Source organism: Oceanobacillus alkalisoli (genome assembly GCF_021556485.1).
GTDB classification, from domain to species: Bacteria; Bacillota; Bacilli; order Bacillales; family Amphibacillaceae; genus Oceanobacillus; species Oceanobacillus alkalisoli.
Genome location: NZ_JAKGBW010000013.1, coordinates 1 through 113,866, shown reverse-complemented (window position 1 = coordinate 113,866; position 113,866 = coordinate 1). Strand labels below are relative to the sequence as shown.

Below are 113,866 nucleotides of genomic sequence, written 5' to 3'. Positions count from 1 at the left end.
ATATGGAATTTTATAATGAAGAACGATACCAAACGAAATTAAACAGCCTAACACCGTTAGAATATCGGTACCAGGCTGCGGCATAGATTTTTATTTTTTTACTGTCCACTTGACAGGGCGCAGTTCAATGATTTCTCCATCTATCCCATTTTTATTTTGCTTCAATATTATAAACGTTAAATGCATTTTTCGTCGTCGCTTCAGCAACTTCTTCTAATGTTATTTCTCGAAGCTCCGCAATTTTCTCTGCTACAAATTTGACGTAAGCAGGCTCGTTGCGTTTCCCGCGATTTGGATGTGGTGCAAGATACGGGGCATCGGTTTCAATCAATAAGCGATCCAGTGGCACTTCCTTTGCCACTTCTTTTGGCAGCGGGGCATTTTTAAATGTGACCGGACCACCTAAAGAAATATAAAAATTCATATCTAAACAGCGCTGGACATATTGTACCGAATCATTGTAACAGTGCATAATTCCGCCAACCGTATGGGCTTTTTCTTCTTCAAGAATTTGAATAATATCTTCCGTCGCTTCCCGGTTATGGATTATAATCGGCATGTCCAACCTTTTCGCCAAGCGAATCTGTTCCCGGAACACGTCAGCCTGAACGTCTTTCGGTGATTTATCCCAGTGATAATCAAGCCCCATTTCACCGATTGCAACGACTTTCGGATGCTCGGACAACTCTTCTATCCAAGCTAATTCTTTATCCGTCATATCAATCGCGTCAACTGGATGCCAGCCGATTGCCGCATAAATCGTCTCATATTGTTCCGCTATTTCAATCGCAAGAGGAATCGTTTCATGGTCAAAGCCAACAACGGTCATATGCGTAACCCCTGCATCAAAGGAACGCTGGATCGTTTCTTCGCGGTCTTCTTTAAATTGCCAAGCATTCATGTGGACATGTGTATCAAATAACATTTGTTCAGCTCCTTCATATATAAAGAAAACCCTGCTCCATATAGCAGGGTAATTCTTTTTTATCCGTTTACGAAATTAATGAACCATTCGGCACGTCTTGCGGTGCTTCAACAACTGTAAGTTTTCCATCAGATTCTGCAGATAGAATCATACCTTGGCTCACTTCTCCGCGCATCTTACGTGGTTTTAAGTTCGCGACAATTACTACCTTTTTACCAATTAATTCTTCCGGATTCGGATAATGCTCCGCAATCCCAGAAAGAATCTGACGATGTGCTTTATCGCCCGCATCGAGTCGGAATTTCAGCAATTTATCCGCACCTTCCACTTTAGAGCATTCGATCACTTCCGCAACCTTCAGTTCCACGCGGTCAAATTGGTCAATTTTAATCTGTTTCTCTTTACTGGAAACGAGTTCGGTTTCTTCTGGGTTCCATTCTTCTTCACTAGCAGCGCCCCCAGCCATTTGGGAACGAATGTATTCTGCTTCTTCCTCTGCTTCAAGACGCGGGAAGATTGGAGTACCCTTCTTAACGACTGTAACATTTTCAGGGAAGTTCCCAAATTGAACATCTTCCCAGTTCCCCGCCATATCTGTATCTAGGCCGAGTTGTTCGAAAATTTTCTTCGGTGCATGTGTTAGGAACGGTTGCAGTAGGGATGCAGCAATCCGCAAGCTTTCTGCCAAATGTACCATAATACTTGCAAGTTCTGCTTGTTTGTCTTCCTCTTTCGCAATCTTCCATGGCTCGGTTTCATCAATATATTTATTCGCTCGAGAGATGAGGCGCCATACATGCGTGAGTGCACTACTAAATTGCATTTTCTCCATTTCTTTCTGGTAATCTGTAATCGTTTCTGCAGCTGTTTGTTTTAAGTCCTCATCAAAAGCCGTAACATTTCCTTTGTAGCTTGGAACTTGTCCGTCTAAATATTTATTAATCATGGCGACTGTACGATTCAGTAAGTTTCCGAGGTCATTTGCCAAGTCAAAGTTAACACGGGAGACGAAATCTTCCGGAGTAAAGACGCCATCGCTTCCGAACGCAACTTCACGCATTAAGTAGTAGCGCAATGCATCTAAACCATAGCGTTCAACAAGCATTTCCGGATAGACGACATTTCCTTTCGACTTCGACATTTTTCCGTCTTTCATTAAGAGCCAGCCATGACCAAAAATTTTCTTCGGCAGTGGCAAATCAAGAGCTATTAGCATAATCGGCCAGTAAATGGTATGGAAGCGTACAATTTCCTTCCCAACCATATGGACATCTGCCGGCCAGTATTTATTGAACAACTCATCATTTTCCGTACCGTAACCAAGTGCGGTAATATAGTTCGCCAGAGCGTCAATCCATACATACACAACATGCTTCGGATTGCTCGGTACTGGAATCCCCCAAGAAAATACAGTACGAGAGACTGCTAAGTCTTCCAGTCCCGGTTTAATGAAGTTATTAATCATTTCATTTTTACGGGATTCTGGTTGGATGAATTCAGGATGTGTTTCGTAATGTTCAAGTAAACGATCTGCATACTTGCTCATCTTGAAGAAGTACGATTCCTCTTTGATCAGTTCTACTGGATGTCCACTGTCTGGGGATTTACCAGCAATAACATTCCCGTTTTTATCATGTTCTACATCGACTAATTGTGTTTCTGTATAGAACGTTTCATCCGGAATCGAATACCAGCCTTCATACTCATCAAGATAAATATCACCTTGTTCAAGGAAACGTTCAAAGATATCCTGAACAATTTTTTTGTGAGTCGGCTCGGTCGTACGGATGAATTTATCATTGCTAATTTCGAGCAGCTTCCAAAGCTTCTTCATTCCTTCTGCCATTTCGTCCACGTAGGCTTGCGGCGAAACATTCAACTCTTCCGCTTTCTGCTCAATCTTTTGCCCGTGTTCATCACTTCCTGTAAGATAGAACACATCATAGCCGGTCATTCGTTTATACCGCGCCATAACGTCACAGGCAATCGTGGAATAAGCGTTACCGATATGTAGCTTTCCACTTGGATAATAAATGGGTGTTGTTATATAAAAGGTGTTTTTCGAATTACCCATGGTGAACCTCCTCATTAGTATCATTATACCTAAAATCTATTGTAACGATTATATAAGAATTTGCCAAATGGAACAAAAGCGTAAGCTCCCGTTTAGCGACGTACGGACTGTGCCTCCCAGGTCGGGAGGTAGTTCGATGTTGCCACAGGACGTGGCGATCTTAATCGAACTTCCTATTTTCCCGTAGGAGATAAAGGAAACACAGCGACCAAAGGGAGCTGATGTTGACTTATCGCACGGAGGTGAAGGAAGTCTCGCTGGGCGCTGGAGCTGGACGTGATTATCAAGCTATTATGATAGCTAAACTTTATGGCGTTATAACTTTCTTTAGCATGTGAGAGATTGTTTTCGACAAATTGAATCATTAATTTTCTAACTAATTAATATTTTGAGAAATAAAATTGACATTATTTAGTGATGTTGTTATTCTATTGCTAAGTAGATGTTATGAATTGCATTTTAAAATTTAACTTAAGTTATCAGTAATTGCGGAATATATAGACAAATATAAAACATCTGCAATTATTTAGATAAAGAAAAACAAGGAAATTGGCAGCATACATATAAAGAGTGCCGTTTCCAACATTATCTGGGGAGGATAAAAAATATGAAATCTACTGGAATTGTTCGCAAAGTCGATGAACTTGGGAGAGTCGTAATCCCAATTGAATTAAGACGCACACTGGACATCCACGAGAAAGATCCAATTGAAATTTATGTGGATGATGACAAAATTATTTTACGGAAGTATGAATCTCGGATGGCATGCCATATTACTGGTGAAGTATCCGATGATAACTTACTTCTCGCAGGTGGCAAGCTCATCCTTAGTAAAGACGGTGCTGCTGCGTTAATTCAAGAAATTGAATCCCGCTTAGTAAATTAATTGTTCACCCAACATGGGAGATAGTTTCACCATAACTCTAAAATTAAATGAACTGGGTTGAATCATGCACCCAGTTTTATTTTTGTGTGGCGCTAATTCCGAATATGATAATTTTGGTAGACCTCCCGTTTCGGAACACCGCGATCCACCGCCGTTTGCTTAATAGCCTCTTTACTTGATAATCCTTCCTGATCCATATAATGCTCTACATGTTCCTTCATCTCGAGATCAATCCACCAATCAGCAGTAGCTTGCGCGTCATCTTCATTTGCTCCTTCAACAACAATGACAAACTCACCCTTCAATTCATTTGTTTCCACCCAAGTGAGCACCTCTTCTATTGTTCCGCGGATATATTCTTCAAAGCGTTTCGTAAGTTCGCGGGCTAATGTGATCTTCCGGTCGCCTAATGTTTCATGTAGAACATTTACAGTATCCTTTACACGGAACGGTGATTCGTAGAAGAGAAGCGACGCCGGAATGGACTTTAACCTGTCCAAAACCTCGACCTTTTCTTTCTTTTTCCGTGGCAAAAATCCGTAAAAGTAAAACTCATCTGTCGAGAGGCCGGAACCAACAAGGGCACTAAGGGCGGCGTTTGCTCCTGGCAGGACAATGACTTTGATATCCCGTTCTAATGCAGCCTTGACAATATCTGTACCGGGATCAGAAATGGCCGGCATACCTGCATCACTTACAACAGCGATTTGTGCTCCACTTTCCGCTTTGTTAATCAGCTTTTCTATTTTCTCATTTCTAGTATGCTCGTGATAGCTTGTTAATGGGGTCGTAATTTCAAAGTAATTTAAAAGTTTCTTCGTATTCCGCGTATCTTCTGCCGCAATGACAGTCGCTGTCTTTAACGTATTTAACGCACGATACGTAATATCCTCCAGATTCCCGATCGGTGTCGGAACGAGAATAATGGCGCCTTCTGTTTCATTTGCAAAGCTCTTTTGGATCATCATTTCCGCACACACTTCTTTCTTTTAGCCCCGATTAATTCTTCCTTTTCAGCACGCGAGAGCTGCTTGATTTCATATTCACGTCGTAACGCTTCTTCCTTTGTCGGAAAATCTTCTATATGGACAACTTCAAATGGACCCCGGCCGCGGGTATACTTTGCTCCTTTCCCCGATTCATGCATCATGACCCGGTGGGAAAGATTATTTGTATAACCTGTATATAATGTATTATCCTTACATTTCAACATATAAACAAGATGCGTGTTAGCCATAGATAATGCTCCTAGCTTCCTCCGTATAGCTCCCGTCACCACGGTAAATATATAGAGGAGGAAGAATTTTGATGTCCGACTTCCCGTCACGTATTCCTTCAACTAACAGCATGTTCGCTTCTTTCCCATGCTTTGGGTAAACAAACTGGATTCGCTTTGGTTCTATTTTATTTTGCCGGAAGAGCGTAATGATATCAACAAGCCTTCCCGGCCGGTGAACCATTGCTACCTTCCCGCCTGGACGGACGTGCAGTTTACACGCTTTAACAACATCTTCTAACGTACAGTAGACTTCATGTCTGGCAATCGTAAGGTATTCATTTTCATTATGCTCTGTTGCTTTCGGAGAACGGAAATAAGGCGGGTTACACGTTACAACGTCAAAGCTACTATGACCGAGCACCGGCAGCATTTCTTTTAAATCACCGTGAATAACGGAAAGCTGCTCCCCGAGATTATTGAATTTGATACTGCGCTCTGCCATTTGAAAAATCCGTTCTTGGATTTCCACTCCTGTAATTTTCGCATTACTCCGCTTCGACATGAGTAAAGGAATCACTGCATTTCCCGTGCACAAATCAAGGATTGTACCACGCTTAAGTGGGATACTAGCAAAATGAGCGAGCAATACCGCATCAAGCGAAAAGGCAAATGCTGTCGGGCTTTGGATAATTTTCATCGACTCGTCGGCTAATAAGTAATCGAGCCGTTCATCATCGTATAGTTTTACCATGTTGGAATCCTTTCTATACTAACACCTTAATAAAGTGAAACTTCATTCAGCAAGGGTTTTCTTTCCTTCCCCTACTGAATGTTAGTTGAACAGAATCAGGGATTTACGGACTGTATATTACAGACTGTTAATCCGTGAGAAAACTGCCCTATTTTTATAATAGGACAGTTTTTGGCTAGTACACTATTTTCTATTTGCAAAGAAATCCAGACAAAAAATACAATCTTCATTCTGCCGCGGACTTCCAAACTCTAAATTACAAATGTGAAAACCTTCATCATAAAGCCTTGCAAGGTTATCACGGCCTTCTCCTGGTAAGTATTCTTTCGTATCATCATCTTTACTGTTTTTCTTTTGTTTTTCTTTTTCTTGATTCGTTTGCTCCAAATGGTTGCGCAAATTGTGATTCTCTACTTGCAGGCGATGGTTTTCTTCAAGGACACTGCTTAGCTGCCCTTTTAATTCGCCAAGTCGTTCATATAGTTCACCAATTTGCTTTTCCATATCGGCAACCTGGTCAAATATTTCCCTATTATTCACGCCCACTCACCTCTTCACTACTTTGTGGCCTGCGCTAACATTCCTTCTTCGATCATTTCATCTAATGTATATTCAATCGTACGTTCTTGTTCTTTTAATTCAATTTGTACGAGTTTTTCCAGGATATTTAAGCCGACAACTTTACCTTTACCGTGTGGCGTCTTAATCGCTTCACCAAAGTCAGGCAGTTCTCTTTTAGCTTCTTCATAATGGTCATTTTCATACTTCAGGCAACACATCAAGCGACCGCATAATCCGGAAATCTTCGCTGGATTAAGAGACAAGTTCTGATCTTTTGCCATTTTAATCGATACAGGCTCAAAGTCACCTAAAAATGTCGAGCAGCAAAGCATCCGACCACATGGACCAATACCACCAAGCATTTTCGCTTCGTCACGGACACCTATTTGCCGTAGTTCGATTCTTGTCTTGAACATGGATGCAAGGTCTTTCACAAGATTACGGAAATCAATCCGGCCGTCTGCAGTGAAGTAGAAGATGATTTTATTCCGGTCAAATGTATATTCTACATCCACCATATTCATCTCGAGTTCATGTTCTATCACCTTTATAGAACAGGCTTCCATTGCTTTTTGAGCTTGCTTCTGATTCTCAACAACCGTACGTTTATCTTCATCGGTTGCTACTCGAATCACTTTCTTAAGCGGAAGTACAACATCTTCCTCATCCACCTGCTTGCTTGCAATAACGACTTTCCCAAATTCAATGCCACGGATTGTTTCCACAATCACATAGCTGTCCGGTGTAATCTGTTCTATCCCTGGATCAAAATAATATATTTTACCCGCCTTTTTAAAGCGGACACCAATTACTTCTATCATTCTATTTTTTTCACCTCTTCATTTGCAGTACGAGCTGCTCCATTACTAATGTAGGCTGGACATTTTGTGAGAGTTTCCGTTTTGCCTGGATGATGTAATCAAGCAGTTTCGATAAATGATGTTGTGAAAATTTCATCGAGCTCTTCTCGAGTAATGCATCCGCCGGTTTGAAAACGGTCATCGCACCCTCATTCCCAATATGGTAATAAAGGACGTCACGCAGGGCGAGGAGTAAGATATCAAGCCCTCGGTCGTGATCCTCTCTCTCTTTAAAATGTGTGAGCCATTTACTGTGGAGATAGAGATAAACATTATCATGATTGGTTGTGAGCATTTCTATTAATTGTAACACTAGCTTTCTTGCTTCCACAAACCATTCGTCTTGCACAACCTGAAACGCATCATCTAAATTATTCGTCAGCGCGCTCATCAAGGTTGCATCTTGCTCTCGCATTCCCTCTGTAACCAATTGCTTCTGAAACTGCAGGGGGTTCAGCGGCTTTAAGTCTATAACCTGACAACGAGAGCGGATTGTTGCAAGAATCGCCCCACTGTTTTCCGTAAGCATCATTGCTGTCGTCTGCTTACTCGGTTCTTCTAAAAATTTCAGGAGACTGTTCGCTGCATTTACCGTCATCCGGTCCGCATGTTTAACAACATACACCTTTTGATTGGATTCCATCCCAGAATAGGAGAATTCCTTCTGTAAATGCTGCACTTGCTCCTTTGATATGGATAAACCTTCTGGCTCGATCCAATGAACGTCCGGATGGTTGCCAGAAGTGATTCGTTTGCAGTTATTACAGGTGTTACACGGCTCTGTCTCTTGTCTATTTTCACAGAAGAGACTCTTCGCCATGACGAGGGCAATCTGCTCTTTCCCAGTTCCCCGTTCACCTTGTAAAAGATACGCATGAGAAATTCGGCCTTTTGTTATACTGTTTGTGAGAATCTGAGTTGCCAGAGGCTGTATTTCTACTAATTCAGACCAGTTGTTCATGGGTATCCTTCCTTATCTTCTAGCGCTTCCGCCTTTAAGATTACGTATATATGTTAATCAGTAACCCCTTAATTTCACCAATGAGGTCAAGGATGTCTACTGTCTTCTTTTCTTGATTCATCACTTCATCTGTCAGTTCGAGTAACTTATCATCTAGTTCCTTAATGATGGTGAGCTTACGACTGCTGCCATCAAAACTGAATGAGTGTCCGTGTTGCAGTTTATAACCGATCGAAACCGTTTCTTGTAAAAAACCTTTGATCATTCGTTTGAATTTCACAACTTCTCGCATGGTACGGTAATGTGCTAATTTTTCGCCTTGTTTTGAGATGTTTTGTATTAATTGCTGCAGTTCTTGCTGTTTCAGATTCTGAGATTCGGATTGAACTAATTTTTGGAAGGACTGGGTCTCGGTATGAATCGGCCTCGGTATATTCATTTCTGTACGTGATTTCATTTCCTGGCTGATTTTCATGCATTCTCCACTCCTTCCATGTTTGTTTCCTGTTAGTTAAGGAACTTTAATATAAAATGCTGTGGATTAGTAAAATGGCTAGCAATGGCCACGTCCAGCTCCATCGCCCAGCAACTATTAAATTTCACACTCTTCCAATCGATAAAGAAGGCTTAGCCGTTTGGTTTTTGTGAGGCTTATTCGCCCTTATACCCTTGCGGTGAAAGTCAACATCAACTCACTATCATCGCCTGAATTTCCTTTACCTCAAAGAGAAGAGTAGAAGTTTGTACGTTGCTGCGACTACTGGATGTGCTAGTACAGGCGTTGCGAAGACGATCGCGTACTTAGCCTGTAAGGGCGTTTCCGCTTTTGTGCTTTAAAATTGGATAAATGATTCAATTGGTACGACAAAGACCGTTGCGCCACCGACTTCAACTTTAACAGGCTTGGGGATATATGAATCGGCGCTTCCTCCCATTGGTGAAATTGGAGCAACCATCTGTTCACGCTGGGAGCAATTTTCTTTAATGATAGCTAAAGCTGTATCCACTTCATCATCATTACAACCAATCATTAAAGTCGTATTACCTTCTTTTAAAAATCCTCCTGTTGAAGCAAGTTTTGTCGTTTTGAAGTCTTCTTCCGCCAGCGCATTAACGAGTCGGGTGGAATCTTTGTCTTGAAGCACAGCAAAAATTAATTTCATTGGTTTACTCTCCCTTCTTATTTTAAATAAGCTAAAATACAATCCAATGCACTTCTCTCAACATCTTGGAAGGCTTGGTCGGCATTGATTTTTTTAATGCGGTTTGGATACTGCTCCTGAAGCAATTGATAACCTTCATATACTTTTTCATGGAAGGCTATTGTCTCCAAATCCAAACGGTTCTTCTCTCTATTCTTATTCGCTGCAATTCGCTCTAATCCCTTTTTTGGAGTGATATCAAATAATAAAGTTAAATTCGGCATCACGCCCTGAATGGCAAATTGATTAATCTGATATACTTCCTCCATTCCAAGGCCTCGGGCATGTCCTTGGTAAGCGAGGCTGGAATCGATAAAACGATCACAGAGCACAACTTTTCCTTCGTCAAGTGCAGGAAGGACTTTCTCTACCAGATGCTGTCTGCGGGCGGCTGCATAGAGTAATGCTTCTGTACGTTCCTCCATCGACGTATTCGCATGGTCATGGAGGATTGAGCGGATTTGTTCCGCTATATCAATGCCACCCGGTTCTCTTGTTGCTACAACTTGATAGCCCAAGTCAATTAATTTATCAGTTAATGCATGGAGAACGGATGTCTTTCCCGCTCCTTCCACACCTTCAAATGTTATGAATTTTCCCTTCACTGCTTTTTCTCCTTCAGGTTATTGCTTAAAAATACGGATACCTTCATTCCGCTGCTGAATCCGTACACCACGGACGGTAAGCTGTCTGATTGCTCGTATATGCTCGTGGGTCACCATTTCCCCTTTTAATATGAAAGGGATTCCCGGCGGATAAGGAATGACTGCCTCTGCGGCAATTTCCCCGTTACTTGCTTCAAGGGGTATGAGTTTCTGTTCCAATCCTTCCATCTTTCTATAGGACAAAGCTAATTCTTGCCTTTTGCTAGTAAATAAATTTACTACCTCTATTGTAGCATGATTTGGCTCGTTTTTTAATTTTTCATTGACAGAATCGAGGACTTTTTTCAAGCGGTTCCATTCAGTGAATGAAGCAAGACCGAAAATAAAAAGAATTTGCCGCTCCGTCACAAGCTCTGGGTAGATGCCTTGCGCTTCAAAAAGCGTGGCAGCTTCTTTTGCAGTATACCCATCTTTCAGCTGGATAGTTAATTTAATTGGGTCATTGGACGGGACAAGTTCCCATTTATCATATGTTTCAGCTGCGAATAGTGCTTTAATTTCTTGCACGTCCGTGAGTGCTTGCTGGATCGATTCTTCCGTTTGGTTAGCAAGAAAATAGCGAGCGATATCCAGGGAAGCCATGAGCGGGTAGGATGGACTGCTTGATTGCAGCATTTGTAATCTGTAAGCTAAGCATTCTTTCGTAACACGTGTTGACTTTATATGTAAATAAGAAGCCATCGTCATTGCTGGAGCCGTTTTATGGGCGGAGTGAACAACGACGTCTGCACCGAGTGTTAAGGAAGACGACGGAAATGGATTTCCTAGAGAAAAGTGAACTCCATGTGCTTCATCGACGAGAACAGGGATGTTGTTTTTGTGGGCGAGTTCAATCATTGCTTTTATATTATACGTCCGCCCGAAATAATCTGGGTACGTCAAGATAACAGCTGCTGCATCCGGATGCTCCGAAAGTGCGTCTGCGAAAGTTTTGAGCGCTGGACTTGTAAATCTCTGAACTTTGGCATCGTAATCCGGTGCAATAAAGATGGGACGTACACCGGCAAGTTCAAGTCCATTCATAATGGACTTATGACAATTGCGCTGCACGATGACCTTATCTCCTTGCTTGCAGGTTGCTAGAATCATCGCAAGGTTGCCCACCGTACTTCCGTTAATCAAGAAAAAAGTATGATCAGATTGGAAAAATTTAGTAGCGAGCTTTTCCGCTTCAGCGATGGAGCCTTGAGGAGCATGCAAATCATCTAAACCCGGAAGCTCGGTTACATCAAGCTTCAGGATGTGCTCATAATATGTCTGTGCTTGCTCAGGAAAAATTGTACCATTTTTATGTCCCGGAACGTGGAAAGAAAGTGGGTTCTTTTTAGTAAATTTATCTAGCATTTTTAAAATAGGGATGTTTTTCTGCTTCATTGGCGGGTACCTCCTGTTAAGTATAGTTTAACATAGAGTGGGACTGGGGTGGAAAGTGCTTGGTAGAACAGAAAGTGGAAGAGGAAGGATAATCAACGGGACCTTACCTTTATTTAATTATCATTCTATCCGTACTAACAGATGAGAATCCTGCATAACAACGAAAAATCCCCTGTTTAGAAAACTATCTAAAAGGGGAAGTCCACTTCTTAATAAATATGTTCAACCTTATAACCATCTTCTTCAATTAACGAAACAATGCTCGGATCCTCCACCATATGCATTGCACCAACAAAGACAAAATACGTTTGACCGCTATCTTCTGTAAGTATTTCAAGAATCGTATCTGCCATTCCGATATTACGGTTTGTATTCATTTCTTCCATATATTCTTCATAACCCTCAATGCTTTCCTCATCCTCACCAGAGGCACTTAATTCGTCTGTTGCTCCATTTAACCAATAAGCGGTGATTTCATCCAAATCTTCCACCATCTCATCATAATTCAAAATTGCATCTTCCAGCATTTCAAGTTGTAATTCCTCGGAGAATCCTGATAGCACCATGAGCTGATCTTCATATGTTTCCAGCTCACGTATTTCTTTTTCATCTTCATCCGCTCGGTCTAGAAAATATTGATCCACCGCATATTCCGGACTATACTCTGATTCTTCAAGCGCAAATTGCATCAGCAACATTTCCATGAACCAAGGTTTGAACTGCTGAACCATTTCGATGCCCATATCATTCTCTTTAAGGATTTCCTCCAAAGCAACAAACGTATCTTCCGTTAAATCATCAGCTAGTGTCTGACCCTCTTCATACATGGCGAGATCCATCATCAAGGATTGGGACTCCATGACATCGAGTTCATTTAAATTAATTTCAGGCAAAACAACATCAGATTCCTCATAAGCATCTTCTATTTGTTCGTTTAACGGGAAAAAATCTTCGTTCCCTACATGAATAGTACCTTGTAAATAAACGGTTGTATCCTCATTTTCTACTTTCCAGAGAAAACCGCCATCATTCCGCTCTTCAGTGGCGCTGTTCTGACATCCGAAAAGTACGGTAATTATAATTATCAACGTAATTAAAATTTTCCTCATCGACTCACCCCATTTTCATGCGGACATATCAATTATTATTATTCCAAAAGTTAAAAATAACACTTTCACCCAGAATATCATGCTGGTAACTAACTTGCAAAAACTTTCTGTTTATAGATATGGACAAAATAAAAAGCCTTTGCGAAAACAAAGACTCTAGGAAAATAACTGTTGCTGGTTTACATTTTTTAGTTTTTTCACATAGTAACGGTATTTCTCTTCGCGTGGCTCGGTATGAATCATATTATACTCACATTCTCTGCAAATGAACATCGTATATAAATGAATACCTTGCCCTTTCTCTTCCTCACAGATTCCGCAATGTTTCAGCGCCTTTGCTTCCATTTCCCCACCTCCATGAGCATAGTATCTCCTAATCTCATGTATCTTATTCATGGAAGATGAAAAATGCTATTTTCATAATGAAAATGGGCATATTGGTGGCCTGAAGGAAGAGAAATATCGAGCTAAAGTGGGACAAATGCTCTGTGATCCCATGTTGTCCCTCGTTTCATAGAATAAAAAGGTGAATCGCGACGAGGGATCCAACACCAAATATTCCGAGCAATCCGGAGACAAGTGCGGTGAATAGATTGATTGGGACATGGATACCAAAGTTTGCACCGAATACATTAACAAAAAATAATAATAAAGCTCCGATTACTAGTTTGACAGCCCCTTGTCCAAGTATTTTCATTGGTTTGACGGGCGCACCGATAGTGAGTAGTAAGACGATAACGGAAATCATAATGATAATGATTAAAGTTGAACTCATGTTTAGACACTCCCCCGACACTGAAATTATTGCTTGAAGTGGGACAGTTACTCTGACCCCATGTCCCAGTCATCTTATATATATGCGTTGAAAAAAGATATAGAAGTTAAAGGTGTAGAGAGTATTCCAATTATTGTATTAAGATGGTATTCTTAGGGTGTCGGATGATGAAAAAGGGGGATTTTCTTGAATTTTGAGGAGATTAGAAGTGAATTATCGATCAGGGGAAAGAATGGGCTTGGATTTCTATTAGCAGGGGTAGTTGTTTGGATTATTATATCCGTTATTTTTTTCACGAATCTCGAGATATATTATAAAACGATAGGTATGTTGTTTGCGACGGGGATTATGTTTCCATTATCAATTGCTTTTAATGGACTTCTTAAAGCGGATTGGAAACTAGAGGGGAATCCTTTAAGCTCATTAGGATTGATTTTGAATTTCGCCCAATTTATCTATTTTCCTATTCTGATTTGGGCAATTGGGACAAACACGGAATTAGCTGTTTTTATTTTTGCAATTATTACAGGGGCACATTTCTTTCCTTATGGCTGGTTTTATCAGTCAAAAGCTTATTACATCATGTCACCGGTTCTTTCTATCGCTGTTATGGTAATTGGCTGGAATTTGGCAGTAGAAAACTTATGGATCATACCACTCACGACGGTAATCTTACTTTCTATTTTAGTCATTTGGCTGTATCAAGAATATCGCGCTAAACTAAATAGACTGTCCCGCTCTTAGTGGGATTACAATAAAAAAACAGACGTCCAGGCGTCTGTTCTATTTTTTTACACGTGTAATGCATTCAATTTACGACGTCTTGCTTCGCGCAGTAAGTATAAGTATTTCGCCTGGGCGGCTTGCTCTGCAGCTCTGCTTTCCAAGGTACGGTCAATACTTCTCGTCCCAAGCTCACGAATCTGCTTCCATTCCCTTTCTAAAGCAAAAATACTATCAAGTAATTCCGCATCCACATGCTTCTTCTTCAACTTCCTTGCCATGTTCTTCACCCAAATCTTATAAATCTCTTCTTCCTTCTAATGCTCTTGATAGTGTCACTTCATCCGCATATTCCAAGTCTCCGCCTACCGGAAGTCCGTGGGCGATTCTCGTCGTACGAATGCCAGAAGGTTTCACTAATCGGGAAATATACATTGCAGTTGCTTCCCCTTCTATATTGGCATTGGTCGCCAGAATCAGTTCCTCAACCTCTTCATCTTTCAAGCGATTTATTAGATCAGGGACATTGATATCTTCTGGTCCAATTCCATCCATCGGCGAAATTGCACCATGAAGAACATGATATTTGCCATTGTATTCCTTCATTTTTTCCATCGCGATAACGTCTTTTGGATCTTCCACCACACAAATAATCGACCCATCCCGACTTGAATCCGAGCAGACAGCACAGATTTCTTTATCCGTGATATGACCGCAAATCGAGCAGTGGGTCAGTTCGCGTTTCGCATTCACTAATGCGTTCGCGAAGTTCAAGACATCATCGTCTTTCATATTCAACACATAAAAAGCCAGACGAACAGCAGTTTTCGGGCCAATTCCTGGCAGTTTCATAAAGCTGTCCATCAGCTTTGATATCGGTTCTGGGTAATACATTCATTATGCCTCCTAAACGATAAAGGCAAAAAGCACCTGTCCTTCATACAAAGGCGCAAGCGCCCGTTTAGCAACGTTCTTAAAGTTTACTAGCTGCTGGGCGCTTGGCCGAACATGTAAAAGCAAGTACTTCAAGCCGAGAGCGATTCATACGAGTGGAATTACCCGCAGGAACGCGTCCATTAAAACATGCCAGGCATATTTAAGCCTTTTGTAAATTGTCCCATCGTTGCTTCTGTTTTCTCATCGATTTGCTTCAGCACATCATTCGTTGCTGCGATGATTAAATCTTGCAGCATCTCGATATCATCTGGATCGACTACTTCTTCTTTAATTTCTACATCTGCAACTTCTTTCTTACCGTTTGCCGTTACAGTTACCATACCACCACCGGCAGAAGCTTCAAACGTCATCTCGTGTAATTCTTCTTGTGCTTTCATCATTTTCTTTTGCATTTTCTGCATTTGCTTCATCATATTATTCATATTTCCTCTCATGGAAATACCTCCTTATTATCATTTCTCATATTTTTAAAAAAAGAGTCTTACTCTTCTATTTCCAATAAATCATCACCGACAAGTTTTCTCGCTTCTTCAACGAGCGGATCACTTTGTTTTTCTTCATTCTCCTCATGCGCATCCTTTTCATGGTGGGAATTGAGGAATGCCTGCCTGACCTCGAGCCAATTTGCCTCAGGGATTGGAATAATTTGAAGCTGTCTCCCAGCAACACTAGCGAGGACGGATTCAACCAATTCCCGGTTATCGAGGAAGAGGTTACAGTGAATCTCATATTTAAATGCAACAACTAGTGCATCCGGTGAAGCTGCCACCGGCTTACTGTCCTGAATCGTTGCATGGGCCGGGGCATTCGTGCCTTTAAGCCTTTCTAAAAAGTTCGCCCAGTTTCCTTGTACTTGGCGTAACTCCTGCTTCTCCGCTGCCCTTAAAACAGCATAAATCTGCTCGGTTGGAACTTTAAAGCTGCTCTTTGAGCCACGGGATGGGGTGCGTCTTTGCTCCCGCTGTGGTGCTGGCTCGCTTGCAGCGACCGGCGGCTGCTCCTTCATGCGGGCAAGTTGCTTCTCAAGCTGTGCAAGCTTCTCCGTCAACCGAAGCACTTCATCACTTGCCACTGCAGCTTGGTTCCCTGCGGCCCCAGAGCCATTCGTAATCGTTAAAATCGCAATTTCAATATATACTTTCGGACTGTTGCTCCATTTGATTTCCTGCTGGCATGTGTTCAGACGGGTGATTGCTTCTTGAATCCAGTCAATCGGTGTCAGCTCAGCTAATTTCTGGAATGCCTCATCAACCCTGGCCCGTTCAAGCATACCTTCCAAGTCTGGATTACTCTTGTAAAGCAACAGGTCGCGCATGAAGTAGATGAGGTCATATACAAAGCGTCCAGGGTCTTTCCCTTCCTGGATGATCGTATCAAGCAGCTTGATTGCATGCTGCACATCTTTTTCAACCATTACATTTGTAATTTCCGTTAAAATCCCTTGGGAAACCCCACCTGTTACAGCGAGCACATCTTCTAAGGTGACCTCTTCACTGCTATAGGAAATAGCTTGGTCAAGAATACTTAACGCATCACGCATTCCACCTTCTGCCGTCCGAGCAATCGCATCCAGTGCTTCCTCGGTCACGTCCTGTTCATCCGTTTGAACAATTGTTTTCATCCGGTCGACAATAGCTTCATTGGATATTGGTTTAAAATCGAAACGTTGACATCGGGAAATAATCGTCAGTGGAATTTTATGTGGTTCGGTCGTCGCCAAAATAAACACGACATGCTGCGGCGGCTCTTCCAAGGTTTTTAAGAGCGCATTAAATGCATTCACAGAGATCATATGGACCTCATCAATAATATAAACCTTATAGGAAACGGCACTCGGTGCATATTTTACTTTATCACGGATTTCCCGGATATCATCGACACTCGTGTTCGATGCTGCATCAATCTCGATAATATCAGAGATCGATCCATCCTGAATCCCTAGACATGCATTACATTCATTGCATGGCTCTCCATCCGAATTATGTTCACAGTTGATGGTTTTTGCAAAAATCTTCGCTGCACTCGTTTTTCCTGTTCCACGAGGTCCGGTGAATAAATACGCATGGGAAAACTTCTGCTCACGGATAGCATTCTTCAGGGTACGTGTGATATGTGTTTGTCCAACGACGTCCTCAAAGACCTGAGGCCGCCAAACGCGATATAAAGCTTGATAGCTCATGATACAGATTCTCCTCTACATTCTATTTCTAATTATACCCGATATAGGGGGTGAATGTGAACTGATGAAGGATAACAACTTGAAAAACTTAAGGGAGTCTATTCATTTCCTCGCTTTTTCATTCAGAAGGTATTTCGTTGTTCCGGTATTTCGGGTAGACTGAAATTATCAAACATATGAAATCGATTAGATACAAGCGAAAGGAGCCTGTGAAATAGAAATCATCCTCATGTTTGCAGTAGGGGGTATTATCGTGATTATCGCTGTACTTGGCATCATAGGAGGATGGACTCAACGTATGAAAAAGCCGACAGATGAGTTACGGGAAAGGATTGCGGAATTGGAAAATAGAGTCCGTGCATTGGAGAATAAGGAACAATAAACGGAGGTGGTTCGGTGGATTCTTCTATTATAGCTGTATTAATTATCATCTTCATAGCCGTGATGGGAGTAAAGTACAGAAAGAAAAAAGATTAAGGACGGAAAATAGCTGCCGGTTCTTTTACTCAGTCTAAGGAGAAGGTCAAAACAGAATTTGTAAATTCAGTTCTAAGGAGCTAGCTTATAATAGAAAAGAATACAGAGCAACAGATTAATGAATTTCATAATACGTATTTAATGCTTCACCATCACCATATGTAGTTGAGTTGGTTCGTTCCCAACTACATATGGTGATGGAAAAGCCGACTTTGGTAATTATGAAATTCATTCAGATACTAGAAGAATTAAAAACCATCAATAAATCAATCCAAGAAATAAATAGCAAGATTGATGATTTAGATAGGAATGGTAAGCCCATTTCAATCCTTTGGGGCATGCTGAAGTCGTTTGTGATTGGCATTCTAATTGTTGGACCGGTTATTGCGATAGTAATTATATTAATCCAGATAATAGGAAACTGGACATTTAATTAATTTATGCGGGGAAGAGATAAACGTGATTAAAGCAGTAATTTTTGACTTGGATGGAACACTATTAAACAGGGATGAATCAGTAAGTCAATTCATAGATAAACAATACGAGCGTTTAAATAAGTCGTTGCGCCACATTCCAAAAGATAAATACATAAATCGATTCAAAGCACTCGATAATACGGGGTACACCTGGAAGGATAAAGTTTATCAACAATTGGTAACGAATCCACAATTACAACTTTCATCTTTAGAAATTTAAATGAAATAAATAATAGGTGAATGAACATGACTGCTAAAATAATCTTTGCATCACAAAAGCTTGGTACTATACATCCTACCCAGCTTCAAGCAATGCTTAATAAATTTAGTTTAGGCACTCTCCTTTCATCCAGAAAAACAGAACAAGGCGCAATGGGACAAACGATGCTCGTTTCCTCTACAAATGGGGATTTTATTTTGAAAGGAAATCCTCTTTATCCTGGGCAGTTGAAAGAGGAAAAGTTCTTTATTGAAAATATCGAGAAAAGGACAGATACGCCGGTTCCAATCCCTTATATCATTGATGAATCGGAGGAGATTTTTGGTTGGAGTTACGCCCTTATGCCATGCCTAACGGGAGAGCATATCGATTCTGAACTGCTGAAAAATACACTCACGAATGAAAATAAATTACAAATTGCTGAATCAATTGTAAGTACGTTGTCTGCTTTACACAAATGGAAAGTAGCTGACTTCGGTGAACTTAACACAGATACAATGGAAAGCATTCCTTTCAAGCCTAGCTATACCGACTGGCTTTTCGAGCGGATAATGTTTTGGCTGGAAGATGCGAATAAGTATTCAACAATCACTCCTGAAGATATGGAGTGGGCTCGAACATTGCTAAATGAATCTAGAGAATCCTTTCATCGACTGGATTCACCAACTTTTGTAATGGGAGATTTTAAGCCAGGAAACTTCCTTGTAAATAAAGAGAAAAACGGCTGGGGCATTAGTGGCGTCTTTGATTTTACGAATTCTTATTTTGCAGACCCCGTTTTGGATTTAATTAAAATGGTGACCTATTACCTCAATCATGATGAATTGGAGATTGCCAGGCACATGCTAAACAAATATTTTGAAGGATGGACAGATAAAGGTTTCATAAAGAGTCGTTTAATAGTTCATATGCTGCATCAGAGAGTTTTGGATTGGGGCAATGGAAAGGCAACGAAAACGGCTACTTGGGATGATTCTTTAGCCTTTTCTGAATGGGCAGCAACTTATACGGAATTAATAGCTAGTCTTGTAGATTAAGATGATATAGATAAAAGGAGAACAGTCTATGGCTGTAACGAATAACAATCTAAAAATCACTGTCAGAACAGGAAAACTAGAAGATGGGATTTGTCGAAGAAGGAAGGAAAATAAAAGAAATTAAATGAAATGAAATGGAATATGCGGATGATATTCTTATGTTTAAATTGGTTTAAGACTTTTTAATGGAATGCATAACCGATTAAATGAAATTGTTGCATAGAAAGGTGATTACACATGAATAACTTTTTATACGCTATATATGCTGTGATATTAGCAGCACTATCAATATTTACTGGAGAAATCGTCACATTTGTTATGCTCGGGTTTATTTTGATAAGTTTGCAAAATATCCATTCGACTTTAAAAGATATACTGAAAGCAAAATCAGAGGATTAACTTTAGGGAGTACATAACGCTATCTAAAAGTCAAGAAACATAGATATTAGGCAAGCGTTTTATATCAATAAGTAATAAAATAGCACAACAAGTGAATTAAAATATTTGTTGTGCCTCTTCTACTCTTTATAGCTTTATATACATAATCTATTCGGTAAAATTCAAATGTTATCTCCTTTTCTAGTCTTCTCAATTGCTGCAAGTATCTTCTCCAACTGCTCGTCTTATTCAATTAAATTTTATTTCCTTTTATATTTTGTTTTTGTTAGCTAGAAATTAAGTAAATATCAAGTTTCTTTATTAGAATCACTTACTCTACGCTTCCGCTTTCTCACTAGATACCAAAACAAAGAAACACCAATTATAGATAATAAACAACTAATTCCAAAGTACGGTGGCAGGTAAACCATTTTTATATCATTCATTCCCTCTTCTAAAGGAATTCCAATAAAAGCATAGTTTACCTTTTCCATTGGAACATACTTCCCATTTATTTGTAAATGCCAGCCTTTTTCGTATGGAATAGGTGTGACAATTAATTCATCTTTTTCCTCGCTCACGACATCGCCTTCTACCCGACCATTGTTCCATTTGATGGATAGGCGCTCATCAGCGTATTCGATATAGGCATTTTTTAAATACTGATAGTCCTCATGAAAAATATGGAAGTCTTCGAGCTGGTATGTTCCTTTTGGCAGCTTGATTTGAATTTTGTCACTTGCGGTTACACGTAGCGTCAAGTCGTTGTAGCCAGTTCTGTAAATCGAATCCGCTTCTTTCCTAATGGTTTGAAACTCATTTACTTTTAACACGTATTTATCGTTATTCTTAATCCCTTCCAAATAGAATGAAAGATAAAGATCTCCAGCTTCTACTGAATCGGTCAGCGTGATTTCAACACCACCGTTTTCTTCTTTTACTTCTAATGCTTTATCATCATAATTTGCATTGATTAACTTGATATTATAATCCGTAATTTCTTTTGAATCTGGTAATTTATCAGTTGATTTTTGCTTGTCAACAATTGCCCCTTTAAGCATGGCATGTTCTTTTGTCAGAATCGGCTGATTTATAAATTCCTCCTCTGAAAATAAAGTATTAGTTTTTCGAAAATTAGGAAGTAACCATTCATTTTCATAAACATGGTAGTTTTCACTTTCTAGAATCTTATTAAATCCATAAGGAACTTTTTCAATCGCTTTATCCCGCATATAAAACTGTCCATTTAATATACTTAATAAATTCGTTCGATCTCCCATCCCATCATATCTGCTAACACTTTCTTCTTCCATACTAATCTGTAATCGATCATAGTAAAAAAATAATAGGTTCTGATTCAAAATACTAGAGTAAATACTAAATCCATCATAATCTTGCACAATAGGAGTGTTATTTCTTGTTGGAACCATCCAATCAATGCGAAAGTTCTCTATATCTGTCCTCTGTTCCAAATTCTCAAGTATATTACGCTGCTCTTTAGAATTATAATGTCCGGATTGCATGACAGCCTCACTTGCCAATACTTTATCCTTTGGCGGAATCATCAGTCTAGCGGATTGGAATGTATTAGCGATAAGCATCATGAATAGCGTTACACTAACAAAAAATATCCTTTTTTGTTTAGTAGACGAAAACCTTTTCATCCCCAATAAAATGATTACCATCATAAAAGATAGAATTGGAATAACAAATCGGATCGGACGATCAAATTCAAAATCATCCCACCAAACGATTCCGATTGACACGAATAGATAGAGGCCGACTCCAATACTAATATGTCGTAACTTTATTTGTTTTATATAGTGGAATGTGAACGCAGTTATCCCTCCATATGCAAGTCCTACGATATGTTCCCAGCGGTTTTGTGGTGCAGAAAATCCGTTAAACATACTGCCTACAGCAGGAATGAAGTGTAGTATTGTTCCAATTATGGAAGTGATTGCAAAGAATCGGAAGATGGGATGCTTATAAAATTTCCGAATACAAACAAGAATGATAATAAAAATAGGCAGAAACATTACCCGACTATTAAACAGGATATTATCCGTTAGTGTAAACAATGGGATTGAGTCGGAAAATTCCGGTCGATAATTATCCAAATACCCCATAACAGCTGGGATAAAAGCAAAGGAACTAATCAAAAATCCAATAATACCTAAGGATATATAGCGAATAAGCTGCTTTGACACTTTCTCTTCATCATTAAAAAATCGGATAGGAAAACGCAGTAAGATATAAAACAATGCCAAAATAAAATTTATGTAAGAAAAATAAAAATTGGTAATCAAATTACAAACAACCGCAATTACAAATAGCTTTCCCGACTTTTTCTGAATGATTTTTTCTATTCCGATTAACAGAAGAATAAACCAAACAAAAGCATCACTGAAAAAATCCCAATACATGGTATGGCGAAAATAGAGTACATTTACCGCGTACACAACTGCACCTAAAAAAGAGGCTAAAAATCCAAATTTTATTTGTCTGAAGTAGTATATAGTAACAATTAAAGCAATAGTTATTTTAAAAATGCTCATTGGTAAAATAGCGTTTGCCCAAAAGGTAATATCAGGATGTTCGATTACCCCTAGTATTTCTAAAAGAAATATGATTACAACATAGAATAGAAAGAATAAATTGGTAGAATAATAATAGCCTAGTTGGGAGTAGATGCCCCCACCAAGGCCAAAGGAGTCGGAATAAAAGAAATTCCCACTCGTATATGCATCATAAATAAACTTCTTAAATGGAATCATCTGACTTAAGCCATCATTAAAGCCAGCCATGAGGATGCCGTCACTCTTTTGATAGATAAAATAGAGATGACTTAAGATTGCAATGATGAGAGATCCAACGATTACTAGAAGCCAAATTTTCTTGGTTGAAAGTTGATTCTTTTTGTAATCACCCATTTAGTTTAAAACTCTCCTTGTTATAACAAAAGTAATCGGCACTGTGAGAATAATTGCAATGAATGGAGCGATAACACTGGAAATCCCAATAAATTCTACAAATACAGCCAAGAAAATGGCCTGAACAATCATATTGACCACCTGTGTCAACGGGAACATAAAGAAAGATTTCCAAGATGGCTTGGTTTTATAAGTGAAGTAAACGTTCAAAAAGTAGGAAATAACCATACTAATGAGTGTCGCGACCCAATGACTTATAAAATAATGAATATTAGCTAACTCAAGAAAAAATAGATATAGAATATAATAATTTATGGTATTGCAGATTCCCACTAACGCAAAACGGAGAAATTCCTTTTGCGTGTGCAGCTTTTCCAAAATTCTAATCACTAAAACCCAACCTTCTCTTTTTTCTCAGTTCTGGTTGTTCCCTGTGGGTATATTTTACTTGGGTAAGGATACGCGGTGACCTCCGTTTTGAGTTCTGTTGCATTACTTTCATTCACAATATAATGCGGACGCTTCTTTGTTTCATTATAAATCCGTCCAATGTACTCACCGATAATACCAATTGAAAGCAATTGCACACCACCAAGAAATAGAACAGAAGATATAATCGTGAAATAGCCGGGTACATTGATTCCATTTATTATAATAGAGATAAACATATACAACACATAAATAAAAGATAAAAATAAACTTACCGTACCTAAGTAAAAACAAAGACGTAATGGTTTGGTATTGAAAGACAGAATCCCGTCAAGAGCATAGGTAATTAGGGAAGAGAAAGACCATTTGCTTTTGCCGCTTTCTCTTTGTACATTTTGATAGGTAATTGTTTTTTGTGATAAACCAATCCATGAGTAAAGTCCTTTGGAAAATCGGTTTCCTTCACTTAATTGCAACAACGCATCCACTGCTTTTCTACTAAGTAAGCGAAAGTCCCCTTCCCCATCATTTAAATTCACATCGCTCACTTTATTCATTAAGCGATAAAAAGTGCTCGTCATAAATTTATGGAATCTTGTTTCCCCTCTTCGGTCTCTTTTAGTAATGACTTGGTGATATCCCGCCTCATAGCCCCGAACTAACTCTGGGATGAGAGAAGGTGGATGCTGCAAATCCGTATCCATAAGGATTACAGCCTCCCCTTTCGCATGCTGTAATCCGGCATATATGGCAGCCTCTTTACCGAAGTTACGGGAAAAAGAAATATATTTAACGTGATTAGAAAAACGAGCTAGATTCTTAACTTTTTCAAGCGTATTGTCTTTGCTTCCATCGTCAATAAAAAGAAACTCCACAAGATAAGGCAATTGTTTGGTTATCTTCATTAATTCATCATAGAGATAATCTATATTTTCGCTTTCATTGTATGCAGGTAATAATAATGTAATTAGACCTTTCATAATCTACTTCACTCCATTGTATACGAATGCTTTAATGATAGACCGTTGCGCGAAAGAGAAGACCAACAGAATAATATAACATGTGGTGCATTCCCAACTGTAATATCTCCCTTGTTTTAATCGTCGTATTGGTTAGGTAGAATACCTTTTTATTCAGGCTCTTCGTTCGAGAACTTTCATCCCCGATTGCAAGCCATACAAAAAACCCTTTATAGGCACTATAAAGTAAACCAAACCATGTTGGTTGGGATTTTCATAATGTCTATGAAAGGATTCTTTCAACTTTTCTCCACTCCGAATTTTTGCTTACCTAATCTTCCTTATAAATTTCATTATAGAGCAGGAGTATGAAGTGAGTATAAATCTAATGTTAGATTATTGTAAATTAACTTGAGTTTAATAAATGAATGTTATACTTTACATACGTTATAGTTGAAAAGGGGGTTGATAAGTAATGACAACTATTTAACCGACCTTAAGAAAGAACCAAATACTCGCGGGCATGTACACCTAATAATTTAGAAATCGCACACGATACAAAGGTAAGTGGAATTATTTTAATGGATAGGAAACTAAACTTTTTTCAGAGAATGTCCCGGCACTAAAAGAGTGTCCAAAACCGTTATTTGTCCATGCCGACCTTATTAGAGGCTTTTCTCACGATAGAGAATCGGTGCATTTTATTGCAAAGCATATTAAATCCGCTGGAATCGTCTCTACGAAGGACTCGATAATTCGTCTAACAAGGAAAGAGGGCATCCTCTTTATTATGCGAGTTTGTTTAATCGATAGGAGGAAATATTTTGAGAATTGCAGTGTTTGGAGATCTACATTACCCGGAGTTGCCTTTTCAAGATAAACAAATGGAGCAAATACGTAATCAATTTTACGAGCAATTCTTCCAAAGGCTCTTTCAAATCGAAGCAGATTACTATGTTTCAATAGGGGATTTAACAAATTATGGAACAAATAGGGAACTAGAAGATGTATACCATTTCATTCGTAAATATGATAAACATTTTATTCATGTCTTGGGAAATCATGATGTGTATGGGAATAGAAAAGAGGATGTCTTAACGATTACTGGACAAACACGTTATCAAGCTATTTCCACTAATCATGCCACACTGGCTTTTCTTGATACAACTAGGGATCAGGATTTGGAGAATTGGGGAGGAACCCTTGAAACCAATCAATTAACTTGGTTAGAAAATGTGGTGAAAGATTCTGGTTTACTTCCCCTTCTTATATTTGGTCATCATCCAGTTCACCAAACGACCAAAAACTCAGAAAGACCCTATCTATCCATTGATGCTGAAATTCCAATTCAGGAAGTTTTACAAAAGAAAACAGGAACAGGAATATATATTAATGGGCATAACCACTCTAATTCTATTATAGAAAAGGATCAATGGACGTTTGTACAGCTCGCTGCTGTCCTAGACCAGCAAGCAGTTAGGGTTTTTGATATTAATGATTCAGAAATTAATATTAACACAATTAATCTATCCACCGAAGATATGAAACAGCAAGCCCAAATAATTGGGGGTAACATCACCGGTTTTTCTTTAGCACCTCAACAACTTGGAACAGCAAAAGATTTATCTCGTTCTATTATACTCAAACAACAGGTTTAAGTAGTTATAAAAAGTATAAAAGCTTACCTCCTAATCAGCACTTGGTTAGAGGTAAGCTTTTTATCGATAAAATAATAATCGTTCCCAGTCCTACGATTATTGTCGATGCCTAACGATTGATAAATCAATCTCTGCTATCTTTTTGATCCACCGTTGCTAAGACAGTTCCCGTGTGTTTATCCTATATACAGCAACACTCCCACCACCCTTGACCTTATTTGTGTTCGTGGTAGTGGATATTGATAGCGGATAGCGAAAGGATCTCCATCCGCATTGGAATTTTTTAATACAAGATACCAAGTATTATCGTTACAACGAATTAGTCTTCGTTTGAATGGAGGTAATCCAAAGCTATATTTGTTGTGATATTGTAACACCCACGATTCAATAAATCTTTGATTAGCAATGAATCATCAACAGTCCAAACACACAATTTTAATTTCATTTCATTAAGCAAGTGGAGCAATTCATCAAATACTGCAGTATATGGTAATTGTATTTTACGAATCCCTTTAGAATAAAGATCCTGTAGAAGATCACGTAATTCTGAAATATCCATAGAACTCAACTTACTAATATCTATTAGATTTTCCAAGTTAAAGAATAACTGATTTCTATCAGCAGGATTAATATCAGATATGTTGATTTTCCCAGATATAACAATCTGATCGAAAACGCCAAATTCCTTCGCTTTATTTATAGCATACAAAGGGATAGAATCTTGTTTGCAGTCTACATTTAAGATTATTTTGGTATAATTACTATCTATTAATAATTGATAAACATCTATAAGTGATAATGCTTCGGAATAATCATCTAAGGGATCATGACTAAGATAAACCTCTGATTTAGATGACATTTGACAATCAATCTCAAGTGCATCAACATTAGAATCTAACATTGACTGAATAAATTCATAACTGTTTGGTTTGTATCCGTCGCTTCCCGCATGTGCTGTAATCACTGTATTACTTCCTTTCATTTAATATTTGAATCGACATTTACGCCTGTGAATACTTTCAAAATTTTATCGTCCACCTGAATAAGTAAATGCTTTAATTATATGTCTTTGAGCAAACAAATAGATAATAAGAATCGGAATAACAAGCAGTACATTACTCGCCATCATCGTATGATAATTTGTTCCATCTTCCGCATTAATCATCGCTACAATACCTACAGGTAAGGTGCGGGCGTCGTTATTCGTAGTCAATACTAATGGCCAAAAGTATTCATTCCAAGTTCCAATAAATGTTAATAACCCCAATGTAACAAGGGTAGGTATTGCCATAGGCAACATGACTTTTCTTATAACTGTGAATTCAGTCGCATTATCTAGTTTGGCTGCTTCAATAATCTCATTAGGAATACTACGAAATGTTTGACGTAACATAAAAATACCAAATGCACTTATCGCAAATGGCAAAATTAAAGTTGGCAACGTATTAATAATCTCCCATTCAGCGAACATAACAAAAATTGTTAGGAATGTTAACTGTCCCGGAACCATCATACTAACCATAACTAATCCGAACATAACCTTTTCTCCCACAAATCTATAACGGGCAAAAGCATATGCTGCTGTTATCGTAGTTATAAATTGAAGTATGATAGTGGTGAGAGTTACAATAAGTGAGTTTGTTAAAAAGTTCCAAAATGGCATAGATTGTATTGCATCTACATAGTTTAACCATTGCCAGTCCTCAGGAAATAATGTTGGAGGAAATTGCAATGTTTCCCCCAACGTTTTTAGTGACGAAGAAAACATCCAAAGAAAAGGAAAAAAGAACACTATAAATATAAATAAGCTTAAAATTAAATGGGAACTTTTTTTTACTATTTTCATTATTTACCTTCCTATTCTTATGCTATTGATATTGGACACGTTTAGATTGTGTTTTAAAGTATATTATTGTCAAAATAGCCAAAATTACTAATAATACTACTCCCATTGCAGATGCATAGCCAACATTGAAGAATAAAGTCCCCTCTTCATAAATTTCATAAACAATTGTTCTTGTTGAGTTTAAAGGGCCGCCTCGTGTCAATATCTGTACAGTTTCAAATATCTTAAAGGAATTGATTATGTTTATAATTGTTATGAAAAATAAAGTTGGTGATATCATTGGCAGTGTAATTTTCCTGAAAAATTGAAATGAGCCGGAATTATCTAATATCGCAGCCTCATATATATATTTTGGAATTCTTTGTAAAGCAGATATGAAAATTAAAACATTGAACCCTACCGATTTCCAAACTGATATAAGTATGATAGAATTCATTGCCAAACCCGGACTCCCAAGCCAGTCTTGTGATGTAATACCGAAAAATGAAATGACATAATTCAGTAATCCATAGTCTTTGTTCATAATCCAGGACCATAGTAGGGATACAGATGCCAGAGAGACGACATAAGGGAAAAAGGAGATTGATTGTAAAAATCTGTTGAATCTAGTATTCTTTTGCAAAAATACTGCTAACAATAAACCCAAACCTGTACATAAAAGAACATTCCAAAATACAAAATAGAATGTGTTACCTAGTGATTGTAAAAACACTTTATCTGAAGCTAGTTTTATAAAATTATCGAATCCAATAAATTGCATATCATTTATCATGTTCCATTGATGGAAACTTTGATATAACATCCTTAAAATTGGGTATACATTAAAAAGAATGATTACAATCATCGTTGGTAAAACCAAAAAGTAGGGAAATAGTTTTCTTTTCATTTTAAATATGCACCCTCTTCCCTTCCTCATCAAAGTAAAATAATTTTTGTTCAGGAAGGTACAGTGTTATTTCATTTTCGTCCGACATATCTTCCTTTTGAAATGTTTTAAAATATACTTTTCCAAAGCCGCTTTCACAATTATATATAATTTCTGAACCTAAATATTCACGAGTGATAATCTTCACCTTTATGATCAAATCATTTTTGTTCATTTTTTCAGATGTACTATTTAGAATAACTTCTGCTGCAGATGGTCTAAATCCTACATATTTGGCTTCAGGAATGGGGGGATTATAGTCAGGTATTTCATTTATTTCATACGTATTCATAGATGGTGATCCAATAAATTCTGCAGTAAATAAGTTAGCCGGATCTTCATATAACTTTTCAGGAGTATCATGTTGTTGAATTGCTCCATCATTCATTAAAATAATATTAGTTGCCATTGACATTGCTTCCGTTTGGTCGTGAGTAACATATACAAATGTCGTATTCATTTTTTGATGCAATTCACTTAATTCAATGCGCATCTGTGCTCTTAGTTTTGCATCTAGGTTTGATAGTGGTTCATCCATAATAAACACCTTTGGCTTTTTGACCATGGCTCTAGCTAAGGCAACTCTTTGGCGCTGACCACCTGATAATTCACCAGGCTTTTTTTGAAGAAAATCTTCTAAGCCAACTATTTCTGCAATTTCTGTAACAAGTTTGTCACGTTCTTCTTTTTTGACTTTGTTATTAATTAATCCAAACTCTATATTTTCTCTTACGTTCATTGTTGGGTAAAGTGCATAGTTCTGAAAAACCATTGCTATATCTCTATCACCAGGTTCTACTTTTTCCATCGATTTATCATCAATATATACTTCTCCACTAGTAGGTTCTTCAAGGCCAACAATTAGTCTCAGAGTAGTTGTTTTCCCGCACCCACTTGGTCCAATCAATACGGTAAAACTACCATCTGGAATTTTTAAGTTTAAATCTTCTATTACATTCTTTTTATTGTCATAAGACTTTGTGATATTTTTCAATTCTATTGATCCCATAATATCCTTATATCCTCCATCTATATACTTTGATTATCTTCAAAATACTCCTGACACCTCAGAATTACTCAAACTTTCTTTTTGGAAATCTTTAGCTTCAGAATAAAACGTAGCGACTGTGATGATTTCAAGACCTTTGCTATTCATCATTTCTTAGCTCTTGTGGAATACTTTTCACGATTTCAATAATTTCGTTTGTGAACTGTTATTATTAAGTTCGTATTGATCTGGTAAGATAAGCTGTGTATTTCTTTTCTCGCAACTTGATTCCTTCCCGTAAATCCGTGAACATACCGGTGAGAATGTTGAGTACAGAACATCTCCGGTGCTTTACGATCTGTGTGACATGTGTAAATATCTTGTTTAGGATAATGTTCCTATCTTTTATTTCTATATTCAATTGTGTTTTCTAACTCGTCAGAAGCAAATATATTGACGCCTAGGTCTACTGCAATATTTATATCTTCTGTAGTATCAATCGGTACTAATGTCATTTGTAAGTCTTGATTTTTAGCAAAAGATACCTCTTCTTCAGTAACATCGTTTTTAAATAAACCTACACAATTTAACAAATCATAGTAATTATCTTCATTCTCCGGTTTGTTCTTCATCTTAGAAAACAAAAAGCCCTGGGTAAACATTTTCTTATTATGCGCTGCAACGATAACAGGATAGTCAAAACTAGTTAGTAGTGTTCGACTAAGTAGACTCCTCTCTTTTAACATGAGATAAACTTCCTCTAGTAAATCTACACTATCTTTTTGTTCTTTTATTTCAACGAAATGGTATAAGCTGTCGTAGTTCTTAGTCAAATTGAGGTATTCTTCAAAAGTAGGTATCGTTTCATTTGATTCCGTATTATCAGGGTTTAATAATTTATATTCCCGTAACTCTTCAAGAGTTAAATCTTCTACTCTCCCACTACCATTTGTCATTCGATCAATTGATTCATCATGGAAAATTACAATTTTTTGATCTTTTGTGTAATGAAGATCCATTTCTATAGCATCCACATTTAAATCTAGTGCCTTTTGAAATGCTAGCAAAGAATTTTCCGGGAACTTTGACATATATCCTCTATGTGCACAAACATAAATCGTATGATTGTTTTTTAATATTTCCATTTTTCATCACATCTTTTCAATAATAATGTTAGATAATGTTTAATTTTTTAAGATAATGGGTAATAGTATTGTAGTCTTAACAACTACAAGACTATTAAGGAATCAAATTCAAAAGAATTTATTAACGATTTTCTTCTAAAACTGCATTGGCTTCATCTTCGTATGATTCCAATGTCGGCATAATTTCAACATCTGTTGTAAGTAGTTCAGTAATCATATTAGAGACAAGGGCAACAACTTCAGCATATCCTGGTGCATTAGGTTCAATACCAGCATGGTCTAATTGGTCTAAAGCAGTTTGATATTGTGGATTTTCTTCATTAATCGCAACAACATCTGGATGTTCTCCTAAACTTTGACGTGTAGGTAAATATCCTGTGTTAACATGTGATTTTGCAGCTTGGTCAGGTGCTGTTAACCAATTCATAAATACAGCTGAAGCTTCTTTTTCTTCTTCAGATTGTCCAGCTACCATTACAATGTTTGCTCCTCCTGTAGGAACATTACGGATATCATCTTTAGTTGGAATAAAAGCTGTGCCGATTTCAAAACCAGCGTCTTCTGCTATTGTTAAAGTATTAGCTAAACTACCAGTTGAAGCGAGCCAAATACCTAATCCCTGGTTTGCAATAGCAGTTGTTTGATCATCACCACTTTGATAGAAATCAAAGTTTTCTTCTTCCATATTTTCACGAAGGAATTCGAATAGTTCTACTGTAGATTCAGATGCAAATATTGCTTCGGTCATATCTTCATTCATTATTCCACCACCACTTTGGCGCATCAAAGCATCAAAATGCCACTGGTCTGGTATGAAGCCCATACCTGTATAGCCATTTTCATTTAAAATTTCAGATGCTGCCTTAACATCATCAAATGTCTCTAAGTTTTCATCAATTCCGAGTTCTTCAAATAATGTTTTGTTGTAATACATTAGAGGAGTACTTCTTAAATAAGGTAATCCATATTGAACATCGTCATAATAACTATTTAATAATAATCCTGGATAGAAATCATCCAAAGATTCATTGCTAATAAAATCACCAATCGGTTCTAACATGTCATTTTTAGCAAATTGGAGTACCCCAAGTGAGTTAATAACTGAAATGTTCGGTACTTCACCGGCCACAAATCCACTTTGTAATTTCGAATAAATATCATTATAGTCGCCCTGGAACTCCGCATTTACATGAATACCTTCATCGGCGCCTACTGTTTCGTTAAATTCTTCAGTCAAAGATTCGTTACTTTCACCAACTGCATCACCAAAAGCATACCAAAAAGTAATTTCTGTAACTTCTCCATTTTCCTGCTGAGTTTCAGAGTCATTTTCTGAGTCGCTCGCTTGAGTAGTTTCATCTGATGATGAACCACATGCTACTAATATCATTGAAATACTAATTATGAAAAGTGATAATAGTATTCCTTTCATTGACTTTCTATTCATTATTTTTCCTCCTAGTTTTAGATAAATAATTACATTTAAAAACTATATTATTTAATAGATTTTTATAAAACTCATACCACCTTTCAAAGTAAATTGTCGACTGTAATTTTACTAAAAAACATCTAACGAAAGATTGATATCTTTCATACAGTTTTTATATTATCATTTTTTTCTTCAAAAAAAGGCGGGTTAATGTAATCTTTACAATTCTTTACCCTAAGAAAACAATCCTGAATTATACCTGTATTCAGGTTTTTAAGTATATTATAATTATCTCAAATGTGTTTTTAAGACAGTTGAGGGGGTTCCATTTCCTTTAGTTGTTTCAAAGGAATATAAGAACTAAACTATGAGAGGTTTACTTGTATTTCACCAGAATAATGCTTAAATACTCCTTTTCTGAATAGGAGTAAGGGATAGTAAAACGACACCGCAAATACGAATCATTTGAAAATCGTCTTTTAATTTACGAACCTGTCGAATATTGGAGTCATTGTCTTTAAAGTTATATTTAATTTGTATTTCTAATGGAAAATCAATGTTTTCAATCATATCTAAGATATATTGACTACCATCAACTGAAACAATCAAATCCCCAAGTTATATGTTACTCTAAAGGGTAGGGAGAGGAATAACGGGAAGGGATGTTGATAGATTGAAGTTTGTGAGGTTAAATATTATTAGTATCTTATACGCTCTAATTCTATTTGTTCCAGTTGAATTTATGTTGAATGTGACAAATATTAGCAATTTAACTGGGGAACAGACGAGATTAGTGAACATCATGGCGACCATTACATTTCTAGTTATTGTCCTAGGTGCCGGACTGACCTTATTATTTCCAACTAAAAAATGGTTCGGACAGGACAAGATGAAGTCCTGGGCAGCACTCCTTTGGATACCGTATTTTGCTTTATTTGTTTTTATCTTTACCCAAGCATTTCCTGCCATTGCCGCTCCGATACCAACTAACCAAACTATCTTATGGGTTTTAGCAGGAACTTTAATTTTCTATCCATTTTATATTTTAATCATTAACCACTTCAGTACAAGATAGAAAAGGAATAAGATGAGAGAGAAAGCTTCTTACTTTAGGGCATCGTACATACTTTAACCCTTGTTCTGCTATTGTGATACAAGGGTGCTTTATAAAGAGACGGAATTTTTAAATATTGGGAGTGAAGAATCTTGAAGGCAATTGGCTGGGCCGGAATAATGCATGTTTCCATTCTAATCATTTGGATGGTTATCCATATTTTATTTAATCAATTAAACCCGGTGGTCATCAATGATGAGGCTAAGATGGCACAGACAGGTATCGAATTTTACAGTAATTTCCCTGGACTTTTAGGTTTTGACCACGGGAGTAAAGCCTTCGTTATGTTACTATCCGTCCTACTGCCAATTGGTCTGTACATCCATTTTAAAAAATTGAAGATTTTTCGATTAAAAAATACCATCGCATTAGTTGCAGGTTGTTCTGGATTTACTTTATATGGCTTATCCCTAATGCTCCAAGCAGTGACCGTTGAATATGCGTTTAACTTGTACCGTACCACGGAAGATACGGTAGCTCATTCTTTTGCTGTCTTGCTATATGATTGGGCCATGCTAGAAGGCGGGCTTTCAGTCAGTATGTATATTCTAGCGAACCTTTGCTTAAGCTGTTGGGTTATAATTCATTCAATCGGTCTATTTTCATTTAATTCTTTTAAAAAGATTGGTATATTTGGGTGTATTGTAGGAGCCATACAAATTATCGGTTCCTTTCTCGCTTGGTTCTTTTTAATGCAGGCAAAACAAAATATGCACGATTTTAACGAAGCGATCGGATTGCTATTTACAATCTGGATTGCGATGATTAGTTTTCAAATGATTCGGGGAAAAATCACGATAAAAGAAGATAGGAGTAGAATTTTATAATGACAATCCATTTACAATCATGCAGCAGAGAGCATCTGCAAGAGCTTCGAGTAATTAGTTAAAACACATTCAATGAGACATTTAAAGATCAAAATGCACCGGAAAATATGAAAGCTTATATGGAACGGGCATATCACCCGGCACAATTGGAAAAAGAACTGTCTAATCCCTCTTCCCAATTCCTTTTTCTTTATTTTCATGGGGAGCTTGCCGGATTTTTAAAGGTGAATATCGGTGATGCCCAGGCAGAGGAAATGGGTGAAGATGCCCTTGAAATTGAGCGGATTTACATACAAAAGGCTTTTCACAAAAATGGCCTAGGAAAATACTTATTCAATAAAGCTTTAGAAATCGCGGAATCCCTTCATAAAAAGAAAATCTGGTTGGGTGTATGGGAAAAGAATGAAAATGCGATTATGAAAGGTTTTTTTATTCTGTACATGATTATACTTATCGATTTTCAAGCCTTTTTGGAATGGAAGTATTTAAAGAACTCCAAACAATATATCACAACGGTTGTCATTCTCGTTCTCGCCGTACTTTTTATTTACAATCTAGAGAAACTCTTCTGGTTTTTATGAAAAAGTGAATAACAATCGAACTTAGGTAAGCCTGCAAACCTGTTTCTAGCGGAGAGACAGGGTTTTTGATTTTTCTTCTCATGAATGGTATTTGCTCTTACTTGTCAGAAAGCTTATACTTCTAGCAACTAAGATTTTCGAAAGATAAAGGAGGGATGTCTTTTGAGCAATAATAAAAGAATCGAATCAAAGGGGGTTGTTGTTGTCATTATAACAGCAGCCTTTTTATTTACATTCAGCCAATTCTTGCTCATCACCGCTTATCCGACCATCATGCGGGAATTCGATCTGAACGCTACCCAAGTCCAGTGGCTGACGACTGCATTTTTGCTTACGACAATTATTTTTATTCCAATGACTGGGTATTTATCCAATCGATTTACTTCAAAATCGCTCGTTGTCTTTTCTCTTTCCTGCCTACTTGTTGGAACAATTATTGGTGGATTTGCTCCAGACTTTTATACATTAACATTTGCCCGGGTTGTCCAAGCAATTGGAGCAGGAATTATTCTGCCACTCGTACAGACGATTTTGCTTACTGTGTTTCCTTATGAACGAAGAGGATTTGCGATGGGCTTACTCGGTGCAGTCGTAAACGTAGCGCCTGCAAGTGCACCATCTATTTCGGGAATTATTATTGATTTCTTCAGTTGGCGTTCCTTACACTGGATGCTGCTCCCGATAGTACTTCTCACGTTAATCCTAGCGATATTTCTGATGGAGGATGTGCTGGAAAAACAGGATTCAAAGCTGGATTTTCCGTCCATCATTTTATCTGCTATCGGTTTTTCATTTTTCATTTTCGGTTTAAGCAATATTAGTGTACTCGGATTTTGGGATGTGTTGGTGCTTGCACCGATAGGGATTGGATTAGTTGCGCTTATATTCTTTATCACGCGACAATTTCGCTTACCCCTACCGATTCTTGACTTGAGATTGTTCGGTCATTCCACATTCCGACTCATTATGATTCTTGTCTTCATCAATCTGATGCTGTTATTATCTGCAGAGACGATTCTCCCGATGTTCGCGCAGGATGTGCTCGGGACAAATGCATTTGTATCCGGGTTCATCCTTGTACCGGGAACGATTATATTGTCGATTATTAACATTATTTCAGGGAATCTATTTGACCGGTACGGAGCAAAACGGATTGCTGTAATCGGCTTTGCTTTTATCTCTGTTTCGCTCCTATTACTCAATACGGTAACAATGGAAAGCTCGCCTTATTGGATTATGCTATACTTCTGTTTATTCATGGCCGGATTCGGGTTAAACCTTATGCCACTTGTAACATTAAGCATGAATGTACTTAATAATAAAGATATGGCTCATGGATCTGCTATCGTTAATACAGTACGGCAATTCGGAATGGTGTTTGGAATTATCGTGCTTTCGACTATTATTAGTGTCACGACCTCTGTTATGGATGCGCCGTTTAAAGTCGGAACATACTGGGGAACGACTTTTGCGCTTCTCGTGATGGCTGGAATCGCTATCTTTGGTACGGTGCTTTCCGTATTTATACAGGAAGAAAAATAAGGGGAACGAAAAAGGATGTTTAAAAAAGGGTAGCATCTTTTTTCGTTGAATATATATAGTAGAGGAGACATTACTGACAAAATTGTCCCATGTGGAACAATTGGAGGATAATCATGCAAAAACTATTTACTAGTGTATCGATTATTTGTTTTCTTTTTGCATTTTTTATGTTCTGGTATCTTTCCTTAAACATATCCATTCCTTTTATCGACCATTTATATAATATAAGTATCTTTATCCCAGTTATCATCAGCATCTTAGGTGGAATCAGTGTTTTCTTTGGACTGAAGGGGTTTCCACGGAAAACACTGCTTGTTATGCATGTTTCGCTGATTATTCTGCTTAGTTTTTTTATATTTATCGCTATGTTCGGGTTCCAGGAACCATAGAAGGAAAGGATGATTGTAATGGGCTATGTTTTAATATTATCGGCATCATAGTTTTCAATATTTAGATGTGCTCGAAAAAACGTTTCTTGCAAGAGATCCTCTGCCGTATGATGATTATGACAAAGGGAAAGAAGGAAGCGATATAGATCAAAAAAATACATCTGATAAATGTTGTCTAAGTTAATCCCCACGTCAAATACTCCCCCTCTATCTATAACACGAATTAGAAAGGAAAAAGTTACACCAAAAATAAAAAAGCACCGCTCTATAGCAGTGCTTGCCTATTTTAAAATCTCCTTTAATTTCTCACCGAAGCTGGAAAATAACGATTCTTCAACCTTGTCGAAGCCATCTCCAGCACAATCGCAATAATAAGAATGGCATAAGTGATAAAGCCAACTTCCCTTAAATCGAAATAAAATCCAGATGCCATAAAGAGTTCGAAACCAATTCCTCCCGCTCCAGCTGCGGCTCCCATTGCAACTGCAACACCGAAGTTGATTTCAAAACGTAAGAACGTCCACGATAATAAATAAGTAAATGTAGAAGGTAGCACACCGTGCGTAACGATATGCCACCAGTTAGACCCAGTTGCACGCATCGCTTCTAAAATTCCATTATCCACCTCTTCAAAGGCTTCTGAAAATGCTTTGACAAGATAGGCAATCGAGTGGAATAGCATTCCCAGTACCGCTGCTTCACTCCCTAACCCGGCAGCAATTGCAAAAATAAGGACCCATAACACCGTCGGAACAGCACGGATAAATGCCATGACCATCCGGACAGTTTTTGATACCCAAGGTTTGGACAAGTTTTCCGCCGCCATAAATGAGAGGAATAAAGCAATAACTGCTCCAATGACAGTGGCTAACACGCCTAAACCTACTGTTACCCCAATCTGATACATTGCCTCTCCCCAGCTAAAATGGCTCAGGGAGGGTTCCAGAAACATCGTCTTTAAATTATGCCATGTCTCCGGTATCGCACGCTCAAGGCTCAACCCGGTATAATCAAAGAAAAAGAAAGCTAGAACCGTGAGAAGAGTCAATACAGCAATCGTCCATTTCGTGACGAGATCAATCTTATTCCCTGATTTAATATTGATTTTGCCGTTCTTTGCCCGTTTTATGTAAAGTTGTTCGAGTGGAATTTTCTCCCTGAATGCTTCCATTATAAAATCACCTTCCTTATCCGGTTGGATATCAGTTCAATTATAATGACAGTGATGACGATGGTGAAGGTGACAAGGGCAACAGCATTATAATTCAGTGATTTATAATACATATCAAAAGTGTAACCAATTCCCGTCCCTGTTAAAATACCTACGAGTGTCGCACTCCGGATATTCGTCTCAATCATAAAAAGAATCCAGCTGAGCATCTGTGGTAAGCTTTGCGGCAGTACTGCTTTGCTTACAATATGAGAATACGTTGCCCCTGTAGCTTGCAATGCCTCTACTGCACTGTGCCCGGCCTCATCAATCGTTTCGATAAAAGCTCGTGTTAGAAATCCAAGTGTGCCAACGAATAACGCGAGGAATCCAGTGAGTGAATTTTGCCCAAAGGAAATAAGTAAAATAAGGGACCAAGCTACAACTGGTATATTTCTTGAAAATGAAGCGATGAAGCGAGCAATGACACTAAAGATATTATTGACTTTTGTCGTTTGGGAGCCCATTAATCCTAAAAATAAGGAGATGACTGCTGCTAAGGTCGTTGCTGCAATGGACATGAAAATTGTTTCATTCAGTTTTGTCAGAATTGCTGGCAGTCTTTCCCATGTTTCAGCAGTAATCCACAGATTGGAAGCTATCCAGCTGATAGCAGCGGGGAAGGTTAAGGCACCTTCAATAAAGTTAAAATCCGTTATCACTGCTGAAAAATAGGTCACCCCAATAATGATGATAAAGGCGATAGTTGTCATCCATCTGCTTTTTCGAATTGTTTTTTCCTTCACACTTGTTTGCTCCTTAAACCGTGATTAATTCCCGTTGTTTCGTACCATAAATATGATTAATCTGCTCTTCAAGAAGCAAAGCACTCCTTCCATCAAAAACAACCTCACCTTTTCTAAGACCAATAATCCGGTCCGAATAACTTTGTGCAACTTCTACTTGGTGCAAGTTAACGATACACGTAATACCCAATTCTTTTGTGATCGATTGTAAATGATCCATAATGACTGTAGAGGAGTTCGGATCTAATGAGGCGATTGGTTCATCACAAAGAATTAATTTCGGGTCTTGAATTAGCGCACGGCATATACCGACACGCTGCTGCTGGCCACCACTTAATTGATCACAGCGCTTATAAGCATGTTCCGCAATCCCAAGCTTGTCTAGTAAGTAAAAAGCCTGTTCCTTTTCTTCTTCTGTAAAACGTCCGAGAACACCTTGAACCGTATTTTTATAACCAAAGCGACCATGAAGCACATTTTCAATGACAGTTAAGCGAGGAACTAAATTATAGTGCTGGAACACCATACCGATATCTGTCCGTAACTTACGTAAATCTTTCTTCTTCAACGAACCGACATCACGCTCATCAAATAGAATCTTTCCATGATTAATCTCGACCATTCGATTGATACAGCGCAGTAAGGTTGATTTACCTGCTCCGGATGGTCCGATTACCGAGACAAACTCGCCAGCTTCCACCGTAAAGCTTACGTCTTTCAACACCTGTGTCTGTGAATCATAGGACTTCCCAAGCTTCGCAACCTGTAATAATGTCATTTTTTGAACTCCTTTTTTATTAACAGGATAGAGCATGCAGTCTTGCACACTCCATCCCGTATTGTTTTTACTTAGTTTTGCAGTTCACGGATTGGATTGAACCACTCATCTTCTACTGGGACAAAACGTTCATCAGCCGATTTATAGAATAAACCGGACGCATCGGAGTCTTCTGGTACAAAAATTTTTTCGTTATTTGCGATTTCGTCAGAGGCGAACAGTTCCTGAATCGTTTCATAATCTTCTTCACCGATCACTTCTAAGTTGGCAGCAAATGGAGCATTCAGTACTGGAGTCACACTAATTAGTGTGAATTCTTTCCCTGTAACGGTGTTGAATGGTTCTGCAGCATCGTCTTTCACTTGGTAGACTGCTCCAGGTGAATTTGCATCACCTTCTGCTAATTCAACATAACTCTCAACACAAGTATCACAGAATGCTGCAACTTCAACGGAATTGTTCAAGAGGTTAACCGCTGAACCTTGGTGCGATCCACCGAATAACACTTGAGAGAAGAATGGTCCGCCTTCCATCAGATCTTCCTGTGTTAAATCGCCGTATTCCTCATGATCGGCAAAATAATCAACGATACCAGAGGATGGCACCACAAAGCCTGATGTTGAGCTGTTTGATACAAAGGAAAATGACTTATCTACAATCGTATCCAGTGAAAACTCACCGTCTACTTTGAAATTATCTTGTTCATCGACATTTACCGCTAACCAGCTATGGTAGATCGCGTCATCCAATGTGCCGGATGGCCCTGATGGTACGACGATAGGCTCAACTGCATCATTGCCATTCTTAGCTTCTATGTATCCTACCGCTCCCATGAAAGCTAGGTCTGCATTGTTGTTTACAAGCGTTTCGATTGCGATGGCGTAATCTGTCGTTAAGTGATGCTCAACGGTTTTACCAGTTGCTTCTTCAATAACACTGCCGATTTCGTCTCGAGAAGATTTCATATCATTACCGGATTCGTTCGGATACCACACGATATCAATGACGTCATCCACCTCACCACTTTCTGCTGAACTATCCGAACAAGCAGCGAGTAACAGAATACTTGCAAACAGCATTGCTAACACACACCATTTCTTCTTCATGAAATTTGTTCCCCTCCATTTTTAATTTCGAAAAATTGTGGTCGAGCTTCATTTCAACCTATCTCCATCGCCTATTAAACCACAATTTATTAGAAAAAATAGCGTTTTTACAAGTTTTTAACCGTAACTTTATAAAATTAAAACTATCTAAACAATGGATTAAATGGACTTAGAACCGCGCCAATTTCAATCTTTGAGCCAAAGGAGCCATGATGATCTGTCCCGCCAGTCATAAAGAGGCCAAAACTCTCTGCCAAGGCTTCTACTTTGTCCCGGTCTAATTCTGTGTGATCCGGATGATGCAGTTCGATTCCAGCTAAACCGACTTCGACAAGCTCTGGAATGAGTTCATAAGAATCAAGTTGTCCCGGATGAGCAACAACAGGAAGTCCACCATCTGCAACAATTGCTTCGACTGCATCAAATGCATCGATATAAATAATGTCTCCAGCAGCTGGACCCTCTCCTTTAAAAAGCTTCCGGTACAGCGTTTGATAAGTATTGGAATCATAAGCTGCATCTGTAAGCTGAGCCATCACATGCTGTTTATAAATAGTTGTACTAGGCTTTGCTGCTTCTAACACTCGTTCCACATGGAACCTGTATCCTGCCCGTTTAATCTGCTCGATTTGCCATAACGTGTGCTCGTGTCTTCGTTCGAAGAGAGGGGTGCAGAGCCGGGTGATATGCCGTGCATGCTGGTCATAGTTATAACCAAGAATATGAACTTTACGATCCCGTTCAAAATCATAGGCAGAGATTTCAATTCCAGGGATGGCGGTAACATCATACTCTTTTTCTAATCGTTTCGCTTCAGCCAACCCAGCCACCGTATCATGATCAACAAAGCTAAGATGAGTGACACCATTTCGCTTTGCTTCCTGGAACACTTCTTTCATTGTGAGCGAGCTATCGGAGTAAGAACTGTGCACGTGCAAATCAGCCTTCACTGGCGATCGCCACCTCCTGCGTAACTTTTCGCGTCCGCATATCGTACACCTTGTCACAGACGCCTTCCATAAATTCAATATCATGAAAGATTCCGAGCAAGGTCGTTCCATTTGCTTTCAGCTTTTCAATGATTTCCCGCACCTTCATTTTCGATGCGTAGTCTAAGCTTGCGGTTGGTTCATCGAGCAGGAGAAGTCTTGGTTTCTTTACGGTTGCGATCGCAATATTCAATCTCAACTTCTCCCCGCCGGAAAACGTATTTGGATACGTATCCCAAAGGGCTTCATCCAGTTCAAAGTGATCCAATGCCTTTTCCGCTTCGCAGCGTGCTGCTTCTTCTGTTTCACCCATTTCCAATAACGCCTTCTCCACTAATTCTCTTGAAGTTGTCCGCGGCATGACATTTAAAAACTGTGAAACATAGCCAATTTCATATTTTCTAAGGTAGAGCATCTCGCGTTCCGTTGCTTTTGCGAGATTCACTTTTCCATATCTGGCAGAATCATAAAGAATTGCACCTGCGTCCGATAAATAGGAACGGTAGATACTTTTTAAAACTGTTGATTTACCACTCCCGCTCCTCCCGACAATTCCAAGAAACTCTCCTTCTTCAATGGAAAAATTCACTCCCTCAACGGCTTGGATTGTTTTTTCTAGATGGTGGATTGTAAATTGCTTTCCAAAATTTCGGATGTCTAGCATTGTCATAGGAATCTCCTCCTTTAATTCAAGCGATAATTCGTTGTCGTAATCACAACTCCATTCACCATCGTCATCGTAAGCATCGGATAGCCATCATCCATCTTTTCAATCAAAAGAAGATCTGCCTTTTTTCCTGGCTGGATGGAACCGACCTCATGATCTAACCGAACTGCTCTTGCCGGATTGATGCTGACCATTTGGACCATGTCCTCGAGCGGATAACCGTACTCCTCATGTAAATTAAATACAGCATGAAGCAGGGCGGCGGGATAATAATCACTGCAAAGAATATCAATACAGCCATGCGCAATTGCTTCAGCAGCTGATAAATTACCAGAGTGGGAGCCGCCAAGCAGCACATTCGGAGCACCTGCGACTGTTTGTAAACCCGCTTCTTTCGCTTTTTTAGCAACTTCGAGTGTAATCGGGAATTCACTAATCGTCGTGCCGAAAGATTTCACTAAATCAACTTTTGCAAGATGGTCATCATCATGCGATGCGACAGCAATTCCTTTTCGGATAGCAATATCTGCAACTTCTTTTATTTTTTGCGTGGTGAGAAAGGTGCCATTTTGCCGTTCTTTAATAATCGTTTGGACGTCCGAATCTGTCAGGTCCCGATAACCTTTCAACGTCTCACTGTACACTTCCAGATCCCGGTATTGTCCTTGACCAGGTGTATGATCCATAAAGGACAAGAGATGAACTTTTCCAGCTTCAATGTTTTCAATTAGCGAATCAACTTCATCGATATTATCCACTTCAAAACGGGCATGGAGCCTGTGACGGATCAAATGTAATTCATGGTGCGTCCTGGCAATTGCATCAACGAGCCGCTGCACGTTATGCGGATAACGCATCGGCTTATGCGTGAATGCATCCTCGCGGTAAAAAGAAAGGGAGTGGAACATCGTCGTAATACCATGACTAATTAAGATTTTCTCTGCTTCTCGTAAGCTAATATCCATATCCATCATGCTCGTCGGACGCGGGGAAACAATGCCTTCAATATAATCAGAATGGATATCAATGAAACCCGGTGCAATGAAGCCGCCATTTGCATCGATTTTATTAGCACGAGGGAAATGTGCGATTTTTTCTTCAGGAATGATTTCCTTTATTTTTTCATTTTCTACGACAACGGCATGATTCTCCAAGATTTCTTGTTCCAATATAACTTTTCCATTATGAATGATATACAAGTTTGCTTCCTCCTTCGTTTACAGTAGGGAATATACTAATTGCTGGGTGTAGGCATGCTGCGGGTCTTCAAGGATCTGGTCTGTCAACCCATCTTCAATAATCGACCCGTTCAGCATGACAATCGTCCGGTCGGCAAGCATCCGAATCACCGCTAAGTCATGCGAAACGACAATCATGCTAATTCCAAGATCACGTTGAATGCCTTTAATCAAATCAAGCACATTCGCTTGCACCGATAAATCGAGTCCAGTCGTCACTTCATCTAAAAATAATATCGGTGGGTTATTCGAGAGAGCTTTGGCAATCTGAACTCGTTGCTGCATTCCACCAGAGAAATTCCTTGGCTCCTCTTTCATTCGAAATAATGGAATGTGAACATGCTCAAGTAGGCTCTTACTCACCGCTTCCATGTCACCAACATGCCGGTTACCTGCTGCAATTAATTTCTCCGCGATATTACCGACGGAGGAAAAATCCATTTTTAACCCGCGAATCGGATTTTGATAAACCATGCCATATTGCTGATTGCGGATGGCACGCTTCTGCTGGGAAGAGAGCGCGAACACATTTTTCCCTGCTAGAGCCGGGATATGATCGAGATAGACGGCACCGGATGTGACCTCTGAATCGAAATAGAGGCACTGCATCATCGACGATTTTCCGCTCCCACTTTCCCCGACAATGCCCAGAATCTCACCGGGATATAAATCAAAGGAAATGTTTTGACAGGCATATACCGTTCCACACGTTGGACAATAGTTTTTTTCCAAGTTCTCTCCACCATCACAGGATGAACAAGCTTCTCCAAATTGCTTTGTTAAATCTCTTACACGTAGTAAAGGTGCTTCATGCATACGTCTTCCTTACCTCCGCTTCCTCATTCTCGTTTAACCGTTCTAAGCAATAACTTGTGTCATTGCATTGGTAGATTGTTTCATTCGTGACAGGGTCCTCGAGTTCATCCAAAAATACATTCTCTGCTCCACATAAATGACAGTTTTCCCCAGCAAAGGACTCCACTTGAAACGGATAGTCATCAAAAGCAAGGGAAGATACATCGGCATAAGGTGGGACGGCGTAAATCTTCTTCTCTCGCCCAGCACCAAAGAGAATAAGTGCGTCTGATTGATGAAGCTTCGGATTATCAAATCTCGGAATCGGACTCGGGGCCATAATATAGCGACCATTTACATAAACGGGGTGATCTGCACCTGTTGCTGTCTTTCCATATTTCATAACTTGTTCGAATAATTGAAGCCACGCGCCACTGTAATCCTCTTCCGAATGAAGGATTTTCGTTTGATATTCACTTGCCTCAACTCCGCGTAATGGTTCCGGCATGGGAACTTGCAGAACAAGGATTTGATTTTTCGTAAGCGGCACTTCAGGAATCCGGTGCCGTGATTGAATGAGTGTCGCATCCTCGGTTCGTTCCACGAGTCTGACACCAGTCGTCTTAGAAATGAGTTTTTTAATACTCACCGCATTTACCGATTCATCTGCCCCTTGGTCTATTACTTTCAGCACGTCCTGTTTACCAATGAGAGAAAGGGTGATTTGCAGCCCTCCAGTACCCCATCCCCGGGCAATCGGCATTTCCCTTGAGGCAAAGGGAACCTGGTAACCAGGAATTGCAACTGCTTTTAAGAGGGCTCTTCTAATTTCCTTTTTCGATCCTTCATCAAAAAATGCAAAATGGGTTTTAGCTTTCATCGTCGCTCACTCCTCGTTTAATCTGCCGCACGCTATCGAGTTTCGATTGGAAAGTGACATAATGCGGTAACTTCAGATGGGAAATAAATCCTGTCGCTTCAACGGAATCAATATGAAGAAGCACGAACTCCTCATCATGCGTCGGGAAATCTCCCTCGGGATGATCAAGACATTGATCCAGAATGCTCATCGCAATCGCCTTCGTTTCATTTTGCCCGTAACAAATCCCGTAGCCAATCTCAAATTCTAACTTTTCCTCATTCCTGCCGTTCTTTTTCGTGATCGGTACGAAGGATTCAATCTCAGTTACGCGAATTTCACCAATATAAAAGTCATCTTCCGGGTTGCCGCTTCCCTCTACTGGATGAGCGGTATGAATTGGCAGCCTGCCAACTCGAACTTCTCCGACCGTCGGATGCACTTGACCGTAACCTCTTAATGATGCATAACCGAGTGCAGTAACTGCTCCGGTTTGTCCTCTCGTGAGCACTTGTAATCTTGCACTTCTTGATGCCGGAAAGCTAAGACTTTCTTTTGTAATATCAATCGGTGCCGTATCATTTAACGGGTACGTTTCAAATAAACCTTCTTCCCTCAAGTAATCAACGACTTTAGGAAAGTAAGTAACTTTTCCTTCCGTTTGCTCAAGATTGTTTTCAAAGTTTTTCAGCCACGTTGTGATTTGTGTTTTATCTTCTTCCAGTAAATTAAAATCAAGTAAGCGGTGGGTGTAATCTTTCGTTGCACCGAGTAATTGACCACCAGGGATATCTTTAAAACTCGCTGAAATTCGGCGTTCGACAAACATCGTCTCCGGCTCCACTGTTTCACTCGTATAAAGTCTTGGTAAAGTCGAACGATGAGCACGCAGAAGAAAGACGGCTTCCTCCATACTGCCTTCCGCTTGTTTAATCGCAAGCGCTGCAAGAAATGGGGAGTATAGGCTGCTTTCTGACATCACTTGGTCGATTAGACTTTTCATTGTAGCCATAATCGTTTCGACTTCGATAATTTCCTGCTCTTTCAGGCGTTCGTATGTCAACCGTTCCATCGAAGCTTCAATTGCCTTTGTGCCACCTTTTACCGCGACATAGCCCATTTATTCCACCTCCATAACTTCGACATTCGTTGTTCGTGGTACACATGCGAGTTGCATATTGCTATCCGTTAAAATGAGGTCAACACCTAATGGGAACTCTGTGACTGTTGTATTTCTTGCTTCCCAGATGTTGTTCGATAATGTATGTAACATCGTTTGCTCTTTAATGCCAGGGCCAGTTAAACGGACCGTTATATTCCGTTCTGTAAAATCAGTGTCGATAATGAATGTTGCTGCACGATGGGGAGCGATTAGTGTGCCTTTCTTACATATTTCCAGTGCTTCTGTTATTTCCGCCTCTGTGGCATCAGGAAGCACAATGATAAAATCTGCTTTAGCAAGTGTTGTGTGGGACGCAAGGGTGTAAGCTGATATTTTACCAGCAACTTGATTTTCCGCACGAGGCAAGACATGAAAGCTAACCTCTGCATCAAATAGTGTGAGCAACGTAAAAAGAGTCGCATCATGTAGCGGTAAATCAAGGTCATTCTTTCCTTCGAGTTTGCGCAACGATTGAATTTCACCTGGACGTGACATTGTATGTAAAATTTCACGGAAAACAAACTGCAAATCATGTACTTCATCAATTGCCATATTATCTCTCCTGTTCGTTTTTATTCGTTAACTGTCCATTTCCATCGTTTGGAAGTCCACTTTTGTTTCAAAGAGTTTGGTCTGTTCCAACGCTTTTTGTTCATTAATCCTTACTTCTTCTAATAAAAGATCTGCTCCCCATCCTTGAGTTTCTGGTAAGTTTGCGTTGTAAGCTGCATCAATTATTGCTAACTGGCGTGCAATCTGCTCCTTCATTCCTTCGACAATACCAATGCCGATTGCTCCATTGATTTCTATTTTTGCTTCGGTAATAAGCACCTCACCGATATAAAAAAGTGAATTTTTAGCAGACTCCCGCATTTTCACCATCGTAAGTCCGTAGTGCGGGGCAATAATTTCCTTCCACTCATAGGTTGCTGTTATTGTTTCAGATAATCTTTTGGCCAAAATAGGGTTTCCTTCGATAAGAATTCTCGTCCGTCTCCGTCTTTTCATTTTTCCGCCCAACCTCCTTCACAATTTAAGCTTAACTTGTCGCCAAGTCGGGTGTGTTAAGCTAGTGTTTAGTTTCTGTAAAAAGTGGGACAAGGGGTCCGTACATTTGTCCCAGTAAAAAAAGAGGTTGAGACATAACCTAAACTTATCGTTATGTCCCAACCTCTTCATTTAATGGTCTTTCCAATCACTCACTTAGAAAAAATCTGTGAAGTACGTCTGTTTTCTCGGAATAATATATTCTAACAGTTCAATTGCTTCAGTGTCTCCACTAATCAGTTCCAATTGATATAAATCTTCCGGTCGCTGGTAACCTAGCAGCATCGTAGTAAGTTGTTGCACCGTGCAGCTTATCACAGGACCTTTTATATTATTCATTACTGACTCGTAGACGATATCAATCTTACCATCTGCCTCATGAAGTGTGTATATCCCCGTATTCTCTTCTATAAAAGGATCTTCAACCCTAATAGATAATGAACCGAAGGCTGTAGAGATACTACTCATATACTCCTTTAAAAAAGCTTCCACATCCACAATCCTTGCCATAAAATATGGCATGATCTTTTGCTTGAAGCGCGGTTCATGCACGAGTAATGGCAATAAATCATTTTCTGGAACAACCATTTCTACCTTTTCAGCCATGGAGTCATGATTGGCGATAAATTGCATGAATACCTTAAGTGCATTCGTCGTATTGTAAACAAACTCATCTACCTTGAACAACCGGTCTTTTAGCTGATAAATAATATATCCTTCCGCCTGGTTCTCTTCATCATAGGCGACTGCAATCATATGCTGATCTTTAAGTACTCGCTGTTTCCACCATTTTTCATCTCGCAATAAAGCACCATTGTAATTTTTGATATACTTGCGGTATATGGAATCCAGTAAAGGGATGTCGCTATTCACTCTTCTGACATAGCCTTTCCCGTTCCAATTCTGCTTTACATTTTTCATTGGGATCTCATAATGTTTTTCTGCAAAAGCCACCTCCCAGCCATATTGGCGGTAGAATGGAACAGAAAATGGATGAAGGAATGAAATCGTCTGTCCTTGTGCTTTCATGGTCTGCAATGCATGACGCAGCAGCTCCTTTACCATTCCTTTTCTCCGGTATTCAGGCCACGTCGCAACCGAAGCTATCCCTCCCATCTCAAACGGGATACCATTAATAGATACAGCTAATGGAATCAAATGCAGCTTAGCAGCGATTCTTTCTCCATCCATCATCCCCCAAATAGCATATCTTTCTGCTTCTTCTTTTTTCTTATGTAATTCCTCTTCTGTTAGTTCATATTGAAATGCAAATTGGGATAATGAAAATATCTCGTCATAGTGACTTTGATTTAATTCAATGATTTTCCCCATTTTCGATACCTCCCTATGTTAACCTGCAGTGATGTCATAAGTGAATTTATCACTGCGATATAAAATTTTCGTGTATTCTATTACTTCCTTCGTCTCCATGTCCAGACAATTCGTTTCAACGACTAGGAGAGGAACGAGGCTTTGGCAGGAGAGGAGTTCTTGCTCTTTTGCGGTAGGAAACGTAATGCTAAGTATTGTTTCGCTACTGGAAAAATGATTGTATCCAAGTTTGCGGTAATAAGCGAACATTGACGTAATCTGCGGACCGTCTTCCTTTATCTTGGGAAAGTGCGCTTTCCTAACAAAGGAATGATGAATTGCAATCGGTTCATTATCAATGAAGCGCAGCCGGCCGATTTGGTAGACTGCATCCGTTTCTTCAGCTTGAAGTGCATCATAAATTTTCTCGTCAAAATTGATTTTTTCACAGTACCGGTTTTCAGTTTTTAAATCATAACCGAGTTGCTGCATCTTTTCCGTAAAACTTGTTTTTCCCGTAAGCGACAATTGAATTTGCTTCGTTTTTTCCTGTAAATACCGTCCTTTTCCTTGGACAGAGTAGACGAGTCCTCTCTCTTCTAATTTCGTTAGGGCACTGCGCACAGTCATTCTTGGAACATGGTATCTATCGGCAAGTTCATTTTCCGAAGGTAGTTTTGTCCCTGGAGTGATTTTTTTCGAAACGATTTGCTGCATGATATCATCCATAATATCCGTATCGGTAAAAGACATGAGGAGCGCCTCCTTTAATCTCTCTTAACTACTGTTAGTTTATCACGTTACAATTGAAAAATAAAAAACGACTCTAGACAACACCATTTTGTGATGTCTAAAGTCGTTGCTCACGAAATATGTATACCGTGCACCTCACGTCGATACGACGTCCCTATGCGCTTCTTAGCTTCATGGCTCGGCCAAGGCTTCCCTGCGGCACACAAGAATGACCACTTACTGCTGCTTCCTTCCGGACCTGACAGGGTTCATGGGTTCCTGTTGCGCAGGACCCGAGCGTCAACACCAATTCACTAAGGCTGACCATACAGTCGCCGTACCTCGGCAAGGGATTCGGCCTCGCTATAGCGGATTGCGAGTACAGGGCACCGCTACCTCCCCGCTTAGCACGGTAAATACCATTATAACGTTTTCCGTTACTGTTTGCAATGGAAAACATTTCATAAACGGAAGCGGGAGTTTACTTATTTTTTTCGCTGCCTTAGCGTCTTAAAAAAATCAGTAAGTAAACTGGCACATTCTTCCTGTAAGACACCGCTTGTTACTTCTACTTGGTGATTGAACCTCGGTTCCTCCAGCAAATTGAATAACGTTCCCGCACAACCGGCTTTCGGATCCGGTGCCCCGTAGACAACACGTTTAATCCGTGATTGCACGATAGCTCCAGCGCACATCGGGCATGGCTCTAAGGTGATGTATAACGTACAGTCCTCAAGGCGCCAGCTGCCGACTTTTTCATTGGCCGCTTCGATAGCGAGAAGTTCAGCATGCGAGAGAGTCTGTTGCGATGTTTCCCGAAGATTATATCCGCTCGCAATGACTTCACCATCCTGAACGATGACTGCACCGATCGGCACTTCATTTCGCCCTCTTGCTTTTATTGCTTCACTGATCGCTGCTTGCATAAATTTTTCATCAGACATAAGATAACCCACATTTCTATAGAAGTTTGAAATCATAAGATTAGGAAATAACTAATAAGACATTTATTTTAGATATAATATCCACAAAGGAGCGAATACGATGCAGAACTTGAAAGATACAGCCGTTGTTTTCATTGATATCATCAACGATTTCAATTTTCCCGGTGGGGATAAATTATTAAGAAATACAGAGAAGATTTTGCCAAATTTAATCAAGCTAAAAGAATTTGCAAAAGAAAATAACCTGCCAGTCATCTATGTTAATGACCATTATGGATTATGGCAAGCTGACTTTGATAAAATTATTAAACAGTGCACGAATCATAGCAGTAAAGAAATAATTGAAGCGATGAAACCAGATGATGATGATTATTTCTTTATTAAACCACAACATTCCGCCTTTTTCCAGACGCCGCTCCATTCGCTGCTGACTGATTTGAATCGGTATTCGCTCATTCTTGCGGGAATAGCAGGGGATATTTGTATTTTATTCACAGCGAAGGATGCTTATATGTATAAAATGGACCTGCACATACCAGAGAACTGTATGGCTTCAGAGGAAAAGAATACAAATGACTATGCGCTATATTTAATGCGCTCCGTCATGAAAGCAAATATTGATCCCGTTTGAACCTCTCATGACTGAAGTCACGAGTGTTCTTGTTTATTTATAAAACTTGAAAAACACTCTCTCAAGAATAGACTTGAGAGAGTGTTCCACTTATTTCAATACATTCAGTGATTCTCGGGTAAATGCTGGAATATCGTCTGGCTGCCGGCTCGTAACGAGTTGGTTCTGGCAAACGACTACTTCTTCATCTCTAACCTTCGCTCCAGCATACTCCATATCTACTTGAATTGATTTATAACCTGTTGCATCACGGCCTTCGAGCGTTTTTGCTGTAATGAGTAACTGTGGACCATGGCAAATCGCGAATACCGGTTTTTTCTCGTCCATGAAATGTTTGGCAAATTCTACAAATCGGTCATCCGCCCGCAATTGGTCTGGTGAAAAACCACCTGGGATAAAGAGAGCGTCAAAATCGTTCGGATCCACGTCATCAATTCCATATTCAATCGGAACCTTGGCGTCCTTCTGTTTCCCGATGACTGTTTCACCTTTTTTTGCACCGATTGTAACTACTTCATGTCCGGCATCTTCAAATTCCTTTGCCGGCTCTGTATATTCCGAGTCCTCAAATAGGTCTGTAATGACTGTAGCAATTTTTTTACCCATCAATAGCAACTCCTTTATTAATGATTATACATAATGAAGTGTTCCCATTTTATGATTTCTAAAACATAAATATCTACCGGTACAATGTATTTTCGAAGCTTGCGATCTTTTCGAGACGACGATAAATTGCACCAGGCATCACAAATTTTTTAAAAGACTTTCTTTTTCCTATCTGTAATAAATCCACTCGTCCTTCTGTGCCATAGTAAAAGGCTTGCCAGGTGAATTTGGAGCAATAATTAGCTTCCAGCCGGGTTAAATCGCGTACATACGTATAGCGTTGCACATTGTCATAATACTGCATTGCCCATTTTGCTGCTTGACTCGCTTCCTGTTCATTGGAATGGCGGAGAATGGTGATTTTTTCTTCCTCCCGGTGACGCGAAAGATAGATTGGCATACTATCAGCGTGACCGAACTCCTTCCAGCGATTCACATGATAAATACGGTAATTCGTACCGACAATTCCGGTGTGTCCGACTAAAAATGAAGAAAGGGCATACTTATGGGAATAGAGCACATCACCAGGCTGCATTCTAATAGTTGTTCCTGGGTAGTAATGGATAATAGCTGTTTCTTCATCGTTAGTTGTACAATTCATGTGTATCTTCCTTTTTCATCCACCGTTTAATATTTTATAAACTGTTATGCATCATGGTACACAAAATCCGCCAATTGCACTGGATTTTCCGTTTCCAGATAATAATATTCAAATCCTGCACTCTTATGCATGCAGGATTTTTTAACTTCAATTAATTTTCCAATGTTGATGTGTCTCCAGTTGGCAGCCCGAGCTCCCATGACTTCAAGAGGCGGCGCATAATTTTTCCGCTTCTCGTTTTTGGTATCGTATCCTTGATTTCAATTTCCCTTGGTGCAGCATGCGCACTTAAACCAGTTTTGACAAATTTGCGGATGTCTTGAAGTAAATCCTCTGATTCCTCATATCCATCATTTAGTGTAATAAATGCTTTAATAATTTCTCCACGTTCTGGGTCGGGTTTCCCAATAACACCAGCTTCCGCAACAGCAGGGTGTTCAATCAATTTCGATTCAACTTCAAATGGACCAACCCGCTCTCCAGATGTATTAATCACGTCATCCAGACGCCCCTGGAACCAAAAATAACCATCTTCATCCCGGTAAGCACTGTCTCCAGAAATATACCAGCCATTGATAAAATAACTTTCAAATTTACCCGGGTTATTCCAAATCTGGCGCATCATTGCTGGCCAGCCCGCTTTAATTGCAAGATTACCCATCTGATTTGGCGGCAGTTCATTTCCTTCGTGGTCAATGATGGATGCTTCAATTCCAGGAATTGGTTTCCCCATAGATCCTGGTCGGATTTCATTACACTGGAGATTCACAATCAGTTGTGCACCTGTTTCTGTCATCCACCATGTATCATGAATCCGTAAATCAAAGGCACGCAATCCCCATGTAATCACTTCCGGATTGAGCGGCTCACCGACACTTAAAATATGACGTAATGCGGATAAATCATACTGCTTCACTTTATCTTCCCCGTGACTCACAAGCATGCGTAAGGCCGTTGGAGCAGTATACCAAACTGTGACTTTGTATTTTTCAAGTGTTTCATACCAGGATTCCGGTGTAAATCTTCCACCGCGGACAACATTCGTCACCCCGTTCAGCCAAGGGGCAAATATACCATAGCTTGTCCCGGTCACCCAGCCTGGGTCTGCCGTGCACCAATACACATCATCCGGCTTCAGATCAAGGACCCACTCTCCGGTCGCATAATGCTGGATCATGGCGTTATGCACATGATAGACCCCTTTAGGCCTGCCAGTGGAACCAGACGTATAATGCAGCAGCATCCCGTCCTCTAAGTCAACCCATTCCATTTCAAATTCATCTGACGCAGCTTCCATCTCTTCTTCAAAACTAATGAAAGCTCCTTCCTTATCCGAATCCTCGCCAACGATTATGATATTTTCCAAATTGGGGAGTTCCGTATAAGGAACACGCTCCAATAATTCAGCTGTTGTAATGAGCACACTTGCTTCACTATCTTTTAACCGGTCTCTTACGGCCTGCTCCATGAATGCTTCAAAGAGGGGACCAGCAACGGCACCGGTTTTTAAAACTCCAAAAAAGGCGGCATAAAATTCCGGACTGCGCGGCATGAAAAGAAAGACGCGGTCTCCTTTACGTACATTATATTTTCGAAGTACATTCGCAAACTTGTTACTGCGTTTACTCAGTTCAAGAAATGTGAATGCTTCCTCTCGGTCAGGACTCGAATAGATTAATGCAAGCTTGTCCTTTTTCTCCGGGTCTTCTGCATGGCGATCCAATGCTTCATACGCCATATTCACCTTTCCCGTCTGCTGCATACTGAGATGCTGCAACACATTCCCCCAGGAAAAATTCTCCCTGTATGAATCATAATCCTGTAAGTTATAGTCCCCATCTCTTGCGGGAATTGGCTTCATATCCATCATTCACCTCTCCTTTTTTGTAACCGTTAACATTTCTAACTACATGAAATAATGTAAATCTTGTACGAACTTAAATCTATTTTAGAACATTTTGTGACACTTTAAAAGTAATTTAGCTGAAAAGTTTCGGAAACGTTTTTTATTAAAAGAGCAAAGCACAGAGATAAAGTCTGCCTGTGCTTTTAATAAATGAGCATTATTATTCTTTAAATAGATAAGACAAATCAATCTGAATACCACCAAAAAGCTTTGATGTAACTTTTCCATGATCTGTTTTCATATCGGATTGTTCATACATATTTTCACGATTAAGCGAATAAATTGTAATGGTATTCAACATCGGATTAGCAATCCAATATTCCTTGACACCATAATCCATATAGATGTTCAACTTGGTGACTAAATCATGCGACTGACGACCTCGTCAAGATACCGATTCATTTCATTACCTCCCTAGGATAGGTTTAATGTAATACATTTTAAGAGATGTGACCAGTCAAAAAATAAAAAAATCATTTATCCACATGTGGATAAATGATTTTTTAAGCGGCCCCGGCAGGATTCGAACCTGCGACGCATAGTTTAGGAAACTAACGCTCTATCCCCTGAGCTACGGAGCCATAGTGGGGAAGATAGGTAACATTACTATTATACAAAAATTAAGAAGAAAAACCAAGAGCAGAAAGGAAAGACAGGGCAGTTTTTCCCCGCCTTTTTTCTCTGCTTAAAACGTTTTTCCCAAATCGATGGAACGAAGCCGGGCACTTTCGATACAAGCGATAATAATTTCCTCAAAATCATTTGATTTAAGCGTTTGTAGTCCTGCTGCAGTTGTTCCACCTTCACTCGTAATATTTTCCCTTAAAGTGGAAGCTGGTTGCCCTGACTGCTCCAGCATTTTCCCAGCACCGATAATTGTCTGGGTAATCAGCGCATCAGCCGTAGAAGCTTCCATTCCGGCTTCTAGAGCCGCTTTTGTCATCGCTTCAACAAAATAGTAGACGAATGCTGGACCGCTCCCAGAAACGGCTGTCACCGTATGCATATCCGCTTCATTCACTACCTTCGTTATTCCAATCGATTGGAATAATTTCTTCGTAAAATTGATTTTTTCTTCATCGACATATTTGCCGCCTGCGATTGCAGTGGCTGAATAACCAATTTGTGCTGATGTATTTGGCATCGCTCGAATGACAGCATTCCTTTTTCCAATTATTTTCTCAATTGTTTCCGTCATGATGCCTGCAATAATAGAAATGACGAGTTGATCTTCTCTTATAAATGAGCGGATTTCACTTATTGAATCCGTTAAATCTTTTGGCTTCATTGCTAAGATAACGACATCTGCCAGGTCTAACAGCTCTTCTTTATCATAAGATGTCTGCACGCCATACATAGCTGCTATATCATTCAATCGTTCCTCATCTTGTTTATTTGTTACATAAATATCATTTTTATCTACTGTCTTCGTCTGCAGTATGCCGGCCATGATTGCTTCTGCCATCGAGCCGCACCCTACAAACACAATACGTTTACGCAATTCGAACACCTCTTCTTTTCTTTTTCACAACTAAAAAAGCTGATTCCATCCCTGCAACAAGGACGGAATCAGCTCCGCGGTACCACCTATTTTTGGCAATAAATTGCCCTCTCTGCATTGATAACACAGTTTCCTGCGGTTAGTTTATCGCTAACGACTCCCAGGTAGGTTCATACAAGCTTGTGCGCAGGGATCTCTCAGCCGGTGAATCCCATTTTCTGTCGGACAGTTCGCGTATTACTAGTCTGATCATCGTCTAAAGTGTATGTTATTTCTGTTAATAGTAGAATGAATTGTGTTCTTTGTCAAGTGGGGATTTCGAAAATGGGTACTATTAGGTGAGTAGTTCGGTATTTTATTATGAGAATGAGAGCGGGTTTAACTTAAACTTGAGCATGTATGTTGTAAAGAACAAAAAACGCTCCATTCAATAAGAATAAGCGTTTTAAAGGATTCATGATTTATAAATATGGAGGAGGTAGAGGGATTCGAACCCCCGCGCGGTTTGACCCGCCTTTCGGTTTTCAAGACCGACCCCTTCAGCCAGACTTGGGTATACCTCCATAGTCACAAGATATAATATACCATAAATAATTTATGCTTGTCAATCTATTTCAGAGAAACTTATGAAAAAAAACCAGCTGGCGACATTTTCTACAACCAGCTGGTTAACATGCTCTATTTAATAACTTTTTTTCCACCCATATAAGGAATAAGTGCTTTCGGTACGACAACAGAACCGTCTTCCTGCTGGTTATTCTCTAGTATAGCGGCGACTGTACGACCGACTGCAAGACCAGAACCGTTCAATGTATGCACGAATTCAGGCTTCGCATTCGTATCACGACGAAAACGTATGCCAGCACGTCTTGCTTGGAAATCCTCAAAGTTAGAGCAAGAAGAAATCTCCCGGTACGTGTCCTGGCTTGGAATCCATACTTCAATATCGTATTTTTTTGCAGCAGTAAATCCTAAATCACCAGTACACATGCTCATCACACGGTATGGTAACTCTAATTCCTGCAGGATTTTCTCCGCGTGACCTGTTAATGTCTCCAATGTCTCATAAGAATCCTCAGGCTTTGCAAAGTGGACGAGCTCGACTTTGTTAAATTGATGCTGCCGAATCAAACCTCTCGTATCACGTCCAGCAGAGCCAGCTTCAGAACGGAAGTTGGCACTGTACGCAACATACCGCTTCGGTAAATCAAGCATGATCTCATCACGGTGATAGTTCGTGACGGGTACTTCTGAAGTCGGAATCAAATAATAATCCCAGTCCTCGAGTTTAAAGGCATCCTCCGCAAATTTCGGAAGCTGTCCTGTACCGGTCATACTCATGCGATTCACGATATATGGCGGTAGGATTTCCGTATAACCGTGATGATCTGCATGATAGTCCATCATGAAGTTCAATAAAGCACGCTCAAGCCTTGCACCAAGTCCCGTATAGAAAACAAAGCGGCTACCGGTAACTTTAGCTGCACGTTCGAAATCTAAAATGTTCAAGTTTGTTGCGATATCCCAATGCGGTTGCACTTCAAAAGAGAATTCCGGCTGCTCTCCCCACGTGCGATGGACGACGTTATCTTCTTCATCCTCACCAATTGGCACACTCTCATGTGGAATGTTCGGGATGGCATACATGACCTGTTCAAGTCTTGCTTCCACTTCTTTCAATTCTTTATCAAGCTTGGAAATCTCCTCACCGACTTGACGCATTTCCTGAATCGCAACATCCGCATCCTGCTTCTCTTTCTTCAACTTCGCAATTTCTTGTGTCGCAGCATTTCTTTTCGCTTTCAACTGCTCTGTCTCAGCGATCAATTTCCGGCGTTTCTCATCGAGTTCACCAAATGTATCGAGCTCGGATAAGTCTTCACCCCGGTGCTGAAGTTTCGCTTTCACTTCTTCATAATTGTTCCGTAAAAATTTCATGTCCAACATTTGCATTTCCTCCTTTTATTAGAAAAATTATATTTTAAAATCAAAAAACTCCCATCCCTAATAATAGGGACGAGAGTTGATATTCCCGCGTTGCCACCCTTGTTGAAAAGAAAATCTCTTCCGGCTCGATCTGCTTTAACGGTGCAGAGACCCCGGGTTTATTTACTCTGGAACAAGTCCTGTTCGATAAACCAGTTCAAGGATGGATTCACAGCTTTTCAACGTCGATTCGCACCAACCATCGACTCTCTTTAGAAGAACGAACTGCTACTATTTCCTGTCAATACCTTTAATTCATCTGATTTGCTACCATCATAGCCGATTCACTTAAAAAAAGCAAGCATGCTTTAGCTAATATTTCATTGCTACTTTTGTTTTATTCTTTATATAGCGAAAATCAATGCTTAAATATATTCATTTGGCTATGATTCCTATTAGAACAGATTAAAACAATCCTTTAATCCAATCTACTGCTGTTGTGAAGACATTGCCGAAGAAGTCACCGATTGCACCTATCGTAAGCATAAACCAGTTTGCTTTTTCAACTGCTTCATCACTGACCACATCAACAACGACGGATTCCTGGTCGAATATATAACCATGATCGGTTGCTTCTCCTTGATATACAAGCGTTGCAGTACCAAGCTTTTCACCTTTTTCAATTGGTGCGACAATTTCGTTGTTATCATTCAGCTTCTCTTCATCAATATTATATTCCAAACTGTATAATTCCGTTTCTTCAGATTGGATTGGAATCGCAATGCCCTCACTAATAGAGACACTAACTTCATTTTCTTTACCTTTAGCTACAGGGAGAGTTCCCTCGTCTTCCAGCTGATGACCAGCCGGGAATAATTCTTCAGATGCGAAATTATTGAAACCATAATCAAGTAATTTCGCTGTTTCTTTGAAACGCTCTTCTTTTGAACCAGTTTTCATCACAACGGTAATGAGACGAGTTCCATCCCGTTCCGCTGTTCCAGTAAACGTGAATCCAGCAAGCTCTGTATTACCTGTCTTCAGTCCGTCCATTCCTTCATAATGGAATGACTGTAGATATGTCGCTTCATGGGGAAGCATCCAATTTAAGTTTTCTACTTTGTGCTCATCAAATTCTACTTCTGTCTGGCTGGAAATTTCTAGAGCTTCCGGGTAATCATTAACTAAATGATAGGCAAGCTGAGCGGCAGAGCGTGCAGACAAAAGGTTACTCGCATTCGGATCGGTTCCTTCTGGCATGTCATCGCCTAGGGAATCATTATCAAGACCCGAACTATTTACAAATTTATATTCGGAAAGGCCTAATTCCTCAGCCTTGTCATTCATCATTTTTACAAATTCCGTTTCAGAACCTGCAATTAATTCAGCAAGTGCAATGGTTGTCGCATTATCAGAGAAGACAGCCATCGCATTATATAAATCACGTACGGCATAATCTTTATTTTGTGTTAAACCTATTCCTGAAAACAGGACATTAGCAGAAATCTTATATGCATAATCGCTGATTTGTGTTGTTGTATCCCAGTCGATTTTTTCTTCATCGATTGCTTCAAGAACAAGATATTCCGTCATCATTTTCGTCATACTTGCTGGAGGAAGGGCAATATCTGCGTTTTTCGCATAAAGAACTTTTCCAGTCCCCGCATCAACTAAGATGGCAGACTCTGCATTTAAATCAAGGGTACTTTCTGCATGTATCGTGAGTGGCTGTATCATTAACGATGTAATCAGTAATACAAATGCAAGTATTCCTGATACAGTTTTTTTAGTAACTTGAATCAACTTATTTTACCTCCAACATGATTAAAAAATTTATAGTGCAGCACCTAAATATTCTATCACATTTTCATCAAAAAAAATAGAAGGAGCTAAGTCCTGATTCTAGTAATTTCCCTATCTATTCACCCCCGTTCATTTTACCTGCTTAAAGGATAAAAAAACACCTATTTTTCTATCAGGTTTGCGTGTAACCTGGGGAAAAATAGGTGTTTATTTTAATAAAGTGAAACTTCATTCGGTAGGCATATTACAGACCGTTAATGCGTGATACAACCTACTGTACCGAATAGTTCGGAGCTTCTTTTGTGATCTGCACATCATGTGGATGGCTTTCACGGAGGCCGGCATTCGTGATTTTAACGAATTGTCCGTTCTTACGTAAGTCTTCAATCGTTGCCGTTCCACAGTATCCCATACCAGAACGTAAACCACCGATTAATTGATGCGAGATATCTGAAAGTGCGCCTTTATAAGGAACACGTCCTTCAATTCCTTCTGGTACAAGTTTCTTCGCATCATCGGTATCTCCTTGGAAATAGCGATCCTTGGAACCTGCTTTCATTGCGCCGAGGGATCCCATTCCACGATAAACTTTATATTTTCTGCCTTGGTAAATTTCGGTTTCCCCAGGGCTTTCCGTAGTACCTGCGAACATACTACCAAGCATGACCGCATGTGCTCCTGCAGCAATAGCTTTTACAATATCACCGGAATATTTGATTCCACCGTCGGCAATAACAGGTACATTGTATTCTTGTGCTGCTTTTGCACATTCATAGACAGCTGAAATTTGCGGTACACCAACACCAGCTACAACGCGGGTTGTACAAATAGAACCTGGCCCAATTCCGACTTTGACTACCGTTGCACCTGCTTCAATTAAAGCTACCGTTCCTTCTGCAGTTGCGACATTCCCTGCAATAATATCAAGATCCGGATAAGCGGCTCGCACCTTTTTCAATTGATTCAATACACCATCTGAGTGACCATGGGCTGTATCAATTACAATGGCGTCAACGCCAGCTTCGACGAGCTTCTCAATACGGCTCATTGCGTCTCCGGTTATACCGACTGCAGCTGCTACGAGTAATCTACCTTGGGAATCCTTTGCAGAGTTCGGGAACTCGATGACTTTCTCAATGTCTTTAATCGTGATAAGACCTTTTAAGATATCATTTTCATCAACGAGGGGAAGCTTTTCAATCTTATGCTGCTGCAGTAACTTTTCCGCTTCATTCAATGTTGTACCTACCGGGGCAGTGACAAGATTCTCACTCGTCATTACTTCAGATATCTGGATGGAATAATCCTGGATAAAGCGCAAGTCACGGTTCGTTAAAATACCGACAAGCTTTTGCTCCTCGATATCATTTACAATCGGCACACCAGAAATCCGGAATTTACCCATAAGATGTTCAGCATCATATACTTGGTGCTCTGGCGTTAAGAAAAACGGATTCGTAATAACACCACTTTCAGAACGTTTTACCCGGTCGACCATTTCCGCCTGTTCTTCAATGGACATATTCTTATGGATTACTCCGAAACCACCTTGACGTGCCATCGCAATTGCCATTTTTGCTTCTGTAACGGTATCCATCCCGGCACTAATAAAAGGGGACTTCAACTTCAACTTTTCGGATAACTGTGTTCCAAGTTCCACTTCATTCGGCAGTACATTTGACTGGGCAGGAATAAGCAATACATCATCAAATGTTAAGCCTTCTTTCCCAAATTTATCTTCACGCATGTTTGTTCTGGCCTCCTAATATATTCTGTAACCAATCTCGTCTTGTTTAGCTATTTTTATTTACTTTACGCCAATTGTTGACGTTTTTCAACCAGTTCGAATTTAATAGGAATAGTAAATAGATTCTAAATCTTTACAGTTGGTAGTTCATCCTTTTTCTAGAAAAAATCCCCAGGCATACTGGGGATTTTACCATTTATTGTTTTTATATTTCCGATAATAGTTAAATTGTCTAAGCAGCATATAGAATTTACGCTTAAAGCTCTTATCCTTTTTATAAAAGAGGGGGTTACCCCATTTTTTTTGTTTAATAAGCCGATTCACATCTTGCTTCACTGCATCATTTTCGACAAAGTTGTTTAACACAATCCGTGGCACAACGGAAAACAGATATTCTTCATTCAGATAGGTAGTTGACTTTTCCTTATCATGAAGTACATCATCGACAATGTACTTTGCCATATTGTGCCCAAGTGCCGTTACATAATAGCTGGAGCGGCCTTGGCGGATATTGACTTCAAAGATTTTAAATTTCCCATCACGTTCATCATATTTCATATCGAAGTTAGCAAAGCCGACATAGCCGACTGTCTCTAGAAATTGCTGTAGCTTTTTCATCATTTCTTCGTTGTAACGAGTTAGGACGGATGTATAGTTACCAATCGCTGTTGCGGTATGCTCCTGCAAAACAACTTGTCCGAAAGTAACAAGTTCCGTTTTACTTTTCGAATTCAAATAGAGGACGGAATCCCACATGTACGTGTCGTCTCCCGGTATATAATCTTGCATAATCAGTTCATCCCGGTAGCCGCTTTCCTTAATCATCTTAATGACCTTATCTGTTTCTTCCGGTGTATTTACCCTGTATACCTTTTCTTGACCAGTGAACGGGTGTTTATAATATTCAATTCCGTTACTTGGTTTGATAATAATTGGATAGGTCATTTCTTCCGTGAACGGAGCATCGTCATTACAGTCATAGAAAGATGTCGCCGGTGTATCAATTCCGTATTCACGGCAAAGTTTATAGAAATTTGCTTTCTTCTGGAGCTGATTCATCAGATCCTCGGAAATATAGGTGAAACGGTAATAATTTTTTAATTCTTCATCGTGTTCGATGATCAAACGGACATACGCATCGTTCGTGCCAACAAGGATTAATGGGTGATTGCGGTTCTGTAAGCTTTCTGCGAGTTCTTTTAAAATCGGAACAAATCTCCCTTTATCCGTTAAGTCAGGATGAATGTCGATCCGTTCAGGAATCGTGCTAAAGCTAGTAAATCCCATTTCCTGCTTTCCGACAAGAATAGGATGAATATCGTAGGCTTCATGGAAGGAAATCGCCATATTATAGGCATTGATATCCGTTCCAATGATAACTGGGGTAAAAGATTGATTATTCATAATGCCTCCTGTTTCTTTCGTAAAGAATTCTATCTGTATTGGATTTTAATCGTTTGAATATAAAGTTTAATCTACTGAAATGAGGTTTAATTAGTTACTTGATTAGGGGAGTGTTAGGCTGGCAGTTACGATTTTCGGTTCATTAGAAGCCCTGTAAATGACCGAAAGAATATCACAGCCGACGGATCATTAGAGCCCTATATACAACCGAAGCTCTACTAAACAACTACCTTCAGGCATTTAATCCCTGCCAAACGCTAAACCCACTTAATCTAATATAATCTCCTCAATATGTAAATTAGGATTCATTTGCAAGCCGATAATCTCACCTGTCTCGTGTAATTTCACTAATGGGGACGCTGGGTGATCATCATCAAAGTAAACAATTTCCCCTGTCTTATGATTCGATAGGTGGACGGTTTTTCCGACGGCTCGCCTGGCTAAACTCTCAATAAAGGATTGAACAATCTGTGGATCAAGCTTCGTATATCGTTCCTGGAAAAGTTCTTCCAGCGCTTTAAAAACAGATTGCTTCTCCAAACGGTCACTCGTCATCGCATAGTATGTGTCACAGACAGCAAGGATCCGGGCAAATGTATTGATCTGTTCATTCCGTATGCCTAGTGGATACCCGCTCCCGTCCATCCGTTCATGGTGCTGCAAAATGGCAATTTTTCCTGCCTTTGATAAACCGGTCACTTTTTCAACCATCCGGTAAGAGTAAGTTGAATGATTTCTCATATCGTTTTCTTCGGGTTCGGTTAGGGGAGATCCTTTTGTAATTATACCAAAATCAATCCGTGTCATCCCAGCATCTGCAAGGTAGGCGGCTAAGCCAATCTGAATCCATTCCCCTTTACGGTAGCCTAGCTCCTTTCCTAAAAATGCAGAAAGGAGACTGACTGCAACACCATGGTAGTAAATATAATCTTCTCGTGTTCCGTATTGATGGAGCGTGAAAATTTCCATATCCAATTCCTCAATCCGTTCAAGCAGGGGAAGAATAGACTGCCTTACCTTTACCATATCAATAGGAACATTGTTATTCCATTCGGTGAAAAGTTGTTTATAATCCCGCACCGCTTCCATGTAATGGGCAGGGAAGGAGCGATCCTCTTCAGGTTCCAAGTAAATTTTCTTCTGCACAGGTTTCGGCTTTTCTACACGTTTTGGCTGTTCTTTCGCAATAAATGTTTCACCGTTTTCCAGTTTAGTCGAAACTTCTACGGATTCAATGAGAAATTTATGTAGGACGGTAATATGTTCATTTGTTAGGACTGTTCGCTCATTTATAATCGGATGACCGGATTTACCCAATACATCCAGTAAAAGCACGGTACCTGCAACTAATTGTGATGGATGAACACGCATACTTCTACCTCCAAGGAAAAATTAGGAAAAGTGACCCGCCTTAAACGCTTAACCGTTTATTCCGGGTCACTTCGAATATAATTATTCTTCTATATCTTCGTCATCATCTGTTTCATCTGCTTCCGGTGATTCTTGGATGTTACTGTTAGGCTCACGATCATTTGTATTTTCTGTTTCTGTTACTTCTGACGAATCTTCTTCAATTTCCAGTTCCTCTTCATCATCAATCTTAGCAACAGTTGAAACTTGTTCTTCGTCCTGTAGGCGAATGAGGCGGACACCCATTGCATTTCTTCCTGTTTCAGAAATTTCTTCCACCGGGATACGGATAAGAACACCAGCAATTGTAATGAGCATCAGATCTTCTTTGCCTGTCACTGTTTTCACTTTCACGACTTTTCCGGTTTTATCCGTAATTCGGCACGTCAAGACACCTTTACCGCCACGGTTAATCCTGCGGTATTCTTCTTCAGGCGTCTGTTTCCCGTAACCATTTTCCGTCACATGAAGAATGTTCGCTCCAGGCTCTATGATTTCCATCGAGACAACTTCATCCTCATCCCGTAAAGAAATACCTTTCACCCCGGCTGCTGTTCTTCCCATCGGACGAATTTGGTCCTCCTCAAAACGAATTAGATAGCCATCTTTCGTTGCAATCATTACATCCTTTTTCCCGTCCGTTAAGCGAACGGAGATAAGTTCATCTTCGTCGCGTAAATGAACAGCAATCAAGCCGCCTCGTCGAATATTCGTAAACATGGAAAGCGATGTGCGTTTAGCAATTCCATACTTCGTCGTAAAGAGAAGATATGCTTCTTCATCATATTCTTCAACAGCAATAACTGCGTTGATCCACTCATCACTTTCAACTTGCAATAAGTTGATGATTGGGATTCCCTTTGCAGTACGACTGAATTCCGGGATTTCATAACCCTTCAAGCGATAAACCTTTCCACGGTTTGTGAAAAAGAGTATCGTATCATGGGTTGAGCAGGAGACGAGTTGTTCGACAAAGTCATCTTCATTCGTTCCCATTCCTTGAATTCCGCGGCCGCCCCGGCGCTGTGTACGATACGTAGAAGCCGGCAATCGTTTAATATAGCCATTGTGGGTGAGCGTAATGACAATGTTTTCTTCCGGAATCAAATCCTCATCCTCGAAGAATCCAGCCCCTCCAACAACAATCTCCGTACGACGCTCGTTACTGAAACGCTCTTTAATTTCAATTAATTCTTCGCGGATGATTTCGAGTACTTTCTCTTCATCAGCAAGAATTGCTTTCAGTTCAGCAATTAGTGCGAGTAATTCATTATATTCATTTTCAATCTTTTCACGCTCTAAACCAGTTAAACGCTGAAGTCGCATGTCTAGAATAGCTTGAGCCTGTTTTTCTGATAGACTGAACTGTGTCATTAAGCCTTCACGGGCAATTTCAGTTGTTTTCGAATTACGAATCAAGCTAATGACAGCATCGAGGTTATCAAGTGCAATCCGTAATCCTTCTAAAATATGAGCACGAGCCTCTGCTTTCTTCAGTTCAAAAGCAGTACGTCTTTCAATGACTTCAACCTGGTGCGTGAGATAATGCTCCAGGCATTGTTTAATATTTAAAATTCGCGGTTGCCCGTCGACTAGTGCTAATGTGTTCACACCGAATGTTGTTTGCAGAGCCGTATATTTATATAAATTATTTAAAATAACGTTCGCATTAGCGTCACGGCGGATTTCCATTACAATACGCATGCCATCACGGCTCGATTCGTCACGCAGATCGGTAATCCCGTCAATTCGCTTATCCCGGACGAGTTCAGCAATCTTTTCTACCAGTCTTGCTTTATTCACTTGGAATGGCAATTCGGTTACGATAATCGTTGATTTCCCATTCGCATGTTCTTCAATATCAACCTTCGCCCGCATCGTAATCGAGCCTCTACCTGTTTCATAGGCTTTTCTTATGCCGCTTCTACCAATGATGATTCCCGCCGTCGGGAAGTCTGGTCCTGGGAGATACTCCATTAATTCCTCGACTGTAATCTCTTCATCTTTTGATAGAGCAAGAACAGCATCAATCGTCTCACCTAAGTTGTGAGGCGGGATATTTGTCGCCATTCCGACTGCAATTCCTGACGTTCCATTCACAAGCAAGTTAGGAAAACGGGCAGGAAAAACAGCTGGTTCTCGCTCTGAACCATCATAGTTATCGCTGAAATCAACTGTATCTTTATTCAGATCCCGGACTAATTCCATCGATATTCTTGATAATCTCGCTTCGGTATAACGCATTGCTGCAGCTTGGTCACCATCGACAGAACCAAAGTTTCCGTGACCATCAACAAGCATATGGCGATAACTGAAATCTTGTGCCATTCGCACCATCGTGTCATAAACGGCAGAGTCACCATGCGGATGATACTTACCGATTACTTCCCCGACAATACGGGCGGATTTTTTATATGCTTTATCCGGCGTCATACCTAAATCATTCATCGCATAAATGATTCTGCGGTGAACTGGCTTCATACCGTCACGTACATCGGGTAAAGCCCTTGATACAATAACACTCATAGAATAATCAAGGAAAGATGTCCGCATTTCCTGACTAATATTTATTTCCTGTACATTCCTGCGTTCTTCGGCCATTTCTGTTACCTCCTAGTCGGGAAACTCCTTTTCCCCGTACACAAGAAATGAAAGAGGGGAGCGATATCGCCCAAGTCCTCTTCATTTCCACATTCTATATATCCAAGTTTTGGACGTATTTTGCATTTTGCTCAATATAGTCACGGCGCGGTTCTACTTTATCGCCCATGAGCATATCAAAGACTTGATCCGCTTCAATCGCATCCGTCAGCTGAACTTGAAGCAAGGTGCGGTTCTCTGGACTCATCGTTGTGTCCCAAAGTTGATCAGCATCCATTTCACCAAGTCCCTTGTAACGCTGGATGACTGGCTTTGGTGCTTCTGGCAGTTCAGCTAAGGATGCCTGTAATTCCTCATCACTATAAACATATTGCACGTTTTTCCCTTGTTTAATTTGGAATAGCGGTGGCTGTGCAATATAGATATATCCGTAATCAATTAATGGACGCATATACCGGAAAAAGAATGTAAGCAGCAAGGTGCGGATATGAGCACCATCGACATCGGCGTCCGTCATAATTACGATTTTATGATAACGTGCTTTTTCTATATCAAATTCTTCACCGATTCCCGTTCCTATCGCAGTAATCATCGAACGAATTTCCGCGTTAGATAGGATTCGGTCGAGTCTTGCCTTTTCCACGTTCAGAATCTTACCTCGAAGCGGCAAAATTGCCTGGAAATGCCTATCTCTACCAGCTTTAGCAGAACCGCCGGCAGAGTTCCCCTCTACGATATACAGTTCACTAATAGAAGCATCTTTCGAGGAACAGTCAGCGAGTTTACCTGGTAAGTTCGAGATTTCCAGCGCACTTTTTCTTCTCGTTAGCTCTCTTGCCTTTTTCGCAGCGACTCTTGCGCGGGAAGCCATTAGTCCTTTATCGACAATAATGCGGCCAACCGTTGGATTTTCAAGGAGAAATGTTTGGAACGTTTCACTGAAAACTTGGTCGGTAACCGTACGAACTTCACTGTTTCCCAGTTTCGTTTTCGTCTGACCTTCAAATTGCGGGTCCGGATGCTTGATAGAGACAATTGCGGTCATTCCTTCTCGTACATCATCCCCAGTTAAGTTTGTTTCATTTTCTTTTAATAATCCGCTTCTACGGGCATATTCATTAATTACACGGGTTAAAGCACTACGGAATCCAAATTCATGGGTACCACCCTCATACGTGTGAATATTATTAGCGAAAGAATAAAGGTTAGAGGCAAAGCCGTCATTGTACTGAACTGATATTTCAACTTCAATACCTTGCGATGTGCCGTTTGCATAAAACGGTTCATGAAGCACTTCTTTATTCTGGTTAATATACTCAACATACGAATTGATTCCGCCTTCGTAGTAATAGCTGACAGGCTCTGCATCTTCCCGTTTATCTTCAATTGTGATGGTAAGACCTTTGTTTAAAAAGGCGAGCTCACGGAGACGCTGCTCTAATATGTCAAATTCGAATTCCGTCGTTTCCGTGAAAATTTCCGGATCCGGTGTGAAATGGATTTCTGTTCCTTGAATCTCTGTTTCACCGATGACACCGAGTTCTTTTACTACTTTACCTTGTTCAAAGGCAATCGAGTGAATTTTCCCTTCACGGTGTACGTACACTTCGAGACCGCTGGAAAGAGCATTTACAACGGATGCACCAACTCCGTGGAGTCCACCGGAAACTTTATAACCGCCACCACCGAATTTACCGCCGGCATGAAGAACCGTCATAATAACTTCGACTGCTGGCCGACCTGTTTTCTTTTGGATGTCGACAGGGATACCACGACCGTTATCTTTTACGGTGATGCTGTTGTCTTTTTCGATGATGACTTGGATATGATCACAGTAACCAGCAAGGGCTTCGTCGATACTGTTGTCAACGATTTCCCAGACGAGATGGTGGAGTCCTCTTGAACTTGTGGATCCGATGTACATTCCTGGACGTTTGCGAACAGCTTCGAGGCCTTCCAAGACTTGAATTTGTTCCGCGTCATAGGATTGATTGTTAGATACATTTTCTGCCATAAATCGCTCACTCATTTCTATTTTCTATCCAGGGTTCGCAGTCCAAATACCTCTTTCTTTCCGCGGGCAATGAAGAATTGCAGTTCATTCTTCTCTGCTGGTAAGCCTCCTCGGGCTGACGCTCTGTGGGGTCTCACCTAGCCTATCCTCCCGCAGGAGTTTCAAGGTATTTGGACTGCTCCCAGGAAAAACTTATATTTCATTCTTTCAACAAAATAAATACTATAATCAGTCTGGATAAATCTCAGTAATCATAGAATTACTCATAATAGTCTTCCATGTGTTTGATGGTTGCTTTGATGCTTGTGCGTTTTTTTAGGGTTGCTACGGATAGGGTGCTGACGTAGGTTCCTTTTGTCGTGACCATCATGGATTTTGCTTGGACGGTTGGTCCTTTTAATGTTTTTTCTTGTTTGGCTTGGTCTACCATTTCTTGTAAAAGCACAGATGAGGAGATAAGCTCGTAATCAATTATTGCAATAATTGTTGAGGATTGTATGACATTCCCATTCCCAATATCGATAAACATAAGGTAAGTAACGACCTCCTTTAGTGTTTTTCTACAGATACGGTTCCATTTGTCACCCGGAACAATTCTGCCTCTTTCAATGTTTCATGATGAATACCATCAACGCTTGTTGTCGAAACAAAGGTCTGTACTTTTCCTTGAATGGTATTTAACAAATGGGATTGTCTAAAATCATCCAGCTCACTTAATACATCATCCAACAATAAAATTGGGTATTCGCCGACTTCATGATGGATCAGTTCAATTTCTGCGAGTTTCAAGGAAAGGGCGGTAGTCCGTTGCTGGCCTTGAGAACCATAGGTCTGAACATCCATCCCGTTTACGTAAAAGGTTAAATCATCACGGTGGGGACCGATGAGACTTGTTCCTCGTTCTATCTCCTTCTCTTGAATCTCTTCGAATTTATGCCGAAAAGCCGTTTCGATTTCTTCTTCGCCGTCCTGCTCAGATACATCGACACTAGCATCGTATTTAATTTCCAGCTCTTCCAGTTCTTGACTGATTTGATGATGAAGGGGTGCTGCCCATTTTCGTAGCAGTTTCAAAAAGCTGAACCGTTTTGCTAGAATGATGGCAGCATGCTGGATTAACTGTTCGGTAAGAACTTCAAGCATCGTTACTTGATTCCCACCCTGACGTTGTAATTGTTTCAGAAGAGAATTTCGCTGTTTTAATATTTTCTGATACTGTGCCAAATGATAAATATATGTCGCTTGAATCTGCCCGAGCTCCATATCAATAAACCGTCTCCGGGCTTGAGGGGGTCCTTTTACAAGTGTCAGATCCTCCGGGGCAAACATGACGACATTTAATGCACCAATGAAATCACTTAATCTGCGTTGTTCCAAATGATTTAGTTTTGCCTTCTTTCCTTTCGTGGAAATAATCATCTCAAGGGGAAGTGCCTGGTTTTTCTTTTTTACTCTACCTTCTATTTTAGCATATTCTTTGTCCCATTGAATAAGTTCTTTTTCTTTTGTTGTCCGGTGAGATTTGGTAAATGCAAGACAATAGATTGCTTCCATCAAATTTGTCTTGCCTTGTGCATTCTCCCCGATAATGACATTCACTCTATCGTCAAAGGTGAGCGTAAGTGCGTCATAATTTCTAAAGTTTTTAAGGACTAGCTGTTCGATATGCATATACCTTAGTCCTCAGCACTTACGATATAAGCGTTACCTTCGACTTCTACTATGTCACCTGGATATAACTTGCGACCGCGGCGATGTTCGACTTCTCCATTTACATTTGCCCCTACATCTTGTAGATAAGCTTTCACCATGCCGCCAGATTCAAGGATATTAAGAACTTTAATCAATTGACCCAGCGTTATATACTCCGTTGTTATGTTTACTTTTTCCTGCATATCATTCATCACCAAGTTTCCTTTTAGTCTCTTTTAAAAAAATAAAATATATTTTTTCCCGTAAAAGACATGTTAGTTTTAGTATTTACCGTTAAAAACTCTATAAACCTATTTTACTAAAGTTTTTGCTATTTTGAAAGGTAATCCACTGGGGAAGGGCAAAAACTTCTCAAAATGGCTTATTTTTAGTTTTAGATATAACAAAGGCGGAAGCGCCCTTGCAGGTTAAAAACGCGATCGTCTTCGCAACACCTGCACTAGCACATCCAGTAGTCGCAGCAACGTACAAACTGTGCCTCCCAGGATGGGAGGTAGTTCGATGTTGCCCGAGGAAGGGGCGAGCTTAATCGAACCTCCTTTTTACCGGAAGGGAGAAAAAGGAAACTCAGGCGACGAGAGTGAGTTGATGTTGATGTTGATGTTGACTTTCACCACAAGGGTATAAGTGCGGCTAAGCCTCTGGCTGAAGCCAATCGGCAAGTCTTCTTTATCGATTGAAGGAGTGTGAAGTTTGATAGTTGCTGGGCGCAGAGCGGACATGGATAGCGCTAGCAACTTTAATTATATACAACCTTCCTATTTTTTTAGTTCCCTAAGTAAGTAGAAAACACTTACCCACATGTGGATAAGTGTTTTCTTTATGAGTTTTTATAAAATTAATATGTTCGTACTGGTAAAATTAATTGTAAAATCGAATCGTCCTCTTTTGGAATGAGTACAAACGGGCGCATTGCTCCAGTAAAGTCGATGATTACTTCATCATATTCCATGGATTTTAGTGCATCCATCATATATTTCGAACTGAAAGAGATCTTCAATTCTTCACCTTCAATCGTTTCTACTACAATTTCTTCGTGTACATTTCCAACTTCTGGTGAGTTACTTGTAATTTCTACGATGGAACTCTCTTGAGTCGTCAATTTAACGACATTATTCCTTTCTTCTCGTGCAAGCAAGGAAGCCCGGTCAATCGTATTTAGTAATTCTTTTGTGTTGACGACGATTCTTGTTTTTCTTTCTTCCGGGATCAGTCTTGAAGTTTCCGGATAATTTCCGTCGAGTAGACGAGAGAGAAAGCTTAAATGCTTTGTGCGGAAGAGAATTTGGTTATTCGTAACATTAATTTCAACCGTTTCTTCCGTATCATCCAATATTTTATTTAACTCATTTAAACTCTTTCCAGGAACAACCACATTATGAAACTCAATTCCGACTGCCTCAATAGCCGTTTTCCGCATTGCTAAACGGTGGCTGTCAGTTGCAGTGAAAGTAAGTTCATTATTCTCCAGTTTAATATTTACACCAGTTAAGATCGGACGTGTTTCCATTGTTGATACAGCAAATACGGTCTGTTTGATCATATTTTTAAATAATGGAATTGGCATTTCAAAGCTTGTTTCTGCTTCAAGCCTTGGTAAGTGCGGATATTCTTCTGCGCTTTGACCAACAAGGGTAAATTCAGATTTTCCAGAGCTGATTTTTACTTGATGATTTTCTTCTACAATGAAATCCACTGTATCTTGCGGTAATTTCCTTACAATATCAGGGAAATATCTTGCTTGAAGTACAATCGTTCCAGGTTCAATATTTTCTACATTTACATTTCCATTGTCTTCACTAGGAATAAAAGATTCGATCGAAATATCAGAATCACTTCCTGATAATGTAATACCATGAATGCTTGCTTCAACTTTCATTCCAGAAAGAATTGGAATGACTGGCCTTGGAGTGATTGCTTTCATTACATCTTGAACAGCAGTTATTAATAAATCTCGTTTGATTGTAAATTTCATGAATTTGTCCTCCTAGCGGAAGTTCTATATATATATATATTATTTATTATAAAAAACAGTAATAATAGTAATAAGGCCTGTTGATATGTGGATAAGTACCTTGATATCTTGTCAGGAGAAGTTTTACACACGTTGATAATCTGTTAATATCTATGAAAGCTTATGAACAGTATACACAGGCAATCCTTTAAATTGATTTGATCGTTTCTATAATTTCATCGATTTCCTGACTGAAAGAAGCATCATCTGCAATCATTTTTGAGATCTTTTCATGAGCATGTATAACAGTTGTATGATCTCGTCCCCCAAATTCATCGCCAATCTTCGGCAATGAAAGGTCGGTCATTTCCCTTGAGAGGTACATGGCAATCTGTCTTGGGAAGGCGATTGATTTCGTCCGTTTCTTGGCAGCGAAGTCTTCCATACGAATATTATATTTTCTTGAAACGATTTCTTGGATTCCTTCCACGGTAATTTCCTTTGGCTTATTGCTCGGAATAATATCTTTCAATGCCTCTGCGGCAAGGGAAGCATCAATATCTTGATTGACTAGCGAAGAATAGGCAACTACGCGAATAAGTGCCCCTTCTAACTCACGAATGTTCGTATTGATTTGATTTGCAATATAAAGCATGACTTCATTTGGAATCTCAAGTCCTTCTGCTTTAGCCTTTTTATTTAAAATTGCGATTCTCGTTTCCAGATCAGGCGGCGTAATATCTGTTATAAGACCCCATTCAAAGCGCGAACGCAATCTATCTTCTAATGTCGGAATTTCTTTTGGCGGACGGTCACTAGAGATGATAATTTGTTTACTTTCTTCATGTAATGCATTAAATGTATGGAAAAATTCTTCCTGGGTTGATTCTTTTCCAGCTATGAATTGAATATCATCAATTAATAGGACATCTATATTCCGGTATTTATTGCGAAACGCATTGGATTTATTTTCCATGATTGCGTTAATGAATTCATTCGTAAATTTCTCAGAAGTAACGTAAGCAACTTTCGCTTCCGGGTTATGTTCTCTTACATAATGACCAATTGCATGCATCAAATGGGTTTTACCAAGGCCAACTCCCCCATAGATAAACAGCGGGTTATAAGCTTTTGCGGGAGCCTCAGCAACAGCGAGGGAAGCAGCATGTGCGAATCGGTTTCCAGCTCCAATGACAAACGTATCAAATGTATATTTTTCATTTAGCATCGATTTAGGAAAATCATTATGATTCACTGGTGAATTTGTTTCTAGTTTGTCTTGTTTTACTTCCTCTACAGCTGGCGAAGGATCGGGAATAATGAATTTCGTATCAAGTCTGGATCCGGTCACTTCTTCCAGTACTTCATTGATGACATTCGTATATTGGTTTTCCAACCAATCTCTCGCAAATTCATTCGGTGCAGATACAATCAATGTTGTTTGGTTTATTTCTACAGCTTCTGTATTTTTTAACCATGTATCGTAGCTTGGTTTACTAACCTTTTCTTCAATCTTTTCTAAAGCGGCTTGCCACAGCTCTTCAATATTTTCCAATCGGGAATTCACTCCTTTCTGAATGTAGATTGTAACGCGGTAGTTTTTGTAGACAGGTTAAAATAGCCTCCCTTAATTGCCCAATTGGCAGTAAAAAAGGAGGTGAATGCCAAGTTTTCTAATAAAAAGGCTGTGGATGAATGAATATGTAGTCCTTAAAGTTTAGCATGATTTATAAACTATATCCACAAATCTGTGGAAAAAATAATTAAGAAGCTGTGAATGACTATCCACAACGTTGTCCACAACCTGTGTATAAAAATAATAAGCAATTAGTTTTCCACAGGAGAAAACATACTAATAATAGCAAATAAAAGCTTGTAATGCAAGGGGTTTTCAAAAGTTATCCACAAAATTCCCGGCGTGTTTACAAAAAAGTATCAACATACGTTTATCGTGTGAGTAAATTGTCGATAGCAGTCGAATAATCTGGATGTTAAAAAATAGTGGGCGTGTATAAGTTGTTGATAAGTTTATAGCGCTTTTCTGGTGTTATACAACAAGAGAAGATGAAGAGGTGAAACTTTTAAAAAAATTGTAGTTGACATGGGGGATAGGTTTTACGTATAATTATTGAGACTGTCTACTGGATTAGTTAATGATTAAACTTTAGATATTAGAATCCCTAGGAGGTGCAGTAATAATGAAAAGAACATTTCAACCAAGTAACCGTAAGCGTAAAAAGGTACATGGCTTCCGTGCACGTATGGCTACGAAAAATGGACGTAAAGTATTAGCACGTCGTCGTCGTAAAGGAAGAAAAGTATTATCCGCATAAGCCACTGATCAGTCAGTGGTTTTTTTATTAGAAAAGTGGAAGCGCTCGTTTAGGGCGCTGAAACTAGACATATTAAAATAAGTGCTTTATCAATTTGGGTAAGCTAGAGAGTAATAAAGGTGAAGTGAATGAAAAAAGCATATCGGATTAAAAAAAATAACGAATTTCAATACATATTCAAGCACGGAAAATCATTCGCAAACCGTCAGCTTGTCATTTATTATGCCGAAAAAGCGGAGCAGGAGCATTTCCGAATCGGCCTTTCTGTCGGAAAAAAAATTGGAAATGCTGTGAAAAGAAATCAGATTAAACGCTATCTCCGTCAGGCCTTTCATGAAATGGAAGCAGATATTAAACCGACAGTAGATATGATTATTATTGCAAGGCAACCTACGAAGAATATGGGATTTCACGAAATGAAAAAAAGTTTAAGTCATTTATTATATAAGCAGCGTCTTTTTAAAAATAAATAAAAAACAAGTTAAACATAGAATCTTATCTGCAATTAGGATAAAATAGCAGATAGAGTTTCACGTTCACGCTAAGGAGGAAAAATGTTGCGCAAAAAATATATATTGCTATTTGCAATGATCGGCCTTGCATTGCTGCTTGCAGGATGTACGGAGATCAATGAGCCGATTACTGCAGAGAGTGAAGGGATTTGGAACACTATTTTTGTGTACCCGCTCTCCTGGGTTATTACAAAAATAGCTCATATTTTCAATAATAGTTTTGGATTATCTATTGTTATCGTTACGGTTGTTATTCGTCTCTTAATTTTACCACTAAGTATAAAACAGATTAAAAGTTCTAAAGCTATGCAGGCTATTCAGCCGAAATTGCAAGAAATCCAGAAGAAATACAGCTCGAAAGATGCGAACACTCAACAAAAGTTACAGCAAGAAACAATGGAACTTTTCCAGCGAAATGGTGTAAATCCATTGGCAGGATGTTTACCGATTTTTGTCCAAATGCCTGTCTTAATCGCAATGTACCATGCGATTATGCGGACGACAGAAATCAGTCAATATAATTTCTTGTGGTTCGAACTTGGTTCACCGGACTATGTGTTGCCGTTTCTTGTTGCTGGATTCACATTCCTGCAGCAAAAACTCATGATGTCTACAAATACATCAGCATCCCAGAATCCACAGATGGCAATGCAAATGAATTTAATGCTTTATATGATGCCGATTATGATTGGTGTCATGTCGTTCTTCTTCCCAGCAGCTCTTGCGTTGTACTGGGTAACAGGTAATATCTTTATGGTTTTCCAAACATTACTAATCAATAAACCAATGATGACGAATACCGATACTGGAGGAGACAAAAAGTGAGAGAAATAACTGCTAGCGGTTCAACAGTTGAAGAAGCTGTACAATCAGCTCTACAGCAGTTAAACACGACTGAGGACCGTGTTGAAATTGAGGTTATCGATGAAGGTAAAAAAGGAATACTCGGTTTAATTGGAGCGAAACGGGCCATTGTAAAGGTCAGTGAAAAAAAAGACCCAATTAAAGAAACGGAAAATTTCTTGAAAGAAGTTACAAAGAATATGAACGTCGACGTTGAAATTAAAACAACGATAGAAGACAATCATGTAACCTTTGAAATGGGTGGCGAAAATATCGCCATTCTTATCGGAAAACGCGGACAAACACTCAATGCCTTACAGTATTTAGCTCATCTAGCGATCAACAAACAGAAAGAAATCTATTACACCGTAACCTTGGATGCGGAAGGGTACCGGGGACGCAGACGCGAAACGCTTGTATCACTTGCCCATAAGATGGCAGATAAAGCAAAACGCTTAAATAAAAAAGTTGCACTCGAACCGATGCCTGCCTTTGAAAGAAAAATCATCCATAACGCACTCCAGGATTCGACTGAAATTACAACCTATTCCGATGGACAAGAACCCCACCGGCATATTGTAATCAAACCATAATAAATAGAAACTTTAAAAATCACCCTTTAAAATCGGGTGATTTTTTTTATGCTTAAAGAATCTGGGGCAAGGGGGTCAGTGTGTTTATCCTAACTTGACTATCCACATGTGGATAAAATGCAATGACAAAAAAGGTATGACAATCTAAGAAAGTTAATGTGGATAACTTTATTTTCTCGCCGATTTATGTTATTCTTTTTTGTTAGTGACGTTTACTGGAAAACGTGCTAATTTAACGATAGAACAAGTTGGAGGTGTAGCAATGTCGACAGATACAATTACTGCGATTTCAACACCAGTTGGAGAAGGTGCAATTGCAATCGTGCGTTTGAGCGGGCCGGATGCAATTACTATTACAAATGAACTTTTTACAGGTAAGGATCTTCATGAAGCAGCAACCCATACGATAAATTATGGGAGGATTATCGACCCTGAGACGAACGATATTGCAGATGAAGTAATGGTTTCTGTTATGCGGGCACCGAAAACATTCACGCGTGAAGATATAGTAGAAATCAATTGCCATGGTGGAATGGTAGCAGTCAATAAAGTATTAGATATCATATTGTCGAAAGGAGCACGTCTGGCAGAACCCGGAGAATTTACAAAACGTGCTTTTCTTAATGGAAGAATAGATTTATCACAAGCGGAAGCCGTCATGGACCTGATTCGTGCAAAAACAGATAAAGCAATGTCTGTTGCTGTGAAACAAATGGACGGGCGCCTATCAAAACTCATTACCGAATTACGTCAGGAACTTCTCGAAACCGTTGCTCATGTTGAGGTAAATATTGATTATCCGGAATATGATGACGTCGAAGAGATGAGTCATGAAATGATGCGGACAAAATCAAGAGAGGTTCATAAGCGGATCAAAGAGTTGCTTGAAGTGGCCAACCAGGGGAAAATTCTCCGTGAAGGGATCGCTACTGCAATTATCGGCCGTCCAAACGTTGGAAAATCCTCTCTGATGAATACCCTCGTACAGGAAAATAAAGCAATTGTCACCGATATTCCAGGAACAACCCGTGATATTATTGAAGAATATGTGAATGTCCGTGGTGTGCCGCTTCGTCTTGTTGATACTGCAGGTATTAGGGAGACTGAAGACATCGTTGAAAAGATCGGTGTGGAGCGCTCGCGGCAAGTACTGCAAGAATCCGATTTGATTCTCTTCGTTTTAAACTTTAATGAAGATTTAACGGAAGAGGATAGGAAACTATTCGAAGCCGTACAAGGACTTGATTATATTGTCATCGTCAATAAGATGGATTTAGAACAAAAAATCGATCTCGAAAAGGTGAGGGAACTTGCTGGAGAACGTCCGGTAATTACGACATCTTTACTAGTAGAAGAAGGAGTAGAACAGCTGGAAAGGTCAATTGCTTCAACCTTTTTTGAAGGTGAGATCGATACAGGAGACATGACTTATGTTTCGAATATCCGTCATATCCAGCTCCTTAAGCAAGCAAAACAGGCACTTGAGGATGCGATGGAAGGCATTGAACTAGGAATGCCACTTGATATCGTTCAGATTGATGTAACCCGAACGTGGGAGCTTTTAGGTGAAATTATTGGGGATACGGCAAGCGACAGTCTTATCGATCAGCTGTTTTCTCAATTCTGTTTAGGAAAATAAAACTTTTAATGAATTTCATAATACGTATTTAATGCTTCACCATCACCATATGTAGTTGGCTCGTTCCCAACTACATACGGTGATGGGAAAGCCGACTTTGGTAATTATGAAATTCATTCCTTTGTTTAAATAAAATAAAAAAAATATACATGTTCAATTGTGGATGTAAGTATGGTGGTCCGCGTTCACTTCCAGCGCCCAGCGGATAAGCAAGTGCGCTTCCACTTTTGATCATATGAAAGGGTGAATGAAATGACTTTTAATGCAGGAAATTACGATATCATCGTTGTGGGGGCAGGACATGCCGGTATTGAAGCGGCTGTCGCTGCAGCAAAAAGAGGCGCAAAAACGCTGATGCTGACTCTTAACATCGATATGCTCGCATTTATGCCATGTAATCCTTCTATCGGCGGACCAGCAAAAGGAATTGTTGTCCGTGAAATTGACGCTCTTGGTGGTGTCATGGGGAAGGTGATTGATAAAGCATCGATTCAAATGCGTATGTTAAATACAAGAAAAGGACCTGCTGTACAAGCGTTACGTGCACAAGCTGACAAAACAGTCTACATGCAAGAAATGAGAAAATTAGTGGAGAACCAAGAAAATCTGACACTTCGTCAAGGAATGGTTGACTCCCTGATTATGGAAGACGGCGTTTGTAAAGGGGTTGTGACAGAGACGGAAGCGGAATACCGTGCTGAAGCAGTTATCATCACAACAGGAACCTTTATGCGTGGAAAAGTATTAATGGGTCATTTAGAATATGAAAGTGGTCCAAACAATCAGCGTGTTTCGGTTAATCTTTCCGAAAATCTGGAGGAACTTGGGTTTAACCTGAAACGATTCAAAACAGGTACACCTCCACGTGTAAATAGTCAAACAATCGATTATTCGAAAACGGAAATTCAACCAGGAGATGAAAATCCGCGTAATTTCTCCTATGAAACAACGACCAAAATTATCGATCAGCTGCCATGCTGGTTGACACACACAAATGAATTTACACATGGAATTATTAACAATAACTTAGAGCTTTCTTCCATGTATTCTGGAGTGAAGCGGGGGACAGGTGCCCGTTATTGCCCGTCCATTGAGGATAAAATTGTTCGCTTTGATGATAAGCCGCGTCATCAAATTTTCCTTGAGCCTGAGGGAAGAAATACGGAAGAAGTTTATGTTCAAGGACTATCGACTTCACTTCCAGAGAACATTCAATATGAAATGATTAAAACAATCCCAGGACTGGAGAAAGCAGAAATAATGCGTCCGGGCTATGCAATTGAGTATGATGTCGTAGCGCCAACACAATTATGGCCGACACTGGAAACGAAAAGTATCCCAGGTCTCTTTACTGCAGGACAAATTAACGGTACATCCGGATATGAAGAAGCTGCTGGTCAAGGAATTATGGCAGGAATTAATGCTGCATCAAAGGTCCTTGGAAAAGAGCCCGTTATTCTCGACCGTTCGCAAGGCTATATCGGCGTACTGATAGATGATCTTGTAACGAAAGGGACGAATGAACCTTACCGTTTATTAACATCCCGTGCTGAATACCGTTTGCTTCTTCGCCATGATAATGCGGACATGCGATTAACGGAAATCGGCTATGAAATCGGCTTGATTTCTGAAGAACGCTACAACAAATTAGTAGAAAAGAAACGACTTGTAGAAGAAGAGATAAAAAGACTGAAGAAAATTATCATTAAACCGGAACAAGCGAATCATCTCCTTGAGACAATCAATTCAACAGCCTTAAAAGACGCAACGAATGCATATGACTTGTTGAAACGACCGGAAGTAAACTATAACTTTATCGATCAAATGATTGAATCAAACGAAGCATTGGATGAAGAAGCACGTGAACAGGTTTATATCCAAGTCAAATATGAAGGATATATTAAAAAGTCGAATGAACAAGTCGAGCGAATGATGAAGATGGAAGATAAGAAAATCCCGGAAGATATCGATTATGACGGAATCAATGGCCTTGCTTCTGAAGCGAAAGAGAAGCTAAAGAGAATTCGTCCATTGTCCGTTGGGCAAGCGTCTCGGATATCTGGTGTGAATCCGGCTGATGTTTCTATTCTGCTTGTTTATATTGAACAAGGAAATATAGCAAGGGTTGCCAATTAAACAAGTACGTTAACATAAGCATAAAGGAGCGTTATCTTTAGATGAATCCAGAACAGTTTCGACAAGCTCTCTCGGAGCAGGGGATTGAATTAACCGATGAACAAATGAATCAGTTCGCTATTTATTACGAGACCTTGGTAGAATGGAATGAAAAAGTAAACCTTACAGCAATTACAGCTGAAGAGGATGTTTACTTGAAGCATTTTTATGATTCCATAACACCTGCATTTCATCATGATTTTACCGGCGAACAAACAATTTGTGATGTAGGCGCTGGTGCAGGATTTCCCAGTATTCCATTAAAAATTTGCTTTCCGGAGTTAAAAGTAACAATTGTGGACTCCTTGCAAAAACGGATTGTCTTCCTGAATCATCTTGCTACTGCTTTAGATCTCGCAGGCGTATCCTTTTATCATGACCGAGCGGAGAGTTTTGGCAAAAATGTGAAGTTCCGCGAAACATATGATATTGTTACGGCTCGTGCTGTGGCGAGAATGTCGGTATTAAGTGAACTTTGCTTACCATTAGTGAAGAAAAACGGCATATTCCTTGCTCTAAAAGGAGCCCAGGCTGAAGAGGAATTAGAAAATGCCAAAAATGCAATAGAATTATTTGGTGGCAAGACGATTGGTCAAAAAACATTCACACTGCCACAAGAAGATAGCGAAAGAACAATCTATTGGATTGAAAAACGTAGAAAAACACCAAAAAAATATCCGCGCAAACCTGGTACACCGAATAAAAATCCAATCGAATAACAATTCTGCCCGCTAATGAATATTAGTGGGCAATTCTTTTTTTTTAAATAAAAGGTGATCCTCATGCACTTTCAGAATGAACCACGCATGAAATATATTGCTAAATAGGTCCTTTTATTACGTAATTATGGTAGAATATTATAAGATAGAGAGAACAGAGACTCATAGAGTAAGATAAAATGTTTCACGTGGAACATTTTATCATCATGCACTAATTTAGCGTAAAAGTATGTAAGGTGGTGTCAACTAGTGGTGAGTCCTTTTAATCGGCTTTTTGGAATAGGGGATAAATCGAATTCGGAGGCTCAAGAAACAGAATTCCTTCCGAATGAGGTCGTCGAATTGGAAGTTAAAAAAATTGAGCCCAATCGATTTCAACCTAGAACAATTTTCGATGATGAGAAGATACAAGAATTAGCGCAAACCATTCATACACATGGCATGATACAGCCAATTGTTGTAAGAAAGTTGGATGAGGATCGCTTCGAACTCATTGCTGGTGAGCGCAGATGGCGAGCTGTAACTTCCCTGGAGTGGGAGCAAATACCAGCGATCATTCGTGAAATGTCCGATACAGAAACAGCTTCTGTAGCCTTAATCGAGAACCTTCAGCGTGAAGAGTTGACAGTTATTGAAGAAGCTAGGGCATATTCCCAATTATTGGAGCTTCATTCTTTGACACAAGAAGCACTTGCGCAACGTTTAGGTAAGAATCAATCTACAATCGCAAACAAATTAAGGTTATTAAAATTACCAGAACCTGTTCAAGAAGCGCTGTTACAAAAAGAAATAACGGAAAGACATGCGCGGGCGCTTATTAAATTAAAAGATGAAACGAAGCAATTGGAAATTCTGCAGTTGATCATCGATCAAGAACTTAATGTGAAACAGACAGAAGAAAGAATCGCTGCATTGAATGTGAAAGAAGAAGCTCCAAAGCGGAAGCGAGCACAATTAAAAGGAATAAACAAAGACATTCGCATTGCAATGAATACGATTCGGCAATCCCTTTCCATGGTCTCTGATACTGGAGTTAAAGTAGAGTCGGATGAGCAGGAGATGGATGATTATTATCAAATTACGATTAAAATACCAAAAAACAACCAGTAATAATCATCAGATATGGATTATATCCATTTAAAATACCCATCTTTTCACGTGAGATGGGTATTTCTGCAAGATTTTAAACAACATATATTTTTGTGTTATTTACTAGTAAGTTTGAATCAATTTATATTAGATTACTAAAAAAATAGTCTAACTCTAGTATTTAATGATAAAATAAATAGTATATTTTTTAGGTAGGTGTCAACATGGTAAAAATAATGTCCATCGCAAATCAAAAGGGTGGCGTCGGGAAAACAACATCATCAGTTAACCTGAGTGCAGGACTGGCTTCATTAGGAAATAAAGTCCTTTTGATCGACACGGATCCACAAGGAAATGCAACAAGCGGAGTAGGGATTAATAAAGCAGATGTACCGTACTGTATCTACAACGTACTTGTTGAAGAAGTTCCTGCAGAAGATGTGATTGTTTCCACAGATATGGTCAACTTAGATATAATACCTGCAACGATTCAACTTGCTGGGGCGGAAATAGAGTTAGTACAAATTATGTCGAGGGAAATGCGGCTGAGTAAAGCATTAGAACAACTTCAAGAGGAATATGATTATATTATTATCGATTGTCCACCATCATTAGGTCTTCTTACGCTTAACGCATTAACCGCCTCCAACTCCGTCATCATTCCAGTACAATGTGAATATTACGCTTTAGAAGGATTAAGTCAGCTCTTAAACACCATCAGACTTGTTCAGAAGCATTTAAATAAACATTTGATGATTGAAGGTGTTTTACTAACAATGCTTGATGCACGAACGAATCTTGGAATTGAAGTCGTAGCCGAAGTAAAAAAATATTTCCAGGAAAAGGTGTATAAATCGATTATTCCACGGAATATACGATTAAGTGAAGCACCGAGTCACGGTCAGCCAATCATTAACTATGATCCTAAGTCAAAGGGAGCAGAAGTGTATCTTGAATTAGCAAAGGAAGTGATGCAGAGTGGCGAAAGGGTTGGGTAGAGGTCTAGAAGTGTACTTTCCCGACATGGGAGAGCAGGATGAACAGATGGTTGAAGAAGTAGCAATCAATGAATGTCGCCCAAATCCGTATCAACCAAGAAAAACATTTCATGCGGATGCGATTGAAGAGTTAAAAACAAGTATTCTAGAATACGGAATTATCCAGCCTTTAATTGTACGAAAAAGCATCAAAGGTTATGAAATTGTAGTAGGGGAGAGACGATTCCGCGCAGCAAAAGAAGCAGGATTAGAGACAGTTCCGGTTGTTATAAAAGAGCTTTCCGATGAACGGATGATGGAGCTTGCTTTACTAGAGAACTTGCAACGGGAAGATTTGACTCCAATTGAAGAAGCGCATGCTTATCGTAATCTAATGCATGAGCTCAAAATTACTCAAGAAGAATTATCAAAGCGTCTTGGAAAGAGCAGATCCCACATTGCAAATACTGTTCGGTTGTTATCTTTGCCGGATCAAATTGTTGCCTATATTAATAATGGTGAGTTATCTATGGGACACGGGAAAGCGTTAATCGGATTAAAGGATAAGGCAAAATTGATTCCACTTGTTGATAAAATCCGCAAAGAAAAGTTGAATGTTAGACAAGTAGAGAAGCTTGTTGTTGAATTGAATGAGAAAAAACCGGTGCGTCAGGAAAAAACGAAAAAGAATGTATTCATACAAGAACGTGAAGCAATTTTACGTGACCGATTAGGCACTTCTGTCACGATAAAGCAAGGAAAGAAAAAAGGTAGAATCGAAATTGAATTTTACAATGATGATGACCTTCAACGCATCATCGAATTTCTTGAAAAATAAGAAGAAGGACCAACGATTTATTTGTTGGTCCTTCTTTATCACATTAACGGTCTGTAATATCCCAGCTCTAAGCGTGAGGAAAAACCAACATGTGAAGGTGTGGGATAAACAGTCCGTAAATCCCTGAATCTGTTCAACTAACACGCAGTGGGGAAAAAAAAGCCCCCCACTGCGTGAAGTTTCACTTTATCAATTTAGAATGGAATACATATTACATGAAAATGTTTCACGTGGAACATTGAAAAAAATTTGATTATATGTGTTGTTCCACGTGGAACACGAAAGGGAATACGAAGGTGTAAATGATGGTCTTATTTGGAACAATTGTAAATGCGTTATTAATTGTTGCAGGCAGTATTATTGGGATGTTTTTCACTCGTATCCCAGATAAATATAAAGAAACAGTGATGCATGGGATAGGACTTGCTGTTATATTAATCGGTCTACAAATGGCTTTTTCCACAGAGAATATTGTCATTGTACTCATTTCTTTATTGTTTGGTGCGATAATCGGGGAGTTCATGCGGATAGAAGATGCTTTAAATCGATTAGGGATGTGGCTGGGAAGCAAGTTTACGACAAAAGATGATACGATTAGCGTTTCGCAAGGGTTTATTACAGGGACGATGATCTTCTGTATCGGCGCAATGGCAATCATTGGTGCATTAGATAGTGGAATAAGAGGGGACCATGAAGTTCTCATTACAAAAGGGATAATTGACGGTTTTACAGCCCTTGTATTGACGACTACCTTAGGGTTCGGGGTTGTTTTTTCGGTTATCCCACTCATCCTTTATCAAGGGGCGATTACGTTATTCGCTACTCAAATTGAAAAGTGGGTTCCGGAAGCGATGCTAAATGGATTAATACTTGAAATAACATCGGTCGGTGGTTTACTAATTGTCGCTATTGGGTTGAATTTATTGAAAATAAAAGAAATCCGTATTGCCAACCTAATGCCTGCCTTATTCCTCGTTGTACTGATTTATTTTATTTTCCAGATGTTTTAGCCATATAAAAATAGAGTCACTATAAAAAGTGGCTCTATTTTAAGCTATCTACATATTTCTTTGCATCAATTAATGACAGGCCTTTTTCCATACGCACATATTTCACTGCCTTTACATCACCAACCGTAGCAATCTTTTCTTTTACCAATTGCATAAATTCTTCATCATTCTCTAAATGGAGTGGTTGCTTGTTCCGTTCTGCCAGCCGATTGATTCGTTTCGTTTGTCCATAAATAATCAAAAGAAGAACTCCATTTAAAAATAATGAAGCGATGAATAGCCACTCTATATCGATGAATAAAACCTCCAGTTAGAGTCGTTTCATCACGCATTAACGGTCTGTAATCCCCCTTTGAACGTGAGGGAAGCCCAAAATGTGAAGGTGGGAGAGAAACAGTCCGTAAATCCCTGATTCTGTTCAACTAACATTCAGTGGAGGTACCTTTCCCTCCACTGAATGAAGTTTCACTTTATAGAATAAGATTTTCTATAATCTATCACTCTAACAAAAGCATACCAAATAATGGGAAGGGAACACAAGAAAATATAAAGAATCAATTTAATGAATTTTATAATACGTAATTAATGCATCACCATCACCAATGTAGTTGAGTTGGTTCGTTCCCAACTACATATGGTGATGGAAAAGCCGACTTTGGTAATGATGAAAATCATTCAATTGTTAAATCATTTCGTTTCTTTCCGGGTAATGACGCAGAACAGCAGGCCGGATAAAACTTGGACTTAATTGTTGATCGATACGATCCAGTAATTCAGCGAACGTTTCGGCCATATCCATCACCATTGATAATCTAGTGCTTTGCAAAACAGCATGATCCATAAAACCACCTGAATTTACAACTCCTGTAAGATGAATTTCTCCAATCTCCGGAAGTGCCTTCTTTAAGGCAGCACCAGGCTTCAAAGGGCCAATTCCTGTTATTAAATGACCGATGGAAGCATGTCTCCCTAAGCAAGCATCAACTGCAATGATAAATGGATGCCTATGTTTATGTTTAATATCACTGATATATTCTGTTAAATTTGTTGCGTGAACCGGTTGATGGAGGGTGCCGTAGATGTTTAAATGCCTCGGTTTTTTTGCAGTAAGTAATGTGCCGGTTAAAGGTCCAAGCGCATCTCCTGTCGAACGATCGGTTCCAATACAGACGACGATGTACTCACGTGGCAATCGCGGGAACCAGGAAATAATCTTTTCGCTCACCCTTTCGATAGCTTGTTCTTCATTGTAATGGATTCGAAAGTTGGAATTCTCTTGTTCTGACGTTTTCTGATTCATAGCTTATCCTCCAAAAACATATTGGTATAGTATATGGCTTTTTTCTGAAAACTATACATCATGAGCGGAGGAATAAGCATGATTCGTGCAGGGATAAAGAATATGTTTTTAATAACAGGTGCAATAATGGGGGCGGGTTATGCGTCAGGGAGGGAGATATGGCAATTTTTTGGTGCGGGAAGTGGACTGGCAATTCTTTTGTTCACGGTTTTCTTTATTGTCTGTACAACAACAATTTTAAATATCAGTTATGAATTGCAGAGCACGAATTATGTTCCAGTACTTCATCGGTTGACGGGAAAGAAATTAGCATTGGTTTACGATTATTTAATCTTCATTTATCTTTTTAGTGTAACGGTCGTGATGATTGCGGGTAGTGGGGCAACGTTCGAGTCATTTGGAATCCCATTTTGGTGGGGAATTATCTTTATTATTGCAGGACTATTAATTATTTTTAGTAAAGGAATTAGTGAATTATTAAATATCAATCAATTACTAATGCCATTGTTAATCATAGCTCTTGTTGTAATTCTTCTCGTTTTTATGAAAGACGGGGATATATCATTCCATCGTAATTGGGAAAAACAGGACAATTGGACTGCTGCTTTTCCATTTACTGCATTAAACATTTTACCGTTAATTGCTGTATTGGGGGCAATAGGGAATCGGATAAAATCCAAAGGTGAAATATATATCGCCTCCGTTTCAAGCGGTCTCATACTCGGTATTATCACATTTATATACAATACAAACTTAATGGAGCTTGCTGAACAAGTAGAGTTACCTGCCATCCCGCTATATTTAATTATTAATAATTATGGACAAACTGTAATTGTCGTTATGATGCTGATGCTTTGGCTTGCTATTTACACAACGGCTGCAGCAACTTTGCTAGGGATGGTTACTAGAGTAAATAAAAAACTCAATCTATCATTATTAAAAGCAGCTGCGATTATGTTGACGATTATGCTGCCATTCAGTCTTATCAGTTTTACTCAATTAGTTGCATTTATTTACCCATTATATGGAATATTGAATCTATATATATTAGTCAAACTACTTCTTTATCCGGTATGGAAGAATAATAGGTGAATTTTAATTGTAACAGAGGCACAAACACAGGTATAATAAGGAAAGAGCACATTTGCGTTGTAAGATCTATCAAAGGAGGAATCAGATTGGCGGATAAAGAATTTACTTTAAATGATATTGTTGAAATGAAAAAACCACATCCTTGTGGAGAAAACCGCTGGAAAATCATCCGCATGGGCATGGATATCCGTATCAAATGCCAAGGCTGCGACCACAGTGTCATGATCCCTCGTCGGGAGTTCACGAAAAAACTTAAAAAAGTCCTCGAAAAAGCGGAATAAATTTGGATAGAGGGTTTGAACGATATTAATACAAAAGGCTCTAAAAACAGCTAACAGTCAATTTTGTTAGCTGTTTTAGTGTCTATACGGTTTAAATAGCATATTATTTTTTCTTTTCATTCGAACTAATGGAAGGCTTGGTTCTTGTAATGTGTTGTTTTAAAACCTTTTATAAATCATCTATATTTGATAAACATCCCAAAAAGATAGTATGATAATAGAGGAGTAGTCAAGGAAAACGTAAATATGGCATGCAAATGACAAAAGTAGGTACAAACTTGTTACCTATTTTTCTTTTTTTAGTTTTTTCTTTTTCCGATTACTTATACTATAATTGGAGTAACGAACGCGTTCGTGACGAAAGAAATCCTTAAGGAGTGGAATTTTAATGAGCCTTACAGCAGGAATCGTTGGGCTTCCGAACGTTGGAAAATCTACATTATTCAACGCAATTACACAGGCAGGGGTCGAAGCTGCAAACTATCCGTTCGCAACAATCGATCCAAACGTCGGTGTAGTGGAAGTACCTGATGAGCGTCTAGATAAATTAACCGAACTTGTAAAACCAAAGAAGACGGTACCGACAGCTTTTGAATTTACCGATATCGCAGGAATTGTAAAAGGGGCAAGTAAAGGAGAAGGACTTGGTAACCAATTCCTTTCCCATATTCGTCAAGTGGACGCCATTTGCCAGGTCGTCCGCTGTTTTGAAGATGAGAACATTACTCACGTGTCTGGAAAAGTTGATCCGATTGATGATATCGAAATCATTAATCTGGAGTTGATTTTAGCAGACTTGGAAACAGTAGAGAAACGTTATCAGCGTGTGGAAAAGCTGGCAAGACAGAAAGATAAGGATTCTTTACAGGAATTAGAAGTGTTAACAAAGCTGAAAGAAGCACTCGAAAATGACAAGCCAGCACGTACAGTCGAATTCAATGAAGACCAGGATAAAATTGTGAAAGGGCTGCATCTCCTTACAAATAAACCGATCCTTTATGTTGCGAATGTGAGTGAAGATGAAGTTGCTGATTCTGATGCGAATGAATTTGTGCAGAAGGTAAAAGATTATGCGGCAGAGGAAAATGCGGAGGTAATTGTCGTTTGTGCAAAAATTGAAGAAGAGATTGCTGAACTGGAGCCCGACGAGAAAAATATGTTCCTGGAAGAGCTAGGTATTGCAGAATCAGGCCTTGATAAACTGATTAAAGCCTCGTACAACTTATTAGGCTTTGGAACATATTTCACTGCAGGTGAGCAGGAAGTGCGCGCCTGGACATTTAGAAAAGGAATTAAAGCACCACAAGCAGCTGGAATTATCCATACGGACTTTGAGAGAGGGTTTATCCGTGCTGAAACGGTATCCTATGATGATTTGCTAGAAGCAGGTTCAATGGCAGTAGCTAGAGAAAAAGGAAGAATTCGTTTAGAAGGGAAAGATTATATCGTTCAGGACGGCGATGTTATCCATTTCCGCTTTAATGTATAAAATTCCGTGAATAAACGTAAAAAAAGGGATCTCGAAACCTTGTTTAAAGTAGAATAGTTTGTTATAATATCTTATTGTGAGTAATTATATTTTATAAATTGCTCCTTGCTCCCAGAAAATTACTGGAAGCCGCTAAGACCAAAAGGAGGTGTAACGGATGAACAAATATGAAATTATGTATATCATCCGCCCAGATATCGAAGAAGAGGCGCAAACAAACCTAATTGAGCGTTTCAACAAAATTCTAACTGATAATGGCGCGGAAATCACAAAAGTTGATGAGAAGGGCAAGCGTCGTCTTGCTTATGAAATCAATGAATATCGTGATGGATACTATGTTGTCATTAACTTCACTGGCGGTGAAGAAGCAGTTAACGAATTCGACCGTCTAGCTAAGTTCTCTGATGATATTGTCCGTCATATGGTAATTCGAGATGAACAATAATAAGGAGTGGTTCTGATGTTAAATCGTGTCGTATTAGTAGGCAGGTTAACAAGGGATCCTGATTTACGTTATACACCAAACGGAATAGCAGTGGCTAACTTCACTGTCGCAGTGAATCGTCCTTTTTCTAATCAGCAGGGAGAACGTGAAGCAGATTTCATTAATGGTGTCGTATGGCGCCGCCAAGCGGAAAACCTTGCAAACTTTATGAGAAAGGGTAGTTTGATCGGTGTCGATGGTCGTTTGCAAACACGTACGTATGAAGGTCAGGATGGTAAGACCGTTTTTGTAACAGAAGTTGTTGCAGATAGCATCCAATTCCTGGAGTCAAAAAATGCTTCTCAAGATAGAGGCGGTGGTGCACCAGGATACCAGCCGAACCAGAACCAATTTCAAAATCAAAACCAGAATCAGTTTGGTGGACAAGGCCAGTTCCAACCAAGCCCGAACCAAAACCAAGGCCAAGGTCAGAGTCAAGGTCAAGCAACGGAAGATCCATTCCGCAATAATGGAGAACCGATTGACATTTCAGATGATGACTTACCATTCTAACATTGGTTAGAATGGCTAATAAAGAGTTAACTTAACTGTTCGTAATGAACAATCGATTATATAATTTACATTTAAGAGAAGGAGGTAATCGCTCATGGCAGCTCGTCGCGGACGTGGTGGTAGACGCCGTAAAGTATGTTACTTCACAGCTAACGGTATTACCTATATCGATTATAAAGATGTTGATTTATTAAGACGTTTCATTTCCGAACGTGGAAAAATTCTTCCTCGTCGTGTAACTGGAACATCTGCAAAATATCAGCGTAAACTTACAGTAGCTATTAAACGTGCTCGCCAAATGGCACTTCTGCCATTTGTTGCGGAGTAATACAAAAACACCTCAAAACGTTATTCTTTCGTTTTGAGGTGTCTTTGTTTTTTCTTTTCTAATTACTGCTACTCACTTCCATGTTTCGAATACGAATCAGCCGGTTATACACATCCATTAAAAATCCGAGTCCAAACATAAAGAATAAAGTACCAATACCAATCCCGGACATTTCAGATCGATATAAAATAATACCAATACTAATGAATAATGGCACAGCCGTAAATAAAATATTTCCGACTGTATAATTTTTCATCAACTTACCGAATGCTTTCAATAAATAGTCCGTCGGTAAGTAAATCGAGCCAGCTTGGAAATAAATACTGACGCCGATGGCAATAAAATTAAGGCCAACAAACAAATACAAACCGCGTATGAACGTATCACCTGGAATGTAGATTGATTGATGGAGGTATAAGAATAAATCAATAAAACCTCCAAAAATAAAGGCGAGAATGAGACTTTGTCCAATCATTTTTAAACTAAGTCTTACGTTCATCAAATAACTAAGCAGAAAAGAAAACATATGTAAAATAATGACACAAACTCCAACGGAAAATGGTAAGATATATGCTAAGTTTTCCCCTGCAGAAGTCCACGGTGCACTTCCGAAGTTCGCTACAATCATGAAACTATTACCTAACGCATTTAATGAGACTGAAAGAATATAGATGAATAATTGTTTCGTATGAATTTTACTGATACCTCCATTTGAAAAAATTACCACACATCAACGGTCTGTAATCCCCTAGCTCTAAACATGAGAGGAACTCAAATGTGAAAGTGGGAGATAACAGTCCGTAAATCCCTGATTCTGTTCAACTGACACTCTGTGGGGAAGTAAGGAACCCCCAGAGTGAAGTTTCACTTTATTTGTTCTTCTTCCGTACTCTCCGCTTCGGATACTTCAAGATCATTAAAATTAATAGAACGAGAGAATAGATAATCGCAAGGAACAAATATTTATCAGAGATTGGTAAAAATGATGCGAGCAGCATATATGCGAAGAAAGGAATCGTCGTTGTGAAAGCAAGCAGCTTCCAAATGATCTGATACCTTAACTTTCTCTTCATCAGTTTCGCCATTCCGATTCCAACATACGCCATTACAGAAATAAACAAGAATACAGCGATTGTTAATGGCAGATAATAGAACATAAAGAAATAAATCAATTTTAAAATCACAGGTAACCCGCCAGCGAGCCCCTCTGTGCTCCGGAGCTGAAGGACGAGATGTGGAATAGAGACGATAAAAATTAAAATAAATAAGTAAAAAACAACGATATCCATACTGATCCGGTTTAGCTTGAACATCGCATTTTTATTAGGCAATTTTAGACTATTAATAAATGCATCTATGAGAATCATGGGCTCCATCCTTATGTAAACATACTTATACATTATAATTATAGATGATATCCCAAATAAATGCTTTGATTGTGGCTGAAATTTCAACAGGGAAATCACCAATTGAATTGGATAATTCAGTAATCTGAATGAATTTCATAATTACCAATGTCGGCTTTCCCATCACCATATGTAGTTGGGAACGAACCAACTCAACTACATATGGTGATGGTGAAGCATTAAATACATATTATGAAATTCATTAATCTGCTAAAAAATATTACCCGGGAAATAATTTCGGGAAATTTCGACAAGCAATAAGTAGAGAGTCATTTCGAAATGATTAATTCCTAGAGCATATCGTGACAGGCAGTACATTCTCTTGAAGGATTTCACGAACGTTAACCACGAAATAATAGAGGCTTTCATGTTAAGATAAGAGGACAATATAAATTAAAAAAACAGAGGTGCATGCAAGAAATGAACGATACAAAAAAACTGACAGAAGGAGCACTCATTACAGGAGTTTACCTTATTCTCCTGTTTGTTACATTAGTACCGATTTTATCAGCTTTTGTGATGATTCTGCTCCCGCTGCCTTTTGTCATTTACACATCAAGACATGGAATTAAGCCAGGATTGCTTGTCGTAGCAATAGCTTCTCTTATTAGTATGATTCTAACGATTATATACTTACCACTTACCCTTATGATGGGAGCAGTAGGGTTGTTAATTGGTCATGCGATTAACAAAAAACGTACCGCTTATGAAACATGGGCTTATGGAACGCTTGGTTTTATCGGAGGCCTGTTATTTACGCTTGCTTTCACGCAAGTTCTTCTTGGAGTGAGTTTTGTTCAAGAAATCGAAACGATTGCAACGGAGCAAGTCGATTGGTATATTTCTCTTATGGAAGGAGTAGGTCTCGAGTCCGAAGAATCCGTAGACATGGAAGCATTATTTATAGAGCAAATTCATTACTTTGTTAACCTGATGCCAGCTTTCGTTGCTATTATTGCGGTATTTTTAGCGTTTCTTGTACAGTGGGTTAGTTATAAAGTATTGAACCGGATGGAAGATAAAAAACTATACTTTCCACCATTTCGTAATTTAAAATTACCAACGTCTATCATCTGGCTTTATTTAATCGTCATTATTGCATCCTTTATCACGCTTGATCCGAACGGTGTTATGTTTATTGGTGTGCAAAATGCACTGATTATTTTAGAAATGTTACTCGTTATTCAAGGATTCTCATTCATCTTCTTCTTTACGCATTATAAGAAGTGGTCGAAGGTAATTCCTATTGCAAGTATCGTGCTAACTATCCTGTTTCCAATATTTCTCCTTTATTTCGCTAGGATCTTAGGTATAATTGATATAGGATTAAATTTGAGGGCTCGCCTTCAAAAAAATAAATAATTTTTAACGGAAGCAAAATTGGAGTGAACAGTTATGCCGGAGATAAAAAGGAAGCGATTATTAGAAAATCATATTTGGATTATCTATATTCTATCCGCCATTTTGCTTGCCATCCTTTTTTATTATGAGTGGAAAGTTGGAATAGCAGGCACCATTCTACTGCTCACTTCATTAGCTTATAGTATGCATAAAGAAAATAAGCGTATAGAAGAGCTGCAAAATGAAATCAAGCTAATTTCAACCCGCGTCAAGATGGTAGGGAAAGAGGCTTTAAGTGAGCTTCCTTTTGGAATTGTGCTTTACGATGAGAATTATAAAATTGAATGGGCAAATCCGTATATGCGACAATTTAATTCAGATGAAGCAGAAGTGATTGGTTCCTCCCTTAATTTCTTGTCGGAAGAATTGATTACAGATATTAAAGAAGATCGAGATGATACGATTATTCCATTGGATGAATATTATTTTCACACGAAGATTAATAAGAATGAGCGGTTAATTTACTTTATTGATGAAACCGAACGAGAACAATTACGCATCCTTTATGAAAACGATCAGACGGTTTTATTTGTTATTTTCCTTGATAATTATGAAGATATCACGTTGCCAATGGATGACACGTCAAAAAGTCAGCTCAATTCAGAAGTTACTGCCCTAATTAATGATTGGGCGAAGCGGAACGGTCTTTATGTGAAGCGGACTTCTCAGGAACGTTTTCTCGCGATCGGAACGAGGGAGATCTTAAGACAAATAGAAGAAGTGAAATTCGATATTTTGGATGAAATTCGGGAAATCACCGGGGATCAGAGTACGAATGTCACGCTAAGTATCGGAGTTGGCCAAGGGGACGTGCCTTTACCACAGCTTGGTGAACTTGCCCAATCGAGTCTGGACTTAGCGCTTGGCCGAGGTGGGGACCAAGTGGCGATTCGGGATGAGGCCGGCAAGGTTCGTTTTTATGGTGGAAAGACAAATCCGATGGAAAAACGGACCCGCGTCCGTGCCCGAGTTATTTCTCATGCAATGACAGACCTTGTGAAAGTGAGCGATAATGTCATTATTATGGGACATAAATCACCGGATATGGATTCAGTTGGTGCAGCGATTGGGATTTTAAATATTGCAAAAGCCAATGGTGTGGATGGTTATATTGTATTTGACCCAGATGATGTGGATACAGGTGTACAGCGTTTAATCGATGCGATTCAGGCTGACGAGGAGCTCTGGGCACGATTTATCGAACCAGACCAGGCAGAGGATATTATGACGAGCCAGAGTTTAATTGTTATCGTTGATACACATAAACCATCAATGGTCGCTGAACCTGCTTTACTTTCAAAGACAGAATATAAAGTGGTGATTGACCATCATCGCCGCGGTGAAGAGTTTATTGATAACCCTACACTTGTTTATATGGAGCCATATGCGTCTTCAACCGCTGAACTCGTGACAGAGTTATTGGAATACCAGCCAAAAACAATCAAGTTAAGAATGCTCGAAGCAACCGCTCTGTTATCTGGTATTATAGTAGATACGAAAAGCTTTACGTTAAGGACAGGTTCCCGTACCTTTGATGCAGCCTCTTACTTAAGGGCGAAGGGTGCAGATACTGTACTTGTTCAGCAGTTATTAAAAGAAGACCTCAGTATTTACTTGCAGCGCAGCAGATTAATCGAGCGAACGGAAATATACCGAGAAAAAATCGCCATTGTTGCTGCAGAGCCAGGGGACACGTACGGGCCTGTATTGATTGCCCAAGCCGCTGATACACTTCTAACGATGACAGGAGTGACCGCCTCCTTTGTAATCTCTGAGCGCGATGACGGTCGGGTTGGTGTCAGTGCCCGTTCGCTTGGACAAATTAATGTCCAGATTATAATGGAACGAATGAACGGCGGTGGACATTTAACGAACGCTGCAACTCAAATAGAAGATACGACCGTTCATGATGTTGAATTATTATTAAAAGATATCATTGATGAATATTTCGAAGGGAGAGAAACGGAATGAAAGTAATTTTCGTGAAAGATGTAAAAGGTAAAGGAAAGCAAGGAGAAGTAAAAGACGTAGCAGAAGGTTATGCAAGAAACTATCTCCTAAAAAATAAATTGGCGATTGAAGCAACGCCAGGAAACTTAAAAGCGCTCGACGCAAAGAAACGGAAGAGCGCACAGCAAGAACAAGAAGAAAAAGAGGAAGCAATCCAGTTAAAAGATAAACTCGCTGACTTAACAGTGGAATTACAAGCGAAATCAGGGGAAGGCGGCCGCTTATTCGGCTCCATTACAAGCAAACAAATTGCTGAAAAGCTAGCGAAAGATTATGGACATAAAATCGATAGACGTAAAATCGAACTAGATGAACCAATTCGTGCTTTGGGCTACACAACCATACCAATCAAACTCCACCCAGAAGTATCCGGATCCATCAAAGTCCACGTCACCGAACAAAAATAATGGGACATGGGGGTCAGAGCACTTGTCCCAAAATTTGGGGCGTAAGGGAGGGGGCAACTGTCCCAGAAAACCCTGAACAAAGTCGTCCCAGCGACTCACGAATCTCACGTGAGTCCTTTTTTACTTCATGAATCGACATAAGAGAGGAGGAACCACCATGGATCAAGGACTAAATAACCGTACACCACCACATAATATAGAAGCGGAACAATCGGTCATCGGAGCGGTATTTTTGCAGCCGGAAAGCTTTACCAGTGCATCGGAAATTTTGATGCCGGAAGACTTTTACCGGGCGAGTCATCAACGGATCTTCGCTGCAATGTTGCAGCTTGCGGACCGGGGTGAACCAATCGACGTCATTACCGTTACGACTTATTTGAATGATCGGAAGCAGCTAGAAGAAGCAGGCGGGGTTACGTACCTCATGCAAGTCGCTGAAAGTGTGCCGACCGCTGCGAATATTGAATACTATAGCCGGATTGTAGAGGAGAAAGCATTGCTTCGCCGCCTCATTCGTGCCGCAACAGATATCGTCACTTCAGGATTTGAGCGCGAGGATGAAGTCGATGACGTTTTAAATGAAGCGGAGAAGACCATTCTTGAAGTTTCCGGAAGAAAGAACAGTGAAGGTTTTAAAAATATAAAAGACGTACTTATTGACGTTTATGATAAAATCGAGCAGCTTCATGAAAATCAAGGAGACGTAACTGGGGTTCCGACTGGTTACCAAGAACTCGACCGGATTACGAGCGGGTTCCAGCGAAACGATTTGATTATTATCGCCGCCCGTCCTTCCGTCGGTAAGACCGCGTTTGCCTTGAACGTTGCTCAAAACGTTGCCGTAAAGACGAATAATAACGTTGCGATCTTCAGTCTCGAGATGGGAGCGGACCAGCTTGTCCAGCGGATGCTCTGTGCGGAGGGAAATATTGATTCCCAGCGGCTAAGGAGTGGTCAGTTGCAGGCAGATGACTGGGGAAAGCTAACAATGGCAATGGGCTCTTTATCGAATGCTGGGATTTTCATTGATGATACACCAGGTATTCGGGTAAGTGAAATCCGTTCGAAATGCCGCCGGTTAAAACAAGAACATGGCCTTGGAATGATTATGATTGACTATTTACAGCTCATTCAAGGAAGCGCCGGCTCCCAGGAAAATAGACAACAGGAAGTTTCCGAAATATCCCGTTCTCTAAAAGGATTGGCAAGAGAGCTGGAAGTACCGCTTATTGCACTGTCACAGCTCTCTCGTGGCGTTGAATCACGTCAAGATAAGCGCCCAATGATGTCCGACCTTCGGGAATCGGGAAGTATTGAGCAGGATGCTGATATTGTTGGTTTCCTGTACCGTGATGATTACTATGATTCCGAATCGGAAAAGCAAAACATTATTGAAATCATTATATCCAAGCAACGTAACGGTCCAACCGGTACCGTCGAACTTGCCTTTGTGAAAGAATATAACAAATTCGTTGACTTGGACTATCGCTACAGCGAACAAGACATCCCACAAGCACCCATCCAAGCATAAAGCACGAGCACAAACCTCGTGCTTTTTTGAATTGGTGCGGGACTTGGGGTCAGACCAAATAGGTACAGACAGATTGGCAAAAGTACGTTAAAATAGAGGTAAGCGTTACATGAAAAGGATGTGGCAAAATTGAATCAGAAAATATTAGTTGTAGATGATGAACAACCAATTGCAGATATATTAAAATTTAATTTAGAAAAAGAAGGATACCAAGTTATTGTTGCAAACGACGGTGACGAGGCAATCCGGATGGCGGAAGAGGAGGATCCTGATCTAATTCTCCTCGATATTATGTTGCCGAATAAAGATGGAAATGAAGTCCTGCGTGAAGTGCGTAAAACAAAGAGCATGCCAATTATTATGCTGACCGCAAAGGATTCAGAAATTGATAAGGTGCTCGGCCTTGAGCTTGGTGCGGATGACTATGTGACCAAGCCATTCAGTAACCGTGAGCTCATTGCCCGGGTAAAAGCGAATTTGCGCAGGCAGCAGCTGCCAGAGGAAACAGAGAAACCGACGAAAAACATCGTCATTGGAAATCTTACTGTTTTCCCGGATGCTTACGTTGTTTCCCGTGACGGGGAGCAAATCGAACTAACCCACCGTGAGTTCGAATTATTACATTACCTTGCTCGTCATATCGGACAAGTCATGACCCGGGAGCATCTCCTTGAAACCGTTTGGGGCTATGACTATTTCGGGGACGTTCGTACTGTTGACGTAACGGTAAGAAGGCTGCGTGAGAAAATAGAGGAGAACCCGAGTAACCCAGCATGGATTGTAACCAGGCGCGGGGTTGGTTATTATTTACGTAATCCTGATCAGGAGTAGTTGCGATGCATAAAGTCGGATTTTTTCGTTCGATACAATTAAAATTCATTATCATTTATATTCTCTTATTAATTTTAGCTGTTCAGCTTATCGGAGCATTCTTTACCGGACAGCTTTCCAATAACCTGGAAGAGAGCTTTAAAGATAACGTCTCCAGTCGAATGGAGCTTCTTAGCTATAACTTGGAGCTTGTCTTTAATCGAGAACGTACAGAAACAGAAGAAGGAATCAGTTTGGAGTCAGAAGTGCAAGATATTGTAAATGAACTCAGCACCGATGAACTGACAAACGTAATTGTTGTAAACAATCAAAGTATCATTATTGGTACGAATAACAATTTGCTGGAAATCAATCAGCGGATTACAAGAGATATTATCCAACAGGTACTTTTTTTCGATACGACAAATGAAGATGATTTCATTAATGAAAGCGGTGAATACGTCTATGTCCGTGTAGACCCGATTTTTGATAATGAAAATAAAGTAGTCGGTGCGATTTACATGGAATCCTCATTAGAAGGCGTATACAATCAATTGGATGAAATTAATAAAATCTTCCTGCAAGGAGCCCTGCTTGCGATTGCCATTTCCGCCATTATCGGTGTGCTTGTTGCCCGTTCAATTACAAAGCCGATCAAAGAAATGCGCAGGCAAGCACAAGCAATGGCGAAAGGCGACTTTACACAAAAGGTCAAGATATACGGGAAAGACGAAATTGGCCAGCTGTCAGAAGCGTTTAATGACTTGAACAGCAGGCTGAGACATTCTTATGCAACGATTGAAGAAGAACGCTTTAAGCTCAGTTCCGTTCTCTCCAACATGTCAGACGGAGTAATAGCAACTGACCAGGAAGGCTCGATTACATTAATCAACGAAGCTGCCGGAGTTTTATTAGGAAAAAATCCGGACGATTTGATTGGCGATGATTTACTGGATGTTTTACAACTTGATGAAAAACTTGTCGATATATCGGAACTACGGGAAAATAGTTCGATGATTATTGATTTCAGTGATGATAACCAGCCATTCCTCATTCGGACAAATTTCTCCACGGTGAAAGATGACCAGGATGCGGTGAATGGATTCATTACGGTGTTAAATGATGTGACAGAAGATGAAAAAGTCGAACAAGAGCGCAGGGATTTTGTATCCAACGTTTCCCATGAGCTAAGAACCCCGCTTACGACAATGAAAAGCTATCTCGAAGCATTGGCGGACGGAGCATGGGAAGATAAGGAAATCGCACCGAAATTCCTCGAAGTTACGCAAAATGAAACAGACAGGATGATTCGGATGGTAAATGATCTTCTTCAGCTTTCCAGAATGGACGCAGAGGAATATTCGCTCCACAAAGAGGAAACAGATTTTATCCATTATTTCCATCAGATTATTGACCGGTTTGAAATGAATTTGCCGGAGACGATGACAATTAAACGGGAATTGCCGAATAAGAAATATCAAGTATGGATTGATAAAGATAAGATGACACAAGTTCTCGATAACATCATATCAAATGCGATTAAGTATTCTCCAGAGGGTGGCAGAATTTTCTTTCGAGCAGAGAATAAACGCCATTACTTACTCATCTCCGTTCAAGATGAAGGGATGGGAATACCTTATGATCGATTGGAAAAAATCTTTGACCGCTTTTACCGGACAGACCGGGCAAGAACGAGGAAGCTGGGCGGAACAGGTCTAGGACTTGCAATTACAAAAGAACTCGTCGAAGCTCACCATGGTCGAATCTGGGCAAAAAGCAGAGAAGGCCACGGAACGACCATTTACTTTACACTCCCGCTTATTAAGAGGAAGCGGAGGGATATCCGATGAAATTTGAAACGATAAAAACGTTTATACTCACTGTATTGATAGGAATTAGTATTCTCCTGTCTTTCACATTATGGAGTTATCAGCCGAACTCGAACCAGGTAATCAGCAGCGAGAGTGGAAATAGAGAGGTTGATGCAGGAGGGTCGGGGGAGGAAACGAAGCAGAGTCTCATAAAGCCGACAGATATTATTTTTCACACTGCTTCAGGTTATTATGGGTTTAACGACCCAACAGCACAGGATCAGCTGTATCAGCAAATACAAGAATGGAGCATTTCAAATTATGAAGTGTTGGATAGTGATGAGACGGTCGAACGGTCTAAAGAGATGATTGAGCTCATATTTGGAGATGAAATTCCGACAAAAATACTCGACCCACTATTTAATTTTGGACCAGATGATATTATTTTCCCGAATTCGTCAATGAAGCGGTTGTATATTAGCTTCGTACACGATAGTAAGTCCTTGCAGCTTGAGTTTGTCTCGGATGAATCGAATCAGCGCGCGGTAGCATTAGTTAATGATATGAATATTTATGAGCAATTGTCGGTTATGATGACGGAGATGGATGAAGATGCTTATCGGGAATATCTAGTGATGAATGAGCAAACGAACCCAATTTATGTTCCATCGGGTAAGGTGAGCTTGAGCTCTTATTCCATTACACCAACACAAATTGAGCCAACATTATTCGTCAATATTCTATTCCCCAACCCCGGAGTTGTTCGCGTAACGAATTCGCAGACGATTGGGGAAGCTTATTTTACGGATAACCGGCAAATGAGTGTTTATCAGAACGGGAAGCGAATGGAATATATTAGCCATATTTCACCGTCAACTGATGAACCGGATCGTGTTATCAATGAAGCAGACTTGCTTGACCGGAGTATCAGTAATATTAATAATCATAGTGGGTGGACCTATGAATTGCGCTTGGATCAAGATTATCGCTTGGATGATGTCAATTTGAATACAAACCAAGTGACGTATCAGATGCATTATAAGAGCTATCCTGTTTTTAATATTCATAAGCTCGCCACCATCCAGCAAAGATGGAGTGTTTATCAGAACAGCATGCAGCTCGTTGAATATGATCGACCACTTTATTTATTTGATAGTGAATTCGAACTTCGGGAAATTGCACTTTCATCAGGAGAAAGTATTATTAGTTCTTTAGAAACGGATACGGATGTTTCGATGGAAAATATTCAAGATGTTAGAATAGGTTATGAGTTGAACTACCAGCGGGATGATCAGAACAGTGAATACTTTGAGATGATTCCAGCTTGGTATAAGAAAGAAAACAATTCATGGCAAAAAATCGTGTTTGATGAAGAAACTCAAGGGAGAGGAGGGAACTAAGGATGCAATGGGGAAATATTAAAACATTATTTATCCTTAGCTTTCTCATCCTCAATATTTATTTGGTCTCTGCTTTCATCGACAGGCAGCAAGATGTCGGCTTTCTCGACAATCAAGAATTGCCGATTGAGGATCAGCTCGCTTCGGAACAAATAACGAATGACGCCGATCCAGTAGATGTGACCGAAGCGGCCTATATATCGGTCATCCAACGGGAATTGTCAGATGAGGACCTTGAGGAACTGGATGAATTAGAAGAACAGACGACAGAAGTTTTTAATAATAATATGATTATCAGTGAATGGAATAGCCCGATTCAGCTTTCAAAAGATATGACTAATGAAGGGCTGGAAACAGCGATACTTCCCCACGTGCTTTACGGAAACGAATATACGATTTCAGAGTGGAATGAAGAATTGAATATATTGATGTTTTTCCAAGTGAAGGAAAAAAGCCCCATTTATTATAATGAGAACGGTTTGTTGCTCGTGTATTTAAATGATGATAATGAAGCGACCCATTATAGCCAGACGATTCTTGGGGAAGTCGAAGTTGAGGATGGCCCTGTGCAGTTGAATCAGCCTACGCAAGTGATCGGTCAACTCTTCAAAGCAAATTATTTACAACGCGGGGATAATGTGTCGCGTATACAGATTGGCTACTATTCGCGGATTTCTGCAGAAGGTATTCAAGTATTTGCACCAACATGGAAAGTGACGGTAAATGAGAGCCGAGATCATTTCGTCAATGCGATTGAAGGTCTCATTTATGAAAGTAATGAGACAGAGTTTTTACTGAATATCATTGGTGAACACACTATCCGGATGAATATGTTAGATGAAGAAAATGAGCTAAGGGAAAATTTCTTACCTCTTTTAGAGGATAGATTAGAGATGGATAATCGGAGTGAAACAGAATGAGTTTACGTTTTAGTGTACTCGCATCAGGGAGTACAGGGAATGCTTTTTATATAGAATCGAAAAAAGAAAAGATACTTGTCGATGCGGGGTTGAGCGGGAAACAGATTGATTTACTATTTGAAAAAGCTCACCTTGACCCGAGCGAGCTTTCCCGCATCTTAGTGACGCATGAACATAGTGATCATATAAAAGGGCTTGGTATTATTGCGCGGAAGTATAATTTGCCGATTTATGCAAATGAAAAAACATGGAAAGCGATGGAACATTCGATTGGAAAGCTTACCGTTGATCAGAAGTTTGTTTTTAACCGAGAAGAGGTACAAACCTTTGGCGATATGGATATCGAATCCTTTGGTGTCTCTCATGACGCTGCGGAACCACAGTTTTATACATTTTATAGTGGCGGGAAAAAAGTTGCACTCGTGACCGATTTAGGTTATGTATCAGACCGGATTAAGAAAACAGTGGAAGACGCAGATGCTTATATTTTTGAGGCGAATCATGACGTGGATATGCTTCGGATGGGAAGGTATCCGTGGAATGTGAAGCAGCGTATTTTAGGTGATTCCGGGCATGTATCCAATGAAGATTCTGGACTTGCTCTCGCTGACGTCATTAATAATAATACGCAGCGGATTTACCTAGCGCATCTAAGCTTGGACAATAACATGAAAGACCTTGCCCGCATGTCCGTGTCACGTGTACTCGAAGAACGCGGTATTAATATTGAATTATGTGACACCGATCCAAAAGAACCAACCTTATTATATGATGTTGTTTAACAGGCCAATCAGGAAATTCCTGGTTGACCTGTTTTTTTGTGCTCTGACCCCAATATCCCGCTCTAAAAGCGTTATGAATATAAGACTTTTGGTAATACTAGCTTTAAGAAGATAGTAATGGAGGAGGTTAGTGAATGGGCTATTATAAACGGAGAGTGCACAGGAAATTTTACTGGCTCACTCCCCTGCTTTTAGGTGTTATTATCGGTGTTTTAATTGTCTCTGTTGCGATTCCAGAACTAATGAAAGCGAATGTTATCCCCCAAGCAACAACAGACGGAACGAGCGAAACAATTCATAACGGATTAAATAAACCACTGCAGAACACTTCGGTGAGTGTCGATGTATCCACACAAGTAACCGATGTTGTCGAACGAGTTACTCCAACTGTTGTCGGCGTAACGAATATCCAACGCCAGAATGATTTTTGGCGGGAGAAAGGCTCAATCGAGGCTGGAACCGGTTCAGGAGTGATTTATAAAATAGAAGATGGGAATGCTTATGTCGTAACCAATCATCATGTCATCGAAGGAGCGGATCAGATTGAAGTCGTTCTTTATGATGATACACATGTTGAAGCAGAAATGATTGGAAGTGATCTGTTTAGTGACCTTGCTGTCATCCGGATGCCGAGTAATACTGTAAATGATGTGATAGAAATTGGTTCTTCTAGCAATGTGAAGGTCGGTGAACCAGCAATCGCGATCGGCAACCCGCTCGGTCTCATGTTTTCGAGCTCGGTTACGCAAGGTGTGATTAGCGGTACGGAACGAACAATTCCGCAAGATTTTGATATGGATGGTCGTCCTGATTGGCAGGCAGAAGTTATCCAAACCGATGCTGCCATCAATCCAGGAAATAGTGGCGGTGCCCTGATCAATATCTACGGTCAGCTTATCGGTATTAATTCAATGAAAATTAATGAAGCAGCGGTAGAAGGCTTGGGATTTGCAATTCCAGTTGATCATGCCCTGCCGATTATGCAAGAACTTGAAACAAACGGCGTGGTAGAGCGGCCATTCCTAGGAGTTGAAGTCTATTCTTTAGATGAAATTCCACACCAAGAATGGGAAGATACATTAGCTTTACCAGCTGAGGTAACTGGCGGGGTCTATATTTGGAGTGTCCAGCCTTTATCGCCTGCTGACCAAGGTGGTCTGGAACGATTCGATGTCATTGTCGAACTGGACGGTAAGCCGATTACGAACGTCATTGATTTAAGACAAATTCTTTTCCATGAAAAGGAAATCGGCGACACCCTACCAATCACCTATTACCGTAACGGAGAGATTCATGAAACCGAAGCAACTCTTACTGCTCAATAGTGGGACATGGGGTCAGAGCATTTGTCACAGTAAAAGGTGCAGTATGTTAGATGCTGCACCTTATCCACTGAACTTTCAAACAAATGAACCCTATTATCCACAGCAAAAGCGAACTTATTAACATTCCGTGGATAAGATTTCACGTGATTTCTATATATAGTAGTGAAAAATCGTTCCATAACAAAATAAGTAGGAACACTTGTGCATATGTGGATAACTTTGGGGATAATCACAGCGTTTCAACAGAAAAAAACCCTTATCCACGATTTATCCACGGATAAATACTCCACAACGTGAATAACATTCCACATGTTTTCACTTATTCACAATCAAACAAACCTTCCCTCTTGAATCTACTCCCAACAAAGCATATAATTTCTAGTAGACTTTAAAAAAGGAAAAGGAAGTGCATCACGTTGATACGTCGTTTTTTCTCTTATTATAAGCCACATAAACGGCTATTTATTGTCGATTTCTCGGCAGCAATAATTGTGGCAATTCTTGAACTTGCTTTTCCACTCGCTGTTCAGTGGTTTATCGATGATCTCTTAATGGGTGACGACTGGAATATTATTTTAACAGTAGGTGCGTTACTCTTAATTGTGTATATCATAAGCACCCTGCTCCAATATGTTGTAACTTATTTCGGACACAAATTAGGGGTAAATATTGAAACCGATATGCGGAACGAATTATTCCATCACGTGCAAAAACAGTCTTTCCGTTTTTTCGATAATACGAAGACCGGTCATATGATTAGTCGAATTACGAATGATCTCTTTGATCTCGGCGAGCTTGCCCACCATGGTCCCGAAGACTTTTTCATTTCCATCATGACATTTCTAGGTGCTTTCCTTATTATGTTTACAATCAATCCAATGCTTGCACTTGTTGTGTTAATCGCCATTCCGATTCTTATTTTCCTTATTTCATACGGAAATATTCGCATGAACCGTTCGTGGAAAAAGATGTATGAAGATATTGCCGATGTAAATGCCCGAGTGGAAGATGCAGTTTCTGGTGTACGTGTCGTTCAAGCGTTCACGAATGAGCAGTTTGAAATGAACCAATTCAATGAGAATAATAAAAAGTTCCGCCGAGCGAAACTCGGAGCGTATCGCGTTATGGCGACGGTTCACTCGAGTATTTATCTGCTTATGCGGCTTATGACATTGTTTGTGCTTGTATTCGGTGCTTGGCTCACCTTCAATAACCGACTAACATACGGGGAACTTGTCAGTTTTATTCTTCTTATGAATGTGCTTACGAACCCGATCAATAAAATTACGGCCCTACTCGAGCTATATCCAAAAGGGATGGCCGGGTTTAAGCGATTTACTGAAATGCTCGATGTGGATCCAGACGTAAAAGATAGACCAGACGCAGTGGACGTGGGCAACCTCAAAGGGAATATTGAATTTAAAAATGTTACATTTGGTTATGAGGAAAATAAGCAACCCGTGCTCGATAATCTGAATTTAAACGTTCAGTCTGGGGAAACAGTGGCTTTTGTTGGTCCGTCCGGTGCCGGTAAAACGACCATTTCTTCTCTGATTCCGCGATTTTATGATGTGGACGATGGCAGTATTTTTATTGATGGTATGGATATTCGCGATATGAAAAAAGCTTCTCTCCGCAAAAATATCGGAGTCGTCCAGCAGGATGTCTTCCTCTTTACAGGGACACTCAAAGAAAATATCGCTTACGGTAATCTTGATGCGACTGATGAGGAAATTTATGAAGCGGCTCGCCGTGCGCATATGGAAGAATTTATTGCAGAACTTCCGAATGGCTACGAAACGCAAATCGGTGAGCGCGGCCTTAAGCTTTCAGGTGGACAGAAGCAGCGGATTGCGATTGCCCGGATGTTCCTGAAAAACCCGCCAATCCTTATTCTCGATGAAGCGACGTCGGCCCTCGATACAGAGACAGAGCGAATTATTCAAGAATCATTAAATGAACTCGCAGAAAACCGGACAACCCTTGTTATTGCTCACCGTCTTGCAACGATTAAAAATGCTGACCGCATTATGGTCGTTACGAAAAATGGGATTGAGGAACAAGGAACGCATGACGAGTTGATTACACAAAATGGGATCTTCGCAAGACTTCATAATGTGCAAATGAATTAATAAAAAGCATATCCATCTCACTTTAAAAGGAGGTGGACATGCTTTTTCTATTTTTCCTCATAAATATTTTTTAAAAACACAACCTATATAAAAAGGAGCTGATCATGATGGGCAAGTTACTATTCACGATAATCACTATTTCACTTTTCCTCTTTCCAATCGCTGCAACTGCAAATCCAACACAAAATGAACCGAGCACAGAGGAAGAAGCCCCTTCCTACGCCCAATGGGGCCGAATCGCCATGCAAGCAACGAAGGAGAGGTACCCTGAAGCTGCAATCATCGATTATTTACATATCGGTGCGATTACAAGGGACGGAATAACAACGGAAAAGTTTAAATTATGGCTGCGCGGCAAGGAAAAGGAATTTGGCGTCTATATCGATATTCGTTATAACAAAGAAACGGAAGAAATGATCGATATAACATTCCAGGAAACCGACCGATAAGAACAAAATACTCACTCCCATTCAGAGCGAAGCATACCGTAAACGACATGATCTACAAAATGGTCATACAGCCACTCGGACTGTCGGATTGTTCCTTCTTCTTTAAAATTCAGCCGCTCTGGAATCGCCCGACTCTTCCGGTTCCCAACTGCGGCACGAATCTCCATCCGGTTTAAATCAAGCTCATAAAATCCATAATGCACAAGTCCGCTGACTGCCCGGCTCATAATGCCACGCCCGACCATGTCTGTCGCAAGCCAGTAGCCGATATGCCCGACACGATTTGGCCAATCAACTAAATTAAAACCGAGCATTCCGCATAGTTTGCCATTGTAGATAATTCCACAGTTTAACGACTTTTTCGCGTCGTACGCTTCAAGTGAATGCTGAATAAACGCAAGACTATCCCGCTCCGTTTGTGTCCCGTCAACCCATGGCAACCACTCGCGAAGCTCCGCCCGTGATTTTTCCGTCAGCTCGAACAATTCACTGGCATCTGATTCCTGAATAATCCTTAATGTAATCTCTTCATCAAAATCTAATTCAAGCATGTTACTCCCCCTCTTATTTACCGATACCCATTATTAAGCTATCTGTTTATTTTTAATCATACAAAGTTCCTCCTTAAAAAGAAAGTCCTATTTGAAAAAGAATCGAGCAAAAAGCACATTTTATTTTATTTTCACTGGACGCTAGTTTATTATAGAAGTAATAAGCATTTTTAACGGGCCCAAGGATTAATCAAAGGAAGGAATCTATACTTGTGGATAATATAACGCGATTAGAAATAAACGGGAAAGAAATCATTCTGGTCGGAACGGCGCACGTTTCCAAGCAAAGTGCCGAGCAGGTAAAAGATGTTATCGAAGAAGAAAGACCAGATGCTGTCTGTATTGAACTGGACGAGCAACGTTACCAATCGATAACCGACGGAAACAAATGGCAGGAAACTGATATTTTTAAAGTAATCAAGCAAAAGAAAGCATCGTTACTCCTTATGAACCTTGCCATCTCCTCTTTTCAAAAACGAATGGCAAAACAATTTGGTATTAATGCTGGCCAGGAAATGATTCAAGGAATCGAATCGGCGAAAGATGTCGGAGCAGAGCTCGTTCTCGCTGACCGAAATATTCAGGTCACGTTTTCACGAATTTGGGGGAATATCGGACTCAAAGGAAAAGCCACACTGCTCAGCCAAATTATTTTCAGCATCTTCAGTAATGAAACAATTACCGAAGAAGAGCTAGAGAAAATGAAGCAACAGGACACCATCAATGCAATGCTTCAAGAAATAACGGAGAACTTTCCGCGGCTGAAAAAGCCGTTGATTGATGAACGAGACCAATACCTCGCCCAGAAAATTAAAGAAGCACCAGGAGAGAAAATCGTCGCTATTCTAGGAGCGGCCCATGTGCCCGGGATTACAAAAGAAATACATAAGAAGCAAGATTTAAAAGCATTGACGAAGCGGCCGCCCAAGTCAAAAGCACCAAAAGTTATTGGCTGGATGATTCCACTCGTCATTATCGCGCTCATTGCACTAACCTTTTTCCAAAATCCGGATGCTGGGATGCAGCAAATCTGGAGCTGGCTCCTCTGGAACGGTTCTTTAGCGGGTCTCGGAACGATTATTGCGCTTGGTCATCCACTCGCTGTGCTTACAGCAATTGTTGCAGCGCCATTTACATCTTTAAACCCATTTCTTGCAGCTGGCTGGTTTGCGGGATTAGTCCAAGCATGGATGAAAAAGCCACTCGTCCGCGATTTTGAAACATTAGCAGATGACGTGACAAGTGTCAAAGGATTTTGGAATAATAAAGTGACCCGTGTCTTACTCGTTATCGTGTTGGCAAATCTTGGCAGCTCCTTAGGTACATTCGTTGCCGGAGCAGATGTCATTCGCCTATTTATTCAAAACTTATTCTAATTGAAAAGAAAGCACATTCCTTAGGAACGGTGTTTTCTTTTCTTTACCTAGACGTGAACTCAGTATCTTGAAGGAGGAAAAACCAAGTGATCATTGTGATCATCGCTATACTATTCGTTCTATCGATTTTCTTCTCTGTAAGTGAGACAGCGCTCACCTCGTTAAATCCGGTAAAACTGCAAACCCAGGCAAAAAATGAGGACAAAAAAGCACAAAAGCTCTTGCGAATTATCGAAAATCCGAGCGAACTGTATATCGTGAACGTAATCGGCAATAATATCGTGGATCTTTCCATCGTTTCCCTTGTCGTTTATTGGACGTTGGATACAAACTTTAACACGATTTTAGCTGTTACGATTACGATTTTGACGATCATCATTTTTGCGGAAATCATTCCAATAACAATAGCCCGAGCAATCCCGCAAGAAATTGCATCAGCAGTATGCCCCATTATTCAGGGTGTTATCAAAATATTAAAGCCAATTATTTGGCTCCTCGGGAAAATGTCGCTTCTTATCACAAATCGTTTTCATAAGGAGGGAATGGAAGAAGTCTCCGTCTCAAAAGATGAACTGCGAACACTCGTGGAACTTGCGGGGCTCGAAGGAACATTCCGAGCAGATGAATCATACCGGATTAAAGGTGTGCTGGATTTTTACAATTTAAATGTCCGTGATGTTATGAAAACACCCCGGGTAGATATTGTCGCCTTGCCAATCTCGTCCACTTATGAAGAAGTGCGTGATTTTGCGATTGATAACCGATTTACACGCTTCCCTGTTTATGACGAAGATATCGATAATATCGTCGGAATCATGCATACGAAATACTTACTTTCATGGTCTGTGAATCCCAAACGAAAATTGGAGGAATTTATCGATTCCGATCCACTCGTTGTCTATGAATTCCAGCCGATTGAAGAGATTTTCCGCAAGATGACGAAAGAACGGAGACATCTCGCCATCGTGCTAGATGAATATGGCGGGACAGAGGGAATTATCACGCACGAAGATATTATTGAAGGAATGATCGGACTTGAGATCCATGATGAGATGGATGAAGAAAGTGAAGTATTAATTGAAAAACTGACACCAACGAAAGTAATTTGTGATGGAAAAGTTACGTTGCACCGTTTAAATACAATATTCCAAACAGAAATCCCTGAGGAAGAGGACGTTCTCGCCGCCTACTTACTAAGCGAATTCAAGGACTTTCCAAAAACCGGCGACACACTCGAACGAGATAATCTTACTTTTAAAATCCTCACAGTAGAAGACCGCACCATCCGTAAAGTACAGATTGTGAAATGAAAAACGAATCCTTATGCTTTTCATTTTGTCGAATGATGTCGAAAAAAATGCAGGAAAAAACCGAACAATCCATCGTGCTTGTTCGGTTTTTTTAGTTTCTTATGTAGGTTGATTCTTTATCTAGTACATGAACCTTTTTATCCTACGCCGAAATTATTTCTCCTGTTTTCTCTTTTGATTGAGTGTCGCTAATTGATTAAGCAATTGGTCAAGTTCCTGTGAAATATTTATTAGCTTTTCATAAGTGGCATTGTTCGTATAAGCTTCGTACATTTTCAATCGCTTTTTCTCAATCTGGACCACCAATCTATCTCTCTGGTCCGCGATAGATTCCTCACTCCTTTAAAGTGATATTATGTATAATAACCGTTTTGTAAAAAAATAAACAAAATACATTTTTTAAAATAAGAGAACAAACTGCTCTACAGAGGGATTGGAGAGAAGAATCAGGATGAGAATCATTCAAATTGCCGGGTACAAAAATAGTGGAAAAACGACCCTTTCTACCCGAATCATTAAAATGTTTACGGAAGCAGGATTTAAGGTAGGGTCGCTTAAGCATCATGGCCATGGCGGCATTCCACTTGGTTTTAGTGACACGGACAGCGAGCAGCATCGCAAGGCCGGCGCAATGTTTGCAGGGGTCGAGGGAGAAGGAGTTTTTCAGTTTACAGCTCCAAATTTGAAGGTGGAACAGCTTATTGACTTTTATGCTTTTATGAAAATGGATGTCCTTGTGGTGGAAGGATTTAAAGAAAAGCCATTTCCTAAGCTCGTGCTTTTGTCAGAGGAAAAGGAACGAAGGTTGCTTGATAGAGTGGAGAATGTAAAAGCAGTTGTGTCCCCTTTTTCCTTTGGGAGCGCGGCTGTGTTCCCTACCTTTAAGCGTGATGAAACAGCTGCGTTACTAGCTTGGCTGAAACAGGATATGATAGATAATAAAAGTGAATACGAGTGGAAATAGAGAGGAAGAACGAAGATGAAAATAACAATCATATCTGTCGGTAAATTAAAGGAAAAATACCTCAAGCAAGGTATTCAGGAATATCTGAAACGGCTTTCGAGTTATGCCGATGTTTCCATTGTTGAACTGTCCGACGAGAAAGCTCCTGAAACGATGAGTAATGCGGAAATGGAAACCGTGAAACGAAAAGAAGGCGAACGAATTCTAGGAGCGATTAAGCAGGATACGTATGTCATTACATTAGAAATTGAAGGTAAAATGCTGACGTCAGTTGGTCTCGCAGCGAAAATGGATGAGCTTGCAACGTATGGTAAAAGCAAGGTTGCTTTTGTGATTGGCGGGTCGCTTGGGATTAGTGATGAGGTAAGGAAGCGGAGTGATTTTGCCTTGTCGTTTTCGAAGCTGACGTTTCCTCATCAGTTGATGCGGTTGGTATTGTTGGAGCAGGTGTATCGGGGGTTTAGGATTATTAGGGGGGAACCGTATCACAAATAGTGGTAAAACAAAGAGTAGAGATTGTGCTTGAAAATCAGTGGTTAGATAAGTTATTTACTAACATAAAATAAGGAATAAGAGAAGATTAAACATTTAAAAAGCCTCCGGTATACACCAAAGGCTTATATCATCTTTTATGTTAGTTTATTGCATTAACTAGTGCTTTTCCAAATTCTTCGGCGCCATCTGGGCCGTCACCTGTAATAATGTCACTATGTGCAATGACATGTTTCTCGACATATTTTACATCATTTTCTTTCAGTTGGTCTTTTTGTACGTCAACAGGGTAGCAAGTTGCCTCTCTACCTTCAAGTAATCCGGTTTTCACAACAGTGACTGCACCAGCACAAATTCCGGTAACTAGAACATTATCTTTATATGCTTTCTTTAAATAGGTGGATAATTCCTTGTTTTCCCAAAGATGATCATTTGTGCCAGATCCGCCAATGACAGAAATAACGTCAAAGTCGGTTGCTGTAGTATCGGAGAAGACCTTTTCGGAAATTGCCTTACCTTCAAAGTCGCCAATAATTTCGCCAGTTTTTGTGCTTGCAATTGTTACTTCTATTCCTGCATTTTCAAGTGCCTCTTTCGGTTTAAATAATTCATCTTCATTAAATCTTTCGGGTGGTATAATTAAAAGTGCTTTTTTACTCATAATTGCTATTCCTCCTAAAATGGTTTATCTTTAACTCACATATTTATATTACAACCTGTTTGTAATTCTGAGAAGAATGCACTTTTTTGTAACAGAGTAACCTTAAAGTAACAATTAAATGCGGAGGCCGAAGATATGTTGGATACACTTAGAGATGAAATTAAAGAGAAGATAATAAATGGTGATTACAACTGTGAAAAAGAACTTACTTTATCGATTATCAGTGGAAAGTGGAAAGTTGTGATTCTATGGCATTTAGGTGTTGAAGGTCCGCACCGCTTTAGTGAATTGCAAAGATTATTTCCTAAAATATCCCACAAAATTTTAACGAATCAATTAAAGGAATTGGTGGAAGACGGCATTGTACATCGAGAGGTTTATCCAGAAGTTCCGCCTAGAGTGGAATACTCAATGACTGAGTTGGGAATGACATTACTTCCAATTGTGGAAATGATGTATGATTGGGGAAAAAAACGAATAGAAGAAATCAAAAGAGAAATAGGGAAATCAAATTAAAAATGATAGAGTGTTTAATTGAAAAGGTATTGTGTATAAAGGAATTACTATTAAAAAGTGATGAGGTAAGAAACCAGAGGACTATTCTGGTCTCCTTTTATTTATATGGAAATTAGGTACGAACATATATATTACCAGTGAATTTAGTTGAACCGTATCACAAATAAATGAGGTAGATAAAAAGAGATTTAAAGTTCTTCCTTTATTAGTTATTTCTTTCATAAATAAATCCCCTACCATTTAAAGGTAGGGGGTAGTAATTAATTATGCATTTCGGACCTGTATGCTTTATTTATTCTAGTCTTCACAAGCTCTCTTCTGGTTTTCAGTGACTGTCAGTTCCCAAAGTTTCCCGTTGACCTTTAGGAAGTATTGAGCATCGAATCTATAGCAAAATTGGTTGAGTTTCTCCAGCGGCATTAAGAGTAAAAAGAATTAGAAGTAATATTCAAAAGTTAGCCATGTATATCCATCTTTACTTACTATTTAGCGCTCATAGTGTGTTGCTACACGACGGATATTGAGTAAGTGTTTAACAGTAATATTATCTGTTGTACTACCACCACCTGCTGTTCCACAGCCTAATGTTAATGAAGGATCAAGTTGAGTAGTCATCCCAATCCCACCCAATATTCCACCTGAATTAACAATAATGCGTGATGCATTAACCGCTACACCGAATTCTTCAATTTTTTCTTGATCTGTTGAATACACGATAGCAGTATGACCGAGTCCTGTAATATCTAGCAGTTGACTAGCTTTTTCTATTCCTTCTGCCCAATCATTTACCGTATATAAAGTGAGTAAAGACGTTAACTTTTCACCTGCAAATGGATTTTCCTTAGAAATGTTCGTTTGTGCTGCAATAAGCAACTTCGCATCTTTAGGAACATCAATATCCGCTAATTGTGCAAGAACGGGTACAGGCTTTCCTACAACCTGAGGATTTAAAGTTCCTTTTTCATTTAGAAGAACTTGGCTTAATTTGTCTTGCTCCACTTCATCTATGAAATATGCTCCTTTATCCTTTAATTTTTGGACAAGCTCTTCTTTTACAGAAGCTTCGACGATAATTGATTCCTCCGATGAACAAATCATTCCATAATCAAACATTTTACTATCCATTATTCGGTCAACAGCTTGTCCGATGTCTGCTGTTTTTTCAATGAGCACTGGTTCCCTGCACCTACGCCAATAGCTGGGTTCCCTGAGGAGTAGGCAGCTTTGACCATACCGCCACCGCCAGTTGCTAGAATTAATGCTGTATCTTCATGCTGCATCATTCCCTGTGTTTCTTTGTAACTGCTAAACTAGACTCAACAGTTTTCCACAAATAAGAGTAAACAGTTTTCACCAATTAAGACTAAACGGTTTACTAATTCCATATCCCTTTCGGTATACTTAAATCGGAGTATGTCGAAG

The 113,866-nt window shown here is 39.7% G+C and carries 117 protein-coding genes, 2 tRNA genes, 1 other RNA gene, 2 pseudogenes and 1 other annotated feature; of the genes and pseudogenes, 49 read left to right on the top strand and 73 right to left on the bottom strand.

Annotated elements, in window-relative coordinates; all coding sequences use genetic code 11:
- Positions 1-151: 151 nt before the first annotated feature.
- Positions 152-925, bottom strand: coding sequence for a TatD family hydrolase (locus LZD48_RS13190; RefSeq protein ID WP_235763195.1), 774 nt, complete (start codon positions 923-925; stop codon positions 152-154).
- Positions 926-992: 67 nt separating this feature from the next.
- Positions 993-2,999, bottom strand: coding sequence for a methionine--tRNA ligase (metG, locus tag LZD48_RS13185; protein ID WP_235763194.1), 2,007 nt, complete (start codon positions 2,997-2,999; stop codon positions 993-995).
- A gap of 607 nt (positions 3,000-3,606) precedes the next feature.
- On the opposite strand from metG, the gene abrB reads away from it, so the two are divergent.
- A complete protein-coding gene (gene abrB, locus LZD48_RS13180; RefSeq protein ID WP_235763193.1) occupies positions 3,607-3,885 on the top strand; it encodes a transition state genes transcriptional regulator AbrB in 279 nt (92 codons plus the stop codon).
- 92 nt (positions 3,886-3,977) lie between these two features.
- Here the strand turns inward: abrB and rsmI are convergent, their stop codons facing one another.
- The 13 genes from rsmI to LZD48_RS13115 form a co-directional block, all read right to left on the bottom strand.
- On the bottom strand, positions 3,978-4,853 hold the full coding sequence (gene rsmI / locus LZD48_RS13175; RefSeq protein ID WP_235763192.1) for a 16S rRNA (cytidine(1402)-2'-O)-methyltransferase: 876 nt from the start codon (positions 4,851-4,853) through the stop codon (positions 3,978-3,980).
- On the bottom strand, positions 4,850-5,122 hold the full coding sequence (locus LZD48_RS13170; RefSeq protein WP_235763191.1) for a GIY-YIG nuclease family protein: 273 nt from the start codon (positions 5,120-5,122) through the stop codon (positions 4,850-4,852). Before LZD48_RS13170 ends, rsmI begins: the two co-directional genes overlap by 4 nt.
- On the bottom strand, positions 5,115-5,855 hold the full coding sequence (locus tag LZD48_RS13165; RefSeq protein ID WP_235763190.1) for a tRNA1(Val) (adenine(37)-N6)-methyltransferase: 741 nt from the start codon (positions 5,853-5,855) through the stop codon (positions 5,115-5,117). Before LZD48_RS13165 ends, LZD48_RS13170 begins: the two co-directional genes overlap by 8 nt.
- Before the next feature lie 183 nt (positions 5,856-6,038).
- Positions 6,039-6,395: a DNA replication initiation control protein YabA gene (gene yabA, locus LZD48_RS13160; RefSeq protein ID WP_235763189.1), complete on the bottom strand. Its 357-nt coding sequence runs from the start codon at positions 6,393-6,395 to the stop codon at positions 6,039-6,041.
- Positions 6,396-6,412: 17 nt separating this feature from the next.
- The gene (locus tag LZD48_RS13155) at positions 6,413-7,237 is read right to left on the bottom strand and encodes a PSP1 domain-containing protein (protein ID WP_235763188.1); all 825 of its coding nucleotides are present in this window, start codon (positions 7,235-7,237) and stop codon (positions 6,413-6,415) included.
- A gap of 10 nt (positions 7,238-7,247) precedes the next feature.
- Positions 7,248-8,237, bottom strand: coding sequence for a DNA polymerase III subunit delta' (gene holB / locus LZD48_RS13150; protein WP_235763187.1), 990 nt, complete (start codon positions 8,235-8,237; stop codon positions 7,248-7,250).
- 40 nt (positions 8,238-8,277) lie between these two features.
- On the bottom strand, positions 8,278-8,712 hold the full coding sequence (locus LZD48_RS13145; RefSeq protein WP_235763186.1) for a YaaR family protein: 435 nt from the start codon (positions 8,710-8,712) through the stop codon (positions 8,278-8,280).
- A 358-nt stretch (positions 8,713-9,070) separates the two neighbouring features.
- Positions 9,071-9,400, bottom strand: coding sequence for a cyclic di-AMP receptor DarA (gene darA / locus LZD48_RS13140; protein WP_235763185.1), 330 nt, complete (start codon positions 9,398-9,400; stop codon positions 9,071-9,073).
- Between the two features lie 17 nt (positions 9,401-9,417).
- Positions 9,418-10,044 (bottom strand): dTMP kinase, encoded by a 627-nt coding sequence (gene tmk / locus LZD48_RS13135; RefSeq protein WP_235763184.1) that lies wholly within the window; start codon positions 10,042-10,044, stop codon positions 9,418-9,420.
- A gap of 18 nt (positions 10,045-10,062) precedes the next feature.
- Positions 10,063-11,478 (bottom strand): aminotransferase class I/II-fold pyridoxal phosphate-dependent enzyme, encoded by a 1,416-nt coding sequence (locus tag LZD48_RS13130; RefSeq protein WP_235763183.1) that lies wholly within the window; start codon positions 11,476-11,478, stop codon positions 10,063-10,065.
- Between the two features lie 209 nt (positions 11,479-11,687).
- Positions 11,688-12,587 (bottom strand): TraB/GumN family protein, encoded by a 900-nt coding sequence (locus LZD48_RS13125; protein WP_235763182.1) that lies wholly within the window; start codon positions 12,585-12,587, stop codon positions 11,688-11,690.
- A 156-nt stretch (positions 12,588-12,743) separates the two neighbouring features.
- The gene (locus tag LZD48_RS13120) at positions 12,744-12,932 is read right to left on the bottom strand and encodes a sigma factor G inhibitor Gin (protein ID WP_235763181.1); all 189 of its coding nucleotides are present in this window, start codon (positions 12,930-12,932) and stop codon (positions 12,744-12,746) included.
- Between the two features lie 166 nt (positions 12,933-13,098).
- The gene (locus LZD48_RS13115; RefSeq protein ID WP_235763180.1) at positions 13,099-13,362 is read right to left on the bottom strand and encodes a pro-sigmaK processing inhibitor BofA family protein; all 264 of its coding nucleotides are present in this window, start codon (positions 13,360-13,362) and stop codon (positions 13,099-13,101) included.
- A gap of 186 nt (positions 13,363-13,548) precedes the next feature.
- Here LZD48_RS13115 and LZD48_RS13110 point away from each other — a divergent pair, with 186 nt between their 5' ends.
- Entirely contained in the window at positions 13,549-14,106 is a 558-nt protein-coding gene (locus LZD48_RS13110; RefSeq protein ID WP_235763179.1) for a DUF7010 family protein, read from the top strand.
- Between the two features lie 47 nt (positions 14,107-14,153).
- Here the strand turns inward: LZD48_RS13110 and LZD48_RS13105 are convergent, their stop codons facing one another.
- The 4 genes from LZD48_RS13105 to dnaX all read right to left on the bottom strand — a co-directional run bounded on the left by LZD48_RS13105 (position 14,154) and on the right by dnaX (position 17,221).
- Positions 14,154-14,366: a DUF2508 family protein gene (locus LZD48_RS13105; protein ID WP_235763178.1), complete on the bottom strand. Its 213-nt coding sequence runs from the start codon at positions 14,364-14,366 to the stop codon at positions 14,154-14,156.
- A gap of 16 nt (positions 14,367-14,382) precedes the next feature.
- Positions 14,383-14,979, bottom strand: coding sequence for a recombination mediator RecR (recR, locus tag LZD48_RS13100; RefSeq protein ID WP_235763177.1), 597 nt, complete (start codon positions 14,977-14,979; stop codon positions 14,383-14,385).
- 182 nt (positions 14,980-15,161) lie between these two features.
- Positions 15,162-15,476 (bottom strand): YbaB/EbfC family nucleoid-associated protein, encoded by a 315-nt coding sequence (locus LZD48_RS13095; RefSeq protein WP_235763176.1) that lies wholly within the window; start codon positions 15,474-15,476, stop codon positions 15,162-15,164.
- Positions 15,477-15,523: 47 nt separating this feature from the next.
- On the bottom strand, positions 15,524-17,221 hold the full coding sequence (gene dnaX / locus LZD48_RS13090; RefSeq protein WP_235763175.1) for a DNA polymerase III subunit gamma/tau: 1,698 nt from the start codon (positions 17,219-17,221) through the stop codon (positions 15,524-15,526).
- Between the two features lie 253 nt (positions 17,222-17,474).
- On the opposite strand from dnaX, the gene LZD48_RS18800 reads away from it, so the two are divergent.
- The 3 genes and pseudogenes from LZD48_RS18800 to LZD48_RS13080 all read left to right on the top strand — a co-directional run bounded on the left by LZD48_RS18800 (position 17,475) and on the right by LZD48_RS13080 (position 19,431).
- On the top strand, positions 17,475-17,603 hold the full coding sequence (locus tag LZD48_RS18800) for a hypothetical protein (protein WP_255771038.1): 129 nt from the start codon (positions 17,475-17,477) through the stop codon (positions 17,601-17,603).
- A 554-nt stretch (positions 17,604-18,157) separates the two neighbouring features.
- Positions 18,158-18,355, top strand: a pseudogene (locus LZD48_RS13085) (HAD hydrolase-like protein); the annotation flags it as partial.
- 65 nt (positions 18,356-18,420) lie between these two features.
- Positions 18,421-19,431, top strand: a complete 1,011-nt coding sequence (locus LZD48_RS13080) for a phosphotransferase family protein (protein WP_235763174.1) — start codon at positions 18,421-18,423, stop codon at positions 19,429-19,431.
- A gap of 686 nt (positions 19,432-20,117) precedes the next feature.
- On the opposite strand, the gene LZD48_RS13075 is transcribed toward LZD48_RS13080, so the two are convergent.
- The 3 genes from LZD48_RS13075 to LZD48_RS13065 are packed head-to-tail and all read right to left on the bottom strand — an operon-like array spanning position 20,118 to position 24,154.
- The gene (locus LZD48_RS13075; protein WP_235763173.1) at positions 20,118-22,742 is read right to left on the bottom strand and encodes a YfhO family protein; all 2,625 of its coding nucleotides are present in this window, start codon (positions 22,740-22,742) and stop codon (positions 20,118-20,120) included.
- A complete protein-coding gene (locus LZD48_RS13070) occupies positions 22,743-23,075 on the bottom strand; it encodes a GtrA family protein (RefSeq protein ID WP_310739834.1) in 333 nt (110 codons plus the stop codon).
- Positions 23,076-23,131: 56 nt separating this feature from the next.
- The gene (locus LZD48_RS13065) at positions 23,132-24,154 is read right to left on the bottom strand and encodes a glycosyltransferase family 2 protein (protein ID WP_310739833.1); all 1,023 of its coding nucleotides are present in this window, start codon (positions 24,152-24,154) and stop codon (positions 23,132-23,134) included.
- 640 nt (positions 24,155-24,794) lie between these two features.
- Between LZD48_RS13065 and LZD48_RS19065 the strand changes: the two genes are divergently transcribed.
- Both LZD48_RS19065 and LZD48_RS13060 read left to right on the top strand, forming a co-directional pair.
- Entirely contained in the window at positions 24,795-25,010 is a 216-nt protein-coding gene (locus LZD48_RS19065) for a glycerol-3-phosphate responsive antiterminator (RefSeq protein ID WP_369010263.1), read from the top strand.
- Positions 24,955-25,788 (top strand): metallophosphoesterase family protein, encoded by an 834-nt coding sequence (locus LZD48_RS13060; RefSeq protein WP_235763171.1) that lies wholly within the window; start codon positions 24,955-24,957, stop codon positions 25,786-25,788. The genes LZD48_RS19065 and LZD48_RS13060 overlap by 56 nt, the downstream gene beginning before the upstream one ends.
- A 319-nt stretch (positions 25,789-26,107) precedes the next feature.
- Here LZD48_RS13060 and LZD48_RS13055 read toward each other — a convergent pair whose 3' ends face one another.
- The 6 genes from LZD48_RS13055 to LZD48_RS13030 form a co-directional block, all read right to left on the bottom strand.
- Entirely contained in the window at positions 26,108-26,752 is a 645-nt protein-coding gene (locus LZD48_RS13055; RefSeq protein WP_235763170.1) for a glycerophosphodiester phosphodiesterase, read from the bottom strand.
- Positions 26,753-26,815: 63 nt separating this feature from the next.
- A complete protein-coding gene (locus LZD48_RS13050; RefSeq protein WP_235763169.1) occupies positions 26,816-27,634 on the bottom strand; it encodes a carbohydrate ABC transporter permease in 819 nt (272 codons plus the stop codon).
- Positions 27,635-27,656: 22 nt separating this feature from the next.
- Positions 27,657-28,520 (bottom strand): carbohydrate ABC transporter permease, encoded by an 864-nt coding sequence (locus LZD48_RS13045; RefSeq protein ID WP_235763168.1) that lies wholly within the window; start codon positions 28,518-28,520, stop codon positions 27,657-27,659.
- 1 nt (position 28,521) lies between these two features.
- Positions 28,522-29,568, bottom strand: a complete 1,047-nt coding sequence (locus LZD48_RS13040; RefSeq protein ID WP_235763167.1) for an ABC transporter ATP-binding protein — start codon at positions 29,566-29,568, stop codon at positions 28,522-28,524.
- A gap of 377 nt (positions 29,569-29,945) precedes the next feature.
- Positions 29,946-30,692, bottom strand: a complete 747-nt coding sequence (locus LZD48_RS13035) for a glycerophosphodiester phosphodiesterase (RefSeq protein ID WP_235763166.1) — start codon at positions 30,690-30,692, stop codon at positions 29,946-29,948.
- Between the two features lie 121 nt (positions 30,693-30,813).
- Positions 30,814-32,139: an ABC transporter substrate-binding protein gene (locus tag LZD48_RS13030; protein WP_235763165.1), complete on the bottom strand. Its 1,326-nt coding sequence runs from the start codon at positions 32,137-32,139 to the stop codon at positions 30,814-30,816.
- A 655-nt stretch (positions 32,140-32,794) separates the two neighbouring features.
- On the opposite strand from LZD48_RS13030, the gene LZD48_RS13025 reads away from it, so the two are divergent.
- The 6 genes and pseudogenes from LZD48_RS13025 (at position 32,795) to LZD48_RS13000 (ending at position 36,574) form a co-directional block, all read left to right on the top strand.
- Complete coding sequence (locus tag LZD48_RS13025; RefSeq protein ID WP_235763164.1) at positions 32,795-33,196, top strand: hypothetical protein; 402 nt, start codon at positions 32,795-32,797, stop codon at positions 33,194-33,196.
- Between the two features lie 131 nt (positions 33,197-33,327).
- Positions 33,328-34,062 carry a hypothetical protein gene (locus LZD48_RS13020; RefSeq protein WP_235763163.1) on the top strand — a complete coding sequence of 245 codons (735 nt, stop codon included), beginning with the start codon at positions 33,328-33,330 and terminating at the stop codon, positions 34,060-34,062.
- Positions 34,062-34,478 (top strand): annotated as a pseudogene (locus LZD48_RS13015) (GNAT family N-acetyltransferase); the annotation flags it as partial. The gene LZD48_RS13020 and the pseudogene LZD48_RS13015, both read left to right, overlap by 1 nt.
- Positions 34,479-34,643: a DUF4181 domain-containing protein gene (locus tag LZD48_RS13010; protein WP_255771044.1), complete on the top strand. Its 165-nt coding sequence runs from the start codon at positions 34,479-34,481 to the stop codon at positions 34,641-34,643. It abuts the pseudogene before it with no gap.
- 162 nt (positions 34,644-34,805) lie between these two features.
- The gene (locus LZD48_RS13005; protein ID WP_235763162.1) at positions 34,806-36,185 is read left to right on the top strand and encodes a DHA2 family efflux MFS transporter permease subunit; all 1,380 of its coding nucleotides are present in this window, start codon (positions 34,806-34,808) and stop codon (positions 36,183-36,185) included.
- A 113-nt stretch (positions 36,186-36,298) separates the two neighbouring features.
- Positions 36,299-36,574, top strand: coding sequence for a hypothetical protein (locus LZD48_RS13000; RefSeq protein WP_235763161.1), 276 nt, complete (start codon positions 36,299-36,301; stop codon positions 36,572-36,574).
- Positions 36,575-36,597: 23 nt separating this feature from the next.
- Here LZD48_RS13000 and LZD48_RS12995 read toward each other — a convergent pair whose 3' ends face one another.
- The 17 genes from LZD48_RS12995 to tadA all read right to left on the bottom strand — a co-directional run bounded on the left by LZD48_RS12995 (position 36,598) and on the right by tadA (position 50,158).
- Positions 36,598-36,735 (bottom strand): sigma factor, encoded by a 138-nt coding sequence (locus LZD48_RS12995; protein WP_255771043.1) that lies wholly within the window; start codon positions 36,733-36,735, stop codon positions 36,598-36,600.
- Positions 36,736-36,872: 137 nt separating this feature from the next.
- Positions 36,873-37,745 (bottom strand): phosphonate ABC transporter, permease protein PhnE, encoded by an 873-nt coding sequence (gene phnE / locus LZD48_RS12990; protein ID WP_235763160.1) that lies wholly within the window; start codon positions 37,743-37,745, stop codon positions 36,873-36,875.
- A complete protein-coding gene (locus LZD48_RS12985; RefSeq protein ID WP_235763159.1) occupies positions 37,745-38,530 on the bottom strand; it encodes a PhnE/PtxC family ABC transporter permease in 786 nt (261 codons plus the stop codon). The genes phnE and LZD48_RS12985 overlap by 1 nt, the downstream gene beginning before the upstream one ends.
- A gap of 13 nt (positions 38,531-38,543) precedes the next feature.
- Complete coding sequence (gene phnC, locus LZD48_RS12980) at positions 38,544-39,308, bottom strand: phosphonate ABC transporter ATP-binding protein (protein WP_235763158.1); 765 nt, start codon at positions 39,306-39,308, stop codon at positions 38,544-38,546.
- Between the two features lie 71 nt (positions 39,309-39,379).
- Entirely contained in the window at positions 39,380-40,414 is a 1,035-nt protein-coding gene (locus tag LZD48_RS12975; RefSeq protein WP_235763157.1) for a PhnD/SsuA/transferrin family substrate-binding protein, read from the bottom strand.
- A gap of 143 nt (positions 40,415-40,557) precedes the next feature.
- Positions 40,558-41,364, bottom strand: coding sequence for a PHP domain-containing protein (locus LZD48_RS12970; protein ID WP_235763156.1), 807 nt, complete (start codon positions 41,362-41,364; stop codon positions 40,558-40,560).
- A complete protein-coding gene (locus LZD48_RS12965; protein ID WP_235763155.1) occupies positions 41,354-42,073 on the bottom strand; it encodes a phosphonate C-P lyase system protein PhnL in 720 nt (239 codons plus the stop codon). The genes LZD48_RS12970 and LZD48_RS12965 overlap by 11 nt, the downstream gene beginning before the upstream one ends.
- Before the next feature lie 14 nt (positions 42,074-42,087).
- Positions 42,088-43,269, bottom strand: a complete 1,182-nt coding sequence (phnM, locus tag LZD48_RS12960) for a phosphonate metabolism protein PhnM (RefSeq protein WP_235763154.1) — start codon at positions 43,267-43,269, stop codon at positions 42,088-42,090.
- Between the two features lie 18 nt (positions 43,270-43,287).
- Positions 43,288-44,124 carry an ATP-binding cassette domain-containing protein gene (locus LZD48_RS12955; RefSeq protein WP_235763153.1) on the bottom strand — a complete coding sequence of 279 codons (837 nt, stop codon included), beginning with the start codon at positions 44,122-44,124 and terminating at the stop codon, positions 43,288-43,290.
- Complete coding sequence (locus LZD48_RS12950) at positions 44,117-44,983, bottom strand: alpha-D-ribose 1-methylphosphonate 5-phosphate C-P-lyase PhnJ (protein WP_235763152.1); 867 nt, start codon at positions 44,981-44,983, stop codon at positions 44,117-44,119. Before LZD48_RS12950 ends, LZD48_RS12955 begins: the two co-directional genes overlap by 8 nt.
- Positions 44,973-46,082 (bottom strand): carbon-phosphorus lyase complex subunit PhnI, encoded by a 1,110-nt coding sequence (locus LZD48_RS12945; protein ID WP_235763151.1) that lies wholly within the window; start codon positions 46,080-46,082, stop codon positions 44,973-44,975. The genes LZD48_RS12950 and LZD48_RS12945 overlap by 11 nt, the downstream gene beginning before the upstream one ends.
- Positions 46,083-46,676: a phosphonate C-P lyase system protein PhnH gene (phnH, locus tag LZD48_RS12940; protein ID WP_235763150.1), complete on the bottom strand. Its 594-nt coding sequence runs from the start codon at positions 46,674-46,676 to the stop codon at positions 46,083-46,085.
- 27 nt (positions 46,677-46,703) lie between these two features.
- Complete coding sequence (gene phnG, locus LZD48_RS12935) at positions 46,704-47,132, bottom strand: phosphonate C-P lyase system protein PhnG (protein WP_235763149.1); 429 nt, start codon at positions 47,130-47,132, stop codon at positions 46,704-46,706.
- 195 nt (positions 47,133-47,327) lie between these two features.
- On the bottom strand, positions 47,328-48,503 hold the full coding sequence (locus LZD48_RS12930; RefSeq protein ID WP_235763148.1) for a GNAT family N-acetyltransferase: 1,176 nt from the start codon (positions 48,501-48,503) through the stop codon (positions 47,328-47,330).
- Between the two features lie 18 nt (positions 48,504-48,521).
- Positions 48,522-49,235 carry a GntR family transcriptional regulator gene (locus LZD48_RS12925; protein ID WP_235763147.1) on the bottom strand — a complete coding sequence of 238 codons (714 nt, stop codon included), beginning with the start codon at positions 49,233-49,235 and terminating at the stop codon, positions 48,522-48,524.
- A gap of 126 nt (positions 49,236-49,361) precedes the next feature.
- Positions 49,362-49,627, bottom strand: an RNA gene (gene ffs, locus LZD48_RS12920) — signal recognition particle sRNA large type.
- A 72-nt stretch (positions 49,628-49,699) separates the two neighbouring features.
- The gene (gene tadA, locus LZD48_RS12915; protein ID WP_235763146.1) at positions 49,700-50,158 is read right to left on the bottom strand and encodes a tRNA adenosine(34) deaminase TadA; all 459 of its coding nucleotides are present in this window, start codon (positions 50,156-50,158) and stop codon (positions 49,700-49,702) included.
- A 100-nt stretch (positions 50,159-50,258) separates the two neighbouring features.
- On the opposite strand from tadA, the gene LZD48_RS12910 reads away from it, so the two are divergent.
- Entirely contained in the window at positions 50,259-50,789 is a 531-nt protein-coding gene (locus LZD48_RS12910; RefSeq protein ID WP_235763145.1) for a cysteine hydrolase family protein, read from the top strand.
- Positions 50,790-50,879: 90 nt separating this feature from the next.
- Here the strand turns inward: LZD48_RS12910 and LZD48_RS12905 are convergent, their stop codons facing one another.
- From LZD48_RS12905 to yaaA, 18 genes are all read right to left on the bottom strand, one after another.
- Positions 50,880-51,395, bottom strand: a complete 516-nt coding sequence (locus LZD48_RS12905) for a type 1 glutamine amidotransferase domain-containing protein (RefSeq protein WP_235763144.1) — start codon at positions 51,393-51,395, stop codon at positions 50,880-50,882.
- Positions 51,396-51,468: 73 nt separating this feature from the next.
- Complete coding sequence (locus tag LZD48_RS12900) at positions 51,469-51,996, bottom strand: hypothetical protein (RefSeq protein ID WP_235763143.1); 528 nt, start codon at positions 51,994-51,996, stop codon at positions 51,469-51,471.
- A gap of 151 nt (positions 51,997-52,147) precedes the next feature.
- Positions 52,148-53,863: an acetate--CoA ligase gene (acsA, locus tag LZD48_RS12895; RefSeq protein WP_235763198.1), complete on the bottom strand. Its 1,716-nt coding sequence runs from the start codon at positions 53,861-53,863 to the stop codon at positions 52,148-52,150.
- A 199-nt stretch (positions 53,864-54,062) separates the two neighbouring features.
- Positions 54,063-54,242, bottom strand: coding sequence for a Uma2 family endonuclease (locus LZD48_RS12890; RefSeq protein ID WP_235763142.1), 180 nt, complete (start codon positions 54,240-54,242; stop codon positions 54,063-54,065).
- Positions 54,243-54,410: 168 nt separating this feature from the next.
- Positions 54,411-54,483 (bottom strand) — tRNA-Arg (locus LZD48_RS12885).
- A 104-nt stretch (positions 54,484-54,587) separates the two neighbouring features.
- A complete protein-coding gene (gene proC / locus LZD48_RS12880; RefSeq protein WP_235763141.1) occupies positions 54,588-55,403 on the bottom strand; it encodes a pyrroline-5-carboxylate reductase in 816 nt (271 codons plus the stop codon).
- Positions 55,396-55,521 carry a hypothetical protein gene (locus tag LZD48_RS18795; protein ID WP_255771036.1) on the bottom strand — a complete coding sequence of 42 codons (126 nt, stop codon included), beginning with the start codon at positions 55,519-55,521 and terminating at the stop codon, positions 55,396-55,398. Before LZD48_RS18795 ends, proC begins: the two co-directional genes overlap by 8 nt.
- 352 nt (positions 55,522-55,873) lie before the next feature.
- A tRNA-Ser gene (locus LZD48_RS12875) sits at positions 55,874-55,966 on the bottom strand.
- 115 nt (positions 55,967-56,081) lie between these two features.
- Positions 56,082-57,350, bottom strand: a complete 1,269-nt coding sequence (serS, locus tag LZD48_RS12870) for a serine--tRNA ligase (protein ID WP_235763140.1) — start codon at positions 57,348-57,350, stop codon at positions 56,082-56,084.
- A 62-nt stretch (positions 57,351-57,412) separates the two neighbouring features.
- Positions 57,413-57,643: a binding site (T-box leader), on the bottom strand.
- 151 nt (positions 57,644-57,794) lie between these two features.
- Positions 57,795-59,132, bottom strand: a complete 1,338-nt coding sequence (locus LZD48_RS12865) for a serine hydrolase (RefSeq protein WP_235763139.1) — start codon at positions 59,130-59,132, stop codon at positions 57,795-57,797.
- A gap of 271 nt (positions 59,133-59,403) precedes the next feature.
- Complete coding sequence (gene guaB, locus LZD48_RS12860) at positions 59,404-60,879, bottom strand: IMP dehydrogenase (protein WP_235763138.1); 1,476 nt, start codon at positions 60,877-60,879, stop codon at positions 59,404-59,406.
- 189 nt (positions 60,880-61,068) lie between these two features.
- Entirely contained in the window at positions 61,069-62,283 is a 1,215-nt protein-coding gene (locus LZD48_RS12855; protein ID WP_235763137.1) for a carboxylate--amine ligase, read from the bottom strand.
- A 267-nt stretch (positions 62,284-62,550) separates the two neighbouring features.
- Positions 62,551-63,654 (bottom strand): HD-GYP domain-containing protein, encoded by a 1,104-nt coding sequence (locus LZD48_RS12850; protein ID WP_235763136.1) that lies wholly within the window; start codon positions 63,652-63,654, stop codon positions 62,551-62,553.
- A gap of 81 nt (positions 63,655-63,735) precedes the next feature.
- Positions 63,736-66,294 (bottom strand): DNA gyrase subunit A, encoded by a 2,559-nt coding sequence (gene gyrA / locus LZD48_RS12845; protein ID WP_235763135.1) that lies wholly within the window; start codon positions 66,292-66,294, stop codon positions 63,736-63,738.
- Between the two features lie 94 nt (positions 66,295-66,388).
- A complete protein-coding gene (gene gyrB / locus LZD48_RS12840; RefSeq protein WP_235763134.1) occupies positions 66,389-68,308 on the bottom strand; it encodes a DNA topoisomerase (ATP-hydrolyzing) subunit B in 1,920 nt (639 codons plus the stop codon).
- Between the two features lie 259 nt (positions 68,309-68,567).
- Positions 68,568-68,837, bottom strand: a complete 270-nt coding sequence (gene remB, locus LZD48_RS12835) for an extracellular matrix regulator RemB (protein WP_235763133.1) — start codon at positions 68,835-68,837, stop codon at positions 68,568-68,570.
- Positions 68,838-68,857: 20 nt separating this feature from the next.
- A complete protein-coding gene (recF, locus tag LZD48_RS12830) occupies positions 68,858-69,979 on the bottom strand; it encodes a DNA replication/repair protein RecF (protein ID WP_235763132.1) in 1,122 nt (373 codons plus the stop codon).
- Positions 69,980-69,984: 5 nt separating this feature from the next.
- Positions 69,985-70,203 carry a S4 domain-containing protein YaaA gene (gene yaaA / locus LZD48_RS12825; protein WP_235763197.1) on the bottom strand — a complete coding sequence of 73 codons (219 nt, stop codon included), beginning with the start codon at positions 70,201-70,203 and terminating at the stop codon, positions 69,985-69,987.
- A 319-nt stretch (positions 70,204-70,522) separates the two neighbouring features.
- Between yaaA and LZD48_RS18790 the strand changes: the two genes are divergently transcribed.
- Positions 70,523-70,648, top strand: coding sequence for a hypothetical protein (locus tag LZD48_RS18790; RefSeq protein ID WP_255771035.1), 126 nt, complete (start codon positions 70,523-70,525; stop codon positions 70,646-70,648).
- Between the two features lie 211 nt (positions 70,649-70,859).
- Here the strand turns inward: LZD48_RS18790 and dnaN are convergent, their stop codons facing one another.
- Together dnaN and dnaA are read right to left on the bottom strand one after the other, a co-directional pair.
- Positions 70,860-71,996, bottom strand: a complete 1,137-nt coding sequence (dnaN, locus tag LZD48_RS12820; protein ID WP_235763131.1) for a DNA polymerase III subunit beta — start codon at positions 71,994-71,996, stop codon at positions 70,860-70,862.
- A gap of 187 nt (positions 71,997-72,183) precedes the next feature.
- Positions 72,184-73,530, bottom strand: coding sequence for a chromosomal replication initiator protein DnaA (gene dnaA / locus LZD48_RS12815; protein ID WP_235763130.1), 1,347 nt, complete (start codon positions 73,528-73,530; stop codon positions 72,184-72,186).
- Between the two features lie 643 nt (positions 73,531-74,173).
- Here dnaA and rpmH point away from each other — a divergent pair.
- The 11 genes from rpmH to LZD48_RS12760 all read left to right on the top strand — a co-directional run bounded on the left by rpmH (position 74,174) and on the right by LZD48_RS12760 (position 84,703).
- Positions 74,174-74,308, top strand: a complete 135-nt coding sequence (gene rpmH / locus LZD48_RS12810; protein WP_235763129.1) for a 50S ribosomal protein L34 — start codon at positions 74,174-74,176, stop codon at positions 74,306-74,308.
- Between the two features lie 128 nt (positions 74,309-74,436).
- Complete coding sequence (gene rnpA / locus LZD48_RS12805) at positions 74,437-74,781, top strand: ribonuclease P protein component (protein WP_235763128.1); 345 nt, start codon at positions 74,437-74,439, stop codon at positions 74,779-74,781.
- Between the two features lie 84 nt (positions 74,782-74,865).
- A complete protein-coding gene (spoIIIJ, locus tag LZD48_RS12800; protein ID WP_235763127.1) occupies positions 74,866-75,645 on the top strand; it encodes a YidC family membrane integrase SpoIIIJ in 780 nt (259 codons plus the stop codon).
- Positions 75,642-76,256, top strand: coding sequence for an RNA-binding cell elongation regulator Jag/EloR (gene jag, locus LZD48_RS12795; protein ID WP_235763126.1), 615 nt, complete (start codon positions 75,642-75,644; stop codon positions 76,254-76,256). The genes spoIIIJ and jag overlap by 4 nt, the downstream gene beginning before the upstream one ends.
- A 262-nt stretch (positions 76,257-76,518) precedes the next feature.
- The gene (gene mnmE, locus LZD48_RS12790) at positions 76,519-77,895 is read left to right on the top strand and encodes a tRNA uridine-5-carboxymethylaminomethyl(34) synthesis GTPase MnmE (RefSeq protein ID WP_235763125.1); all 1,377 of its coding nucleotides are present in this window, start codon (positions 76,519-76,521) and stop codon (positions 77,893-77,895) included.
- Positions 77,896-78,147: 252 nt separating this feature from the next.
- Entirely contained in the window at positions 78,148-80,031 is a 1,884-nt protein-coding gene (mnmG, locus tag LZD48_RS12785; RefSeq protein ID WP_235763124.1) for a tRNA uridine-5-carboxymethylaminomethyl(34) synthesis enzyme MnmG, read from the top strand.
- Between the two features lie 41 nt (positions 80,032-80,072).
- Entirely contained in the window at positions 80,073-80,789 is a 717-nt protein-coding gene (gene rsmG, locus LZD48_RS12780; RefSeq protein ID WP_235763123.1) for a 16S rRNA (guanine(527)-N(7))-methyltransferase RsmG, read from the top strand.
- 249 nt (positions 80,790-81,038) lie between these two features.
- On the top strand, positions 81,039-81,899 hold the full coding sequence (gene noc, locus LZD48_RS12775) for a nucleoid occlusion protein (protein ID WP_235763122.1): 861 nt from the start codon (positions 81,039-81,041) through the stop codon (positions 81,897-81,899).
- Between the two features lie 203 nt (positions 81,900-82,102).
- Complete coding sequence (locus LZD48_RS12770) at positions 82,103-82,876, top strand: ParA family protein (RefSeq protein ID WP_235763121.1); 774 nt, start codon at positions 82,103-82,105, stop codon at positions 82,874-82,876.
- Complete coding sequence (locus tag LZD48_RS12765; RefSeq protein ID WP_235763120.1) at positions 82,857-83,693, top strand: ParB/RepB/Spo0J family partition protein; 837 nt, start codon at positions 82,857-82,859, stop codon at positions 83,691-83,693. Before LZD48_RS12770 ends, LZD48_RS12765 begins: the two co-directional genes overlap by 20 nt.
- 305 nt (positions 83,694-83,998) lie before the next feature.
- Positions 83,999-84,703 carry a DUF554 domain-containing protein gene (locus LZD48_RS12760; protein WP_235763119.1) on the top strand — a complete coding sequence of 235 codons (705 nt, stop codon included), beginning with the start codon at positions 83,999-84,001 and terminating at the stop codon, positions 84,701-84,703.
- A gap of 34 nt (positions 84,704-84,737) precedes the next feature.
- Here LZD48_RS12760 and LZD48_RS12755 read toward each other — a convergent pair whose 3' ends face one another.
- Positions 84,738-84,944 carry a hypothetical protein gene (locus tag LZD48_RS12755; protein WP_235763118.1) on the bottom strand — a complete coding sequence of 69 codons (207 nt, stop codon included), beginning with the start codon at positions 84,942-84,944 and terminating at the stop codon, positions 84,738-84,740.
- A 441-nt stretch (positions 84,945-85,385) separates the two neighbouring features.
- Positions 85,386-86,003: a spore protease YyaC gene (yyaC, locus tag LZD48_RS12750; RefSeq protein ID WP_235763117.1), complete on the bottom strand. Its 618-nt coding sequence runs from the start codon at positions 86,001-86,003 to the stop codon at positions 85,386-85,388.
- 78 nt (positions 86,004-86,081) lie between these two features.
- Here yyaC and LZD48_RS12745 point away from each other — a divergent pair, with 78 nt between their 5' ends.
- The 6 genes from LZD48_RS12745 (at position 86,082) to rpsR (ending at position 90,190) form a co-directional block, all read left to right on the top strand.
- The gene (locus LZD48_RS12745; RefSeq protein ID WP_235763116.1) at positions 86,082-87,095 is read left to right on the top strand and encodes a YkvI family membrane protein; all 1,014 of its coding nucleotides are present in this window, start codon (positions 86,082-86,084) and stop codon (positions 87,093-87,095) included.
- A gap of 86 nt (positions 87,096-87,181) precedes the next feature.
- Positions 87,182-87,376, top strand: coding sequence for a DUF951 domain-containing protein (locus LZD48_RS12740; RefSeq protein WP_235763115.1), 195 nt, complete (start codon positions 87,182-87,184; stop codon positions 87,374-87,376).
- Positions 87,377-87,764: 388 nt separating this feature from the next.
- A complete protein-coding gene (ychF, locus tag LZD48_RS12735; RefSeq protein WP_235763114.1) occupies positions 87,765-88,865 on the top strand; it encodes a redox-regulated ATPase YchF in 1,101 nt (366 codons plus the stop codon).
- Positions 88,866-89,022: 157 nt separating this feature from the next.
- A complete protein-coding gene (gene rpsF / locus LZD48_RS12730) occupies positions 89,023-89,310 on the top strand; it encodes a 30S ribosomal protein S6 (protein ID WP_235763113.1) in 288 nt (95 codons plus the stop codon).
- Positions 89,311-89,325: 15 nt separating this feature from the next.
- Positions 89,326-89,862 carry a single-stranded DNA-binding protein gene (ssb, locus tag LZD48_RS12725; protein WP_235763112.1) on the top strand — a complete coding sequence of 179 codons (537 nt, stop codon included), beginning with the start codon at positions 89,326-89,328 and terminating at the stop codon, positions 89,860-89,862.
- 94 nt (positions 89,863-89,956) lie between these two features.
- Positions 89,957-90,190 (top strand): 30S ribosomal protein S18, encoded by a 234-nt coding sequence (gene rpsR, locus LZD48_RS12720; protein WP_235763111.1) that lies wholly within the window; start codon positions 89,957-89,959, stop codon positions 90,188-90,190.
- 58 nt (positions 90,191-90,248) lie between these two features.
- Here rpsR and LZD48_RS12715 read toward each other — a convergent pair whose 3' ends face one another.
- Complete coding sequence (locus LZD48_RS12715; protein WP_498072166.1) at positions 90,249-90,917, bottom strand: DUF6198 family protein; 669 nt, start codon at positions 90,915-90,917, stop codon at positions 90,249-90,251.
- Positions 90,918-91,059: 142 nt separating this feature from the next.
- On the bottom strand, positions 91,060-91,557 hold the full coding sequence (locus LZD48_RS12710; protein WP_235763109.1) for a DUF1189 domain-containing protein: 498 nt from the start codon (positions 91,555-91,557) through the stop codon (positions 91,060-91,062).
- 459 nt (positions 91,558-92,016) lie between these two features.
- Between LZD48_RS12710 and LZD48_RS12705 the strand changes: the two genes are divergently transcribed.
- The 12 genes from LZD48_RS12705 to LZD48_RS12650 all read left to right on the top strand — a co-directional run bounded on the left by LZD48_RS12705 (position 92,017) and on the right by LZD48_RS12650 (position 106,574).
- Positions 92,017-92,958, top strand: a complete 942-nt coding sequence (locus tag LZD48_RS12705; RefSeq protein ID WP_235763108.1) for a YybS family protein — start codon at positions 92,017-92,019, stop codon at positions 92,956-92,958.
- Between the two features lie 33 nt (positions 92,959-92,991).
- Positions 92,992-94,968, top strand: coding sequence for a DHH family phosphoesterase (locus LZD48_RS12700; RefSeq protein ID WP_235763107.1), 1,977 nt, complete (start codon positions 92,992-92,994; stop codon positions 94,966-94,968).
- A complete protein-coding gene (rplI, locus tag LZD48_RS12695; RefSeq protein ID WP_235763106.1) occupies positions 94,965-95,414 on the top strand; it encodes a 50S ribosomal protein L9 in 450 nt (149 codons plus the stop codon). Before LZD48_RS12700 ends, rplI begins: the two co-directional genes overlap by 4 nt.
- Positions 95,415-95,571: 157 nt before the next feature.
- Positions 95,572-96,945 carry a replicative DNA helicase gene (gene dnaB / locus LZD48_RS12690; RefSeq protein WP_235763105.1) on the top strand — a complete coding sequence of 458 codons (1,374 nt, stop codon included), beginning with the start codon at positions 95,572-95,574 and terminating at the stop codon, positions 96,943-96,945.
- 129 nt (positions 96,946-97,074) lie between these two features.
- On the top strand, positions 97,075-97,776 hold the full coding sequence (gene yycF / locus LZD48_RS12685) for a response regulator YycF (RefSeq protein WP_235763104.1): 702 nt from the start codon (positions 97,075-97,077) through the stop codon (positions 97,774-97,776).
- A 5-nt stretch (positions 97,777-97,781) separates the two neighbouring features.
- On the top strand, positions 97,782-99,605 hold the full coding sequence (walK, locus tag LZD48_RS12680; protein WP_235763103.1) for a cell wall metabolism sensor histidine kinase WalK: 1,824 nt from the start codon (positions 97,782-97,784) through the stop codon (positions 99,603-99,605).
- A complete protein-coding gene (locus LZD48_RS12675) occupies positions 99,602-100,966 on the top strand; it encodes a YycH family regulatory protein (RefSeq protein WP_235763102.1) in 1,365 nt (454 codons plus the stop codon). The genes walK and LZD48_RS12675 overlap by 4 nt, the downstream gene beginning before the upstream one ends.
- Before the next feature lie 2 nt (positions 100,967-100,968).
- Positions 100,969-101,886 (top strand): two-component system regulatory protein YycI, encoded by a 918-nt coding sequence (locus LZD48_RS12670; protein ID WP_235763101.1) that lies wholly within the window; start codon positions 100,969-100,971, stop codon positions 101,884-101,886.
- Positions 101,883-102,668 carry an MBL fold metallo-hydrolase gene (locus tag LZD48_RS12665; RefSeq protein WP_235763100.1) on the top strand — a complete coding sequence of 262 codons (786 nt, stop codon included), beginning with the start codon at positions 101,883-101,885 and terminating at the stop codon, positions 102,666-102,668. The genes LZD48_RS12670 and LZD48_RS12665 overlap by 4 nt, the downstream gene beginning before the upstream one ends.
- Before the next feature lie 134 nt (positions 102,669-102,802).
- Positions 102,803-103,993, top strand: a complete 1,191-nt coding sequence (locus LZD48_RS12660; protein WP_235763099.1) for a S1C family serine protease — start codon at positions 102,803-102,805, stop codon at positions 103,991-103,993.
- A 416-nt stretch (positions 103,994-104,409) separates the two neighbouring features.
- Positions 104,410-106,125 carry an ABC transporter ATP-binding protein gene (locus tag LZD48_RS12655; protein ID WP_235763098.1) on the top strand — a complete coding sequence of 572 codons (1,716 nt, stop codon included), beginning with the start codon at positions 104,410-104,412 and terminating at the stop codon, positions 106,123-106,125.
- Positions 106,126-106,232: 107 nt separating this feature from the next.
- Entirely contained in the window at positions 106,233-106,574 is a 342-nt protein-coding gene (locus tag LZD48_RS12650; protein WP_235763097.1) for a DUF3889 domain-containing protein, read from the top strand.
- 11 nt (positions 106,575-106,585) lie between these two features.
- On the opposite strand, the gene LZD48_RS12645 is transcribed toward LZD48_RS12650, so the two are convergent.
- Positions 106,586-107,125, bottom strand: coding sequence for a GNAT family N-acetyltransferase (locus LZD48_RS12645; protein WP_235763096.1), 540 nt, complete (start codon positions 107,123-107,125; stop codon positions 106,586-106,588).
- Between the two features lie 206 nt (positions 107,126-107,331).
- Between LZD48_RS12645 and LZD48_RS12640 the strand changes: the two genes are divergently transcribed.
- The gene (locus LZD48_RS12640) at positions 107,332-108,501 is read left to right on the top strand and encodes a TraB/GumN family protein (protein WP_235763196.1); all 1,170 of its coding nucleotides are present in this window, start codon (positions 107,332-107,334) and stop codon (positions 108,499-108,501) included.
- A gap of 86 nt (positions 108,502-108,587) precedes the next feature.
- Positions 108,588-109,811, top strand: a complete 1,224-nt coding sequence (locus LZD48_RS12635) for a hemolysin family protein (protein WP_235763095.1) — start codon at positions 108,588-108,590, stop codon at positions 109,809-109,811.
- 153 nt (positions 109,812-109,964) lie between these two features.
- Here the strand turns inward: LZD48_RS12635 and LZD48_RS12630 are convergent, their stop codons facing one another.
- Positions 109,965-110,114: an aspartyl-phosphate phosphatase Spo0E family protein gene (locus LZD48_RS12630; RefSeq protein ID WP_235763094.1), complete on the bottom strand. Its 150-nt coding sequence runs from the start codon at positions 110,112-110,114 to the stop codon at positions 109,965-109,967.
- A 148-nt stretch (positions 110,115-110,262) separates the two neighbouring features.
- Between LZD48_RS12630 and mobB the strand changes: the two genes are divergently transcribed.
- Both mobB and rlmH read left to right on the top strand, forming a co-directional pair.
- Entirely contained in the window at positions 110,263-110,775 is a 513-nt protein-coding gene (gene mobB, locus LZD48_RS12625; RefSeq protein ID WP_235763093.1) for a molybdopterin-guanine dinucleotide biosynthesis protein B, read from the top strand.
- A gap of 15 nt (positions 110,776-110,790) precedes the next feature.
- Positions 110,791-111,270, top strand: coding sequence for a 23S rRNA (pseudouridine(1915)-N(3))-methyltransferase RlmH (rlmH, locus tag LZD48_RS12620; RefSeq protein WP_235763092.1), 480 nt, complete (start codon positions 110,791-110,793; stop codon positions 111,268-111,270).
- 139 nt (positions 111,271-111,409) lie between these two features.
- On the opposite strand, the gene LZD48_RS12615 is transcribed toward rlmH, so the two are convergent.
- Positions 111,410-111,928 carry a DJ-1/PfpI family protein gene (locus LZD48_RS12615; RefSeq protein WP_235763091.1) on the bottom strand — a complete coding sequence of 173 codons (519 nt, stop codon included), beginning with the start codon at positions 111,926-111,928 and terminating at the stop codon, positions 111,410-111,412.
- Between the two features lie 135 nt (positions 111,929-112,063).
- Here LZD48_RS12615 and LZD48_RS12610 point away from each other — a divergent pair, with 135 nt between their 5' ends.
- On the top strand, positions 112,064-112,444 hold the full coding sequence (locus LZD48_RS12610) for a winged helix-turn-helix transcriptional regulator (protein ID WP_010648814.1): 381 nt from the start codon (positions 112,064-112,066) through the stop codon (positions 112,442-112,444).
- Positions 112,445-112,930: 486 nt separating this feature from the next.
- On the opposite strand, the gene LZD48_RS12605 is transcribed toward LZD48_RS12610, so the two are convergent.
- Positions 112,931-113,617, bottom strand: coding sequence for an aldehyde dehydrogenase family protein (locus tag LZD48_RS12605; RefSeq protein WP_235763090.1), 687 nt, complete (start codon positions 113,615-113,617; stop codon positions 112,931-112,933).
- Positions 113,618-113,866 lie beyond the last annotated feature (249 nt).

Coding starts and splice junctions, on each gene's coding strand:
- LZD48_RS18790 (WP_255771035.1), top strand. CDS start 70,523: ATGTTGCCCGAGGAAGGGGCGAGCTTAATCGAACCTCCTTTTTACCGG.
- LZD48_RS12965 (WP_235763155.1), bottom strand. CDS start 42,073: ATGACAATGCTAGACATCCGAAATTTTGGAAAGCAATTTACAATCCAC.
- gyrA (WP_235763135.1), bottom strand. CDS start 66,294: ATGGCCGAAGAACGCAGGAATGTACAGGAAATAAATATTAGTCAGGAA.
- phnG (WP_235763149.1), bottom strand. CDS start 47,132: ATGAAAAGACGGAGACGGACGAGAATTCTTATCGAAGGAAACCCTATT.
- LZD48_RS12705 (WP_235763108.1), top strand. CDS start 92,017: ATGAACGATACAAAAAAACTGACAGAAGGAGCACTCATTACAGGAGTT.
- guaB (WP_235763138.1), bottom strand. CDS start 60,879: ATGCGTGAAGATAAATTTGGGAAAGAAGGCTTAACATTTGATGATGTA.
- rplI (WP_235763106.1), top strand. CDS start 94,965: ATGAAAGTAATTTTCGTGAAAGATGTAAAAGGTAAAGGAAAGCAAGGA.
- LZD48_RS13115 (WP_235763180.1), bottom strand. CDS start 13,362: ATGAGTTCAACTTTAATCATTATCATTATGATTTCCGTTATCGTCTTA.
- LZD48_RS12665 (WP_235763100.1), top strand. CDS start 101,883: ATGAGTTTACGTTTTAGTGTACTCGCATCAGGGAGTACAGGGAATGCT.
- LZD48_RS12905 (WP_235763144.1), bottom strand. CDS start 51,395: ATGGGTAAAAAAATTGCTACAGTCATTACAGACCTATTTGAGGACTCG.
- mnmG (WP_235763124.1), top strand. CDS start 78,148: ATGACTTTTAATGCAGGAAATTACGATATCATCGTTGTGGGGGCAGGA.
- LZD48_RS12890 (WP_235763142.1), bottom strand. CDS start 54,242: ATGGATTATGGTGTCAAGGAATATTGGATTGCTAATCCGATGTTGAAT.
- LZD48_RS13080 (WP_235763174.1), top strand. CDS start 18,421: ATGACTGCTAAAATAATCTTTGCATCACAAAAGCTTGGTACTATACAT.
- LZD48_RS12900 (WP_235763143.1), bottom strand. CDS start 51,996: ATGAATTGTACAACTAACGATGAAGAAACAGCTATTATCCATTACTAC.
- LZD48_RS12910 (WP_235763145.1), top strand. CDS start 50,259: ATGCAGAACTTGAAAGATACAGCCGTTGTTTTCATTGATATCATCAAC.
- LZD48_RS12670 (WP_235763101.1), top strand. CDS start 100,969: ATGCAATGGGGAAATATTAAAACATTATTTATCCTTAGCTTTCTCATC.
- LZD48_RS12610 (WP_010648814.1), top strand. CDS start 112,064: ATGTTGGATACACTTAGAGATGAAATTAAAGAGAAGATAATAAATGGT.
- LZD48_RS12770 (WP_235763121.1), top strand. CDS start 82,103: ATGGTAAAAATAATGTCCATCGCAAATCAAAAGGGTGGCGTCGGGAAA.
- LZD48_RS12645 (WP_235763096.1), bottom strand. CDS start 107,125: ATGCTTGAATTAGATTTTGATGAAGAGATTACATTAAGGATTATTCAG.
- LZD48_RS13125 (WP_235763182.1), bottom strand. CDS start 12,587: ATGAGGAAAATTTTAATTACGTTGATAATTATAATTACCGTACTTTTC.
- LZD48_RS12995 (WP_255771043.1), bottom strand. CDS start 36,735: ATGTATTTTTTTGATCTATATCGCTTCCTTCTTTCCCTTTGTCATAAT.
- LZD48_RS13145 (WP_235763186.1), bottom strand. CDS start 8,712: ATGAAAATCAGCCAGGAAATGAAATCACGTACAGAAATGAATATACCG.
- rsmG (WP_235763123.1), top strand. CDS start 80,073: ATGAATCCAGAACAGTTTCGACAAGCTCTCTCGGAGCAGGGGATTGAA.
- LZD48_RS13030 (WP_235763165.1), bottom strand. CDS start 32,139: ATGAATAGAAAGTCAATGAAAGGAATACTATTATCACTTTTCATAATT.
- LZD48_RS12955 (WP_235763153.1), bottom strand. CDS start 44,124: ATGCATGAAGCACCTTTACTACGTGTAAGAGATTTAACAAAGCAATTT.
- LZD48_RS12930 (WP_235763148.1), bottom strand. CDS start 48,503: ATGGGGAAAATCATTGAATTAAATCAAAGTCACTATGACGAGATATTT.
- remB (WP_235763133.1), bottom strand. CDS start 68,837: ATGTTTATCGATATTGGGAATGGGAATGTCATACAATCCTCAACAATT.
- recR (WP_235763177.1), bottom strand. CDS start 14,979: ATGTATTACCCAGAACCGATATCAAAGCTGATGGACAGCTTTATGAAA.
- dnaB (WP_235763105.1), top strand. CDS start 95,572: ATGGATCAAGGACTAAATAACCGTACACCACCACATAATATAGAAGCG.
- LZD48_RS12745 (WP_235763116.1), top strand. CDS start 86,082: ATGATTCGTGCAGGGATAAAGAATATGTTTTTAATAACAGGTGCAATA.
- LZD48_RS13130 (WP_235763183.1), bottom strand. CDS start 11,478: ATGAAGCAGAAAAACATCCCTATTTTAAAAATGCTAGATAAATTTACT.
- LZD48_RS12855 (WP_235763137.1), bottom strand. CDS start 62,283: ATGAATAATCAATCTTTTACCCCAGTTATCATTGGAACGGATATCAAT.
- LZD48_RS13045 (WP_235763168.1), bottom strand. CDS start 28,520: ATGAAAAGAAAACTATTTCCCTACTTTTTGGTTTTACCAACGATGATT.
- rlmH (WP_235763092.1), top strand. CDS start 110,791: ATGAAAATAACAATCATATCTGTCGGTAAATTAAAGGAAAAATACCTC.
- LZD48_RS12660 (WP_235763099.1), top strand. CDS start 102,803: ATGGGCTATTATAAACGGAGAGTGCACAGGAAATTTTACTGGCTCACT.
- phnE (WP_235763160.1), bottom strand. CDS start 37,745: ATGGAAGCATTCAGGGAGAAAATTCCACTCGAACAACTTTACATAAAA.
- LZD48_RS13165 (WP_235763190.1), bottom strand. CDS start 5,855: ATGGTAAAACTATACGATGATGAACGGCTCGATTACTTATTAGCCGAC.
- recF (WP_235763132.1), bottom strand. CDS start 69,979: ATGCATATCGAACAGCTAGTCCTTAAAAACTTTAGAAATTATGACGCA.
- LZD48_RS13170 (WP_235763191.1), bottom strand. CDS start 5,122: ATGGCTAACACGCATCTTGTTTATATGTTGAAATGTAAGGATAATACA.
- rpmH (WP_235763129.1), top strand. CDS start 74,174: ATGAAAAGAACATTTCAACCAAGTAACCGTAAGCGTAAAAAGGTACAT.
- LZD48_RS12675 (WP_235763102.1), top strand. CDS start 99,602: ATGAAATTTGAAACGATAAAAACGTTTATACTCACTGTATTGATAGGA.
- LZD48_RS12760 (WP_235763119.1), top strand. CDS start 83,999: ATGGTCTTATTTGGAACAATTGTAAATGCGTTATTAATTGTTGCAGGC.
- LZD48_RS13050 (WP_235763169.1), bottom strand. CDS start 27,634: ATGAAAATAGTAAAAAAAAGTTCCCATTTAATTTTAAGCTTATTTATA.
- darA (WP_235763185.1), bottom strand. CDS start 9,400: ATGAAATTAATTTTTGCTGTGCTTCAAGACAAAGATTCCACCCGACTC.
- serS (WP_235763140.1), bottom strand. CDS start 57,350: ATGTTGGACATGAAATTTTTACGGAACAATTATGAAGAAGTGAAAGCG.
- LZD48_RS13000 (WP_235763161.1), top strand. CDS start 36,299: ATGCAAAAACTATTTACTAGTGTATCGATTATTTGTTTTCTTTTTGCA.
- yaaA (WP_235763197.1), bottom strand. CDS start 70,203: ATGCAGGAAAAAGTAAACATAACAACGGAGTATATAACGCTGGGTCAA.
- LZD48_RS12975 (WP_235763157.1), bottom strand. CDS start 40,414: ATGAAGAAGAAATGGTGTGTGTTAGCAATGCTGTTTGCAAGTATTCTG.
- mnmE (WP_235763125.1), top strand. CDS start 76,519: ATGTCGACAGATACAATTACTGCGATTTCAACACCAGTTGGAGAAGGT.
- LZD48_RS12650 (WP_235763097.1), top strand. CDS start 106,233: ATGGGCAAGTTACTATTCACGATAATCACTATTTCACTTTTCCTCTTT.
- mobB (WP_235763093.1), top strand. CDS start 110,263: ATGAGAATCATTCAAATTGCCGGGTACAAAAATAGTGGAAAAACGACC.
- LZD48_RS13035 (WP_235763166.1), bottom strand. CDS start 30,692: ATGGAAATATTAAAAAACAATCATACGATTTATGTTTGTGCACATAGA.
- LZD48_RS13155 (WP_235763188.1), bottom strand. CDS start 7,237: ATGATAGAAGTAATTGGTGTCCGCTTTAAAAAGGCGGGTAAAATATAT.
- LZD48_RS12950 (WP_235763152.1), bottom strand. CDS start 44,983: ATGAAAGCTAAAACCCATTTTGCATTTTTTGATGAAGGATCGAAAAAG.
- abrB (WP_235763193.1), top strand. CDS start 3,607: ATGAAATCTACTGGAATTGTTCGCAAAGTCGATGAACTTGGGAGAGTC.
- LZD48_RS13120 (WP_235763181.1), bottom strand. CDS start 12,932: ATGGAAGCAAAGGCGCTGAAACATTGCGGAATCTGTGAGGAAGAGAAA.
- rpsR (WP_235763111.1), top strand. CDS start 89,957: ATGGCAGCTCGTCGCGGACGTGGTGGTAGACGCCGTAAAGTATGTTAC.
- gyrB (WP_235763134.1), bottom strand. CDS start 68,308: ATGGCAGAAAATGTATCTAACAATCAATCCTATGACGCGGAACAAATT.
- acsA (WP_235763198.1), bottom strand. CDS start 53,863: ATGGATATGAAGCCAATTCCCGCAAGAGATGGGGACTATAACTTACAG.
- LZD48_RS12850 (WP_235763136.1), bottom strand. CDS start 63,654: ATGCGTGTTCATCCATCACAATTAGTTGCAGGTACCGTGCTTTTACTG.
- phnH (WP_235763150.1), bottom strand. CDS start 46,676: ATGGCAATTGATGAAGTACATGATTTGCAGTTTGTTTTCCGTGAAATT.
- LZD48_RS13010 (WP_255771044.1), top strand. CDS start 34,479: ATGAAAGGTTTTTTTATTCTGTACATGATTATACTTATCGATTTTCAA.
- ychF (WP_235763114.1), top strand. CDS start 87,765: ATGAGCCTTACAGCAGGAATCGTTGGGCTTCCGAACGTTGGAAAATCT.
- LZD48_RS12700 (WP_235763107.1), top strand. CDS start 92,992: ATGCCGGAGATAAAAAGGAAGCGATTATTAGAAAATCATATTTGGATT.
- LZD48_RS13190 (WP_235763195.1), bottom strand. CDS start 925: ATGTTATTTGATACACATGTCCACATGAATGCTTGGCAATTTAAAGAA.
- rnpA (WP_235763128.1), top strand. CDS start 74,437: ATGAAAAAAGCATATCGGATTAAAAAAAATAACGAATTTCAATACATA.
- dnaX (WP_235763175.1), bottom strand. CDS start 17,221: ATGAGCTATCAAGCTTTATATCGCGTTTGGCGGCCTCAGGTCTTTGAG.
- rsmI (WP_235763192.1), bottom strand. CDS start 4,853: ATGATGATCCAAAAGAGCTTTGCAAATGAAACAGAAGGCGCCATTATT.
- LZD48_RS12925 (WP_235763147.1), bottom strand. CDS start 49,235: ATGTCTTTTACCGATACGGATATTATGGATGATATCATGCAGCAAATC.
- LZD48_RS13105 (WP_235763178.1), bottom strand. CDS start 14,366: ATGGCAAGGAAGTTGAAGAAGAAGCATGTGGATGCGGAATTACTTGAT.
- LZD48_RS13040 (WP_235763167.1), bottom strand. CDS start 29,568: ATGGGATCAATAGAATTGAAAAATATCACAAAGTCTTATGACAATAAA.
- dnaN (WP_235763131.1), bottom strand. CDS start 71,996: ATGAAATTTACAATCAAACGAGATTTATTAATAACTGCTGTTCAAGAT.
- walK (WP_235763103.1), top strand. CDS start 97,782: ATGCATAAAGTCGGATTTTTTCGTTCGATACAATTAAAATTCATTATC.
- ssb (WP_235763112.1), top strand. CDS start 89,326: ATGTTAAATCGTGTCGTATTAGTAGGCAGGTTAACAAGGGATCCTGAT.
- phnC (WP_235763158.1), bottom strand. CDS start 39,308: ATGACATTATTACAGGTTGCGAAGCTTGGGAAGTCCTATGATTCACAG.
- LZD48_RS12710 (WP_235763109.1), bottom strand. CDS start 91,557: ATGATTCTCATAGATGCATTTATTAATAGTCTAAAATTGCCTAATAAA.
- LZD48_RS12615 (WP_235763091.1), bottom strand. CDS start 111,928: ATGAGTAAAAAAGCACTTTTAATTATACCACCCGAAAGATTTAATGAA.
- LZD48_RS12945 (WP_235763151.1), bottom strand. CDS start 46,082: ATGGGCTATGTCGCGGTAAAAGGTGGCACAAAGGCAATTGAAGCTTCG.
- LZD48_RS13095 (WP_235763176.1), bottom strand. CDS start 15,476: ATGAGAGGAAATATGAATAATATGATGAAGCAAATGCAGAAAATGCAA.
- LZD48_RS18795 (WP_255771036.1), bottom strand. CDS start 55,521: ATGCAGAGAGGGCAATTTATTGCCAAAAATAGGTGGTACCGCGGAGCT.
- tadA (WP_235763146.1), bottom strand. CDS start 50,158: ATGTCTGATGAAAAATTTATGCAAGCAGCGATCAGTGAAGCAATAAAA.
- holB (WP_235763187.1), bottom strand. CDS start 8,237: ATGAACAACTGGTCTGAATTAGTAGAAATACAGCCTCTGGCAACTCAG.
- metG (WP_235763194.1), bottom strand. CDS start 2,999: ATGGGTAATTCGAAAAACACCTTTTATATAACAACACCCATTTATTAT.
- LZD48_RS13075 (WP_235763173.1), bottom strand. CDS start 22,742: ATGGGTGATTACAAAAAGAATCAACTTTCAACCAAGAAAATTTGGCTT.
- rpsF (WP_235763113.1), top strand. CDS start 89,023: ATGAACAAATATGAAATTATGTATATCATCCGCCCAGATATCGAAGAA.
- yyaC (WP_235763117.1), bottom strand. CDS start 86,003: ATGAATCAGAAAACGTCAGAACAAGAGAATTCCAACTTTCGAATCCAT.